This window comes from Pseudomonas sp. OE 28.3, from assembly GCF_014268205.2.
GTDB classification, from domain to species: Bacteria; Pseudomonadota; Gammaproteobacteria; order Pseudomonadales; family Pseudomonadaceae; genus Aquipseudomonas; species Aquipseudomonas edaphica.
In genome coordinates, this window is sequence record NZ_CP077082.1 from 5,730,055 (window position 1) to 5,845,397 (window position 115,343).

Sequence of the window (115,343 nt, forward strand, 5' to 3'; positions counted from 1 at the left end):
CTGCTTCTGGCAGTCCCGATACAGCGGACTTTGGATTCTTCTGTTTCAGCCCCTTCAAGTCAAGCAATAATTGCGCTTTTTTCCAACTAAGCGCATGAGAACGAAGATTAAAGGGGTTTGAGGAGGGATAAAACTCGCCTGAATGTCGTCAAGCGGTAGAAATGTGCGCAAGACTGCCGAAAAACCCGGCAGTCAGGCAATTAACGAGCGTCGACGATCAATTGGTCGAACTTTTTCAGCGCATTGCGTAAGCCTATGCTTTCAAGCGGGCGATCGGCGTAAACCATCTCCGCCATCTCGAGGATCCCCGAAGCATTGGGCAATGGCAGGTCCTGCTCGAGGATCTGCTTCATGCGCACCAGGAAGATCCATTGCAGCCACTGGTGAAAGTCCAGGGTGTCCACCGAAAACGGCTCGACGCTGCTAAGCGCTTCAGCGCTGGGGGGCACTTCGTCCCACCAACCCTGCACACGTAACTCACGCTCAATCAGCAACAGCTGTTCGGCAATTGCCGGAAACCGTGCATCCATCAGAGGCTGACCTTGGCTTTTTGCCGCGCCTGGGCAGCACCGGCGGCGTCGCCTTGTGCCGCACGCGCGTCACCAATCAAAGCCCACAGGTTGGCTTGCAGGTCGGGGCGACCGTTGGCCAGGGTCAGGCCGCGACGGGCGAACTGCTCGGCTTGCGGCGCGTCGCCCTGGGCCATGCGCACCTGGGCCAGGCGATACAGCACTTGCGGCTCACGCGGCGCCACACGCTGGGCACGCTCAAGGCTCGACGATGCCCCGTTCAGGTCACCACCGGCCTGTTGCTGCTGGGCGGTGGTCAGCAAAGCCAGCACCGGCCCGTCCAGTTGCTCGTCAGCCGACAGGCCACCCGCGTTAGACGACGACGGAATACCGCTCGGCGTGGACGGCGGCATGTTGTAAGTGCCCTGGTTGATCGGCGCCGTCTGGATCGGCGCGGAGTTGGCCGGCCCCGAAGTGCTTGGCCCTGGCGTCCAAGGCTCGGCACTGATCGGCGCCGACGTCGCAGCACCGCCGCCCGGTACCATCACCACCACGCCCGAATCCTGCGGTATGGCCTGAGGCGTGGCTTGGGCAGGACGCTTGACCACGGTCTGACGGAAACCGCCAGTGGCCGAGATACGGTCGTTATTGGAAACGTTCGTGCTTGAGTCCACCACGGGAATCGAACCGCGCTGCACGCTGGAGCAACCGCCGAGCATAACCAAGGCGGTAATAGCTGGAATCCACAACTTGTTCACTTGAAACCCTCTTTGCTTAATGCATCCAGCCCTTGACCCAATCCATCACCGAATCCGCGTCAGCGGGGGCACTGCCACCGCACGCAGCACCGGCGGGTGGCTCGCTGCCGCGAATATACGGCATCTGTACCGCGCCCGGACAGTTGGCATCGGAACCCTGCCCGGTATGCGGATCAATCCAGGCCTGCACGATGTTGTCCGGCTGCGGCATGTTAAGCGGCAACGGATCGGCCTTGCGCATGAAACTGGTCCACACCTGCAGCGCACCGGTCGCACCAGTGAACGGGGTTTTGCCGTTATCGTCGCGACCCAGCCAGACCACGGCCAGCACATCCTGGCCGAAGCCTGCGAACCAGCTGTCGCGCGAATCGTTACTGGTGCCGGTCTTGCCCGCCAGCGTCAGGTTCGACGGCAGCACGCTATAGACAGAACGCCCGGTACCTTCACGCATCACGCGCTGCATGGCGTTCTGGATCAGATAGATGGAACCTGCGTCAAAGCGCTGCTGGATCTGGAACGGGTAACGCTTGAGCGGTTCGCCCTCGGCGGTCAGCACACTGCGAATGCCGCGCATCGGGGTATTGAAGCCACCGTTGGCGAGGGTCTGGTACATCGTCGCCACTTCCATCGGGGTCATGGCGCCAGCGCCCAGCAGCATCGAGGGGAACGCCGGGAACTCACGGGTGATGCCCAGTCGCCCCAGGGTTTTCAGCACATTCGGCACGCCCACTTCAAGCCCAAGGCGCGAGGTGGAGATGTTGTAGGAATGCGCCAGGCCTTGGTACAGGAACACAGTGCCGTGGGAGCGACGATCAAAGTTCTGCGGCGTCCATACCTGGCCATCCGCCCCTTTGACCGACAGCGGGTCATCCGACAGCCAACTGGTCAGCGTGTATTTGCTTGGTTTTTCCAGGGCCGTGAGGTAGACCGCTGGCTTGACCAGCGAACCGATTGGCCGCACCGCATCCAGGGCACGGTTGAAACCGGCAAAACTGGCCTGGCGGCTGCCGATCATGGCCTGCACTTCACCGGTTTCCGGGTTGGTCACGACCATGGCTGCTTCGACTTCATCCGAACCTTTACGGCCGGTCAGGCGTTTGAAGGTATCGTTGACCGACGCTTCGGCTTTCATCTGCAGGATCGGGTCGAAACTGGTAAAGATCCGCAGGCCTTCTTCGGTCAAGTCTTCGTCGCGATAGTCTTCACGTAGCTGGCGTTTGACCAGATCAATAAAGCCCGGGAACGAACTGTCGGCCAGCTTGCCGCGAGTGGTAACACCCAGTGGCATTTTTTTCGCCGCCGCGACTTGTTCAGCGGTGGCCACGCCCTGCTGTTCGAGTACATCCAGCACCAGGTTACGACGCTCAAGCGCGCGCTCCGGGTTGCGACGCGGGTTGTAGTAAGACGGCCCCTTGACCATCCCCACCAGCAACGCGACTTGATGCAATTTCAATTCGGACAAGGGCTGGCCAAAGAAGAACTGGCTGGCCAAGCCGAAACCGTGCACCGCGCGCTGGCCGTCCTGGCCGACGAACACTTCGTTGAGGTACGCCTCAAGAATCTCCTGCTTGCTGTAATGCAGCTCCAGCAGCATGGCCATCATGGCTTCGGTGAGTTTACGGGTGAGGCTGCGCTCGTTGGTCAGGTAGAAGTTCTTGACCAATTGTTGCGTGAGCGTACTGCCGCCCTGGGTCATCTTGCCACCGGAAGTGTTAACCCAGATGGCGCGGGCAATCGACTTGGGCGACACACCCCAGTGGCTGTAGAAATCGCGGTCTTCCACGGCGATCAGCGTATCGAGCAGGTACGGCGGCACCTGATCAAGCTTGATCAGGATGCGATCTTCAAGGTTCTTGGGGTAAATACCGCCGATCAACAGCGGTTCCAGGCGCACCACGGGCAACTTGGAGCCATTGAGCGACGACAGTTCGGCAACGTAATCGCCGGAGAAGCGCACGCGCACCGGCTGGGCTTTCTCCAGGCCTTCATAGAACTGGAAGCCACGGGTATTCAAATCGACGGTATTGCCGCTGACAGCAGCGGCGCCGGGGCCATTGCTCACGGGTTCGCGGCGATAGCCCAAGGCGTCGAGTTCGGTAAGGAAGTCTTCCTTGCTCAGCTTTTGGCCGGTGAACAATTCCAACGGGCGTGCGTATACCTTGGCCGGGATGGTCCAGCGCTTGCCGGAGAATTTCTCCTGCACCACGGCGTCGAGGTACACCGCGAAGCCTGCGAGCACCACAAGGCCTACCAGGCTCAGCTTGATGGCCCAGCCCAGCCACGGGCGCAGGCCGCGTGAAGGAGGTTTTTTACGGGAACGGGGAGATCGGGTTCGAGTCATGGCGGCGGATTATACGCACTTTATTGACGATCAACATGAGCCGGACAGCGGTTTGCACGACCGACCGTAACCGCCATAATGCCGGCCATGATTTCCCCCAGACTTTGAAGGATCGCCCGTGAGCCAGTCCCTGATCGCTGCCCTGCAAAACCCGGCTTTGTATCCCCATCCGGTTGAAGCGTTTCAAGTCATTGAGACCCATATTTCCTGGGTCATACTGACCGGCCCCTATGCTTATAAGCTGAAGAAGCCGATGAACTTCGGCTTTCTGGATTTCACCCAACTGGATGATCGCGGCCACTTCTGCCGCGAAGAGCTGCGCCTCAATCAGCGCCTGACCGAAGATTTGTATCTTGACGTGTTGCCAATCACCGGCAGCGCCGAAGCCCCGCAATTGGGCGGTGATGGCCCGGTCATCGAATACGCGCTGAAAATGCGCCAATTCCCGCAGAGCCAGCTGCTCAGCACACTGCAAGCCAATGGCGAGGTCACCAGCGCGCACATTGATGATATGGCCAAGCAGATTGCGCACTTCCACCTCAGCGCCCCGAAAGTGCCGCAAGACCACCCCGCCGGCACGCCGGATGAGGTGATGGCACCGGTTCGCCAGAACTTCGACCAGATCCGCCCGTTCCTCAGCGACAAAGCCGACCTGGCTCAACTCGAAGCCCTGCAAGCCTGGGCCGAAGCCAGCTTCGAACGCCTCAAGCCACTGCTGGCCCAGCGCAAACTCGAAGGCTTCACCCGTGAGTGTCACGGTGATATCCACTTGGGCAACGCCACCCTGATCGATGGCCAGGTGGTGATCTTCGACTGCATCGAGTTCAACGAGCCGTTCCGCTTCACCGATGTGTATGCCGACACGGCCTTTCTGGCGATGGACCTGGAAGACCGCGGCCTCAAATCCCTGGCGCGCCGTTTTATCAGCCAGTACCTGGAGCTGACCGGCGACTATCAGGGCCTGGAAGTGCTGAACTTCTATAAAGCCTACCGTGCACTGGTGCGCGCCAAGGTGGCGTTGTTCAGCATGCCGAGCGAGGCCAGCCCGGTGCAACGCGCCACCACCCTGCGCCAATACCGCAACTATGCGAACCTGGCGGAAAGCTACAGCACTATTCCATCGCGCTTCCTGGCGATAACCCACGGTGTTTCGGCCGTCGGTAAAAGCCACGTGGCCATGCGTCTGGTGGAAGCCTTGGGTGCCGTGCGCCTGCGTTCGGATGTGGAACGCAAGCGCCTGTTTGGCGAACAAAAGGTCGAGAACACCCCGCAAGCCGGTATCTACGCCGCCGAAGCCAGCTCTGCCACCTACGCTCGGCTCAACGAAATCGCCGATACCGTCTTGCGTGCCGGCTACCCGGTAGTGCTGGACGCGACCTTCCTGAAAAGCGCACAACGCAATGCCGCCGCCAAGATTGCCGAGGCAACCGGTGCGCCCTTCCTGATCCTTGATTGCAACGCACCGCAAGCCGTTATCGCCAGCTGGCTGGCGCAACGTCAGGCGGATAAAAACGATCCTTCCGACGCGACGCTCACCATTATCGAAGAACAGCAGGCCAACCGTGACCCGCTGACCGCCGAAGAGCTGCTGCTGAGCAAACGCGTGGAAACCAACGAAAGCGGCACACTCGACGCTCTGGTGGCACACATTCGCCAGCGCCTGCCCGGTCTGTAAGAAATATTTCTTGGTCGTGTCACCGATCTTCGGTGCACGACCGAGCAATAGTGGCACTATAATGGCGTCATAATTCCAACAGGAGTCGCCGTCATGAGTCAGCCCAAGCTTCTTGATACTCCGCTCTACGCACTCCTGCATAAAGACGACATCCGCGGCTTCAACCAGGAACGCCCCAAAGACGGCCCCATCGACATGCGTGGTGGCGACTTCCGGGGGTTGGACCTGCGTGACCTGAACGCCACGGGCGTGGATTTCACCGACGCCTACTTCCGCTCTGCCGACCTGCGCGGCCTGGACCTGCGCGAGTGCTCGCTGGAAGGCGCCAGCCTGGCCCATGCGCAGATTTCCGGCACCTACTTCTCCCCCGAACTGACGGCTGACGAAATCCTCATGTCGGTCAATTTCGGCACTCGTTTGCGCTACCGCACCAAGTAACTTCATCTTTCGGGCCCCAGCTACGCCTCACGCGTAGCGGCGCCTCCTGCCTGCTTGTCGGCAATATCCTTAAAAATTCTTATAAGCTTTTCAGCCGTTCCTGACCAAAGAACCACGCTTTTCCTACTGAGCGCTACACTCCTTTTCAGGCTTGCCTGGTCACGATACCCACCGCACCATTCGGCCGTCGCAAGGAGGCTTGATGAACGATGAGCTGCAACACCTGAAAAACCTGGGCAAGACGTCGGCGCAGTGGCTGCATGCGGTGGGCATCCACAGCGCGTCCGACTTACGTCGCCTGGGAGCTGTCGATGCCTACCGAGCCGTGCGCACTCGCGGGTTTCGGGCCTCGAAAGTGCTGCTGTATGCAATTGAGGGAGCCTTGATGGACGTGCATTGGAACGACATCCCGACGGAACGCAAGGAGGCATTGAACCGTCAGTTGGAAGCGATTTCAGCGCGTCAGAAAATTTAGGTCTGCAAGAACCCCCAATGTTCATGGGCAGTTCGAACACGTGTTTGAGAAAAACGGCAGATCGTTGAAAAACAGATGTTGACTCTCAAATGAGAATCGTTATGATTATCACAGCTGGTCGCGAGATCAGCCGATAACTGAAAGACCATTGGTTCGGACTCTCAGATTATCTCCTCATCAGGCTAATCACGGTTATTTGACCCGGCTCTTGCCGGGTCTTTTTTTACCTGTAAAAAAGCCGATTCAGCGCGCAATGATCAACGGATGCCCACGCTCCGGGTGCGGCTGTACCAGCACCTCCAAACCAAACACCGCCTTAAGTGGCTCGGGCCGCATCACCTGCGCCGGCGTATCCAACGCGTGTGGGCGCCCCTGCTCCAGCAACAGAATTCGGTCGCAATAACGCGCCGCCAGGTTCAGGTCATGGAGAATCACCAGCACCGCAGCGCCGCGATCCGCGAATGTACGTATAGCTTGCAGGGTCGTGTGTTGGTGCAAGGGGTCAAGCATCGAGGTCGGCTCATCCAACAGCAGGGTCTGCCCGGCTTCCCCCGGCCATAACTGCGCCAACACTCGCGCCAGATGCACACGCTGGCGTTCACCACCCGACAGCGCCAGGTAGCTGCGTCCGCTTAAATGGCCCACGTCTGCCGCGTGCAGCGCCGCCTCGATGATTTCGTCATCACGCACGCGTCCGGTCTGATGGGGCAAGCGGCCCATGCCTACAACCTCCTCGACACGAAATGCGAAATCCAGCGTGGAAGTCTGCGGCAACACTGCCAAACGTTGGGCACGTTGCGGCCCGCTCCAGTCCGTCAAGGCTTGCTGGTCCAGCCACACCTTGCCCTGATCCGGCTTCAGCTCGCCGCACAACGCACCGAGCAGCGTGCTCTTGCCTGCTCCGTTAGGGCCGAGCACACCGAGCACTTCACCCGGCAGCAAGTCCAGGGTGACATCCGCCAGCACGGTTTTATCGCCACGCCGGACCTGCAACGCTTCTACTCGCAGCATCAGGCGCGCCCTCGCAACAATAAATAAAGAAAAAACGGCGCGCCGATAAAGGCCGTCACGATGCCGATCGGCAGTTCAGCCGGCGCCAGCGCCAGGCGTGCCACCAGGTCAGCAAACAGCAACAGGCTCGCGCCCGCGAGCACAGACGCCGGCAACAACACCCGATGATCCGGCCCGGCCAACAAGCGCACCAGATGCGGCACCACCAGCCCGACAAACCCGATCATGCCCGCCGCCGCTACCGCCGCGCCCACACCGAGGGCCGTGCAAAACACCAGTTCACGCTTGAGCCCTTCAACATCAATGCCAAGGTGATTGGCTTCGGACTCACCCAGCAACAATGCATTCAAGGCTTTTGCACGGCGCGGCAACCACAGCGCCACACCGGCGCTCACCAACAGCAATGGCCACAACCGCGAATAGCTGGCGCCATTGAGGCTGCCAAGATTCCAGAACGTCAGCGTGCGCAAGGTGGCGTCATCGGCCAGATAGGTAAACAACCCCACCGCCGAACTGGCCAGGGCGGTAAGCGCGATACCGGCAAGCAGCATCGTTGCAACGTTGGTCTGGCCGTTGCGGCGCCCCAGGCGATAGACCAGGGCAGTGACGCCCAAACCGCCAAGAAACGCGCACAACGACAGCAGATAAGGCCCGAACGCATCCGGCAGGCCACCAAAAAAAGAACCGCCGACGATAGCAATCGCCGCCCCGAGCGCCGCGCCGCTGGACACACCGACCAACCCCGGATCGGCCAGCGGGTTGCGAAACAAGCCCTGCATCGCCACACCCGACAATGCCAGCACACCACCTACCGCCAAACCCAGCAAGGTTCGCGGCAAACGAATCTGCCCCAGGATCAATTCGGCCTGCTCCAGGCCCTGGGCTTCAATCGGTACGCCCATCAGGCGCAAGGCGGCCTTGAGCGTATCCAGCAACGGCAGGCTGACCGGCCCCAGGGCCAGTGAAAGCCAGATTGCCAGAAGGCATAACAGCGCCAGCCCGATAAACAGCGTTTTCGGTTTAACCAGAGTCGTCATGGGGCAGGTTTAGCCTGGGACGGATAAAACCCGGCAGACAATTGCACCAGGCTTTGCGGCAGACGCGGCCCGAGCCCGCCGACCAGCAGGGTCGGGTCCAGCTCAAACACGCGGCCGTTTTTGGCGGCCGGGGTCGACGCCAGAATCGGGTTTTCCTTGAACAAGGCCGCCCGCGCCGCATCACCGGTGAGAGCGCGATCAGCAAACACCAGCACATCAGGGCTCAGCCCGGCCAGCGACTCCACCGAAAACGGCTTATAGCCCGTGTGGGTCGCCAGGTTATGCCCGCCCGCCTGCTGCAACATCCAATCGGCGGCCGTGTCCTTGCCTGCAATCAGGGGTTTGCCACCTGCATGCCCTAGCAACAAAAGCACACCCGGCGCCTTTTGCGTGGCCTGGGCCTTGGTGACCCAGGCTTGCTGCTGATCCAGCTTTTGTTCATATCCGGTAAACAATTCGTTGGCCTTGGCTTCATCACCCAACAGCTTGCCCAAGTGCTGAAGGTTGCCTTTCAAGGTCGGCAAATCCGGCTCTGCCGAGAACATCTCCACCTGCACGCCCGCGCCGCGAATTTGCGCCAGCACCGTCGGTGGGCCCATCTCTTCAGTCCCGACCAGAACCTGCGGACGCAGGCTCAAAATCCCTTCTGCCGACAACTGGCGCTGGTAACCGATGCTCGGCAACGCCTTGAGCGATTCTGGATGCTGGCTGGTGGTATCCACCCCCACCAGCTTTGACTCCCCGCCCAGCGCCGTCACCCATTCCGATAGCGCCCCACCGGCGCTGACCCAGCGTTGCGGCAGTTCAGAGGCTTGCGCCCCGTGGTTGACCAGCAGTGAGGCAGCAAGCGCAATAGCGCTGGTACTCAGGCGCATAACAGGGTTTCCTTCCAAGGGCGGGGCCACTCAAGCACTCATGGATGTGACAGATAAACCCTGTCTGGCATCGTACAGAGCACCCAATCAGCTAACGGGCGAAGCCGGCATTTGATAATTGTTTGCATTTGAACGTCAAGGCACTTAAGGATTGTTATGAAGCTTCTCTGCCCCTCAGATGCCCTGGCGCCCAACAGCAGCCGTGGTTTTGAAATAGACGGTTGCAAAGTGTTGGCCGTGCGCCGTGACGGCGTGGCGTACTTCTACCTCAACCGCTGCCCCCATCGCGGCATCCCGCTGGAATGGCAGCCCGACCAGTTCCTGGACAGCAGCGCCAGCCTGATCCAGTGCGCCACCCACGGCGCCTTGTTCCTGATCGAAAGCGGCGAGTGCATTGCCGGGCCGTGCGCGGGCCAAAGCCTTAAAGCCCTGCCCGGCCGTGAAGACGCGCAAGGCCTGTGGGTGCAACTCTAGTCGCCGATCATCACGTCCAGGCGCCGGTCGATGATAATTTCCTGCGGCGTGACCCGCGCACCATAGGCCAACACCTCCACGCCGGCCGCCTTGGCCTCGCGCAGCGCAGCGGCGTAGCCCGCATCGATTTCCACCGCCGGGCGTACAGCGTCGATCCCCGACAGGTTCACGCAATACAACTGCACCGCACGCACGCCCTCACGCGCCAGGTGTGCCAACTCGCGCAAATGCTTGGCGCCACGTTGGGTCACCGCGTCGGGAAACGCTGCCACCGGCGAGCCATCAAAGCCCAAGGTGACGCTCTTGACCTCCACATACGCCGCGCCGTGTGGGTACTCCAGGCGAAAATCGATACGGCTTTTTTCCTGGCCGTAAGGCACTTCGCGCTTCAAGGCGGTAAAACCGTTGAGTTCAGTGATCACCCCGGCACGCAACGCCTCCTCCACCAGTTGGTTGGCACGCGCGGTGTTGACGCATGCCAGCCGGCCTTGGGGGGTTTCGGCAATTTCCCAGGTGCCCGGCAACTTGCGCTTGGGGTCTGTGGAGCGACTGAACCAGACCTGGCCGCCCTCCACCATGCAATTGAGCATAGAGCCGGTGTTGGGGCAGTGAATGGTCAGCAACTCGCCGGTCAGCGTTTCGATATCGGTGAGAAAGCGCTTGTAGCGGCGGATCAGCCGCCCTTCTTCGAGGGGAGGATGAAAGCGCATCAGCCTTGCCAGCTCCGCAAGCCACGGGCGATGCGTTCCACCGCTTCCTGTAGCCGATCGAGGTTTTGCGTGTAGGCAAAACGCACATGATGGCCGGCCTGATAACGACCAAAATCCAGGCCCGGCGTAAACGCCACATGCTCGGTTTCAAGGAAATGACGGCAAAACGCGAAGGCATCACCGCCGAACGCGCTGATATCGGCGTACAAGTAGAACGCGCCTTCGGGCTCTACGGCGATGCCGAAACCCAACTCGCGCAAGGCTGGCAGCAGGAAATCCCGGCGGCGCCCGAACTCGGCGCGGCGCTCTTCCAGAATACTCAGGGTTTGCTCGGTGAAACACGCCAGCGCCGCGTATTGGGCCATGCTCGGCGCGCTGATGTAGAGGTTCTGCGCCAACTTCTCCAATTCGCCCACTGCCGCCGGGGGCGCCACCAGCCAGCCGAGGCGCCAGCCGGTCATGCCGAAATACTTCGAAAAACTATTTAAGACGAAGGCATCGTCGTCGACTTCCAGCACGCTGGCGGCATCGGTGCCGTAGGTGAGGCCGTGATAGATCTCGTCCACCACCAAATGGCCGTTACGCGCCTTGATTGCACTCGACAACCCCGCCAGTTCGTCGCGGGTCAGAATGGTGCCGGTCGGGTTGGCTGGTGAGGCCACCAGCGCGCCAACGCTGTCTGCATTCCAGTGTTTGGCCACCAGCTCAGCGGTCAATTGGTAGCGCACGTCCGGGCCAACCGGCACCAACTGCGCCGCGCCTTCCACCAGCCGCAGGAAATGTCGGTTACACGGGTAGCCTGGGTCGGCCAACAGCCAGTGCTTGCCCGGATCGACCAGCAGGCTGCTGGCCAGCAGCAACGCGCCAGAGCCACCGGGCGTGATCAGAATGCGCTCGGGGTCGACGCTCAGGCCGTAGCGCTGCTGGTAAAAACCACTGATGGCCTGGCGCAACTCGGGCAGCCCACGGGCCGCGGTATAGCGCGTCTTGCCGTTAGCCAGTGCGGCCTGGCCGGCCTGGATAATCGGCTCGGCCGTGGTGAAATCCGGCTCGCCGATCTCCAGGTGGATAACATCATGGCCAGCCGCCTGCAGCTCATTGGCTCGCGCCAGTAACGCCATAACGTGAAAAGGTTCGATGGCGCGACTGCGCGCACTGTAGGGCTGAGCCATTAGCCTTCCTTAAACGGTGAGGACAAAATTCGGATTCTACCGAACCCGCGCGGTAAAACATGCTCTATTGCCTGCTCGGTCCTCCGTGCTGAACCGGGCAAGCGCCTGCAAAACGACTAAAATCAACATTCGAGACACGCTATACCCAGCCATGGCGGGCCATGACAGTTTGCAAGCCTGCCACGTTGGGCCTCGACAACCGGGAGTGGCGCACCCCGAATCTATCTGGTAAGTTCGCCCGCTTGCAGCCGCAGGGCCGGCAGGTGTCGGTGACGTTGCAATCCTGCGCAATGGATTAGAAGAGTGAGAGGCGGTCTATTCATGTCCACCCAAGCAAAGCAACAGCAGACTCAAGGCCTCGGCGGCTTCGAACCCTATGTGGAAAAAAAGGGCGAGGAGTACATGGGCGAGCCCATGCGCGAGCACTTCACCAAGATCCTGAACAAGTGGAAACAGGACTTGATGCAGGAGGTTGATCGTACCGTTGACCACATGAAGGACGAAGCAGCCAACTTTCCTGATCCGGCCGACCGTGCGAGCCAGGAAGAAGAGTTCGCCCTTGAACTGCGAGCGCGTGATCGAGAGCGCAAGCTGATCAAGAAGATCGACAAGACCCTGCAACTGATCAAGGACGAGGAATACGGCTGGTGCGAATCCTGCGGCGTCGAGATTGGTATTCGCCGCCTGGAAGCCCGCCCAACCGCGGACCTGTGCGTAGACTGCAAGACCTTGGCTGAAATCAAGGAAAAACAGGTCGGCAAGTAACCCTGCCGGGCTGAACGCGACAAACAAAAAATGGGGCGTGCAAACGCTCCATTTTTGTTTCTGGCGTTCAGCGGTTTTCCAGTAGTATCCGGCCCATGACAGCCTCTACTTATATCGGGCGTTTCGCCCCCACGCCCAGCGGCCACCTGCACTTCGGTTCGCTGGTTGCCGCGCTCGCCTCCTACCTCGATGCCCGCGCCAATCACGGCCGCTGGCTGATGCGCATGGAAGACCTCGACCCACCCCGTGAAGAACCCGGCGCCCAGGCGGCGATCCTGCACGCCCTGGAAAGCTATGGCTTTGAGTGGGATGGGGAACTGGTCCGGCAAAGCGAGCGGCATGATGCCTACGCCAAAGTCTTGAACGACATGTTCAACCACGGCCTGGCTTACGCCTGTACCTGCTCGCGTAAACAATTGGAGCCCTACCACGGGATCTATCCAGGCCTGTGCCGAAACCTCGGGCACGATCAGCAAGACGCGGCGATCCGCCTGCGCGTTCCGGAGCTGGAGTATCACTTTACCGACCGCGTGCAAGGCGAATTCCGACAGCACCTGGGCCGTGATGTGGGCGATTTCATCATCCGCCGTCGCGATGGCCTGTATGCCTACCAACTGGCAGTGGTACTCGATGATGCCTGGCAAGGTGTCACCGACATCGTACGCGGCGCCGACCTGCTCGATTCCACGCCGCGCCAGCTTTACCTGCAGGAACTGCTGGGTCTGCGCCAACCGCGCTACCTGCACGTGCCGCTGATCACCCAGCCGGACGGCAACAAGCTGGGCAAATCCTACCGCTCGCCGCCGTTGACACCCGACCAGGCCACACCTTTGCTATTGAGAGCGTTGCGCGCCCTCGGCCAGCAACCCGGCAGCGAACTGCTGCACGCCAGCCCACGGGAACTGCTGGATTGGGGCATTGCACACTGGGACGCCAGCCAGATTCCGCGCACACTCACGCTGGCCGAAGCGCAATTGAGCTGAAGGCGCTTGCAGCTTGCCAAGCATCCGTTACCATCGCGGCAGTTTTTTAATCAGAGGCCAACATGTACATCTATCGATTGGTCCTGCTGCTGGTCGTCGGGATCTACCTGTTTTCCCCGGCCATCATGGATTGGTGGATCGACGCCACGGGCGCCTGGTATCGCCCTTATCTGCTGTGGTTGATCCTGATCGTCGTGACCTTCATCCTGCAGAGCCAAAAAGATGCCGATGAGCTTTAGCCTCACCCAGATGCTGCTGATCAGCGCCGCCTACCTGGCCGCGTTGTTCGGGGTTGCCTGGATCAGTGAGCGTGGAATGATTCCGCGGGCGATCATTCGCCATCCGTTGACCTACACCTTGTCCCTGGGCGTCTACGCCAGCGCCTGGGCATTTTATGGCACGGTGGGGCTGGCCTATCAGTATGGCTACGGCTTTCTGTCCAGCTACCTGGGCGTGTCCGGCGCGTTCCTGCTGGCGCCGGTATTGCTGTACCCGATCCTGAAAATCACCCGCACCTATCAGCTGTCGTCCCTGGCGGACTTGTTTGCCTTCCGCTTTCGCAGCACCTGGGCCGGCGCGCTGACCACGATCTTTATGCTGATCGGCGTGCTGCCGTTGCTGGCCCTGCAGATCCAGGCGGTGGCGGACTCCATCAGCATCCTCACCCGCGAACCGGTGCAGCACCGCGTTGCCCTGGCCTTCTGCGCACTGATCACGCTGTTCACGATTTTCTTCGGTTCACGCCATATCGCCACCCGCGAAAAACACGAAGGCCTGGTGTTTGCGATTGCCTTTGAGTCGGTGATCAAGCTGATCGCCATCGGCGGTGTCGGCCTGTATGCGCTGTATGGCGTATTCGACGGGCCGCAACAGTTGGAGTTGTGGTTGCTGCAAAACCAGACCGCCCTCGCCGCTTTGCACACGCCGTTGCAGGAAGGCCCATGGCGCACGCTGCTGCTGGTGTTCTTTGCCTCGGCCATCGTGATGCCGCACATGTACCACATGACCTTCACCGAGAACCTCAACCCGCGCTCATTGGTCAGCGCCAGCTGGGGTTTGCCGTTATTCCTGCTGCTGATGAGCCTGGCGGTGCCGCTGATCCTGTGGGCCGGCCTCAAGCTCGGCGCCACCACCAACCCCGAATACTTCACCCTTGGCGTCGGTATTGCCGCCAACAGCAAATCCCTGGCATTGCTGGCTTACGTAGGCGGTTTGTCGGCGGCCAGTGGCTTGATCATCGTCACCACGCTGGCACTCTCCGGCATGGCGCTCAATCACCTGGTGCTGCCGCTGTATCAGCCGCCAGCCGAAGGTAATATCTACCGCTGGCTGAAATGGACGCGCCGCGCGCTGATCGTCGCCATCATCATGGCCGGCTATGGCTTCTACCTGCTGCTGGGCGCTGGGCAAGATCTGGCCAACCTCGGCATCGTCGCGTTTGTAGCGACCTTGCAGTTCTTGCCGGGTGTGTTGTCGGTGCTGTACTGGCCAACCGCCAACCGTCGCGGCTTTATCGCCGGGCTGCTGGCAGGCATTCTGGTGTGGATGGTGACCATGCTGCTGCCGCTGGTCGGCAACCTGCAGGGTTTCTACATTCCGCTGCTGAACATGATCTACGTGCTGGATGACACCAGCTGGCACATGGCAGCGATCGCCTCGTTGGCCGCCAACGTGCTGATGTTTACCCTGATCTCGCTGTTCACCAACGCCAGCCCCGAAGAAACCAGCGCCGCCGAAGCCTGCGCGGTGGACAACGTGCGCCGCCCGCAACGCCGCGAGCTGCACGCCGCCTCACCGCAAGAGTTCGCCACCCAACTGGCCAAGCCGCTGGGCGCCAAGGCTGCGCAAAAGGAAGTCGAGCAGGCGCTGCGCGACCTTTACCTGCCGTTTGACGAGCGCCGGCCCTACGCCCTGCGCCGTTTGCGCGACCGCATTGAGGCCAACCTGTCCGGCCTGATGGGGCCGAGCGTGTCCCAGGACATGGTGGAAACCTTCTTGCCCTACAAGGCCGGCGGCGAAAACTACGTCACCGAAGACATCCATTTCATCGAGAGCCGGCTGGAGGATTACCACTCACGCCTCACCGGCCTTGCCGCCGAACTCGATGCCCTGCGCCGCTATCACCGTCAAACCCTTCAAGAACTGCCGATGGGCGTGTGTTCCCTGGCCAAGGATCAAGAGATCCTGATGTGGAACAAGGCGATGGAAGAACTCACCGGCATCGCCGCACAACGTGTTGTGGGTTCACGCCTGAACACCTTGGGCGACCCTTGGAAAGAACTGTTGCAAGGCTTTATCAACCTGCCCGACGAGCACTTGCACAAACAGCACCTGGCGCTGGACGGCCAGACCCGCTGGCTCAATCTGCACAAAGCGGCGATCGACGAGCCGCTGGCGCCGGGCAACAGTGGCCTGGTGCTGCTGGTGGAAGACCTGACCGAAACCCAGATGCTCGAAGACAAGCTGGTGCACTCCGAACGCCTGGCCAGCATCGGTCGCCTGGCTGCGGGTGTGGCCCATGAAATCGGCAACCCGATCACCGGTATCGCGTGCCTGGCGCAAAACCTGCGGGAAGAGCGCGAAGAAGACGCTGAAATCACCGAAATCAGCGGGCAGATCCTCGAGCAGACCAAGCGCGTGTCACGCATCGTGCAGTCGCTGATGAGCTTCGCCCACGCCGGCGCGCATCAGAACCATGACGAAGCGGTGTGCCTGGCGGAAGTGGCGCAGGATGCCATTGGGCTGCTGGCCTTGAACCGGCGCAATTTCGAAGTACAGTTTTTTAACCTGTGCGACCCGGACCACTGGGTTGACGGCGACTCCCAACGCTTGGCGCAGGTGCTGATCAACCTGCTTTCAAACGCCCGTGACGCAACGCCCGCCGGCAGTGCGGTACGCGTCAAGAGCGAGGCTTTCGAGCACACGGTCGACCTGATCGTGGAGGACGAAGGCAGCGGTATTCCACAGAACATCATGGATCGATTGTTCGAACCTTTCTTCACCACCAAGGACCCGGGTGAAGGTACCGGTCTGGGCCTTGCACTGGTCTATTCCATCGTTGAAGAGCATTATGGACAAATCACCATCGACAGCCCGGCTGACACCGAAAGCCAACGCGGCACCCGTATTCGGGTGACCTTGCCGCGTCATGTCGAAGCGACGTCCGCTGTGAACTGAGACCGTCGAGAGAATTGAATCAATGCCGCACATTTTGATCGTCGAAGACGAAACCATTATCCGCTCTGCCTTGCGTCGCCTGCTTGAACGTAATCAGTACCAGGTCAGCGAAGCCGGCTCGGTGCAGGAAGCCCAAGAGCGTTTCAGCATTCCCACGTTCGACCTGATTGTCAGCGACCTGCGCCTGCCGGGCGCGCCGGGGACCGAGCTGATCAAGCTTGGCCAGGGCACGCCCGTGCTGATCATGACCAGCTACGCCAGCCTGCGCTCGGCGGTGGACTCGATGAAGATGGGCGCGGTGGACTACATCGCCAAGCCTTTCGATCACGACGAAATGCTCCAGGCCGTGGCGCGCATTCTGCGTGACCGTCAGTCGGCTGGCAGTGCGCCGGCCGAACAGCGTCCTGCCGGCAAGGCTGCCGAGAAGCCGGGGGTCGACAACAGCAATGGCGAGATCGGCATCATCGGCTCCTGCCCACCGATGCAGGATCTGTACAGCAAGATCCGCAAAGTGGCGCCGACCGACTCCAATGTATTGATCCAGGGCGAGTCGGGCACCGGTAAAGAGCTGGTGGCCCGCGCCCTGCACAACCTGTCCAAACGTGCCAAAGCGCCGATGATTTCGGTGAACTGCGCGGCGATTCCCGAATCCCTGATCGAGTCCGAACTGTTCGGGCACGAGAAAGGCGCATTTACCGGCGCCAGCGCCGGGCGTGCGGGGTTGGTCGAAGCGGCGGACGGCGGCACCTTGTTCCTCGACGAAATTGGCGAACTGCCCCTGGAAGCCCAGGCGCGCTTGCTGCGCGTGTTGCAGGAAGGCGAGATTCGCCGTGTCGGTTCGGTGCAATCACAGAAGGTCGATGTGCGCCTGATCGCCGCGACCCACCGTGACCTCAAGAGCCTGGCCAAGATCGGCCAGTTCCGGGAAGACTTGTATTACCGCCTGCACGTAATCGCCCTCAAGCTGCCGGCCTTGCGCGAGCGTGGCGCCGACGTGAATGAGATCGCCAGCGCGTTTCTGCTGCGCCAGAGCGCGCGCATCAACCGTACCGACCTCAAGTTTGCCGCCGACGCCGAGCAGGCGATTCGGCATTACTCGTGGCCGGGTAACGTCCGCGAACTGGAGAACGCGGTCGAGCGCGCGGTGATTCTGTCGGAGAGCCCGGAAATTTCTGCCGAGCTGCTGGGTATCGATATCGAGCTGAGCGACCTGGAAGACGACGACTTCATCGGCCTGGCCCCGCAACAGGGCGGTGGCAGCAATACCAGCCATGAGCCGACCGAAGACCTGTCACTGGAAGACTACTTCCAGCACTTCGTGCTTGAGCATCAGGACCATATGACCGAGACCGAGCTGGCTCGCAAGCTGGGCGTAAGTCGCAAATGCCTGTGGGAACGGCGCCAACGCCTGGGCATTCCACGGCGCAAGACCGGGGTGGCCAGCGAAAGCTGAGGGCGCACCCCCACAGGTAACACCCTCAGATGTGAAAAAACTGTTACCGCAGCTTTTTCACGTAACAGAAGCCGGGGCTTACGGTAACGAAGCCCCGGCTTTTTTTCGCCCTTCCAAAAGCCAGAACCAGCTCAAACCCCCGGTTTTGCTGGGCGGCACAAAAGTTGGCACGCACCCTGCTATATGCTTAGTACAAAAACAATAACAAGCTTTGTACAAGACAATAAAAATAAGACGAATCGACTCACGCATAACAAAAACAACACGGCGGAGGCGCAGCTAACTGATTCTTTTGGAGAGGCGTTGCATTTGGGGCTTGCCCCGCAACCAGGCCGAGAACAACAAAAACTGCCCTAAGGCAGAGCCTGAACTGGTTGGATCGTAGATCAGCAACACAGCGACCAAAGCAATCCGTTTGCTCTTGGCTCCCTATTGGGAGTGTCATGAAGGTGAAACTTCATGGCGAGGGCGATCAACAAAAACAAAAAGCCCGCAACCATAATAAAAATAGAGCACGCAACTACTTCTGGGGGAGCTTCGGCTCCCCTTGTAGTTTCCGGCATTTGACCCGCTCACACCCTTCTTTAAGCTTCTGGCTCAAGCCTTGCAGCTTGTTCCTACACCATCCCTCGACTAAATGCTAGAATCCCGGCCCATCATGCGGTCATTCTTCGTTATGGCCGAACATTCCTTCAAACAGTGCATCCCATGCTGAAGAAGTTGTTCCAGTCATTCCGTTCCCCCTTGCGTCGTACGCAACACATTCGCAGCACGCCTGAAGTGCTTAACAGCAATCAGCATTCATTGCAGCGCGCTCAATTCAGCCGCTATGCAGTGAACATCGTCGAACGTTTGCAGAACGCCGGCTACCAGGCTTATCTGGTGGGCGGCTGCGTACGTGACATGCTGCTCAATATCACGCCCAAGGATTTCGACGTCGCCACCAGCGCCACGCCGGAGCAGGTGCGTGCCGAGTTTCGCAATGCGCGAATCATCGGTCGCCGCTTCAAGTTGGTGCATATCCACTTTGGTCGCGAAATCATCGAGGTCGCGACGTTCCGCGCAGGCCATCCGCAAAACGATGATGAGGAAGACACCAATCAGTCTTCCCGCAACGAGAGCGGCCGCATCCTGCGTGACAACGTGTACGGCACCTTGGAAGAAGACGCGCAGCGCCGCGACTTCACCATCAACGCCCTGTATTACGACCCGGTCAGCGAGCGCATTCTCGATTACGCCAACGGCGTACACGACATTCGCAACAACCTGATCCGCCTGATCGGCGACCCGACGCAGCGTTACCAGGAAGACCCGGTACGCATGCTGCGCGCCGTGCGCTTTGCCGCGAAGCTGAACTTCGGCATCGAGAAACACACCGCCGCGCCGATTCGCGAGCTGGCGCCGATGCTGCGGGAAATTCCTTCGGCACGCCTGTTCGAAGAAGTGCTGAAGTTGTTCCTCTCGGGTTATGCCGCCGATACGTTCGAAATGCTGGTCGACCTGCAACTGTTCGACCCGCTGTTCCCGGCCAGCGCCGAGGCACTGGAATACAACCCCACGTACACCCACACGCTGATCAGCGAAGCGTTGATCAACACCGACCTGCGCATCAAGCAGAACAAACCGGTAACGCCGGCGTTCCTGTTTGCCGCCCTGCTGTGGCCTGCCCTGCCCAAACGCGTATTGCGCCTGCAAGACCGTGGCATGCCGCCGATTCCGGCCATGCAGGAAGCCGCACATGAGCTGATCGCCGAGCAGTGCCAGCGCATCGCCATTCCCAAACGCTTCACCATGCCGATCCGCGAGATCTGGGACATGCAGGAGCGCCTGCCGCGCCGCAGTGGCAAACGCGCCGACCTGTTGCTGGATAACCCGCGCTTCCGTGCCGGCTACGACTTCCTGCTGCTGCGCGAAAGCGCCGGCGAGCAGACCGACGGCCTGGGCGAATGGTGGACCGACTACCAGGATGCCAATGACAGCCAGCGCCGCGAGATGATTCGCGACCTCGGCAGCAAAGGCGATGGCGAAGGCACTGGCCCGAAAAAACGTCGTCGCAGCGGCACCAAGCGCAAACGCAGCGCGGCCGACGCCTCGGGCGCTGCGGGCGAATAAACGTGGAACGTGTCTACATTGGCATGGGCAGCAACCTGGCTGCCCCGGACCAGCAATTGCGCAGCGCTGTCGAAGCCCTGGCGCAATTGCCCGGCACGGCCCTCGTTGGCGTGTCGGCGTTCTATCAAAGTGACTCCCTGCTCCCGGGCCAACCGCGCTACACCAATGCGGTCGCCGCCCTGGACAGCGATCTTGCGCCACTGGATTTACTCGATGCCCTGCAAACCATCGAGAACGACCAGGGCCGCGAGCGCCTTGAACGCTGGGGCCCGCGCACCCTGGACCTGGATATCCTGTTGTTTGGCGATCGCCTGATCGACACGCCGCGGCTGAAGGTGCCGCACTATCAGATGCATTTGCGCGCGTTTGTGCTGTACCCGCTGGCAGAGCTGGCACCCGCCGACCTGCAACTGCCCAATGGCCAAACACTTAGCGACTTGCTGGCCGCCTGCCCGTTTGTTGGCCTGGAGCGCGTGCCCCGAGACTGACTCGGTCAATGTGGGACCCGGCTTGCCTGCGATGCGGGCAACTCGGTACACCCGCTATTGCGCGATGATGCCATCGCAGGCACGCCAGCTCCCACCCGTAACAGGGGTAACACCCCACTCGTAACAATGCGGTAACACATCCAATTGACTTCCCGTGTCCTCATCACGACTATAGGCGTCCCGCTGCCGCCAACCCGGCGCTGAAGGGCGCAATCCAGGCCTTATAAGCACTGCTCTCAAGACAGTGCGCCTGTATAAACGAAGACTCACGCGCGTTACTCGCTGTTTCCAAGCGCCTGAACGAGGACCCTTTCCATGCCAGACATTACCCTGACCACCTTGCAGAGCCTGAAGCTCAAAGGTGAAAAAATCACCATGCTGACCTGCTATGACGCCACCTTCGCCCACGCCAGCTGTGAGGCCGGGGTTGAAGTGCTGTTGATTGGCGATTCACTGGGCATGGTTCTTCAAGGGAATGACAGCACCCTGCCGGTCACCACTGACGAACTTGCGTACCACACGGCCAGCGTCAAACGCGGTAACAACGGCGCCTTCATCATCGCTGACCTGCCGTTCATGGGTTACGCCACCCTTGAACAAACCTTCCAGAACGCCGGCAAGCTGATGCAAGCCGGTGCACACATGATCAAAGTCGAAGGCGCGGTATGGCTGGCGGAGTCGATCCGGCTGCTGGCTGAGCGCGGCGTTCCAGTGTGCGCGCACATGGGCCTGACACCGCAGTCGGTGAACATCTTCGGCGGCTACAAGGTGCAAGGCCGCAATGAAGCCCAGGCGCGCCAGATGCGTGCGGATGCCATTGCCCTGGAGCAAGCCGGCGCCGCGATGATCCTGCTCGAATGCGTGCCCAGCGAACTGGCGGCAGAAATTACCCAGGCAGTCAAAGTGCCGGTGATCGGCATTGGCGCAGGCTCGGCCACCGACGGCCAAGTGCTGGTGGTACACGACATGCTCGGCCTGTCGCTGACCGGCCGTGCGCCCAAATTCGTGAAAAACTTCATGGCAGGCCAGGACAGCATCCAGGCAGCCCTGGCCGCCTACGTGAGTGAAGTCAAAGCCGTGACGTTCCCTGGCGAAGAACATGGGTTCTCTGCATGAACACCGTTAAAACCGTAAGAGAACTGCGCGCCGCCGTCGCCCACGCGCGCAGTGCCGGCAAACGCATTGGCTTTGTGCCCACCATGGGCAACCTGCACAGCGGCCACGCCACCTTGGTGACCAAGGCCGCACAGCAATCGGACTTTGTGGTGGCGAGCATTTTCGTCAACCCGTTGCAGTTCGGCGCTGGCGAAGACCTGGACAAGTACCCGCGCACGCTGGCGGCCGACCAGGAAAAGCTGCTGCAAGCCGGTTGCAATCTGTTGTTTGCGCCCACCGTTGACGAAATGTACCCCGGCGGCATGACCGGCCAAACCCGCGTCAGCGTTCCGCAACTGTCCGAGGGCCTGTGCGGTGCCAGCCGACCCGGGCACTTCGAAGGTGTGGCGACGGTGGTGAGCAAGCTGTTCAACATGGTCCAGCCGGACATGGCCGTATTTGGCCAGAAGGACTACCAGCAACTGGCGGTCATCCGCGCCATGGTGCATGACTTGAACATGCCCATCCAGATCATCGGCGAGCCCACCGTGCGTGCCGCCGACGGCCTGGCGCTGTCGTCACGCAACGGCTACCTCAACGAAGAACAGCGCGCGATTGCGCCGGTGCTCTACCGCAGCCTCAGCCAGATTGCGGCGGCTATAAAAGGCGGCGAGCAGGATTTCGCCAAGCTGCGTGCCGAGCAGATCGCGCAGATTGAAGCTGCCGGGCTGCGCATGGATTACCTGGAAGTGCGCCAAGGCGTGCACCTGCGTGCGGCCACGCCTGAGGATCGGGATATCGTCATCCTCGTGGCGGCCTATCTGGGTGCGACACGCCTGATCGACAACCTGCATTTGACCCTCAACTGACCCCGCCAGGCACTTCGCCTGTTGCCCTGATCGCTGTGCCGGTATAAAAAAGTACCGGCAACAGCGCAGACAAAGCCAAGACATATCGACACGCTAGGTTTAATGTAGTCGCCCTGCGCCATTGTTGGCGCTGACCGGACTCAAACGCCTGATGAAAGACTCAACGTTCCGGATTTAGAAGTGTCCTAAAGGCAAGTCCCCGTAATAAAAGGAAACCCGCAGCGATGGCGTACTACCGCACTCCTCATGACGTTACCGCTCTGCCCGCTTGGCAAGCGCTCAATCAACATCGCCAAGCCATGCAGGATTTCAGCATGCGCGACGCGTTCAATGCCGATCCCCAGCGCTTTTCCCAGTTCACCTTGAGCAGCTGCGGGCTTTTCCTCGATTACTCGAAAAACCTGATCACCAGCGAAACCCGTGACCTGCTGGTGGGCCTGGCCAAAGAAGTCAACCTTAAAGCCGCGATTGACGCGCTGTACGCAGGCGAGCCGGTCAACTCTTCCGAAGGTCGCCCCGCCCTGCACACCGCGCTGCGCCGCCCAGTGGGCGACAAGCTGTCGGTCAACGGCGTAAACATCATGCCGGACGTGCACAAGGTGCTGAACCAGATCACTGACCTGGTCGGCCGCATCCACGACGGCCTGTGGCGTGGTTACACCGAGAAGCCGATCACTGACGTAGTGAATATCGGCATCGGTGGTTCGTTCCTCGGCCCGGAGCTGGTCTCCGAGGCATTGCTGTCCTACGCCCACAAAGGCGTGCGCTGCCACTACCTGGCAAACATCGACGGCAGCGAGTTCCACGAACTGACCCAGAAGCTGCGCGCCGAGACCACGCTGTTTATCGTTTCGTCCAAATCCTTCAACACCCTCGAAACCCTGAAAAACGCCCAGGCCGCCCGCGCCTGGTACCTGGCCCAGGGTGGCTCGGAAGCCGAACTGTACCGTCACTTTATCGCCGTATCGAGCAACAACGCGGCGGCCGTGGCGTTCGGTATCCGTGAAGAAAACATCTTCCCGATGTGGGACTGGGTCGGCGGCCGTTACTCGCTGTGGTCGGCCATTGGCTTGCCAATCGCTCTGGCCATCGGCATGTCCAACTTCAAAGAGCTGTTGTCCGGTGCCTACACCATGGACCAGCACTTCCAGAACGCGCCGTTCGAGCAAAACATGCCGGTGCTGCTGGGCCTGCTGGGCGTGTGGTACGGCAACTTCTGGGGTGCGCAGAGCCATGCGATCCTGCCGTATGACCACTACCTGCGTAACATCACCAAACACTTGCAACAGCTGGACATGGAGTCCAACGGCAAAAGCGTGCGCCAGGACGGCACACCGGTGTCCACCGATACGGGCCCGGTGATCTGGGGTGGCGTCGGTTGCAACGGTCAGCATGCTTACCACCAGTTACTGCACCAGGGGACTCAACTGATCCCGGCCGACTTCATTGTGCCGATCGTCAGCTTCAACCCGGTGTCCGACCATCACCAGTGGCTGTACGCCAACTGCCTGTCCCAGAGCCAGGCACTGATGCTCGGCAAGACCCGCAGTGAAGCCGAGGCTGAGTTGCGCGAAAAAGGCCTGCCGGAAGCCGAAGTGCAGAAGCTGGCGCCTCACAAGGTGATCCCGGGCAACCGTCCGAGCAACACCATCGTGGTCGAGCGCATCAGCCCACGTCGCTTGGGCGCACTGGTCGCCATGTATGAACACAAAGTGTTTGTACAAAGCGTGGTCTGGGGCATCAACGCCTTCGACCAATGGGGCGTGGAGCTGGGCAAAGAGCTGGGCAAAGGTGTCTACAACCGCCTGACCGGCGCCGAAGAAACCCTGGCTGACGATGCGTCGACCCAGGGCCTGATCAACTACTTCCGCGGTCGTCACCGCGGCTGAGGCCGGTACACCAAGGCCAACGTCCGTTTGGACGTTGGCCTTGAACCCTCTCCCCACAGCGTGCATCTTTATGCCTTGTCGCTAAAACAAGAATAAGGACCGCTCATGTTCGATATCCGCACATTCCCCCGCGCCGATGACGTCCGCCAGGCCGCGCAGCTCAGTCAAGACGAGTACCAGCGCCTCTACCGCCAATCCATTGAGCAACCCGATACGTTCTGGGCCGAACAGGCCAAGGGTTTCCTCGACTGGATCAAACCCTGGCACACCGTGCAGCACTCGGACATCACTACCGGCGCAGCCCAGTGGTTTGCCGGCGGCCAACTGAACGTCAGCTACAACTGCATCGACCGTCACCTGGCGCAACGCGCCGACCAGCCGGCCTTTATCTGGGAAGGCGATGATCCTGCAAAGTCCTCCAAAATTTCCTACCGCCAACTTCATCAAAACGTCAGCCGCCTGGCCAATGTGCTGAAAAGCCGTGGGGTGAAAAAAGGCGACCGGGTGTGCATCTACATGCCGATGATCCCGGAAGCCGCCTACGCGATGCTGGCCTGCACCCGGATTGGCGCGGTGCACTCGGTGGTGTTCGGCGGCTTCTCTCCGGATGCCCTGCGCGACCGCATCCTCGATGCCGACTGTCGCACCGTGATCACCGCCGATGAAGGCGTGCGCGGCGGCAAGCCGGTGGCCTTGAAAAAGAATGTCGACAAAGCCCTGGCCAGCTGCCCGAACGTCAGCACGGTACTGGTGGTGGAGCGCACGGGGGCGAAACTTGACTGGGTAGAAGGCCGCGACCTCAAGTATCAAGCCGCCCTGGACGCCGCCAGCGCTGATTGCCCGCCCGAGCCGATGGACGCCGAAGACCCGTTGTTTATCCTCTACACCTCCGGCAGCACCGGCAAACCCAAAGGCGTGCTGCACACCACCGGTGGCTACCTGCTGCAAGCGGCGATGACCTTCAAGTACGTGCTCGACTACCGTGACGGCGAAGTGTTCTGGTGCACCGCCGACGTGGGCTGGGTCACCGGCCACAGCTATATCGTGTACGGCCCGCTGGCCAACGGTGCGACGTCACTGATGTTCGAAGGCGTGCCGAGCTACCCGGACAGCTCGCGTTTCTGGCAGGTCATCGATAAACACCAGGTGAATATCTTCTACACCGCGCCCACCGCATTGCGCGCGCTCATGCGTGAGGGCCACGGGCCACTGCAGAACACCTCGCGCGCCAGCCTGCGCCTGCTGGGCAGCGTCGGCGAGCCGATCAACCCAGAGGCCTGGGATTGGTACTTCAACGCCGTGGGCGAGCAACGTTGCCCGATTGTCGATACCTGGTGGCAGACCGAAACCGGCGGCATCATGCTCAGCCCGCTGGTCAGCGCCCAGCGGATCAAACCCGGCTGCGCGACTCAACCGATGTTTGGTGTGCAGCCAGTGCTGCTGGATGAACACGGCAAGGAGTTCAACGGCGCCGGCAGTGGCGTGCTCGCTATCAAGGCCAGTTGGCCAGGGCAAATCCGCAGCGTCTACGGTGACCCGCAGCGCATGCTCGACACCTATTTCAAACCCTACCCCGGCTACTACTTCACCGGCGACGGTGCGCGCCGCGATGAGGATGGCGACTACTGGATCACCGGCCGCATCGATGACGTGATCAACGTGTCCGGCCACCGCATCGGCACCGCCGAAGTGGAAAGCGCGCTGGTGCTGCATGATCAAGTGGCCGAAGCCGCTGTGGTCGGTTACCCCCACGACGTCAAAGGCCAGGGCATCTATGCGTTTGTCACCCCAATGAATGGCGTCGAGCCCAGCGATGAGCTGAAAAAACACTTGCTGGCGCTGGTCAGCAAGGAAATCGGCAGCTTTGCCAAGCCGGAACTGATCCAATGGGCGCCGGCCTTGCCGAAAACCCGCTCGGGCAAGATCATGCGACGCATTTTGCGCAAAATCGCCTGCAACGAACTCGACAGCCTCGGCGACACCTCGACCCTGGCCGACCCGAGCGTGGTGGACGGCCTGATCGATAAACGCCTGAACCGATAGGAGCCACCCAGAGTCGCCATGGAATTTATCCGCAGCCGTATCGAAACCCAGTTGATGAGCCTCACCGGCTTGTCACTCGGCCAACTGGACCTGGAAAACCCCAAGGGCGACCCCGGCCTGTTCGGGCCGGACTCTGTGAGCTGGCAGGTGCATGGCGACTTCAGCAGCATGCTGATCGGCGGCATCAGCGCGTTGATGCTGCAAGCCTTGCACCCGCTGGCCCTGGCCGGCGTGTGGGACCATTCCAACTTTCGCCAGGACATGCTCGGGCGCCTGCGCCGCACTTCGCAGTTTATTTCCGGCACCACGTTCGGCTCGCGCCAGGACGCCGAATGGCTGATTGAGAAGGTACGCACCATCCACCTGCAAGTGGTCGGGCATGCGCCGGATGGGCGAGCCTATGCGGCCAGTGACCCGGAGCTGCTGACGTGGGTACACGTGGCGGAGGTCAGCAACTTTCTGGCGGCACACCTGCGTTATCGCAACCCGCATCTGTCTGGGCGCGACCAGGACCGCTACTACAGTGAAATTGCCTTGGTGGCCGAGCGATTGGGCGCACGCCACGTGCCGCGTTCACGCCAGGAAATTTCCGATTATCTGGCGCGCATTCGTCCACAACTGCTGTGCGACGATCGCAGCCGCGAAGTGCTGCGCCTGCTGGTCAATGCACCTGCGCCCAGCACCTTGGCCAAACCCTTTGGCAGCTTGATGATGCAGGCCGGCATCGACCTGTTGCCGGACTGGGCCAGCGCTATGCTCGGGCAACACCAAAGCTCGATGCAACGCTTGGTGATCCGCGCGGGTGTGAAGCGCAGCGCGCCCTTGCTGCGCTGGGCGATGCGCAACGGTTCGGTGCAACGCGCCCAGCGGCGGATGGGGTTGATGTAGACGGCGGCCCATAGCTGTTAAACTTCGCGCCCTCTTTTACCCGCAAGGCGCGCTCCATGACTCCCTTGAATCAGGCGCTGCGCGCCGCTCTCAACCATCGCCAAGACCTGATCAACGAGTTGCACGCCCAAGGCACCGACTGCTACCGGCTGTTCCATGGCAGCCAGGAAGGCGCCGGCGGCTTGACCATTGACCGTTACGGCCCGCAATTGCTGGTGCAAAGCTTCCACCAGTCGCTGCAAACCGAGGAGCTGCTGGACCTGCATCAACAGGTCAACCAGTTCATGGGGCTGGAATTGCAGCTGGTGTACAACGACCGCTCCCGTGGCAACTCGCGCATCGACCGTGAAGACACGGTGTACCGCGCCGAGCCTGCGGCATTGGCAGATCAGGTCGGCCACGAATGGGGCCTCAACTACCGTGTACGCGGCCGCCATGCCGGGCAAGACCCGCTGCTGTTCCTGGACCTGCGCAACACCCGTGGCTGGGTCAAGGACCACAGCGCCGGCAAAAGCGTGCTGAACCTGTTCGCCTACACCTGTGGCGTAGGCTTGAGCGCCGCAGCCGGGGGCGCAAGCGAGGTGTGCAACCTGGACTTCGCCGAAGGCAACCTGGCGGTCGGGCGCGAAAACGGCCTGCTCAACCCGCACTTGCCGACCATGGAATTCGTGCAGTCCGACTACTTCCCGGCGATTCGCCAACTGGCCGGTTTGCCGATCACCCAGCGTCGTGGCCAGAAGCTGCCGAGTTATCCACGTCTTGAGCAGCGCCAGTTCGACCTGGTGCTGCTCGACCCACCGGCCTGGGCCAAGAGTGCTTTCGGCACCGTCGACCTGTTGCGCGATTATCAGAGCCTGCTCAAGCCCGCACTGCTGACCACCGCCGACAATGGCGTGTTGATCTGCTGCAACAACCTGGCAAAAGTCAGCATGGATGACTGGCGTGAGCAGGTGCTGCGTTGCGCCGAAAAAGCCGGCCGCCCGGTACGCGAGTGGCAAATCATGACGCCTGGGGCTGACTTCCCGTCCCTGGATCAGCAGCCACCGTTAAAAACACTGATCCTGCAGTTGTAGTACTTTTCCCAAGGAGTCCAGTACTTCGGAACCGAAAACCCGTGCCATACTCCAAGGCACTCTCGTTCTACATAGATGGCGTCACTCATGCCCAAAGGATTGATCCGCGCCGCTGGCGCCTTGTTGACCGCCCTGGCTCTGTACAGCTTGCTGGGCTTTCTGATTCTGCCGGGCATTGCCCTTCGCATTGCCAACCAACAACTGGCCAATTACGCCACGGTGCCGGCCCGTATCGAGCGTATCGAGCTCAACCCGTTCAGCCTGGAACTGACGGTGTGGGGCCTGAAGCTCGGCGAGCCGGGTAAGGAGCAAGTCGGTTTCGAGCGCCTGTACGCCAACCTGCAGATCGACAGCCTGTGGACGCGCGCGCTGCACCTGGCAGACGTACAACTGGACCAGCCGAAGACCGAAGTGCTGTTCGACAAAACCGGCCAGTTGAACCTGGCGCAGCTGTTCAAGCTGCCGCCGAGTGAGCCGACCCCGGTCGACCCGAATGCCAAGCCGTTCCCGCTGCGCATCGACAGCATCAAGCTGGCCGGCGGCTATGTGTACTTTCGCGACTTGCGCCCCAGCGAGCCAATCGAATTTCTCTACGACAAACTCGACTTCGAGCTGAAAAACCTCAGCACGTTGCCCGAAGACAATGCCGACATGACCCTGGTGGCCGCCGGCCCCGAGGGCGGTCAGATCGATTGGAAAGGCAATTTCAGCCTGGTGCCGATCACTTCCGAAGGCACCTTGAAAGTCACCGATGGCAAGATGAAAGCCTGGTGGCCCTATGTGCGGGATGCCCTGCCGCTGGTGCTTGAAGACGGCGTGCTGAACTTCAGCACCGACTATAAATTCAGCCTGGCCAAAGAAACCGAACTGAACCTGACCAACACCGCCGCCAGCATCGCGCCCTTTGCGATCAAGGCGCCGGATGGCCGGCCACTGGTGCGCCTGGAGCGCCTGGACGTCAGCGACACCACGGTGGACCTGGCCAAGCAGCAAGTGGTGGTCGGCAAGATCCGCAGCAACAAACTGGAAACCTGGGCCGCCCGCGAAGCCGATGGGCAACTGGACTGGCAGAAACTGTTTGCCAGCCAACCGAGCAAACCGGCCAAGGAACTCAAGCCTGCCAGCGCGCCTGCAACCGCCGATACGCCAAACGCCCCACCTGCCGCACCGAGCAAACCCTGGCAAGTGCTGCTCAAGGACGTGCAACTGCGCAACTATCAAGTACACCTGGCGGACCGAGCTGCCAAACCGGCAGTTGCATTGGAGCTAGGCCCGCTGAATGTCGATATGCAGAACTTCGACAGCCTCAACCGCAGCCCCTTTACCCTGAAGGTCGACTCCGGCCTGGGCAAGCAAGGCAAGATCAGCGCAACCGGCGAGGTCAACCTCAACCCCGTCAGCGCCAAGTTGAAAGTGAACACCCAGGACATCGACCTGCGCGTCGCGCAATCCTATATCAGTCCGTTTATTCGCCTGGAGCTGCGCAGCGGTATGCTGGGCAGCAACCTCGATGTGAACCTCAAAAGCACCGAGCCTTTGGCCCTGCAGGTCACCGGCCGCGCTCAGGTCGACCAGCTGCACACCCTGGACACCCTCAAGACCCGCGACTTCCTCAAGTGGCAGCGCCTGGTACTTGAAGGTGTGAACTACCAGCACGGTGACAGCCTGTCGATCGACAAGGTCAACCTGCTGCAGCCGTATGCGCGCTTTATGATCAACGATGACCGCACCACCAACATCGATGACTTGCTGATCCCGCAACCGGCCGACAATGGCGCCAAGTCGGCAACCAAACCGTCGGCGAGCAAAGACAAGCCATTGGGCATTCATATCGGGCAGATTGCGATCAATGACGGCTCGGCCAACTTCGCCGACTTCAGCCTCACGCCCAACTTCGCCACGGCTATCCAGCAACTCAACGGGCAGATTGGCACTATCGACAGTCGCCAGGCCAAACCGGCCAGCGTCGACATCAAGGGCAAAGTGGATCGCTACGCGCCGGTCACTATCAAGGGCAGCGTCAACCCGTTTGACCCGATGGCGGCGCTGGATATCGCCACCAGCTTCAAGCGTGTCGAACTGACCACGTTGACGCCATATTCCGGCAAGTTCGCGGGTTTCCGCATTCGCAAAGGCCGTCTCAACCTCGATTTGCACTACATGATCACCAAAGGTCAGTTGAAGGCTGAAAACAAGGTGGTGGTTGAGCAATTGCAACTGGGTGAGAAGGTCGACAGTGCCGATGCCGTCGATTTGCCGATTCGCCTGGCCATTGCGCTGCTCAAGGACACTGACGGCAAGATCTCCATCGAACTCCCCGTGACCGGCGACTTGAATAACCCGCAGTTCAGCGTCATGCCGATTGTGTGGCAGACCCTGCGCAACCTGGTGATGCGCGCAGCCACGGCGCCGTTCAAGTTTATCGGCGGGCTGGTCAGCGGTGGCGGCTCGGAAGACCTGGGTAACGTGTCGTTTGCCGCAGGCTCCAGCGAACTGAACAAAGAGGCCGAGGGTGCTCTGAATACCTTGGCCAAGGCACTGAAAGAGCGCCCTACCCTGCGCCTTGAGATTGAAGGCACGGCAGCGGCCAGCAGCGATGGTCCGTTCATCGCCGCAGATCGCCTGGAGCGTGAATACCAATACAACTACTACAAAATCCTCCAGCGTCGCGGCGACAAGGTGCCAGCCCAGGCGTCATTGCTGGTGGTGCCGGAGAAGGAAAAAGCGCCATTGCTCGAAGGCATCTACCGCACCCGTCTTAAGCAACAACCACCGGCCGAATGGAAAGACCTGAGCAGCGATGACCGCACTGCGAAGCTGCGTGATGGCTTGATCAAGTTCTGGGGCGCCAGTGATGTACTGCTGCGCCAACTGGGGCAGGACCGTGCCAGCACTATCAAGGACTACCTGGTGGACAAAGGCCAGTTGGAAGATGACCGGGTGTACTTCATTGACGCCAGCCTGGGGCAGGCGGAGAAGGATGGCAGAGTGGTAACGCCGATGCATCTGGATGCCGAGTAACCCCTAAGGCCCTATCAAAATGTGGGAGCTGGCTTGTGTGGGAGATAGATTGTGTGGGAGCTGGCTTGCCTGCGATAGCATCACCCGGGTTTAACTGAATAACCGAGGTGTTTGCATCGCAGGCAAGCCAGCTCCCACACAAGCCAGCTCCCACAGTTGAACGTCAGCTGCCCTGCGCAATCCTATTCCCCACACAATAGAACAGGCCCCGACACAAGTGCCGGGGCCTGTAATGACCACATCCGTGTGGTCGGTCGCATGAACTTTAGAGGTGCATCGGGTGGATAACTAACTCACCCTAAGCCGCCGCCGTCTAGCTCAGACGATTCTTTTAGCGTTACTGAACGGTCAGACCATCAGCCGATACAGATTTAACGCCTTTGATTTTCTTGGTGATCGCAACTGCGGTGTCTTTCTGAGACTGGGTCACAGCAGCAGTCGACGACAGCGACACTACACCGTGGTTGGTTTCGACTTTGATGTCGGTACCAGGAATGCCTTTCTCAGTAACCAGATCGGATTTCACTTTAGTGGTGATCCAGGTGTCCGAAGTGCTGGTCTTGGCTTTGTCGACGTTGTCGGCTTTAGCTACGCCGCCAGCCATCAGGCCGTCAGCAGAAACAGCGGTAACACCTTTGATTTTCTTGGTGATCGCTACAGCCGTGGCTTTCTGGGAATCAGAGATAGCGACGGTGGAGGACAGGGAAACCACGCCTTTGTTGGTTTCAACCTTGATGTCCGAACCAGGAATGCCTTTCTCGGTCAGCAGATCAGCTTTTACTTTGGTGGTGATCCAAGTGTCCGAAGTGGACTCTTTAGCCTTGGTCATTTCACCGGCCGCCAGGGTCATTGGGGCTTGGGAAGTCTGAGCAAAGGCTACGTTAGCACCCATGGCCAGAGTCAGAGCGGTAGCAGTAGCGAGAGCGAACTTCTTCATACGAGTAACTCCTGTTTTATTAAAAGTCTGCAGCGTGTAAACCTTGATGCTGCAGCGTTAACAGGGTTATTGCAGGCAGTGTGCCAAGTCGCGAAATCGGAATAACCCCTTTATAAACAACAACTTATAAAAACAGGCAATTTTCGAAATCGTGCAACTTGCATGAAGTCGATCGTGCCTGCATGCAAGTTGCGGCTTTTAGAGTTTACTAAGCGACTGATTTCCCGCTACTTTCCTGTGGGCATAAAAAAAGGACTCCGAAGAGTCCTCTTTTTCAGCGTAAAGCCTGCGGGTGATTAAACGCCCGAAGCCTTGGCTGCTGCTACGTCCTTGATGGACAGCTTGATACGGCCGCGGTTGTCCACGTCCAGTACCAGCACTTCCACTTCCTGGCCTTCTTTGAGAATGTCGGTCACTTTCTCAACGCGAGCGTCACTCAGCATGGAGATGTGCACCAGACCGTCTTTGCCCGGCAGGATGTTGACGAATGCGCCGAAGTCGACGATGCGCTCAACCTTACCCACGTAGATCTTGCCGATCTCGGCTTCAGCGGTGATGCCCAGAACGCGCTGACGTGCAGCTTCAGCAGCTTCCTTGGTTTCGCCGAAGATCTTGATCGAGCCGTCGTCTTCGATATCGATCGAAGCCTTGGTTTCTTCACAGATCGCACGAATGGTCGCGCCGCCTTTACCGATAACATCACGGATTTTGTCGGTGTCGATTTTCATCGCGATCATGGTCGGAGCATTTTCCGACAGTTCGGTGCGCGACTGACCAATGATCTGGTTCATCTGACCGAGGATGTTCAGGCGCGCTTCCAGGGCTTGGCCCAGGGCGATTTCCATGATTTCTTCGGTGATGCCTTTGATCTTGATGTCCATCTGCAGCGCGGTAACACCTTTGGCGGTACCAGCTACTTTGAAGTCCATGTCGCCCAGGTGGTCTTCGTCGCCCAGGATGTCGGTCAGGATGGCGAACTTCTCGCCTTCTTTAACCAAGCCCATGGCGATACCGGCAACCGGTGCCTTCATCGGTACACCAGCGTCCATCAGTGCCAGGGAAGCACCGCAAACGGAAGCCATGGAGCTGGAACCGTTGGACTCGGTGATTTCCGACACAACACGGATGGTGTACGGGAACACGTCAGCAGCAGGCAGCATCGCGGAGATCGAACGACGAGCCAGGCGGCCGTGACCGATTTCGCGACGACCAGCGCCACCCATGCGACCACACTCGCCCACCGAGAACGGAGGGAAGTTGTAGTGCAGCATGAACGGGTCTTTTTTCTCGCCTTCCAGGGTGTCCAGCAGCTGTGCATCACGGGCAGTACCCAGTGTTGCAACGACCAGAGCCTGGGTTTCGCCACGGGTGAACAGCGCCGAACCGTGAGTCTTCGGCAGAACGCCGACTTCGATGTTCAGTGGGCGCACGGTGCGAGTGTCGCGACCGTCGATACGTGGCTTGCCGTTAACGATGTTTTCGCGAACGGTGCGGTATTCGATTTCACCGAAGGCCGCTTTGACTTCGCTGGAAGAAGGCTGGCCTTCTTCACCGGACAGCTTGGCTACAACCTGATCCTTCAGCTCGCCCAGGCGCGCGTAACGGTCGGCCTTGACGGTGATGGTGTAGGCGTCGGAGATGGCAGCACCGAACTCGGAGCGGATAGCGCCCAGCAGTTCAGTCGCTTCAGCCTGTGGAGCCCAGGCCCACGTTGGCTTGGCAGCTTCGGCAGCCAGTTCTTTAACGGCCTTGATCACGGATTGGAACTCGTCGTGAGCAAACAGTACAGCGCCCAGCATCTGGTCTTCGGTCAGCTCTTTGGCTTCCGATTCAACCATCAATACGGCTTCAGAGGTACCGGCAACGACCATGTCCAGGCTCGAAGCTTTCTGTTGCTCGTAAGTCGGGTTCAGCAGGTAGCCGGTGCTTTCATGGAAAGCAACGCGCGCAGCGCCAATCGGGCCATCGAAAGGAATGCCGGAGATGGCCAGGGCAGCCGAGGTACCGATCATCGCAGCGATGTCCGGATCGGTCTTCTTGCTGGTGGAAACGACGGTGCAGACAACCTGCACTTCGTTCATGAAGCCTTCTGGGAACAGCGGACGGATCGGACGGTCGATCAGTCGGGAAGTCAGGGTTTCTTTCTCGGAAGGACGGCCTTCACGCTTGAAGAAACCGCCAGGGATCTTACCGGCAGCGTAAGTCTTTTCCTGGTAGTGAACGGACAGAGGGAAAAAGCCTTTGCTCGGGTCTGCGGTCTTTGCGCCAACAACGGTCACCAATACGGTAACGTCGTCGTCAACGGTAACCAGCACTGCGCCGGAGGCTTGACGGGCGATACGGCCTGTCTCGAGGGTAACGGTCGACTGACCGAACTGGAATTTTTTGATAACCGGGTTCACGGTGTCCTACCTTCTTTGTGGCTCTTGGGGGAACTTGTCTTCTTGCGAAATTCTTGGGCAATGCCGGGAATCGGCCCGACGCTCGTCCAGGGTAAAACGTGTATCCAGATAAAACTTGAGGCTGGGAGCCTGCCATGGGCCAGCGGAAATCCCACTGACACACGGCAGACAACCAACCTCTAGCGCAATCGCTTATTAGCGACGCAGACCCAGGCGACCGATCAGAGCCTGATAACGACCCAGATCCTTGCCTTTCAGGTAGTCCAGCAGCTTACGGCGCTGGTTTACCATGCGGATCAGACCACGACGGGAGTGGTGATCTTTACCGTTGGCCTTGAAGTGACCTTGCAGCTTGTTGATGTTGTGGGTCAGCAGTGCAACTTGCACTTCTGGCGAACCAGTGTCACCAACAGCTTGCTGATAGTCAGCAACGATTTGTGCTTTTTCTTGAACGTCGAGAGCCATGAGGCAATCCTTTTTTCAGGAAACCACCCAAAGGGCAGCTTCAACAGGCCAGGGACAAATCCCTGTATCTAAAAATGAGTGTTGACCGTGCCTGTTAACAGCCACACTCGTTCGGTCATTCTGACCGAATCAGTCGACGCGGCGCTATACGCCCGTCTTCGCTCACTTCACCGATACCGATAAAGCGACCGTTATGATCCTGTACCCGCACCATACCGAACTTCGGAGCGTCCGGGGCACGTACCGGCTGACCGTTTAGCCAGTAGAACGCGCTGTGCTCCGAGAAGTGCAGCAATGGCCAATCCAGCAAACCGCTGTCCGATGGCATCAGGAAGCGATCAACCGCTTCATTGCCGCCTTCGGCATGTACCGCTTCCAACTCTTCCAGCGTGACCGTCTGGGCCAGGGTGAAAGGTCCGGCTTGAGTACGTCGCAGCTCTGCAACGTATGCACCACAGCCCAGTTGCTCACCGATATCTTCCACCAGTGTACGAATATAGGTGCCTTTGCTGCAGTCCACCGACAATCGTGCGGTGTCGCCTTCACTGGCGAGCAATTCAAGCCGCGCAATAGTAACAGAACGCGGTTCACGCTCCACTACTTCGCCCGCACGTGCCAGCTTGTAAAGAGGCTGGCCATCACGCTTGAGCGCCGAGTACATCGGCGGTATCTGACTGATTTGCCCACGAAAAGCGGGTAAAACGGCCTCGATATCAGCACGACCAACGGTCACGTCGCGAACCTGCAGAACATCACCTTCGGCATCGGCCGTGGTGGTGGTCTTGCCCAGTTGCATGAGGGTTTCGTAACCCTTGTCGGAATCGAGCAGGTATTGCGAGAACTTGGTGGCCTCGCCAAAGCACAACGGCAGTACACCGGTGGCCAATGGGTCGAGGCTGCCGGTGTGCCCGGCCTTCTCGGCATTGAGCAGCCAGCGAACCTTCTGCAGCGCGGCATTGGAGGTAAAGCCAATGGGCTTGTCGAGCAGAATGATGCCGCTGACGTTGCGACGGATACGTTTGACCTGAGCCACCGCTTACTCCTTGGCGTCTTCAGGTGTGGACGGGTGCTGGCTGTCTTCAGCCACAGCGCGCTCGATCAATGCCGACAGGTGCGCACCACGCACGACGCTTTCGTCGTAGTGGAAGTGCAACTGGGGAACACTGCGCAGCTTCATTTCACGGGCCAACTGCATGCGCAGGAAGCCTGCAGCCGAGTTGAGCACCTTGATGCTTTGCGCGATTTCTTCGCTGTTGTCCTGCCCCATCACGGTGATGAAGATCTTGGCGTGACCCACGTCACGGCTCACTTCAACGGCGGTGATGGTGACTAGGCCAACGCGCGGGTCTTTGACTTCGCGACGGATCAGTTGGGCCAGCTCACGCTGCATCTGATCGCCGATACGTTGGGTACGGCTGTATTCTTTTGCCATGTCTTGTTACCTGTTACTGCCACACGGTGAAACCCGTGGGGTCTGAAAGCGGCAAACGCCCGGCCTGACAAAAGCCAGACCGGGCGTTGCGTTTAGAGTCCGTACGCTGCGCGGGGCATTTGCATGCCCACACGCGGCGTGGCTCCGGAAGTGCGCGAGTTAGAGGCTGCGAGCAACCTGGACCTTCTCGTAGACTTCGATCTTGTCGCCAGCCTTGACGTCGTTGTAGCTCTTGACGCCGATACCGCATTCCATGCCGGCACGTACTTCGGAAGCGTCATCCTTGAAGCGGCGCAGGGATTCCAGCTCGCCTTCGAAGATAACGATGTCTTCACGCAGTACACGGATCGGACGGTTACGGTACACAGTACCTTCGATAACCATGCAACCGGCGATCGCACCGAATTTCGGCGAGCGGAACACGTCACGCACCTCGGCAACACCCAGGATGTTCTCCCGGACATCGCTGCCAAGCATGCCGGTAAGGGCTTTCTTGACGTCTTCGATGATGTCGTAGATGACGTTGTAGTAACGCATGTCCAGGCCTTCCTGCTCGACGATCTTGCGAGCGCCAGCATCGGCACGCACGTTGAAGCCGAACAGTACAGCGTTGGAAGCCAGTGCCAGGTTGGCGTCGGATTCGGTGATACCACCGACACCGCCACCCACAACGCGCACTTGCACTTCGTCGTTACCCAGGCCGTTCAAGGCGCCGTTCAACGCTTCGAGGGAGCCACGAACGTCAGATTTGAGGACGATGTTAAGCGTCTTCTTCTCTTCCTGGCCCATGTTCTCGAAGATGTTTTCCAGCTTGCCTGCGTGAGCACGGGCCAGCTTGACTTCGCGGAACTTGCCTTGACGGAACAGAGCCACTTCACGGGCTTTCTTCTCGTCGGCAACTACGCTCATCTCGTCGCCAGCGTCCGGGGTACCGTCCAGGCCGAGGATCTCGACCGGGATAGCCGGGCCGGCTTCCTTGATTGGCTTGCCGTTCTCGTCGAGCATGGCACGTACACGGCCGTAGTTCGAACCAACGAGCACCATGTCGCCTTGGCGCAGGGTACCGTCTTGAACCAGAACGGTCGCAACCGGGCCACGGCCCTTGTCCAGACGCGATTCCACCACAACACCACGACCAGGGGCCGATGGAGTAGCGGTCAACTCGAGTACTTCGGCTTGCAACAGAACAGCTTCGAGCAGTTCGTCAACGCCAGTACCCATTTTTGCGGATACCGACACGAATGGCGTCTCGCCACCCCACTCTTCAGAAGTCACGCCGTGAACCGACAGTTCGCTACGGATGCGATCGAGATCAGCGCCCGGCTTGTCGATTTTGTTCACTGCAACCACCAGCGGTACGCCAGCCGCTTTCGCGTGCTGAACGGCTTCGATGGTTTGCGGCATCACGCCGTCGTCCGCTGCAACGACCAGGATCACGATGTCGGTGGCCTTGGCACCACGGGCACGCATTGCGGTAAACGCAGCGTGACCAGGGGTGTCGAGGAAAGTCACCATGCCACGCTCGGTTTCAACGTGGTACGCGCCGATGTGCTGGGTAATGCCGCCGGCTTCGCCTGCAGCAACCTTGGCACGACGGATGTAGTCGAGCAGGGAAGTTTTACCGTGGTCAACGTGGCCCATTACGGTCACAACCGGTGCACGGGAAACAGCCTCACCTTCAAACTTCAGGGACTCGGCCAGGGAATCTTCCAGGGCGGTGTCGCTGACCAGGGTCACTTTGTGGCCCAGCTCTTCAGCAACCAACTGGGCAGTTTCCTGGTCCAGTACCTGGTTGATGGTCGCTGGAGTGCCCAGCTTGAACATGAACTTGATGATTTCAGCTGCCTTGACCGACATCTGCTGGGCGAGATCGCCAACAGTGATGGTCTCGCCGATCTTCACTTCACGCACGACAGGGCCGGTTGGGCTCTGGAAACCGTGGGCGTTGCGTTTTTTCAGCTTGGCCTTGCCGCGACCACCACGACGGAAGCCATCGCTTTCTTCGTCGGTAGTACGTGGGGCAACGCGTGGAGCAGGCGCTTTCTCTTTGACCGAAGCACGATGCGGAGCGTTTTTACGCTCACCATCGCCACCACCACCGCGACGATTGTTATCGTCGGCACGTGGTTTGTCCGGACGACGAGGTTCGTCGCGCTTGCGAGCGTCAGCTGCAGGAGCTGCGGCAACCGGGGCGGCCTCACGCACAGCTTCTACTGGCGCGCTAGGCGCAGCGGCTGCTTCAGTGGCAGCAGGTTGCGCAGCAGCAGGCTGGCGACGCGCTTCTTCTTCGGCGCGACGCTTGGCTTCTTCTTCAGCCTTCTGACGAGCAGCATTTTCTACTGCGCGACGTTCTTCCAGCTCGCGCTTGCGCTCGGCTTCGATTTCTTCCGGGCTGCGCTGTACGAAGACTTTCTTCTTGCGCACTTCAACGCTGATGCTTTTGCTACCAGCAACACGCAGGGTGCTGGTGGTTTTGCGCTGCAATGTAATCTTGCGCGGTTCTTCCACTTTCGCCTTGTGGCTGCTCTTCAAGTGAGTCAGCAAAGACTGCTTCTCACTATCGCTCACACCTTCATCGGCGGCGGTGTGCGGCAGACCTGCCTCACGCATCTGCTGCAACAGGCGCTCTACCGGTGTTTTGACCTCATCGGCCAGTTGTTTCACCGTGACTTGCGTCATGCACTTCTCTCCTCAGGCCGCGCCTAGTTACTCGAACCAATGGGCTCGGGCGGCCATGATCAACTTGCCGGCACGATCTTCGTCAATGCCGTCGATGTCGAGCAGATCGTCAATAGACTGCTCGGCCAGGTCTTCGCGGGTAATTACGCCGCGCACCGCCAGTTCCATCGCCAAATCCTTGTCCATACCCTCAAGCGAGAGCAGGTCTTCGGCCGGATGGGCGTCTGCCAGCTTTTCCTCAGTAGCGATGGCTTTAGTCAACAAGCGATCCTTGGCTCGAGCGCGAAGCTCGTTGACGGTGTCTTCGTCAAAGCCGTCGATGTTGAGCATTTCTTCCAACGGTACGTAGGCAATCTCTTCCAGGCTGGTGAAGCCTTCATCTACCAGCACCTGCGCCAGGTCTTCGTCGACTTCCAGCTCGTCGATGAAGTTGCGCAGGATGTCACCGGTTTCAGCTTGCTGCTTAGCCTGGATGTCCGATTCGGTCATCACGTTCAGGGTCCAGCCGGTCAGTTGGCTGGCCAGACGCACGTTCTGACCACCACGACCAATGGCCTGAGCCAGATTGTCTGCGCCAACGGCGATGTCCATTGCATGGGCATCTTCGTCAACGATAATTGCCGCCACTTCAGCTGGCGACATGGCGTTGATCACGAACTGCGCCGGGTTATCGTCCCACAGAACGATATCCACACGCTCACCGCCCAATTCGCCCGACACTGCCTGGACGCGCGAACCGCGCATACCAATGCAAGCGCCCTGCGGGTCGATGCGTTTGTCCTTGGAGCGGACCGCGATCTTGGCGCGCGAACCCGGGTCGCGGGACGCAGCCATGACTTCGATCAGGCCTTCGGCGATTTCCGGCACTTCGATGCGGAACAGTTCGATCAGCATTTCCGGCGCGGTACGCGACAGGATCAACTGAGGGCCGCGGTTCTCGGTGCGGATTTCCTTGAGCAGCGCACGCAGACGCACGCCGACACGGAAGGTTTCGCGAGAGATGATGTCTTCGCGGGCCAGCAACGCTTCAGCGTTGTTGCCCAGGTCAACGATCACATTGTCACGAGTAACTTTTTTCACGGTGCCGGAGATGATTTCACCCAGACGCTCGCGATAAGCGTCAACGACTTGAGCGCGCTCAGCTTCGCGAACCTTCTGCACGATGACTTGCTTGGCAGTCTGTGCAGCAATACGGCCGAATTCGATCGACTCGATCTTTTCTTCGACGACATCACCGACCTGGGCGCCCGGATGCGTTTGCGCAACCTTGCTCGGCCAGGTTTCGATGGCCGGATCATCAAGATCGGCTTCTTCGACGACCGTCCAGCGACGGAAAGTCTCATAGGCACCGGTGTGGCGGTTGATTTCCACACGCAGATCAACTTCGTCTTCAAAACGCTTTTTGGTAGCAGTGGCCAGGGCCAGCTCCAGCGCTTCAAAAATCACGTTTGCCGGTACGCCCTTTTCATTGGATACCGACTCAACAACCAGCAGTACTTCTTTGCTCATCGTACGCCTCGCCTTTCGCAAGCCATTGGATCCGCGGGATCCGCGTCTCAGTCAAAACTGGGAATAATGTTGGCCTTGTCGATCATATCGATCGGCAACAGGAACTCATGGTCTTCTACCTGCACCACGACATCCTGTTCTTCTACACCGCGCAGAAGGCCCTGAAAGTTGCGTCGCCCTTCAAAGGGTGAGCGCAGCTTGATCTTCACTTGTTCACCGGCAAATTTTGCAAACTGATCAATAGTGAACAGTGGGCGTTCCATGCCTGGCGAGGAAACTTCGAGGGTGTATTCAACGGCGATTGGATCTTCAACATCCAGCACACCGCTGATCTGACGGCTGACAATGGCACAATCGTCCACCAGCACGCCGCCCTCTTTATCGATATAAACGCGCAACATTGAGTGGCGACCTTGAGCCGAAAACTCAATACCCCAGCATTCATAGCCTAGGGCCACGACCACCGGGGCCAGCAAGGCCTGCAACTCTTCTAGCTTGCTCGACACCTGAACCCCCTCGTGCATGTATGTGCATGCTGTGCAAAATAAAAAAATGGGCGAAACGCCCATCCTTGAAACGCCGTCGAACAGCGGCGTTGAAAGTGTCCAGCTAACAAAAAGCCCCTTAAAAGGGGCTCCGCTAAAACTGGTTGCGGGGGCCGGATTTGAACCGACGACCTTCGGGTTATGAGCCCGACGAGCTACCAGACTGCTCCACCCCGCGACAAAGCTGGGGCGGAAGTATACGACCGATCCCTTACAGGGTCAATGTAACCTTCCACCTACAAGAAAGCCCGCAACAGCGGGCTCTCCTGATAATTGGTACCGAGAAGGGGACTCGAACCCCTACACCCTATGGGCACAACCACCTCAAGGTTGCGTGTCTACCAATTCCACCACCTCGGCAATACAGCGTTTACAACCCTTCTTACTTCTGCTCTTGAGCTGGAGGTACGTCAGTCGCTGGAGTAGCCGACTTTTGCTCTTGAAGCACCGGGACATCATCAGAAGCCGGTTTTGCTTTTGGTACTTCCAACACTGCTGGGTTTGGGAGACCTACCTGAGTCAGCACATGAGCTTTCTCTTTAGCAAAGTAACCTAACCCCAAGCTGGTTATGAAGAAACCGGCGGCAAGTATAGCAGTAAACTTACTAAGAAAGGTAGAGGAACCTTGGCTTCCGAACACAGTATTTGAAGCACCTGCACCGAAAGACGCACCAGCATCCGCACCTTTACCCTGTTGCAACAAAACCAGGGCAACTACGCCCAGGGCAGCCAACAGATGAAAAACGACTACGACTGTTTCCAGCATTTTTTCAGTTTCCCGCGGCGCGACAGATCGCACCGAACTCATCTGCATTCAGGGAAGCTCCACCAATGAGCCCCCCATCGATATCCGGCATGCCGAACAGTTCGACCGCATTGGCCGCCTTCACGCTGCCGCCGTATAGAAGCCGCACACCTTGCGCGACTTCAGAATTCTCTGCCGCTAACTGCGCGCGGATGGCTGCATGCACATCCTGCGCTTGTTGCGGCGTAGCAGTCAGCCCGGTGCCAATGGCCCAGACCGGCTCGTAAGCAATTACTGCCTTTGCAAATGCACCAACACCCAGCTCCTCGATGATGCTGCCCAGCTGACGCGAGACAACTTCAAGAGTCTTGCCCGATTCACGCTGCTCCAGGGTCTCCCCTATGCACAACACTGGAATCAAGCCACAAGCCTGTGCCGCTGCGAACTTGCGGTTGAGTGTCCCATCACGCTCGCCCATCATCTGACGGCGCTCGGAGTGCCCGACAAGCACATAGGAGCAACCCGCATCAACCAGCTGACTCGGTGAAATCTCACCGGTCAACGCACCTTGCATGGGTTCCACCGCAGAGTTCTGCGCGCCGACCTGAATCGACTTGCCTTTCAAACCATCAACCACCTGGTTGATATGCAAGCAAGGCGGGAAAACCGCAACATCAACACCGCTAGGCAAGGCCAAGTGACGAAGGCCATTGATCAGCTCAGCGACACTGGCGCGGGTACCGTGCATCTTCCAGTTACCAGCTACCATAGTGCGACGCATGCTGTACCTCGTCGGTCAAAGTGGGCGCAGATGTTACCCAACCACACCATCACTGGCAAGCCGAATTCAGGCGCAAATTTCAGTTACCAGTTTTGCCAGGTCTTCGGCGTGGCCGCGAACCTGTGTTTCGTCCTCGCCTTCGACCATGACACGCACCAGCGGCTCTGTGCCGGACTTGCGCAACAACACGCGGCCACGCCCAGCCATTGCAAGGGTCACACGCTCGCAGGCGTCTTTGACAGCAGGGTGCTCGATAGGGTTTTCGCCACCGGCAAAGCGCACATTCAGTAGAACCTGCGGGCACTTGCGCAGCGCCTGGCGCGCTTGAGCCAGACTCTCTTTGCGACGACGCAAGGACAGCAATACCTGCAGCGCAGCAATAATGGCATCGCCCGTGGTGGTGTGCTGGAAGCAAACCACATGCCCCGAGTTCTCTCCGCCCACCAGCCAGTTACGCTCCAGCAGCTCGGCGATGACATAGCGGTCACCGACATTGGCGCGTACAAACGGAATCCCAAGCTCGGCCAAGGCCAACTCAAGCCCGAGATTGCTCATCAGCGTGCCAACCACACCGCCTTGCAGCTTGTCACGCTCATGCAGGTCGCGGGCAATGATGAACAACAGCTCATCGCCATCAACCACCGCACCGGTGTGATCCACCATCAATACGCGGTCACCGTCGCCATCGAAGGCAATACCGAGGTCAGCGTGCTCGGCCAGGACAGCAGCCTGCAGCTGCTCCATATGCGTCGAGCCGCAGTTATCGTTGATATTCAAACCATTTGGCTGGGCCGACAGCACCGTCACATCGGCACCCAGCTCCTTGAATACGCTGGGCGCCACTTTATAGGTTGCACCGTGAGCACAGTCGACAACAATTTTGAGGCCGGCAAAGTTGGTGCTGGTCGGCACACTGCTCTTGCAGAACTCGATGTAACGGCCTGAGGCGTCATTGATACGCGAGACCTTGCCCAGCTTGCTGGACTCAACCACGGTCATCGGCGCGTCCAGCAACTCTTCGATCATCAGCTCGATCTCGTCCGGCAGCTTGGTGCCCTGGCCCGAGAAGAACTTGATGCCGTTGTCATCATGGGGATTGTGCGAGGCACTGATCACGATACCGGCTTCAGCGTGGAAGGTACGCGTCAGGTAAGCGATTGCCGGCGTCGGCATGGGCCCCAGCAGCATGACATCGGCGCCTGCGGCAGACAGCCCCGCCTCCAGCGCAGATTCGAACATGTAACCCGAGATGCGAGTGTCTTTGCCCACCAGGATGCGGCAAGCGCCCATGCTGCGGAACGCCATACCTGCGGCCCAGCCCAGCTTAAGCATAAAGTCAGGAGTAATCGGGAATTCGCCGACCCGACCACGAATACCGTCGGTGCCAAAATATTTTTTAGTCATAAGTGCTCCATCGTTCTATTCGGCTGATTCTACCGCGGCCAGCATGCGCACCACATCAACCGTCTCGGCGACATCATGCACCCGCAAAATACGCGCGCCCTTGGTCACGGCAAGTGCCGCCAACGCCAGGCCACCGTACAACCGCTCACCCACAGGGCGATTCAGGGCCAGCCCTATCATGCTCTTGCGCGACACGCCGACCAACAAGGGTCGACCAAGGGCGTGCAAAGCTTCCATATGCTTGAACAGGCTCAAGTTGTGTTGCAGGGTCTTGGCGAAGCCAAACCCGGGATCCAGGATAATCTTTTCGGCTGCGATGCCCACCTTGGCGCATTGAGTCATTCTTTGCGCAAGAAACCCACTCACCTCACCAACCAGATCATCGTAATGCGGGCTGTCCTGCATATTGCCGGGCTCTCCCAACATATGCATAAGGCACACCGGCAGTCCGGTTGCCGCCGCCGCATCCAGCGCGCCATCACGCTGAAGGGAGCGCACATCGTTGATCAGCCCCGCACCGAGGCGCGCTGTCTCGCGCATTACTGCGGGAGTCGAGGTGTCCACCGAGATGATCACATCCAGCTCACGGGCAATCCGCTCGACGATTGGCGCGACCCGCTCCAGCTCCTCCAAGGGAGAAACCACGCGAGCGCCCGGTCGAGTTGACTCACCACCGACATCAATCAAGGTCGCGCCAGCCGCCGCCATCGCCTCGGCATGACGCAACGCGGCATCCTGCTGATTGAAGCGGCCGCCGTCAGAAAAAGAATCGGGGGTTACATTAAGAATGCCCATGACATGCGTATGGGCCAAATCAAGAACCCGGTTGCCGCAAGGCAACCGGGTGGAGGACAGCGCAGAAGTCATTTCAAACCTTAGTGATCAGCTGCGGGGCCGCCGATTGGGGCTTCAGGACGTTCGTTCTGTACCACAGGCGGGGTGCCCGAGGTACCCGAACCACCTTCCCAATCACGAGGCTCACGCGGTGCGCGACCCGCCATGATGTCGTCAATCTGATCGGCATCAATGGTTTCGTACTTCATCAGCGCATCAGCCATTGCATCGAGCTTGTCGCGGTTATCCGTCAGGATCTGCTTGGCCGTGCCGTAGCACTGGTCAATGATGCTGCGCACTTCGGAGTCAATCAGCTTGGCTGTCTCACCCGAGAAGCTGGCAGCTTGACCGCCGCCACCACGACCCAGGAACACTTCGCCTTCTTCCTCGGCATACATCAAAGGACCGAGTTTTTCCGACAAACCCCACTTGGTCACCATGTTCCGCGCAATCTGGCTGGCACGCATGATGTCGTTAGAAGCACCGGTGGTCACACCGTCGAAGCCAAGCGTCATCTCTTCAGCAATCCGGCCGCCATACAGAGAGCAGATCTGGCTGATCAGCGCACGCTTGGAGAGACTGTAACGATCCTCTTCCGGCAGGAACATGGTCACACCCAGCGCACGGCCACGAGGAATGATCGACACTTTGTAGACCGGGTCATGCTCAGGCACAACGCGACCAACAATGGCGTGACCGGCTTCGTGATAAGCGGTGTTCTGCTTCTCTTTCTCGGACATGACCATGGATTTGCGCTCGGCGCCCATCATGATCTTGTCCTTGGCCAGTTCGAACTCTTTCATTTCAACAATGCGCTTGCCGGTACGGGCAGCGAACAACGAAGCCTCGTTGACCAGGTTGGCCAGGTCGGCACCGGAGAAGCCTGGCGTACCACGGGCAATCACGGCCGGAGCCACGTCGTCACCCATTGGCACTTTGCGCATGTGTACTTTCAGGATCTGTTCGCGACCGCGAATATCCGGCAGCCCCACCACAACCTGACGGTCGAAACGGCCTGGACGCAGCAACGCTGGGTCGAGCACATCCGGACGGTTAGTCGCGGCGATGACGATGATGCCGTCATTCATTTCAAAGCCGTCCATCTCAACCAGCAATTGGTTGAGGGTCTGCTCACGCTCATCGTGACCGCCACCCATGCCGGCGCCACGATGGCGACCCACGGCGTCGATTTCGTCGATGAAGATGATGCACGGTGCGTGCTTTTTGGCCTGTTCGAACATATCGCGAACACGGCTGGCACCAACACCGACGAACATCTCGACGAAGTCAGAACCGGAAATGGTGAAGAACGGCACCTTGGCTTCACCGGCAATCGCCTTGGCCAGCAAGGTTTTACCGGTACCCGGAGGACCGACCATCAGCACGCCGCGAGGAATACGGCCGCCCAGGCGCTGGAACTTGCCCGGATCACGCAGGAACTCAACCAGCTCACCGACTTCTTCCTTGGCTTCATCACAACCTGCGACGTCAGCCAGGGTGGTTTTCACCTGATCTTCAGAGAGCAGGCGCGCCTTGCTCTTGCCGAAGCTCATCGGCCCGCCCTTGCCTCCCGCACCACCTTGCATCTGGCGCATGAAGAACATGAACACGGCGATAATCACCAGGATCGGGAAGCTCGCTACCAATAGCTGAGTCCAGATGCTCTGCTGTTCAGGCTGCTTGCCTTCAACCACTACGTGGTTATCCACCAAGTCGCCGATCAGACCGTTGTCCTGGATTGCCGGACGAATGGTCTTGAAGCTGTCGCCATCGTTGCGCTTGCCGGTGATCACATAGCCATCAACCGCTACGCGCTCGACCTTGCCATCCTTAACTTGCTGGATGAAGTCGGAATAGTTGAGGGTCTGCGGCTCGTTAGGGCTGGAGAAGTTGTTCATCACCGTCACCAGGACAGCCGCGATGATCAACCACAGGATCAGATTCTTTGCCATATCGTTCAATTAACTACCCTCTGAAGCAAGCTCCGCTACTGGCGCGCGCTTCGCATGATATTCACCGGCCTAACTTACTACATTACCTACAACTCTGGCAGGCGCCGTCTGTAACCCTTTGTGAAACTTTGACTACACAATATTCGTAAAGCTTCGTGACGAAAGCGATATAAAAAAACCTATCGCCCTCCTCGAATTCCTCAAAAACGCTCTTCGCTCTCCGCACCTTCGACACCACGGAAGCCGCGGCACAGCAGGTATTGCTCGCGTGACCGGTCTCGCGAAGAGTCTGGTTTGCGCGTCTGTACCTTGTCGAACAATTTGCGAATGTTCTTGTGGTACTCGTCAAAACCTTCGCCCTGGAAGACTTTCACCAGGAAATCACCACCGGGACGCAAAACCCGACCCGCCAGATCCAGTGCCAACTCGCACAGGAACATGGCTCGCGGCATATCAACGGCCGGTAATCCACTCATATTGGGGGCCATGTCGGAAATCACAAGGTCTACCTGCGAATTTCCCACAGCCTCAAGGATCTCGGCCAACACCGTGTCCTGGGTGAAGTCGCCGTGTACAAAGGTCACATCCGGGATGCTGTCCATCTCAAGGATGTCTGAAGCGATCAATCGTCCTTGCCCACCAATCAGACGACTGGTCACTTGGGACCAGCCACCAGGGGCTGCGCCAAGGTCGATAACGCTCATGCCTGGACGAATCAATTTATCCTTGTCCTGGATCTCCAGCAGTTTGTAGCTGGCCCGGGAACGGTAGCCGTCCTTTTGCGCCTTTTTGACGTAAGGATCGTTGAAATGTTCTTGTAGCCACTTAAGGCTGGTTTTGGAACGGGCCACGGGCCACCTCGAAAATAAAACGGGTCGTGATTAACTGGGCGGTCCCGGACTCGCTCGGGTAAACTGGCCGCCGCTTTTTACAAGATCAGACGCAGGGGTCAGATTATGCCGCTCACTCAAGAGCAGAAGAAACAGTACAAATCCATTGGCCACCATCTGAAACCAGTTCTGATTGTGGCAGACAACGGGTTGACTGAAGGTGTGTTAGCCGAACTGGAACGCGCATTGGGCGATCATGAACTGATCAAGATCAAGGTCAACATCCTTGACCGCGAAGCGCGTTTGGCCGCCATTGCAGAACTGTGCAAGGTCGGCAAAGCGGACCTGGTACAGGTCATCGGCAAGATGGCACTGCTGTATCGCAAGAACTTCAGCGTCAACAAGCAGCTGTCGAACGTACACCGCTTCAAGTAATACAAGGGTCACGGGCGTGCTTCGCGCGCCCCGCCGCTCCATCCCGGTGCCGGCTGTATAACCAGCACCAGGCCGGAGAACCCTAGCACAAGATAGCTGAATAGCTGCCAGCGCAACGCTTGCGGCAGCCACACATGCACCACGCAAAACATTGCGCACGCATACAGCGCCATCAACAGCAGTTGGCCGCGAATATCCCGCCACAAGCTCCTCAAACCCTCGGTCTTGACCAGCACCAATGCCTGGAGCGTCACGCACGCCGCTGAAAAACCCACCAGCAGCGCACTCAGCATTCCGTTGAGCTCATCGATCAGCAGCGGTGCCAGGCCAATCAGGCCCAACACCGGCAGCACACCGATGTGCAACAACCATAGGCCACCCACCCAAAGCATCTGGGCGAGCTGCCAAAGCATGGCGCCCGCACGAAGCGGGCGCCGCCTTTCAGACGTGACGAACTTCAACAATCTCGTACTCGGTAACGCCACCTGGCGTCTTAACGGTCACCACATCACCCTCTTCCTTCGCAATCAAGGCGCGGGCCAGTGGCGAACCGACGGAGATCTTGCCGAGCTTGAAGTCAGCCTCGTCCTCACCGACGATGTGGTAAACCACGCTTTCGTCCGTTTCGACGTTGGCGATTTCCACGGTGGTGCCGAAAATCACCTTGCCGGTTTTAGGAATGGTCGTTACGTCGATCACCACCGAGTTCTGCAGGCGGCCTTCGATATCACGGATCCGCGCCTCAACCATACCCTGCTGCTCTCGAGCAGCGTGGTATTCGGCGTTTTCCTTCAAGTCACCCAGCTCGCGGGCCGTACCGATGTCCTGGCTCAGCTTCGGGCGGACGACCTTGGTCAGATGGGCGTGCTCCTCTTCCAGGGCCTTGAAGCCCTGGACGGTCATTGGGTATTTGGTCATGCCTTCAATCCTGCGTGTAGATCCTGCAAGCGACGCACGGTCTTTTCCGGACCGAACTTGAGCGCTTCGCAGATGGCTTCGCCAGCAGCAATGGTGGTGGTGCAGTAGATCTTGTGCTGCAAGGCATTACGACGAATGGAGTAGGAGTCCGCGATCGACTGGCGACCTTCGGTGGTGTTGATGATCAGCGTGACTTCGTCATTCTTGATCATGTCGACCACGTGCGGACGGCCTTCCGTCACCTTGTTCACGCGACGTACTTTCAGGCCGGCAGCTTCGATCAGCTTGGCGGTCCCGGCAGTTGCCACGACTTCAAAGCCCAAGTTGATCAGATCACGGGCCACGCCTGCAACCAGTGGTTTGTCATCATCACGCACGCTGATAAACGCAGTACCGCCGGTCGGCAGCACTTCGCTGGCGCCCATCTGGGCCTTGGCGAATGCTTCACCGAAAGTGTCACCCACACCCATCACTTCACCGGTGGACTTCATCTCTGGGCCCAGGATCGGGTCCACACCAGGGAATTTGGCGAATGGGAACACCGCCTCTTTCACGCTGTAGAAGTTAGGAATGATTTCCTTGGTGAAGCCGATTTCCTTCAGGGTCTTACCCGCCATCACGCGGGCAGCGATCATGGCCAGGGACACACCGATGCACTTGGAAACAAATGGCACAGTACGCGAAGCACGCGGGTTCACTTCGATGACGTAGATGTCTTCGCCTTGCAGCGCCAACTGAACGTTCATCAGGCCGACCACGCCCAGTTCCAGGGCCATTTTCTTGACCTGTTCGCGCATCTCGTCCTGGATGTGCGCTGGCAGCGAGTACGGCGGCAGCGAGCAAGCGGAGTCACCGGAGTGAACGCCAGCCTGTTCGATGTGCTGCATGATCGCGCCGATGACTACGTCGGTACCGTCGCACACCGCATCCACGTCCATTTCGATGGCGCAGTTGAGGAAGTGGTCCAGCAGCACCGGGCTGTCGTTCGACACTTTCACCGCATCACGCAGGTAGCGCTTGAGTTCTTCTTCTTCGTAGACGATTTCCATCGCCCGGCCGCCCAATACGTAGGACGGACGCACCACCAGCGGGTAGCCAATCTTGCTGGCGGCGCGGATGGCTTCGTCTTCGCTGCGCACGGTGGCGTTTGGCGGCTGACGCAGGTTCAGGCGCTCGACCATTTGCTGGAAGCGCTCACGGTCTTCGGCACGGTCGATGGCGTCAGGGCTGGTGCCGATGATCGGCACGCCGGCCGCTTCCAGGGCACGCGCCAGCTTCAGCGGGGTTTGGCCGCCGTACTGCACGATCACGCCTTTCGGCTTCTCGACGCGGCAGATTTCCAGCACGTCTTCCAGGGTTACCGGCTCAAAGTACAGACGGTCGGAAGTGTCGTAGTCAGTCGAAACAGTTTCCGGGTTGCAGTTGACCATGATGGTCTCGTACCCGTCTTCGCGCAGCGCGAGGGCGGCGTGTACGCAGCAGTAGTCGAACTCGATACCCTGGCCAATACGGTTCGGACCGCCGCCCAGGATAATGATCTTGTCGCGGCCCGACGGCGCGGCCTCGCACTCTTCCTCGTAAGTGGAGTACAGGTACGCGGTGTCGGTGGCGAACTCGGCCGCGCAGGTATCAACGCGCTTGTAGACCGGGAAGATTTCCAGCTTGTGGCGGTGGGTGCGCAGGTTCTTCTCGGTCACACCCAGCAGCTTGGCCAGACGCTGATCGGAGAAACCTTTGCGCTTGAGGCGGAACATCAGGTCGCGGTCGATAGAGGACAGACCGAGGGTCTTGACCTTCTCTTCTTCCTTGATCAGATCTTCGATCTGCACCAGGAACCACGGATCGATCATGTTCATACCGAAGATCTGTTCGACGGTCATACCCGCGCGGAAAGCATCGGCCACGTACCAGATACGCTCGGCGCCCGGCACGGTCAGCTCGCGCTTGAGCACGCTCATGCTTTCCGGGTTGCTCAGGTCGAGCTTTTCATCCAGGCCGCAAACACCCACTTCCAGGCCGCGCAGGGCTTTCTGCAGGGATTCCTGGAAGGTCCGGCCGATGGCCATTACTTCGCCAACCGACTTCATCTGAGTGGTCAGGCGTGCGTCGGCCTTGGCGAACTTCTCGAAGGCAAAGCGCGGCAGCTTGGTCACGACGTAGTCGATGGACGGCTCGAAAGACGCCGGCGTAGCGCCGCCCGTGATTTCGTTTTGCAGCTCGTCCAGGGTGTAACCGATCGCCAACTTGGCGGCGATGCGCGCAATCGGGAAGCCGGTCGCTTTCGAAGCCAGTGCCGAAGAACGCGACACACGCGGGTTCATCTCGATGACGACCATGCGGCCAGTGTCCGGGCAGATGCCGAACTGAACGTTGGAACCGCCGGTTTCTACGCCGATCTCACGCAGTACCGCCAACGAGGCGTTACGCATGATCTGGTATTCCTTGTCCGTCAGGGTCTGCGCCGGAGCAACGGTGATCGAGTCGCCGGTGTGCACGCCCATCGGGTCGAAGTTTTCGATGGAGCAGACGATGATGCAGTTGTCCTTTTTGTCGCGGACAACCTCCATCTCGTACTCTTTCCAGCCGATCAGGGATTCGTCGATCAGCAGCTCTTTGGTCGGCGACAGGTCCAGGCCACGGGCGCAGATTTCTTCGAACTCTTCACGGTTGTAAGCAATACCGCCACCGGTGCCGCCCATGGTGAAGGACGGACGAATGATGCACGGGAAGCCCAGCTTTTCGAGAACCGCGTTGGCCTCTTCCATGCTGTGGGCAATACCGGAGCGCGGGCAGTCAAGGCCGATGGACTTCATGGCCTTGTCGAAACGCGAACGGTCTTCAGCCTTGTCGATGGTGTCGGCGTTGGCGCCAATCATCTCTACGCCGAACTTCTCCAGAACGCCTTCGCGCTCCAGGTCCAGAGCGCAGTTGAGTGCGGTCTGGCCACCCATGGTCGGCAGCAGCGCGTCGGGACGCTCTTTCTCGATGATCTTGGCAACGGTCTGCCACTTGATCGGTTCGATGTAAGTGGCGTCGGCCATGTCCGGGTCGGTCATGATGGTGGCCGGGTTGGAGTTCACCAGGATGACGCGGTAACCCTCTTCGCGCAGGGCCTTACAAGCCTGGGCGCCGGAGTAGTCGAATTCGCAAGCCTGGCCGATCACGATCGGGCCAGCGCCGAGAATCAGGATGCTTTTTATGTCTGTACGTTTTGGCATGGGTTTGTCACTCAAATCCGCAGGTCAGTCGGCAAGCCGTCTTGAACAATCGTTGAAGAGCCTGCGGGGGCCACCGAGGTTCGGGGCCGCCCGCAGGCCTCTCAGTCAGCGTCGCTTGGCCATCTCATTGATGAAACGGTCGAACAGCGGCGCTACGTCGTTCGGGCCAGGGCTGGCTTCAGGGTGGCCCTGGAAGCTGAACGCGCTCTTGTCGGTGCGCTCGATGCCTTGCAAGGAGCCGTCGAACAGCGACTTGTGAATGGCGCGAACGTTGCTCGGCAAGGTTGCTTCATCCACCGCAAAACCGTGGTTCTGGCTGGTGATCATCACAACGCCGGTGTCCAGGTCTTGTACCGGGTGGTTGGCACCGTGGTGGCCGTGGCCCATTTTCAGGGTCTTGGCGCCGGACGCCAGGGCCAGTAGTTGGTGACCGAGGCAGATGCCGAATACCGGAATCTCGGTTTCCAGCACGTCCTTGATTGCCTGGATGGCGTAGTCGCATGGCTCAGGGTCACCCGGGCCGTTGGAGAGGAACACGCCGTCCGGTTGCAGGGCCAGCACATCGCTCGCAGGCGTTTGCGCCGGCACCACGGTCACGCGGCAGCCGCGCTCAACCAGCATGCGCAGGATGTTGTACTTCACGCCGTAGTCGTAGGCCACAACATGGTATGGCAGCTCGCTGGCGTCGATGGTCGCGTGACTGTCGGTCTTCAAATCCCAGACAGTGGAGCGCCACTCGTACTTCTCTTTGACGCTGACAACTTTCGCCAGGTCCATGCCCTTCAGGCCAGGGAAGCCTTGGGCAGCGGCAATCGCCGCCTCTTCGGAGATATTGTCACCGACCATGATGCAGCCGTTCTGCGAGCCTTTTTCACGCAGGATGCGTGTAAGGCGACGCGTATCGATACCGGCGATCGCCACAACATTGTTGGCTTTCAGGTAATCGGACAGCGACATCGTGTTACGCCAGTTGCTCGCAACCAGTGGCAGATCACGAATGACCAGACCGGCCGACCAGACACGATCAGACTCAACGTCTTCCGGTGTAGTACCGGTGTTGCCGATGTGCGGATAGGTCAGGGTAACGATTTGCTGGGCGTAGGAAGGATCGGTAAGGATTTCCTGATAGCCGGTCATGGCAGTGTTAAACACTACCTCTCCAACGGTTTGACCGTCGGCTCCAATGGCTTCGCCGCGAAAAATGCTGCCATCAGCAAGGGCGAGTATGGCTGGCTTAGTCAAGAAGACCTCCCGTAAATAAAGCCTGAAAGGGCGATCGCAGGTTGTAAAAAAGCGGAGTGACGTATGGACACGTCACCCCGCTTCTTCACTGAATTATTCTGCGCGCTTTTAGTGGACACACTAAAGCTGTAGCTTACAGAAAAAGGCTTTTTTGGTCCACCGCTAATGAGCCTTAAAGGCAGGGGAATGCGACAGGACGTCGCCTAGCGGGTAAAAACGGGGCCTAAGCATAAGCTTGAGGCCCGGTTTTGGCTACTCTTAGTGCAGATCCAGCACGTCGCGCATGTCATACAGACCAGGCTCACGACTTTCCAGCCAGAGCGCCGCACGCACCGCACCCTTGGCAAATGTCATGCGGCTGGAGGCTTTGTGCGTGATCTCCAGGCGCTCGCCTTCACTGGCAAACAGCACGGTGTGATCACCCACCACATCACCACCGCGCACAGTGGCAAAGCCGATGGTGTCATGGGCACGCGCACCGGTATGGCCTTCACGCCCGTAAACAGCGACTTTAGACAGGTCGCGCCCCAGGGCATCGGCAATCGCCTCACCCATGCGCAGTGCAGTACCCGACGGCGCATCGATCTTGTGGCGATGGTGGGTCTCGATGATCTCGATATCCGCCTCATCACCCAACACGCGCGCGGCCAGGTCCAGCAACTTGAGCGACAAGTTCACGCCGACGCTGAAGTTGGCGGCGAAGACGATCGGAATATCCTTGCCCGCCTCCACCAGCAACTGCTTCTGCTCTGCATTCAAGCCTGTGGTGCCGATGACCATGGCCTTGCCAGCCTTGCGGCAGAACGCCAGGTTTTTCAGCATCACTTCCGGCAAGGTGAAGTCGATCAGCACATCAAACTCGTCAGCCACCTGCTCCAGGTTGCCCGACAACGAAACGCCGATGCGACCCAGCGAAGCCAGCTCACCGGCGTCCGCACCGATCAGCGTGCTGCCAGGGCGAACAATCGCCGCCGTCAGCCCGGAGGCCGGCGAGCGCTGCTGCACCGCCTCGACCAAGGTCTTGCCCATGCGCCCAGCAGCGCCCATTACGGCTATACGTCGCATATTCACGTCCTTACAAGTCGCCGAAGAAGCGCTTAACGCCATCGAAGAAGCCGGTGGTTTTCGGCGAATGGGAGTCATCGCCTTCCAACGAGCTGCGGAACTCTTCAAGCAGTTCGCGTTGACGGCGACCCAGATTGACCGGCGTTTCCACCGCCACACGGCACATCAAGTCGCCAGCACCGCCACCGCGCACCGGCGCAACGCCTTTGCCACGGATACGGAACTGCTTGCCGGTCTGGGTGCCTTCCGGGATCTTGAGCTTGACCCGACCATCAAGGGTCGGAATTTCCAGCTCGCCGCCCAATGCCGCGTCGACAAAGCTGATCGGCACCTCGCAGAACAGGTGCTTGCCATCACGCTGGAAGATCGAGTGCTCACGCACATTGATCACCACGTACAGGTCGCCCGTCGGGCCACCTTGAGTGCCCGCCTCGCCTTCGCCAGACAGGCGAATACGGTCACCGGTATCAACACCCGCCGGCACTTTCACCGAAAGGGTCTTGTACTCTTCGACACGACCTTCGCCGTGGCAGGAGTCGCACGGATCGGAAATGATCTTGCCCTGGCCATGGCAGCGCGGGCAGGTCTGCTGCACCGAGAAGAAGCCCTGCTGCATGCGCACCTGGCCAATACCGCCACAGGTCGGACAGGTAATCGGCGAGGACCCCTTCTTGGCCCCCGAACCGTCGCACGGCTTGCAATTGACCAGCGTCGGTACACGGATATTGACCGTGGTACCGCGCACAGCCTCTTCCAGGTTCAGCTCCAGCGTGTAACGCAAGTCACTGCCACGCTGGGCACCGCCGCGCTGACCGCCACGGCCGCCACCAAAGAAGTCGCTGAACACGTCGCCGAAAATATCGGAGAAGTTCTGACCACCAAAACCGGCACCGCCGCCACCCATGCTCGGGTCGACACCGGCATGGCCATACTGGTCGTAGGCCGCGCGTTTACTGGAATCAGACAAGCATTCGTAGGCCTCATTGGCCTCTTTGAACATCTCTTCGGATTCTTTGCTATCCGGATTACGGTCCGGGTGGTGCTTCATCGCCAGGCGACGGTAAGCCTTTTTCAGGTCCGCCTCGCTGGAGCCGCGCTCCACACCCAACACTTCGTAATAGTCACGCTTTGCCATAAGTCTTTGCACTCTTAAGGACGTTCAGCCCGGCCCTCCTGAGCCTTGCCGAACTCGTTGAGCCCCAATACAGGCCCGGACCCAACTCACGTCAATTCAACGATCCTGGTCATAACTACTTTTTAGCCAGGGACCCGGCCAAAAATGCGGTATTTACTGCTCGGAAAGCAGGAGCATTCCCGATCACACCGCCAGCACCCGAACCTTGTCGCATGCTGTAAAAATTCACATACCCCAGACACGCCAACGCGGGAGCAAGCTCCCGCGCGGCGACATCCTACCAGTCACCGCTTGATAGCGGTCAACCGGGCAACCAACTTACTTCTGCTCTTTGACTTCTTCGAACTCGGCATCGACAACATCATCGTGCTTGGCTTCAGGCTCTGCGTGCTGTGCAGCGCCTTCTGCCGGCTGGCCTTGCTCGGCGTACATTTTCTGGGCAACCGGTGCGGAGACTTTCGACAGCTCCTCAACCTTGGCTTCGATGGCAGCCTTGTCGTCGCCTTTAATGGCGGTTTCCAGGGCAACCACAGCTGCTTCGATCGTGGTCTTCTCTTCGGCGGTCACTTTGTCGCCTGCTTCGGAGACCATTTTACGCGTCGAGTGAACCAGGGCATCGCCTTGGTTACGTGCACCGGCCAGCTCAGCAAACTTGGCATCCGCATCAGCGTTGGCTTCAGCATCACGAATCATCTGTTGAATTTCTTCATCAGACAGACCGGAGTTGGCCTTGATGGTGATCTTCTGCTCTTTGCCGGTCGCCTTGTCTTTGGCACCTACGTGCAGGATACCGTTGGCATCGATGTCGAAGGTCACTTCAATTTGCGGCACGCCACGTGGTGCTGGTGGAATCTCAGCCAGGTCGAACTTGCCCAGGGACTTGTTCTGAGCGGCTTGCTTACGCTCACCTTGCAGCACGTGAATGGTCACAGCGCCCTGGTTGTCGTCGGCAGTCGAGAACACTTGCGATTTCTTGGTAGGAATCGTGGTGTTTTTCTCGATCAGCGCGGTCATCACGCCACCCATGGTTTCGATACCCAGGGTCAGCGGGCTGACGTCCAACAGCAGAACGTCTTTCACGTCGCCGGCCAATACCGCACCCTGGATCGCAGCACCCATGGCAACCGCTTCGTCCGGGTTCACGTCTTTACGTGCTTCTTTACCGAAGAACTCGGTGACCAGCTTCTGAACCAGTGGCATACGGGTCTGACCGCCAACCAGGATCACGTCGTTGATCGAGCCAACATCGATACCGGAGTCTTTCAGCGCAATGCGGCAAGGCTCGATGGTGCGTTGTACCAGGTCTTCAACCAGCGCTTCGAGCTTGGAACGCGAGATTTTCACGTTCAAGTGCTTAGGACCAGTGGCGTCTGCAGTGATGTAAGGCAGGTTCACGTCGGTCGACTGAGCCGAAGACAGCTCGATCTTGGCTTTTTCAGCGGCTTCTTTCAGGCGCTGCATCGCCAGCGGGTCACCCTTAAGGTTCATGCCGCTTTCTTTCTTGAATTCGTCAACGAGGTAGTCGATCAGACGAATGTCAAAGTCTTCACCACCCAGGAAGGTGTCGCCGTTGGTGGCCAACACTTCGAACTGGTGCTCGCCATCAACTTCAGCAATCTCGATGACGGAGACGTCGAAAGTACCACCACCCAGGTCATAAACGATCACGGTGTGGTCGCCCTTGGCCTTGTCCATACCGTAGGCCAGAGCGGCTGCGGTGGGTTCGTTGATGATACGTTTTACGTCCAGGCCAGCGATGCGGCCGGCGTCTTTGGTCGCCTGACGCTGGCTGTCGTTGAAGTAGGCCGGAACGGTGATCACCGCTTCAGTCACGGCTTCACCGAGGTAGTCTTCGGCGGTTTTCTTCATCTTTTTCAAGATTTCAGCCGAGATTTGCGGCGGCGACATTTTCTGGCCGTTTACTTCAACCCAGGCGTCACCGTTGTCAGCCTTGGCGATTTTGTAAGGGACCATCTTGATGTCTTTCTGTACGACTTCTTCGTCGAACTTACGACCGATCAGACGCTTAACCGCGTACAGGGTGTTGTGCGGGTTGGTCACAGCCTGACGCTTGGCCGACTGACCGACGAGGATTTCACCGTCGTTGGCGTAAGCAATGATCGACGGCGTGGTACGCGCGCCTTCGGCGTTTTCGATAACTTTAGCAACGCCGTTTTCCAGCACGGAGACGCAGGAGTTGGTAGTCCCCAGGTCGATACCGATAATTTTGCCCATGATTTACTCTCCCGAAACTTTAATTAGGTTGCCGCAGCAGTGGTGGCTAACTGCGGTAGCACTTAAACGCTTGACTTATAGATGGGGCCGTTACGACTGATTTCAAGCCTGCTCATCAATAGAAGGTGCAACAGGTGCAGGAGCCTTGCTCACCACTACCATCGCCGGGCGCAGCAAGCGACCGTTGAGCTGATAACCCTTCTGGAACACTTTCAGTACACTGTTAGGCTCCAGGTCATGGCTTTCCTGCATGGCCATGGCTTGGTGATGCTCAGCATTGAACGGCTCACCGCCTTGCGGATCGATGGCTTCCAACTGATAACGCTTCAGGGTGTCCTGGAACATTTTCAGGGTCAGCTCGATCCCTTCGCGCATCGGACGGATGTTTTCGTCATCCGGGTTGGACAACTCAAGGCCACGCTCCAGGCTGTCGATAATCGGCAGCAGGTCGTTGGCGAATTTTTCCAGCGCGAATTTGTGAGCTTTCTCGACATCCTGCTCGGCACGGCGGCGGACGTTCTGCAGATCGGCGGCAACACGCAAAGATTGATCCTGCGCAGCGGCCAATTGCTCTTCGAGCACTTGCACACGAGTTGCCAGTTCATCACCGGCAGCCGAATTGGCGTCTGGAGTTTGCGTATCCTGCGTCTGTTCGTCAGCCATAGATTTCTCCTTTCAAAATCATGCGCGAACTCAACTCGCGCTTCTGTTCCGGTATATGGGGCCACAATTTTCAGGTTCAAGGGCGCAGGCGTTACCAAAAGTCTTTCGCTTGCTCTGGATCAATTCCGGCAGCGTCATTGCGCTTTGCGCTAAAAAATCCGCGCACTCAAGCAAATTGAGCTAAGCACCAGGATTGCCAGCCCTGAATAAAACACTGTATAAATAACCAGACCTAAAGCCTGGGAGCGGCCGTCATGCTGGTGCACCTGTCCGTACATAACTACGCCATCGTCGAACACCTGGATCTCGAACTGGATCGCGGGATGAGCGTAATCACAGGCGAAACCGGCGCCGGCAAATCGATCATGCTCGACGCCCTGGGCCTGACCCTGGGCGACCGCGCCGACAGTGGCGTGGTACGCCCCGGCGCAGACAAGGCCGACATTCTGGCCACGTTCGACCTGGCCGATATTCCCGAAGCCGAGGCCTGGCTGGCCGAGCGCGACCTTAATAATGAAGGCCCGTGCATCCTGCGCCGCGTCATTACGGCGGAAGGTCGTTCACGCGGCTACATCAATGGCACGCCCTGCCCGCTTGGCGATTTAAAGGCACTGGGCGAGTTGCTGATCGATATCCACAGCCAGCACGAACACCAATCCTTGCTCAAAACCGACACTCATCGCCGCCTGCTCGACGAATACGCCGGCGCCACAGACCTGGCGCGCCAGGTGCAGCTTGCCGCCCAGCGCTGGAGGCAAACCCGCCAGGAATTGGAGCGACTCTCCAATTCCGGCGACGAACAACGCGCTCGCCATCAACTGCTCAGCTATCAGCTTGAAGAGCTGGAGAGCCTGGGCCTTGGCGAAACCGAGCTGGAGCAACTGGAGCAGGAACACAAGAACCTGACCAACGCCGAAACCCTGCTGGGTATCTGCCGCCAAGTGGTGGAGCAATGCAGCGAAAGTGATTCGGGCAATGTACTCAATGCACTGACCGCCAGCCTCAATCGCCTATCGAGCGTGAACAGCGGGTCGGGCTCCTTGAGCGAGGCCACCACCCTGCTGACCAGTGCGCAGATCCAGGTAGAAGAAGCCGTTGGGGAACTGAATCGCTTCCTGGACCACTTCGACGCCGACCCCGCGCGCCTGCAAGAAATCGAAGAGCGTCTGGACACTATCTATACCCTGGCGCGCAAACACCGTATCCAGCCAACCGAAGTGGCGACGATGCAGCAAAAGCTGCTGGATGAGATCGAAACCCTCAACGCCAATGATGAATCCATTGAAAGGCTGGGCGATGAACTCGCCTCCTTCGCCCGCCATTACCAGGAAAAGGCCCGCGAGCTCAGCGACCTGCGCCAGCAAGCCGCTACCAGCCTGGCCAGTGCCGTGGAGCAGGAAATTCAACGCCTGGGCATGCCTGGCGGGCGCTTCACCATTGAGCTGCACGCCAACACCAGCAACGAGCTGCAACCCCATGGCCTGGAACAGGTGGAGCTGCTGGTGAGCGCCAACCCTGGCCAGCCGCTCAAGGCACTGGCGAAAGTGGCGTCCGGCGGTGAGCTGTCGCGGATCAGCCTGGCGATTCAGGTCATTACCGCCCAGACCTCGCGGGTACCCACGCTGGTATTCGACGAAGTGGACGTGGGGATTGGCGGGCCGACGGCGGAGATTGTCGGCCAACTGCTGCGCCGCCTTGGGGAGCGTGGCCAGGTGCTCACCGTGACTCACTTGCCGCAAGTGGCCGCCCAAGGGCATCAGCATTTATTTGTACACAAAGTGCGCGGCAGCGATGCGACGCATACGGCCGTGTCCAAGCTGAACAAATCGGAGCGGGTAGAAGAAGTGGCGCGGATGTTGGGCGGCATCGACCTGACGAAAGAGTCCCTGGCCCACGCGAAGAAGATGGTAGTGGCAGCCAAGGCTTGAACCGAGCTTTTTTCGCTCTATTTTCTCTCTTATAGAAAGCACGAAGGCGACCCTAGGGTCGCCTTCTATCGTTTCACAGAGCAAATCTGTGTCGATTTTTACTTTTTCTTACGGATGTACAGGACCAGATTATGGTCCACCAAATCGAATCCATGCTGCTCAGCGATCTGGTGCTGGAGCTTCTCGATTTCCGGGCTGGTGAACTCGATAACCTCATTGGTATCCAGGTCAACCATGTGATCGTGATGACCACCGTCAGCCAATTCGAACACTGCATGACCGCCGTCGAAATTATGACGAACCACCAGCCCTGCGGCTTCAAACTGGGTCAGCACACGGTAAACCGTGGCTAGGCCAACGTCCTCGTTAGACTCCATCAGCGCCTTGTAAACATCCTCGGCACTCATGTGGCGCTGCTCAGCAGAATCGAGCATTTGTAGAATCTTGACTCGTGGCAGAGTCACTTTAAGACCGGCTTTGCGTAGTTCGCTATTTTCAACCATGGTTAGCTTTCTCGCGGATGCTGCTTCGCAGCTTCTCTTAATACGGGTATGATCGGCGTTTACGTTGTCCCAGCCAAGATAGTGGAAGTCGCCCACCGATGCAAAACACCAAGCTCTTGCTAACCAGTTTCACCCTTGTGGGACTGCTCGCACTCGCCGGTTGTTCATTCCCCGGGGTTTACAAAATCGACATCCAGCAGGGCAATGTCGTCACGCAGGACATGATAGACCAGTTACGCCCGGGAATGACCCGACGGCAAGTACGGTTTATTATGGGCAACCCCCTGCTGACCGACACTTTTCATGCCGATCGCTGGGATTATCTCTACAGCATCCAGCCAGGTGGCGGTGAGCGCCAGCAGGAGCGCGTCAGTGTCATCTTCAATGGCAATGACCAGCTTGTGAGCCTGTCCGGTGACTTCATGCCCGGCGTAAGCCGTGATGAAGCCTTGCTCGGCAAGGACAACGGCACCAATGTGACTGCGCCAGCGCAGGAAGCAGAGAAGCCTAAGTCCGAAGTACCGGCCAAGCCTGGCTCCTTGCTGGATCAGATCCAGAAGGACGTCGACGGCGTGCAGACCGTTCCTGTCCCGACGCCACAGCCTCTGGACACCAGCCCGCAGTAATTTTGCGGCGCTCGATAAAAAGCCCGGCATGCCGGGCTTTTTGTTGCCTGCCGATTGGCAGCCTTATGGGTTCTGCTGCCGCGCCAAGGCCGCCTTGGCCGCACGCAGCCTGCGCACTTCCTTGGGGTCTGCCAGCAAGGGCCGATAAATCTCAATTCGATCACCTGGCTGCGCAACACGCACGTGCGCATCGGTGACCACTCTGCCAAATATGCCCAGTTGGCAATCCGCCAATATCAAGTCTGGAAATTGCTCAGCAATCCCCGACGCCAGCACCGCGGCCCTCAGGCTGGTGCCCGCAGGCACCGTCACCGCCAGCAAGACCTGGCGATCCTCAGCGGCGTACACCACTTCAATCTCAACCATGCAGTTGTTTGGCCCGCTGACAGAATGCATCCACCAGGGTGTTGGCCGCCTGGTTGAACAAAGGCCCCAAGGTCGCCCGCACAATCGGGCCGGCGTAATCAAAGGACAGGTCCAGGCTGATCTTGCAGGCCTTGTCGGTCAGCGCCTTGAATACCCATACCCCATGCAACTGGGTGAACGGCCCTTCCTGCAGGTTCATCTCAATGGATTTGCCCGGCACCAGCACATTGCGCGTAACAAAATGCTGGCTAAGCCCACCCTTGGCTACCCCGACACTGGCGACCATATGCTCATCACTGCTTTCCAGCACTTCGGCGGTTGAGCACCAAGGCAGGAATTCCGGGTAACGCGCTACGTCATTGACCAGGTCATAGAGCGCCTGAGCCGGATAAGGCAATAAAGCCGAACGTTGAATATGCGTCGTCATGTGAGCGTTACTTCCACTGCTTGAGGCAAATATCGCGAAAGAACAGCCCGATCCGCGAGAGAAAAAAACCAGAGAACTGCCGGTATTGTCCGGGATTCGTCCAACACGCTCAAGCACGCAGGTTGACCGTAGCCGATACGCTCGCAACTCCCTATAATGCCGCCCCTATGGCTAAACAAAAGAAACACCCCACAGGGACCATCGCGCAAAATAAAAAGGCGCGACACGATTACTTCATCGAACATCGGTTCGAGGCTGGTCTGGTCCTGGCCGGCTGGGAAGTAAAAAGTCTGCGCGCCAGCAAGCTGCAACTGGTCGACAGCTACGTATTGCTCAAAGATGGCGAGGCATGGCTGCTGGGCAGTCATATCACCCCGCTGACCACCGCGAGCACCCACGTGATTGCCGACCCGGTGCGCACGCGCAAGCTGTTGCTCAACGCCCGCGAACTGGAAAAGCTCGCTGCCGCCGTACAGCAGAAAGGCTATGCCTGTATCTGCCTGTCCTGGTACTGGAGCAAGCACCTGGTCAAGTGCGAGATCGCGCTGGGCAAGGGCAAGAAGGAATACGACAAGCGCGATACCGAGCGTGAGCGCGACTCCAACCGTGAGTTGCATCGCGCCGTGCGCAACAAGGGCAAGGAAGAGTAATCCTTGTGACGGTGTAGCCCACGCGGGCTACATCCCTTTACGTCGCTCCGCCCGGGCCACGCGCTGAACTTCCTGACGCACCTCCTCCAACACTTCCTGCACATAGAGCAGGTGACGTGTTGAGACTTCCCGTGCCTGCTCGGCGCGCCCTTCGATAATCGCCAAATACAAATCCCGATGCTGACTGATGAGCATGTCGCGGGTTTCTGTACGCTGCTGGTACATGCCGCCGATATTGGTCACCACGTTACGCTTGAGCAAATCGAACAGCCCACGAATGGTGTGCAGCAACACGGCGTTATGGCTGGCCTCAGCGATTGCCAGGTGAAAGCGCGCATCCGCTGCGCCCTCTTCCAGCCGGCTAACTTCATCGGCGCGGGTGTAGCAATCCTGCAGCGCCTCAAACGCTGCGGTCAGCCGCTCGCGGTCGACCTCAGTAGCACGCAATGCGGCGTAGTAAGCACAGGACGCTTCCAGGGTCTGACGAAACTCCAGCAAATCCCGCTGAGCCTCCGGGTTATTTTCCAGCAGGTGCAGCAACGGATCACTGAAGGTCGAGCCCAGAGAATCCGCCACATAGTTACCGCCGCCCTGGCGGCTGACCAACAACCCCTTGGCCGCGAGCTTCTGGATCGCCTCCCGCAGCGAAGGGCGCGACACGCCAAACTGTTCAGCCAAAGCGCGCTCGGCCGGCAAGCGTTCGCCCGACTTGAGCGTGCCCTCGAGGATCATGCCCTCAAGCTGCTCGACAATATCGTCAGACAAACGGCGCTGACGCACCTGATCAAACCCCATAACTCACTCTCCACAAACCCGACCACTCGCCAGGCCCTCTATTCTCGCCTATCGCCGCGCTTGCGGCACCTATCAGAACGCCTTCGATTGACCCAACCAGAACACCTCACCTACACCGCTACGACCAAAGTTTCGTGGGCGGCAAATTGACACACCCCTGCCAAGGCTTTTACTCTAGCCAACAGCGACTGTAAATTGGTATTACCAATTATCCAAGCTTACCAAACAACAACAATCAGGGGCCACCCCATTATGCAAACCTGGCAACAGCTCTACAGCCCACTCGGCAGCCTTGGCCTGTCCGCACTGGCCGCCGTTATCCCGATCGTATTTTTCTTCCTGGCACTGGCCGTGTTCCGCCTAAAAGGCCACGTGGCAGGCAGCATCACCCTGGCGCTGTCGATCCTGGTGGCGATTTTCGCGTTCCAGATGCCGGTAGACATGGCGCTGGCCGCCGCCGGTTACGGGTTTGCCTATGGCCTGTGGCCCATCGCCTGGATCATCGTCGCTGCCGTATTCCTCTACAAACTGACGGTCAAGAGCGGGCAGTTTGAAATCATCCGCAGCTCGGTCCTGTCGATTACCGATGACCAGCGCTTGCAGGTGCTGTTGATTGGCTTCTGCTTTGGCGCCTTCCTTGAAGGCGCAGCCGGTTTTGGGGCCCCTGTGGCAATTACTGCCGCACTGCTGGTGGGCCTGGGTTTCAACCCGCTGTACGCCGCCGGCCTGTGCCTGATCGCCAACACCGCGCCTGTAGCGTTCGGCGCGCTGGGCATCCCGATCATCGTCGCCGGGCAAGTCACCGGTATCGATTCGTTCAAGATCGGCGCCATGGCCGGCCGCCAGTTACCGCTGCTGTCGCTGTTCGTGCCGTTCTGGCTGGTGTTCATGATGGACGGCCTGCGCGGCGTTCGCGAAACCTGGCCAGCCGCACTGGTAGCGGGCCTGAGCTTTGCCGTCACCCAATACTTCACCTCCAACTTCATTGGCCCGGAACTGCCGGACATCACCTCGGCCCTGGCCAGCCTGGTAGCGCTGACGCTGTTCCTGAAAGTCTGGCAGCCCAAACGCAGCGCCGGCGCACAGATTGCCGGCGCCACCTCCGCCGCAGCGGTCACCGCCAGCGCAGGTGGCTTCGGTCAACCACGCCAAACCGTCGCCTCGCCTTACAGCCTGGGGCAGATTTTCAAAGCCTGGTCGCCGTTCCTGATCCTCACCGTGCTGGTCACTATCTGGACGCTCAAGCCGTTCAAAGCGATGTTCGCCGCCGGCGGTTCGATGTACAGCTGGGTGTTCAACTTCGCGATCCCGCACCTGGATCAACTGGTGATCAAGGTCGCCCCGATCGTCACCAACCCCACGGCGATTCCGGCCGTGTTCAAGCTGGACCCAATTTCAGCCACCGGCACCGCGATTTTCTTCTCTGCACTGATTTCGATGCTGGTGTTGAAAATCAACCTCAAGACTGGTCTTACCACTTTAAAAGAGACCTTCTACGAACTGCGCTGGCCGATCCTGTCCATTGGCATGGTGTTGGCGTTTGCCTTCGTCACCAACTACTCCGGCATGTCCTCGACCATGGCCCTGGTATTGGCCGGCACCGGCGCTGCCTTCCCGTTCTTCTCGCCGTTCCTCGGTTGGCTGGGGGTTTTCCTGACAGGCTCCGACACTTCGTCCAACGCCCTGTTCAGCTCGCTGCAAGCCACCACGGCGCATCAGATCGGCGTCAACGACACCTTGCTGGTAGCAGCCAATACCAGCGGCGGTGTGACCGGCAAGATGATCTCGCCACAATCAATCGCGGTGGCCTGCGCCGCCACCGGCCTGGTGGGCAAAGAGTCCGACCTGTTCCGCTTTACCCTCAAGCACAGCCTGTTTTTTGCCACCATCGTCGGGCTGATCACGCTGGCGCAGGCCTACTGGTTCACCGGTATGCTGGTGCACTAAAACCTGCGCGTAACAGGGTAAGAATCGACGCCGGACAACGATGCCGGCGTCAGCTATTTCTGGAGGACCGATGAGCCTGCCTGCTGCTTTCCTGAGCGACGTCGCACAACTGATCCCGAAAGATCGTCGCTTCGACGACCCTCTTTCCACCCTCGCCTTCGGCACTGACGCCAGCTTTTACCGACTGATCCCACAGCTGGTGGTTCGCGTGGAGTCAGAAGACGAAGTCGTGGCGCTGCTGCACCTGGCCCAGCGCGACCGCGTACCCGTGACCTTCCGCGCAGCCGGCACCAGCTTGTCCGGTCAGGCCAACAGCGACTCGGTGCTGATCGTGCTGGGCGACAATTGGAATGGCCGCGAAATTCGTGGCCAAGGCACGCAGATCCGCCTGCAACCCGGCGTGATCGGCGCCCAGGCCAATGCGTGGCTGGCGCCGTTCGGGCGCAAGATCGGCCCCGACCCGGCCTCGATCAACGCCTGCAAGATCGGCGGCATCGTCGCCAACAATGCCAGCGGCATGTGCTGTGGCACCGCGCAAAACACGTATCACACCCTGGCCGGCATCCGCCTGGTACTGGCTGATGGCAGCCGCCTGGATACCGAGGACGCGGCCAGTGTCAGCGCCTTTCGCCAACAGCATGGCGAGCTGCTGGAGCGGCTGGCCACGCTGGGCCGGGAGACGCGGGCAAATGCCGAACTGGCTGCAAAAATCCGCCACAAATACCGTCTGAAAAACACCACCGGCCTGTCACTCAACGCCTTGGTGGATTTCGATGAACCTCTGGATATCCTCAGCCACCTACTGGTGGGTTCCGAAGGCACCCTCGGTTTTATCAGCGCAGTGACCTACGACACGGTGATCGACCACCCGAACAAGGCCTCGGCGCTGATTGTGTTCCCGGACGTGGAAACCTGCTGCAATGCCGTGACGGTGCTCAAAACCCAACCCGTCTCCGCCGTTGAGTTGCTGGACCGGCGCAGCATGCGCTCGGTGCAGGACAAACCCGGCATGCCGGCTTTCGTACAGCAGCTATCGGAAAACGCCTGCGCGCTGCTGATCGAATCCCGTGCCGCATCACCTTCATTACTCCAGGAACAACTGGCGCTGATCATGGCGTCCCTGGCCGCCTTCCCGGTAGAAAAACAGGTCGACTTCACCCAAGACCCGCTGGAAAACGCCCGCCTGTGGGCCATCCGCAAAGACACGTTCCCGGCCGTCGGCGCCGTGCGTAAAACCGGCACCACGGTGATCATCGAAGACGTGACCTTCCCGGTCGAGCAACTGGCCATCGGCGTAAACCGCTTGATCGAGCTGTTCGACAAACATCACTACGACGAAGCAATCCTTTTCGGACACGCCCTGGAAGGCAATCTGCATTTCGTGTTCACCCAAGGCTTCAACAGCAGTGAAGAAGTCGCACGCTACCAGGCGTTCATGGACGATGTGGCGCAGTTGGTAGCCGTGGAGTTCGGAGGTTCGCTGAAAGCCGAACACGGCACCGGCCGTAATATGGCGCCCTTCGTCGAGCTGGAATGGGGCAGCGATGCCTACCAGTTGATGTGGCAGCTTAAACGCCTGCTCGACCCCAACGGCATCCTTAACCCCGACGTGGTGCTGAGCGAAGACCCGCAAATCCACCTTAAGCACCTTAAACCGCTGCCTGCGGCCGACGAGCTTGTGGATAAGTGCATCGAGTGTGGTTTTTGTGAGCCAGTGTGTCCCTCCAAAGGCCTGACGCTCAGCCCGCGCCAGCGCATCGTGATCTGGCGCGATATCCAGGCAAAGAGACGCGCAGGCGTCGACACCACCGAACTGGAAGCGGCCTACCATTACCAAGGCATCGACACCTGCGCCGCCACCGGGTTGTGTGCGCAACGCTGCCCGGTCGGCATCAATACCGGCGACCTGGTGAAAAAGCTGCGTGCTCGCGACGCCGACCGTACGAAAACCGCCGACTGGCTGGCCAGCCATTTCGCCACGGCCATGCAAGGTGCGCGCTTTACCCTGCATGTCGCCAATGGCGCGCGCATGCTGCTGGGCGCGCCTCGCCTGGCGAAGCTCTCGGCAAAAATCACACAGCTGTCCAAGGGGCAGATCCCGCAGTGGAGCAATGCCATGCCACAGCCGGAAAAAGCCATCCGCTTCAGCCCGGCAGTTGAAGACGAGCGCCCGCGCGTGGTTTACCTGGCCGCCTGCGTCTCACGCGCCATGGGCCCATCAGCCGACGATAAAGAGCAGATGTCGCTGTACGACAAAACCCGCGGCCTGCTGGAAAAAGCCGGTTACCAAGTCGTGTTTCCCGACAACCAGGACAGCCTGTGCTGCGGCCAGCCGTTTGCTTCCAAAGGTTACGCCGACCAAGCCGAGCACAAGCGCCAGGAGCTGATCGGCGCCCTGCTCCACGCCAGCCGTGGCGGCCTCGACCCGATCTACTGCGACACCAGCCCCTGCACCCTGCGGCTGGTGCAAGACCTCGGCGAAACCCGCCTGGACCTCTACGACCCGGTGCGTTTTATCCGCACCCACCTGATGGACCGCCTCGACTTCACGCCACAGCAAGCCCCCATCGCCGTGCATGTCACCTGCAGCACCCAGCACCTGGGCGAAAGCCAGGCCTTGATCGACCTTGCGCGGCGCTGCGCCACCACCGTGGTGATCCCGGAAGGCATTCACTGCTGTGGCTTCGCTGGCGACAAAGGCTTCACCACCCCGGAACTCAACGCCCACTCACTGCGCTCGCTCAAGGACGCGGTGCAACATTGCAGCGAAGGCATTTCCACCAGCCGCACCTGCGAGATCGGCCTGAGCCAGCATGGCGGTATCGATTACCACGGCCTGGTCTACCTCGTAGACCGCGTCACCCAGGCCCGCGCCCATGAAACCTGCAAATAAAACAGAACCCCTGCGTGCCGGCGCAGTCACTTGAATAGGCCTCGGCGAACGAGGCTCATCCGTGACCTCGCTGGCTGCCCCGCCTCGGCGCAGCATCGAGCCTTATTTGCTCAAGGAGATACCCCATGAAGCGTACTGCTCTTGCTGGCGTGTTCATCACCGCCGCAATGTTGGCCTCGCCTGTTTTTGCTGCCGGCGAGCCGGACCTGTGCAAAATCAACCTGGACAAAATCAACAACGGCCAAGCCCTGCTCGCCACCGACACCAGTGGCAAAAAGGGCGAAATAGACACCGCCGTGTCCCAGGCCAAAGCCGCGCACGCCGCTGGCGATGACAAAAAATGCATCGAGATCACCTCCAAGGCCCTGCAAGATCTGCAGAACAGCGAGAAAGGTGGCCAATAAGCGCTGCTGATACGCAGGGCCAACCTTCGGGTTGGCCTTCCGTGACGGTTTGGCGTACACTGCACAGGCTTGTCACTCACTAAGAAACAACGAGTTACAAGCACGGGGCCGTTTAGGATTCGACGCCGGTCGCGAAACTTTAGGTGCATGCCGAGTTGGTAACAGAACTCGTAAATCCACTGTTGCAACTTCTTATAGTTGCCAATGACGAAAACTACGGCCAGGAATTCGCTCTCGCTGCGTAAGCAGCCTTAGCCCTGAGCTTCTGGTACCTTCGGGTCCAGCAATCACCAGGGGATGTCTGTAAACCCAAAGTGATTGTCATATAGAACAGAATCGCCGTGCAGTACGTTGTGGACGAAGCGGCTAAAACTTACACAACTCGCCCAAAGCACCCTGCCCTTCGGGTCGCTGAGGGTTAACTTAATAGAAACGGCTACGCATGTAGTACCGACAGCGGAGTACTGGCGGACGGGGGTTCAAATCCCCCCGGCTCCACCACTTCATCATCTAAAGACGTCCACGGACGTCTTTTTTTGTGCCTGAAATCCAGCGAATACGGGGGTTTCAGGGCCATCAGCGTCCAAAGACGTCCGATACAATCTACAACCATTGGTATTCCACATGGTATTCCAAGCCCTTCAGTGGTAATTTTTGGAATACCGAACGATGTCGTGGAATACCTCATGTGCGCCCAAGCCACCCGCCTCTCTGATCGTCAGCTCAAAGCTATCAAGCCGAAAGATAAAGATTACGTCCTCAGCGATGGCGATGGCCTTCAATTGCGAGTGAGAATCAATGGCTCTACGCTATGGAACTTCAACTACCGTCATCCGGTAACGAAGAATCGTATCAACATGGGACTCGGCACCTACCCAGAGCTCTCTCTCGCGCAAGCAAGAAAGAAAACGGTCGAAGCCAGAGAACTGCTTGCACAAGCCATCGACCCGAAAGAGCAACGCAATGCGTTCACGCAAACAAAAAAAGCAGCAACTGAGCACACGTTCGAGAACGTAGCTGCTACTTGGTTTGAGCTAAAGCAGGATGTCGTTACACCGGCCTATGCCGAAGACATATGGCGCTCTCTCATCCTGCACGTATTTCCAAAGCTCGGAACTACACCCCTCTCGCAAATCACTGCGCCAATGGTCATCGAATTGCTCCGCCCCTTGGAAGCGAAAGGCAGCTTGGAGACAGTGAAGCGACTGACTCAAAGGCTCAATGAAATCATGATCTATGGCGTGAACTCGGGAGTGATCTTCGCCAATCCTCTCAGCGGCATCCGGGGCGTTTTCAAGAAACCGAAAAAACAGAACATGGCGGCTCTTCGACCAGAAGAACTGCCAGAACTGATGATTGCAATCGCCAACGCGAGCATCAAAAGGACAACCCGCTGCTTAATCGAATGGCAGCTTCACACCATGACGCGCCCTGCGGAAGCCGCTACAACTTGCTGGGCTGACATCGACCTCGAAAGGAAGATCTGGACGATCCCTGCGGAACGCATGAAAAAGCGACGCCCACACGCCATACCGCTGACCGAGCACGCACTTGCTCTGCTGGAGACCATAAAACCCTACAGCGGCCATCGAGAGTTTGTATTCCCTGCTGACAGAGACCCACGCACTCACTGCAACAGCCAGACAGCCAATATGGCGCTGAAGCGGATGGGTTTCGAGGGGCGCCTCGTGAGTCATGGAATGCGCTCAATGGCGAGCACCATCCTCAACGAGCAGGGCTGGGATCCTGAATTGATAGAAGTCGCACTTGCCCACGTCGATAAAGACGAGGTTCGAAGCGCCTATAACCGAGCGGACTACATCGAGCGCAGACGCCCAATGATGGCCTGGTGGAGCGACCACATTCAGGAAGCTGCTACCGGCAACCTTTCTGTGTCAGCTATCAGAGAACAACGACACTCAAAAGTCGTTTCGATACGCTGAACCAAAGGCAGCTATCAGCCAGCAGTAGCTCTTCATGACAGCCTGCAGTCTGCCAATTGCAGACCGTGGATGTGTCTGGAAAACCGAGGTCGATTTATTGTCCTGCGCACTACTCGGCGGCAGAGGATTAGAAGTCGATGGTCCGCCGTGTCAGGTCGAGTACCACTATATCTACACCTCCATGCTGGAATGCCTTGCACCGTTGCTCCAGCATGTCCTTCATGACTGATGGCGAGCTGGGTCTTGCAGTCTTGCCCCCTGGGCTGGTGAGGATATGTTTGCGATTCGCCTGCCTGCCAAACCACAACACCAGATAGATACCCTTGCCTCTTGCCCGATTATCTCGCGTGTATAACCTGTCCAGTTGATCGTCAGCTGCGGACCATACGGACTGGTGCCATTGGCCCTTCACTTCGATACTGATGCGAGGTTTACCGGCGAAACAGGCGATATCGGCTTCCTTGTTGTCGGCAAGATGAGCCTCTGGTTCGTAGTCGACGAGGGGCGAGCCTTGTCGCAGCAAGGAAATTAGCAAGTCCCGGCAGTGTTCCTCACGACGAGGTGTGCGCTGGTCGTCACAATAGAAGCCTCGCCAAGAATCCACGTCATCGCTACAGATCTTTTCTTGGACGTTATGCAGTTCGTCCAGCACGAACGCTTTCAGAGCAATCTCGTCACTGGGGGCTGTGTCATTTGCGAGTGCTTTCAGCTCCCCTATTGTCGCGGGCTCGGACGATGCGTCGAATACGCGTCGTCGCTGGTTTGCTCGCGCATCGAGCAGTAGTTCCGTATAACTGTTGCGTCGTTTATCGCAGAGTGTTTGCAGTGCTTGCAGAGCTTCAGGCGTGTTGAGGTTTCCTAGGGCGTCGATGAGATGAACCAGGCAGTCGGATGGGTTGTTGTCAAAAAAACCTATATCAAGGTCACCTTGCTGAAGTCTGCGCAGAGGACAAGACGAGCGGAAGCGATTGATGACCCAGGCCATTGCCTGGGGTTGCAGTTTTATCGTGTGGCCGCCCAATGCACCGAAATGCCCGACGACCAGTTCGCGAACTTCCAACAATAGGTGCCTGTCCGGTCTCTTCTGTTCGAGGCGCTCGCGGGTCTCGTCAAAACTGACCACCAAACCCACCGAGTCCCAGATCTGGCCATGTTCCTTTGTGGCCAGCGTTCGGGAGCGCGCAAGTGAGCGCAGGGCCTCGTGCTCGTCGGCGTTGAGCAGCATCCTGACCAGCTCCCTTTCAGTATGGTCTGGGAGCGAGGCAAATTGCTCAAGCCAGGTGCGCGCTAGACCAGCGGCGAAAAACCCTGCTTCTTCGTCGTGCCGAAGCTCGCTCAGCCCTTCGTAAGCAGTGCTGCTATGCAAGTTGGGCTCGCAGCGCAGCCTTAGTGCTTCCTGCCAGAGCTCGCGTGACTTGAGCTCTGATTTCAGGGCCGTCTGCAAAGTGAAATGGTCGCATGTGAAGAGGTAGTGCACGGCGAGGAAGCCGGCCAACAGCACACGCTCGTCAAGATCCTTGAAGCCTCTCCCGTCTTTTTGTCGTGCGGAGAGTGCCGCAGCGATGATGAAGGGAGAAAGCCCTTCTTGCTCCCCAGCCCCTTTGGGGGTCAGGTACCACTGCTGATGCGCAAAAAAATGTGCTATCTCGGTGATTGAGAGGCTATCCGGTATCTGCTGGAGGTAGGCTTCGAACCCTAGTTGGAACAACTGAGCCAGATCTTGCCCCAGCCAGCTCGCAAAGTGTTCGGTATCGCAAGTGTCGAATCGAAAGGCTTTTGAGCTGCCCAAGTAGACTTGTGCGAACTCGATGAGGCTGGTGAAATCCCCCTTGAGGATCGACTCGGTTTTTCCTTGGTAGGCCCTTCGCAAGTCTGACAGCTTTCGCTGTTGCTCGAATGCGTGTTGTTGTCTGCATTCCTCTGCGAGAGAACTGTTTTCTCCGTCAGAGGGGTAAAGTTTCAATTGTGCCAGCCACACCAGTCGATCGTCTTGTCCCACTGCGAAGACATGAGCCGCTTCCCGCAATGCGGCACCTTGATCCTCGGTATGATGTATTAGACTGACAATTTCTCGCCAGCGTTGGTCGTCAAGATCCTGTGGGTCGAGCGAATTTAGCAGGACAATGGCATCCTCTTCCGAGCATCCTAGATAGTGCGAGGCTCTGAGTAAGTCCTGATCCCTTTGCATCAAACTTGCGTCTCCAACGTTTTCGAGCAGCACCCATTTCTGCAGGCGGCGGCGCAATACACTATCGTCCCGCAAGTGATGGTGAGTCTCCTCGGCCATGAGGGGGAAAGCACCGCGAAGGGCAGAAAAATGCAGCCAACTCCAAAGTTCACTGATATCAGGCAATTCTTTTTTCAGGTACCGCCCGATCAGTTGCATCACCAAGTCCGCCAAGTCGCTTTTCTGTTGATCTGGGCTGACGGGTTCCGGTGAACTCATGCTGGTAGTGAGCACGTTCAGGAATAAAGCCATACGCTCGGTAGGAAAGTGCGTTATGACGTGGTCGTATTTCGATTTGCCCATATCACCGATACGGAATGGGTGGTGCTCGCAACAAATCACACACTCTGCAATTGCGGTGTCCGGAAAACTGTAGCCGTGCAGACCGATTAGATTAAGGGCGAGTTGGCTGGCGTCGTTTGAACCATAGCTGCGTAGTAAGACCAACAGCGCTGTCGCTTGTTCTGGCGCTTGCTGCAAGCACAGTGCTTCCAACGCTGCCCGCCGCAATGCGAACGCTTCCCTTTGGTCAACTACTAGCGATCGAAGGATGGTTTCCAGTTGATTGACGACAGGGCTTCCCTGAATGGACTCAAGCAGCAGCAAGCGAAGTTGGAAGGGCATGCCCTTGGCACGCAGGATCGCCATGAACTCGGTTTTGACTCCGGGCTTGATCACCTCCCTCAAGCTTATCTGATGGTAGGTAGGCAGAAAGCCAGGATTATTGGTAGCCAGCCCTCGTAGCGCACGCAAGAGCATCGATGCTTGCTCTTCGCTGAGTTGCCCGATATCACCGTACTCAATGATACCCATCGGGTCCGTAGCAATCACCTCGGGTGCGAGATGAGTGTCCAGAGCCAGCCAAGCATGGAGGCCGCGCAGATGATTGGGGACCATTCCTTGTCGATGGAGCAGGGCCAGCAGTCTGCGCCGCTTGCGACGTGAATCAGCACAACAAATGATCCACTGCGCGGCGAGGTATTCGCCAAGGCTGCGATGAGCATACCTAAAGCGGTCTGTGCCAACGGCCTCGAACAGGCGGGTTGCTAGTGCATGGGGCAGATGACCCGCGTCCGGCAGTTCCCTGACTTCGGCCAATGGCAGATCGGTAGTCGATTCAGCCGAGCGGCAAAGAGCTTCGTGGCCGCCGATGATCAATGCGGCGCAGGCGGCGCCAGCGGCGCGGCGGCGCAGGTCTAGGCTCGGACCGTCAGCAGACTTGACCTCGTTGCGCTCCTTAAGAAGTTGCCGAGTGGCGAATTCGAATAGTTCCGTGCGACTTTGCGGTAGCTGCCCCGCCTTGGCGCTTTCCACCAATAGTTCCAGTGTGTAAGGGTTACCCAACCAATTGTTCAGGCCGCGTGCGCGCAGGCCTTCGATAAGATCCGATACTAATTCTTCTCGCAGCTCACTATTCAGGGCACGCAGGATCTCCTCGTCGTTCAGTGCGCTCAAATGCAGTTGTACAGGCTTTTGCACATACTTCGACTCCACGGCCCTGATGCCAGCGGCGCCAAACCAGTCAGCCACTCGGCAGGAGAGCAGAAACGGTGGGTGGCCTTTCTCACCGAGCCTGTCGAGTACCCGCTCAAGGGCTTCTACGGGTGAGTTGGCCGTCAACTCATCTAGGGCATCGATCACCAGGACCTGGTCGGCGCAGATGTCTGGCATCCCGCGTGGCGGGTGCAGGAGTTGATGCGCGGTCACGAACCGGTAGCCCTGCTGCATGGCAACCCGCTCAAGCAGCGTGGTTTTGCCCATCCCAGCTTCACCCAAAATGATCAAAGGCTGGGCGCGGATACTGAAGTTGATGTGGAGTTCAGTATGCGCTAAATCGATCCTTTCTCTGTTTTCACGATACCAGAGTGTCCTTGGTAGAAAGTGTTCCATGGGCAGTTCTACTATCTCGCGTGAAAGGGCTACGCTAATACTACTAGCTGAAAGTGCGGACGTGATGTAGCAATCCTCACTATGTAGATTGGCTTGATGTATCCAAGCCTCTAGGGCCAGCCGCGCTTGCTCTGTAATCTCAAACTGTACGGGCCGTTGGGTTTGCTGCTGTATCACTATTGCTCGCGATGACACGTGCTCCCATGAGCAACGTCGCGTACGCGAAGCTGGGTCAGATCGCAGGCTCGTAGCTTGCTGTCGATGGCCAGATCGAAGAGAGCTAGATCACGAGTTTCCTCTGCGATTTGAAGCCTAACCCAAATGGCCCAGATATCTTTCAGTCGGAGCGGGGCTTTCTGTCCGACCAATTTTCCTCTCTCCAAGGCTGATGGCTGCCGGTCGTAATGGTTTTCATGGCTTGTCCTCCATGTGAGGGAGGACAAGGATGGTCAGCTGGACCCAGAGGCGCTAACCGATCCATAGCTGCCGGTGGCTAAGAGCAGCAATCGACCAAAAGTGGGCAGTCCGTCTGATCCTGCGGCGAACGCTCAAGCGTCGGCTACCCTACAAAATCGCCGGATGCAGTATTTCGGCTTCTAAACCGAAGCTGGCTCAACGGAAAGAAAGGTTGCTATGTAACTGCCTTTTGTCACAAAGCGCACTTACAGTTTGAACGGCAGCATTCACTACCGTCGGCCGTAGTACACGTTGCCCGGCAAACATGTCAGAGGTCCGCAGAGCCACCATCAGGCCTGCGGGGCCTCGATCGCTTCGTCAAGATTGATGACGGTCTCAAGCATGCGCCGAACGATAACTGCATCGAACTCTTCCGCACGATCACCTTCATGGGTCCCTTTGTTCAGGCAGTTCCACTCGACTTTGTGCTTATCGCGGTATCCAAGTATCTCGCCCAGGTGCGGCACGGCCTCCTGGAAAACGGCCACGTCCTTCCCGCCGAGGAACTTGTGGAGCCCCGTCGCCAAGCTCATAAGGTCAGGGTCTCCCGGCCCCCTCATCCCAACACTGATCTGCGCATGCAAATTCTTACTTGCAATCTTCTTCCAGAGACGGTTGAGCTCTTCTTCGAAGGCCTTCCTGATGTAACTCAGGGAGTCGCGAATACGCCCCTCTTCGTAGCTGCGGGTCGCCACAGTGAGGTAGTGCCGGGGCGAGTCGAGCTTCACGGTGATCTTCTTGGCGGCGAACGGTACGAGGAAGTCGATTCGGGTCACCGTTTCCCTGTACTTTTTCATCGGCACGGCGTTCTCAAGGCGCTTCACGAAATCCTCACCGTGGGTCGTGACGATGAGTTGCCTCTTGCCGACCTCTTCTGGATTCAATATGAGGTCGATGATCGCGCCCCGATGCTCATCGTCGATCGAGTTCACGATATCGTCGAATATCAGGAACGGGAGGCGGTCTCTGGTGATCTTCGCCAACAGGATCGCGAGCCCGAGGCACCGAATGTGACCTTCGCTTAGTACTTGGAGCGCGTCGCACTTGTCCCCGTTCTCGAACTCAATCTCTATCCTCTCCCCGGCGGCAGTCGGCAACTTCAGGGAGTTGAGCCTGTCGGAAGGGTGGTCGTTCTTGTTGATCTCGTTGTAGAACTTGAGGGTCTTCTCGTTGAGATCCGCTGCCAAGGCCAAGGGCAGTCCGGCGTTGTAGGCCAGGAGTTTCTGGCGGAGCGAGTCGTAAGAGATGCTGTATCTCCAGCTTCTCGCGACCCCTGGTTTCTCGGCTTCCGCCTCCCTGATGAGATCTTCGTTCTCTTGGTTGAACTTCTCGATAGCCTGCGTCGCCTCCTTCTCGCTCTTCGCGTTCGCAGCGACGAGGGTCGAGATGGCCACGATTTCCTCGAGGTCCTTGTTGATCGCGAGGATATCGTCCTCGAGCTTCTTGATCGCGGCTTTGGATTGTTCGACCTTTCCGTTATGGGTGGCGGTCGCGTCCTTCAGCTCCTGTAGGAGCTCGCGCATTTCCGGCACGGCTCGGAGGAAGGTCTCGATGCCCGCCGCGTCCTTAGCGTTAGAAGCCTCAGCGCTGAACGAGCCAACCTCGAGCGCTTTGGCGAACCCGACAGCCGTGGCGGACGCCGGAAGCCTGGCGATTGTTGAAATCAACTCCCGCCAGCCGAGATCGAGTGCCTCTCGGATTTCCTTGATCCGTTCTTCGGCCCTCAGGGCGGCGTCGAAGTACTTCAGCTTTTCCTCCGCATTGCTGTACGGATCGACCGGAACTACGAGTCGTCCGTCTCGGTAGAGTTCGGAGGCGCACGCCGGGCACTCGTTCTCAAACTTTTCGCGGTTCCCCTTGATCGCGGCGTAAAGGTCCCGAAGAGAAAGTTGGTCCTTGTACTGGTTGAGGAACGCTTCCGATTCCGCCTTCTCTTTGATTAGCCGGAGTAGTTCGTCGACGCTGGCAAGGATAACGTCTGTTCCGGGATCGGTGGCCGTTTTAAGGTTCTGCAGGCGGCCGATTTCGGTGTTGTTCTCCTTTTGCTTGCCACCATTGCCTTCGGGTCCGGTTAGGACGGTCTTGATTTCCTCGAGGTCCTTACACTCCGGATACTTCGATAGCAGCGCAGCGCCACGCGTTTCAGCGGCTTTGGCTTTTTCCGGGAGGCCTTCGAGGGTCGCCTTGTGTCCGGCGAGGACCTTCGCCCGTTCCGCGAGATCCCTCCCATTCTTTCCAACTAACTCGGCCAGGTAAGTGTCGAGGCTATCGTTGAACTGCGTTGCGAACGTGTTGAACTCTTCCAAGCCGAACAGCGCCGCCAACCGCGCCTGCTGGGCGACCGGGGTATTGGCCGCCAGTCTTGCGAATCCGTCGATCCGGTTCTTTTCGATGAAGCAGAATTCGAAACTTCGGGGGGCCGCTTTTACTTCGATTCCTTTCTCCTTCGCGGTATCTCCATAAAGGACAGGTTTCGCCGACCTCCTCGATGTGGCGTTCCTGATGTAGTCCGAGACAGGGATCCGCTTCGAATCCGCTTCGTGGATCGAGGCGAGCAATCCGTATTCGAGTGCCTCACAGAGACTCGACTTTCCCGTCCCGTTCGGTCCATAGACGAAGGTGTAAGGATTCTTAAATTCGAAAGTGTGCTTGTCGGAGAAACCACGAAAGTGCTCGACTTCCACTTTGGTTAGCCGGACGATCTCGCTTTCGTTGGCGTCCACTTCGTCGACCGCGATTTCGAGTGCCGGAGGCGATGTCTCCCCCTTGTCGACGATCAGTTTTGCCAAGACTTTCCCGCGCCGGCCTCCGGCTGACCCGACCGCCGCGATTTCGTCGAAACCGCCCAGTATCAGGTTGGCTAGTTTTTTCTCGTATTCGGATAGCGTCGGGGCCGACTTGACCAAGAAGCGTTTGAATTCGACTAGGGACTTGGACATATACGCTCGCGTAGGGGTTGTTGTCGATTATGCGGTCGGGCGCGGGATGTCGGCACGATGCCTCCATTGTATGCAAAAGCATTTTAGGGGAAAGCCGTGTTCGATGTTTTGCGGAAGACGGTGAGGCACCAATCGACGACTTTTAGCCTATAGCAGACGCGCAAGCCGATACGGTCGGCTCTCCACTTCGAACCGGGTGCTCTCGGACAAAAGCTGGGGTCTTCGTCCTCTCGACCCTGCCATTGGAGCCTAAACCGACGAACGTCCGGATTGGGTCGATTGCGGTCAGTGGTGACTGACAGCTTTCGACCCGAAGCCACCGTTCAAATAGGGCGGTAATTGGCCAGATACGGACGCTCACACTGGGCTTGCTTCTCACTGAAGGCTGATATTCGTATTCGGCAGATCCTAAACTTGAGCGAACGGCATAACCGGATGTGGATCAGTGATAGCACAATACAATCCCCCTCAACATTACAAGCATAAGGAGATGAACCTTGCACACCTTGCTCAACCGCGCCGCCTTACTCCGGGCCGAACTGCATCACCCCCCGTCTTTCAACCTGTTCACCTTACTGCGTAGTGGCTCGGATGAAGTGCGCCTGCACTCTCGCTACTTGGCCTTTTTGCTCAACCCCCAAGGCGCTCATGCGGCCGGTGGCAAACTGTTGCAACTACTGCTGGATGCATTGAATATCGAGGGTTTCGACTGCCGCGACGTCACGGTGGATGTTGAATACCGCAACGTAGACATCCTGATCCGTAACGCCAAGCAGCAAGCGATCATCATCGAAAACAAACTCTACGCTGAGGACCAAGAGGCTCAGTTATTTCGCTACCTGGAGACCCTTCAGGGCGAGGGCTACCATACCTATCCGCCGATCTACCTTACCTTGGACGGCCGCGACGCCGATACGCGCAGTTGTCTTGGCATCGACTACCAACGCATCAGCTACGCTGCCGACATCCTGCCTTGGCTGGAGCGATGCCAACCGTGGGTGATCCGCGAAGCTGCCGTGCGTGAAAGCCTGCTGCAATATATCGATCTCATCGCAAAATTGACCTTCCAAAACCATGGACATGCCTACATGAACGCAATCAAGCAGACGTTACGTCAGGGTAACAACCTGCTAGTGGTCCGGGACTTGCAGAAGGCTTACACCGAGACCTTGAAAGACCTGCAACTGGAACTCTGGCAGGCAGTTGCGCAGTGCATAGAGGTAAAATATCCCGAGCTGCCCAAACCCTTTATGGCGCCGACGGCGGCGATAATCGACCGTTACTACAGCGCGGTCAGGGATAACCGCCATTTTGGCCTTTTTTACGAGCTAGGCTCTATATCAGGCGCGGTTTACATCGAACTCGATCACCGCTTTTACTGCGGTTATTACTGCGATGCTGAATCCCACCCGCATGATTACAGTCGCCTGGATGCACTGACAGCACTGTTAGAAAACAACGGCGTGAGTAGCAACGGGTTGCTATGGCGCTACACCACTGAACTCAACATGAAAAATCCAAGCGATGAGCATTTGCTGGTACTGACTACCCCTGAAAAGAGAGCTCGCGTGGCAGAACGCATGGCTGACGATTTATACGACCTCTGGTCGAGTGTGCGTAGGTTGTACGACGTACAGGGTCTTGATTGATTGAGTCGCCCCAGATGTACTAGACAACCCGTTGGCTGATTTGGACTGCCCCCTGCACCGTAGACATCTCCAGCCTATGCTTCTGGCCAACGGCCGTCTTGGTCCTTTTCAGCCGGTCACTAAAGGCAGAAAACGACCGAGGCCGTGTAAAAACGTTTTCGAGTACGTCAGGTACTCACCACTGGACTGGAAATCGCGCTTCTACTCGAAACCCACATCTGCTGACGTGCCGATACGTTTCAGATTTAACGTAGACGCGCACACTTCAATTTTGGCGAAGCGTTTTTACACACTCAGGGCCAGAAGCGGTCATCGCGACGATGCAGTACGATGCATGCCTACCGGTAGATCATTAGGGCTAACCCATGCAGTTTCATAGTTTCGTGTTCGGGCATATCTAGGTTGAGATTCACAGCCGTGCATACGATCTGCATAACTTCTACCAAGCCAGCGCTATCAGTTACGACATCTTGGATCGGTCGGTTGTAGTTGTCTAATCTGATGGCGATCAATGTATGAGATGATACTGATGCCTGAGTGGAATGCTAGACCCGCGGGATAAACGCTTAAGCTCATCAAGCTAGGAGAAACCGGATGTCTCTACTAATTTCTAAGGAGTGAAAAATGGTCTCAAACGTTGCAAGACTTTTTCGTGCACATTCAACAAGATACCTACCTAGTGCAACTGGAATAATCCCCAATCCAAACCTTCAAAGAGCAAGGAGACCAAGAGATATGCCTCTGGCGATCCACCAAGCTCTTAACGAGTGGTTCGTGGATCGCTTCGGTGTTGGTTATCGCGAAAGGGCGCTTTTCTGCACGGGTGACGCGTTGATCGCGTCAGGCTACCTAACGAGTTCATCATCACGCATTTTGATTGAGCCTATTGGCGACTATTCGGTTTGCTATAGCGCGATGTGTAAGGATCTTTTTGCGCATTACCAGTTTTATTGGAGCGCACCAGGTACCACTGTCCAGAAGATTCGAAACGACATGGACTCGCTTGGCTTTATTCATCGTGATAATGGTGGCTTGGAGGAGGCCGCAAGTAGCGGGTGTGAGGTTATGCTCGTGGCAGAGCATTTCCGCTATAGCATATGCTAGCTATATTAGGGGCGCAAAATGGATTCTGCTGAAGCCAAAGTTTTTTCAGATTCGCTTTTGAAAGGTGGACCTCTTGCTGGTTGGGAACTTTTACGATATCTGTCTCATGGAAAGTCGGCCGTTGTTATGGAGGCTAGACGGGAAGATTTGAACGCAGTTATAAAGGTATTTCACCCAGGTTTAATTGACCACTATGGCCGTGACGCACAAATAATCAGAATAGATCGAGAGCGGTCGCTCATAGATAAGCAACACGAAAATATCGTTCGTGTACTGGATGCTGGGAGTTGCGAGGAGACAGGGCAGCTATTTGTAGCGATGGATATAGCTGCAGGTCGCCCGCTTTCCGATGTACTTAATTTAATTCCACGCTCTAAAATCGGTGTGCTAATTGAACAGTTGGCCCGTGCCGCGATTCAACTTGAAAATTGGGGCTTCACGCATCGTGATATCAAACCGAGCAACATTCACGTGAGTGACGACTTCTCGTCGTTGATTTTGCTCGATTTCGGAGTCATGAAACCGCATGGTGACGATTCCGCTACGATTGTTCAAGCCTCAAAAGCGTTCATTGGTACCCACCAATATAGTCCGCCCGAGATGATTCATGGCCGTGAAGAGAATACTTTGGATGGTTGGCGAGCTATAACCTTCTATCAAATTGGTGCTGTTTTACATGATATGATCGCCCGCAAACCTATTTTTGACGATGCAACTTCGAGACATGCTGATCTTGTTGTTGCTATTGATAATAAACCGGTTGTTGTAGTAGGCGAGGAGGTTGACCCTCATCTCTGTAACCTTGCGACTCGATGTCTTCTAAAAAAACCAATTGAGAGACTGGAGTTGGTCCACTGGGACGACTTCATGTTCTCGGATCAAGGGCAGCACAAGCCTACGCTTAACTCAAGAAAGGAGGTTCTCCAGCGGAAGCTTAAACTCGGTGATTTTTTGGGTCGGGTTAATGTTATCCATAACTCTGAAAATCAGCGTTTGAATAAAGTCCGGTTGTCGACAATTGTAAAGCATGCCAAAACGCAATTTGATATCGCGCTTGTTGAGCTCAGTGGTGTCATGCCGACGAGGCTTACAGATCTTAATGGATTAGTCTATCCGAACCCTGCCGTTACTTATACTTTCAGTCCTGCGCCGAACTTAGGTCTTGATTTGCCATTTCGAATTCAAGTGGCTGTCGCACTTCACGAAGATAGAAAAACTATCGATGTGTATACTAGGGCCTCGAAAAGGCTTGCTGATACAGAGGTTGGCTGGACTCATCTTGGACCTACTATGGAGAGCCTGGAAAACTTCTCAGATGTATTTCAGGAATGGATTATCACTATAATTGAAGAGCTAATTAGTCAATAGACAGCGGAGGTCTAAAGTGTCGAATACTTGGTGGATTGATGAGGAAGAGTTGCTCGACGAGCAGCTTGAGGTTTTGGGAGAGGATCTTTTTAAAGATTTGATTCTTACGGGGCCTCCTGGAAGCGGCAAGACAAATCTGCTTTTGTTGCGAGCTAATCATTTGATATTGGATTCACCCGATTCAGAGTTTTATATAATTTGCTTTACCAGCTTGTTACAGAAGTTTGTGCGCACAGGTGCTGGTCTCTATTCGTTTCCCGAGAATCGTGTGATAACTCAGCGCAAATTGCTTGAGCAGTTATTGGGCGATCATGCTTGCTTACCAAAGCGGAAACCTGGAGAAACTTACTCTGAAAGAGATTCAGTTTTAAAGTCTGCTATACATCAGCTGATGGAGACCGGTGCAGGTCGTGATACTTATCCGGTGCTTTTCATTGATGAGGCGCAAGATTATTCAGAAGAGGACCTCCAGATATTTAAGTATTTCGCGAAGAATTTGTGCTGTGCTGCCGATTTACGACAGGGCATCTACAATTCTGGCTCCACTGGAACGACATGGCTTCAAACGCACAGGTGGGGCGCGTCTATAACCTTGCAGTTTCACTATCGTGTGGCTCCGGCAATCCTTGAGGTCGCAGACAAGATTATGGCTGGGAAGTTTGATCACAAATCAATGCTTGGGACTCATCAATACAAAGGGGATCCTGGTAATGTTGAGGTCGTTTCAGGTTTTGATCTGCCCGATCAGATCGAACAGTTAATTCCTAGAGTACTGAAACAGTTGGCTGTCTATCCCAACCAGATTATTGGCATTCTGGTTCCGAATCATGTTCAGCTTAAACAGGTAGTTGAGGAGCTTCTTACTTCTGCCGATCTTGCGGGCGTGGTTACCAATGCTATGGATAGAGACTTTGATCCTACCTTTTCAGTATGGGTGAGCACTGTTCACTCCTCTAAAGGTCTGGAGTTTCGGTGTACACATGTTGTCGCTGCAGATAAATTTGCCGACTTTCAAGAACATGAGAGAAGGGTCGCCTTTATGGCAGTTACGCGAGCCAAAACTGCGCTGACTATTTATCACGAAAAGCCTCTTCATCCATTCTTTGCCTCCGCTCTCGCGAAACAAAATGCAGAGAAGATTTCCGTCAAGAAAATATTCGGAAAAAGATCATGAAAAAATTTAGATTTGTCAATGTTGATGCTGGTGAGTTGGTACGTGGCCTTGGGCGCATGGGAGACTTGCGCGCAAAAGCGCGTGCGATAAATATTGCTGATTTCGGCCGCCCCCTCTCTATGAATGATGTGCGCGTCATTTGGGAAGAAAGTAGTGGTCCAAATGCTGATCTTCCATCTATTTTAGTTGCCTCGGAAGACGTCTTGGGTAACTTACTTCCACGCATGTTGGCATTGCCTAGTGCGGTGGTGCCTGTTACGTCTTTTATGAATACATGGGCGATAGAAGACTTCGCTGAGCGTGAAGTTTTCGACAAAAAACCTCTTAGTAATGTTGCGGCGCTAGGGTTTGTGGGGCTAATTATCGGGGAGTTGTTAACTGTCACCGGTTCCAATGCAGATCTTCGCTTGATGGGTATGGATGGTGTTCGTCGGACGTTATCGTTCGTTTGTGCTCAGGCAGTATTAAGGGGTGGATACGGCGCATCATTAGTCACAATTGTTGATCGTTGGCTCGAGGCCAGTGCTTTGACGGCAAATGAAGTTAACCATTCGGCGCTAGCGCAGATTTTGTATTTGTGTGAATTTCTGCAAAATCTTTCTGCGCGTGGAAACTTCGACGGTGCTGCATCTGAAAATCTTGCGCATCAAATTCAACTTTGGATTGAAAGATACGATGATCCGAATGCGCGCGATTTGCTTCAGCGTTCGCTTCCCCAAGTTGTTCTTGAGTTGAGGGGGATAAGCAGTCGCGAAAAAAGATATGATCTTGTTATGGAAGAGCTTCAGAGGTCGGCGTTCGGTAAGTCGGTCAATCCATTAAAACAGGGCTTTTTAATAAGTTTAATTGATCCGGGCTCTTTCGAGTTTCTGGAGTTGGCGAAGCAAGCCAGCCCAGATGGCTCGGTAGCAACTGCTTACTTTGTATGTGCAGTAATTCTCGGTAAAGAGTCTGCGCTTCGAAACTTCAATGGATTTGGCTGGACTGTTTTTAATCACGGCCTTCAATTTAATACTGAAATGCCTATGGATATTTCGATCGTCGAGCTTCGAATTCTTCACGATGGGCGACGGAGCTCACCTATTCCATTTCGCACGCGGTCACCATGGCTGATTGATGTGGAGCTTGCCCCCATGGTGATAGGGAGCTTCGGGAACCTGGCAAAACGGAAGGCTTCATCGCATAGAGCTCAGGAGGCATCTGACGCCGTAGAGCGTGAAGAGGCGATACGAAATAATCTTATGACCGCGATGCGTGCTTTGGAGGATGCATACGGCGTCATTCAGGGGAGACGTCCGCGGCAAGATATCAAACAAAGCAAACCACCAGGGCAAAGGAAATAGCAGGTCTTTTAAATGTTTTATACAAACGATAATTTCCTGATTGGTGGCTAGCCTATTCGGTTGACAGAATGTTGCAAGGTCACAAGATCAGTTCCGAAACTTAAAAACAAGCCCTTGTAGAATAGGGCTTGTAGCCCGTTCGCTTGCTGAGGGTAACGGAACTCCTTCTCCCTTCCAGATCGCGGCCTGCTTAAGTTCACATAGCGGTCTTGAAAGCCGGCGACTGCGGCCATGTCCACAGGATGGCCACGTCTTTTTCAGGCAGATCGATACGTTTCAGATTTAACGTAGACGCGCACACTTCAATTTTGGCGAAGCGTTTTTACACACTCTGGGCCATGAGCAGCCTGCCACCAAGGGCAGCCATCGCCCCTGAGCTGCCTTCGCGAAAGGCCACAATCGGCCAAAAGCAGACGACCAACTCGGATCTGGTTTCGCCCAGCTTGCCTCCTCCGCAAGTGCAAGCTGGCTCACCTCTCTGCCTCTTGGATATGCCTGGTATGTCAAGTCGGCTGCGGGCCACGCCCCCGATGCGCATTGATTCGGCTGTAGACTGCGCCGAGCCGTCTACAACCGTACCGATCAAATTATTCATCAAAAACGCATATTCGATTCGAAAAAAACTCAACTCTACATCACTGCCATGACACCCCCACCATGGAACCTCGAACCATGTCATTGCAGTGCCCTCGCTGTAACTCACCCAAAATCGCTTCCTTCCACCAAGCCATGAAAATTGCAGCTGCCCTCGGTACGGTCGGCGGCGCAGCACGCGGCGTCAGTGTCGCTCTGGCTGGCGGTCAGGCAGGGGCCACCGTCGGCGCCGTCGCCGGCCCGTTCGGCGTCACTCTCGGAGTCGTCTCCGGCGCCATCCTAGGAGGACTTGTTGGCGGCGCTGGTGGCTGTGCATTAGGCGCTCAACTCGGCGACAAGCTTGACCGCCATGTACTCGCTCACAACCTCTGCCTGATCTGCGGGCATCGCTTCAACCTCCCAGCTTAATCCGTCCTCTACTCCTTTCTTTCTATTACCTCCGGACAGTGCCACGCGATGCGTGGCGTTTATGCCGACCTGCACCACAAGGAACCTTAATCATGGCTCATCAAATCGAACAAATGGCTTACGTTGGCGCAACCCCGTGGCACGGCCTAGGAAATCAACTGACTCAAAAACAACCTATCGAAATCTGGCAGCGTGAAGCTGGTATGGACTGGCAGATCCAGGAAAGCCCGGTTCACTTCAAGGCCGACGCTATCGGCCATATGGGAAGCATTCACTCATTCCCGGAGCAAAAGGTGTTGTACCGTTCCGATACCAAAGCACCGCTGTCGGTGGTTTCCAATCGCTATCAAATAGTTCAGCCGCGTGAGGTGATGGAGTTCTACCGAGACCTGACTGAAGTGTCCGGCTATGAGCTGGAAACGGCAGGTGTTCTGAAGGGAGGGCGTAAGTTCTGGGCATTAGCGAGAACCGGGCAGAACGCCAACTTGAAGGGCAACGATCAGGTCAACGGCTATTTGTTGCTGGCGACCTCCTGTGACGGTACGCTCGCCACCACGGCCACGCCGACCACCGTTCGCGTGGTCTGCAACAACACTTTGACCATCGCCCTGGATGGCACCACACGCGCCATCAAGGTGCCGCACAGCACCCGCTTCGATGCTCGGGTCGTCAAAAAGCAGTTGGGTGTAGCAGTCTCGCAATGGGACGAGTTCATGTATCGCATGCGCGTGTTGGCCGAGCGTAAAGTCCAGTGGCACGAGGCTATGGGATTCTTCATGTCCGTGCTGTGTGAAGTAACGCCCAATAGCAAACTACCTGAAGTCCTCCCCAACGAACGTGCCCTGCGCAAAGTACAAAGCCTGTACGAAGGACGCGGACGTGGCGCAACGCTTGAGTCGGCGCAAGGCACTGCCTGGGGTCTGCTCAACGCCGTGACCGAGTATGTCGACCACGAGCGCAGAGCACGTAGCAACGAGTACCGCATGGACTCCGCTTGGTTCGGCCAGGGGGCGCAAATCAAACAAAGAGCATTGGAGGCAGCCCTGCAACTCGCGGCCTGAAATGCCCTCTCCCCTTCAACCATAACGCCCGTTCAGCATGCAGCTCAACGGGCGTTTTTATGTCCGCAAGGTATCCCTTATGAAAGCGATTCCTAGAAATGAAAATGCTTACAAGATCCGTCCGGCCCTTCGTTTAATCGGCACCAAGGAGCTACCCCGTGAAGACTGGCTCGCTGTGCGTAAACAAGGCATCGGCAGCTCGGACGCAGGCGCAGCAGTTGGACTGAACCCTTATAAATCGCAGTTGGAGTTGTGGCTTGAAAAGACGGGACGGGATGCAACGTTACCGAAAATAGATCCTCACGATGAGGAAAGCCCTGCCTACTGGGGCAATGTGCTGGAGCCCATCGTGGCCTGGCACTACAGCAAACGCACCGGTAAGAAGGTGCGACGAATTAACGCCGTGCTACAGCACCCTGATCCAGAACTGCCCTGGATGCTTGCCAATATCGACCGCGAAGTGAACGGTGCCGACGATGTACAAATCCTTGAATGCAAGACCGCCGGCATAAACGGAGCACGCCTCTGGAAAGAAGGCGTGCCCGAGTATGTGCAATTGCAGGTCATGCACCAGTTGGCCGTCACCGGCAAGCAGGCGGCTGATGTTGCAGTTTTGCTGGGTGGCCAGCATTTAGAAATCTACCGCATCGAACGGGACGAGCAGATGATTGCTCGCCTGATCGAACTGGAACGCAAATTCTGGCATTACGTACAAACCGACACCCCACCTCCCGTCGATGGTAGCGCCTCATCTGAAGCGGCGCTGCGTTGCCTTTACCCTCACGACAACGGCCAAACCGTGGACTTTAGTGCCCATGCTGGATTGGCCGCGACCTACCTGGAGCTCAAAGCTGTTCGGCAGTCCATTGCGGCAAAAGAAAACCGCGAATCTCAACTGAAACAGATCCTGTTGCAAGCCATGGGCGAAGCCACACGTGCGCAGTTCAGCAATGGCTTCATCAGTTGGAAGCGTTCCAAAGAGAGCACCGTGCTCGATGTCGAGCGCCTGCTGAAGGAGAAGCCCTATCTGCAAGTCCGCTTCAGCAAGCGCAAGGAGGGCAGCCGCCGCTTCCTTATCAACTGATCTTTTCCTCGCTGGCCGTCCCTACGCGATTCAGTTTTCGGGGGTCCATTTTCACTTCCAAGGAGAACCACCATGCTCAAAGGCCTGGTCATTACACCACCCGTGCTCGGACGTATTTCCATTGGTAAAATCGTCGAGAAAAACGGTAAGCGCCTACCGGAGAAAGACGATCAATTTACCATCACCTCACAGGTGCAAAGCAGGGATGGCTGGTTACTGCACCCACTTAACGATGAACTGCGCCAGGGTAAGGAGGACAAGCTGCGCAGCATTCCAGTACGTCTATTGTTCAACGAGCCGGAGCTGAATTTCCGGGCCGACTACACCCTGTTCGACCGGCAATCCGGACGCCCGCTGTGTGTCGGTAACGGTGAAACCTGCAAACGCATGACCCAGGACGGCATGCAGTCGCTGCCCTGCCCTTCGCCGGATGCTTGCCTACTGGCCAAAGGAGGTGCCTGTAAGCCTTATGGCCGACTGAATGTGGTCATTGGTGATGAGGATTCGCTGGGTAGCTTTGTGTTCCGCACCACCGGTTTCAATAGCATTCGCACCCTGTCCGCTCGTCTGCATTACTTCCAAGCAATCTCAGGCCGTCGACTGGCATGCATACCGCTGGAGCTGCGTCTACGCGGCAAGTCCACCCGCCAGAGCCACGGTACGCCGATCTTCTACGTCGATCTCACGGTACGAAGTGGCATGGACATGACCGAAGCACTACAGAAAGCGAGCGAACTTGATACACAGCGCATAGCAGTAGGTTTCGACCAGATTGCTCTGGATGACGCCGCTCGCCGAGGCTTCGGTAATGGCGCCTTCGAAGACAGCGAGGAGGACAGTCACGTCGTAATCGAGGAGTTCTTCGGAAACACGGAGGCTGCTAGCACCAAAATCCAAGGTAAGTCGTTGCCACCGCCCAACTCCCTTGCGGACAAGCTGGAATCTCTCGCTTCGCAGGCCAACTAAGTCAAACCAGCCTGTGCTGAGGACATCGGCGTGGCAAAAGCTCTGGCCCCCTCATGATGGAGCCAATCAGCCGCGATCAAGTCTAGTGACAAGACGCTCCACCATATCCAGGACAAAGTCGCGGTCATGCGCCCCAAGTCTGGAGAGTAAACCATAAAGCCTGCGCGCCTGGTCCTCTGGGCGAGAACTCCCTTCGGTCAGCAAGTCAGCGGTTTCACAACCAAAAACTGCCGCCAACTCAACCAAGCGCTCGATGTTAGGCATGACAATTCCGCGCTCGATACGGGATACAGCCTCGCTTCCAATTCCAAGCTTTTCCGCAACCTGCTCCTGGTTCAGTTTGCAACGAACGCGCTGGCGGGCAATCGCCTGCCCAACGAGTTCTGCCAGCTGCTTCGATTTGGTTTTTGACATGCCACCCTCCAGTCCAACCTGGATGGTTGACCATCAACCCGTTGACATGAAGGACCTTACAGGCCGAAACTCACCCCGAAAGGTTGATATCCAACCCATCTTTTTGACTACCACCTCTTGCAAGGAGCTCAGAAAAACCATGAATGTCATAAAAGGCCTGAACGAATCGCAGATTGAAGACCTCGTGAGAAGCAAAACGTCCTTCGAGATCCATGGCCTCAGAGGTAACTTCATGCCAGGTATCAAACTTGTCGAAACCAAGATTGAAAGCCAGGGACTGAAGTGTCGAATCAAAAGCGACGTGAAAAGCGCTATCGCTCAAGGCGGTATATTGGGCGCTGTAATTGGAGCTGCATCTCTGCCTGTTGGGGTCGTATTAGCCGCTGCGGCTACCGTCGCCAGTACTGGCCATACTCTAGCCACCTACAACCCCGACTACGAAATCATAAAAGACTACGTTAATAAAAAACTGAAAGTCATCTACAAAAAATAGCAATCAACACCGTCAGCCCGCGCTCGCACTCACGCTCAAAAAGCCTATGAACACCGACCGCAACCAATAAGAATTAAAATATTGGACATTCCAAATGGTAAATATCAGCCTACCAAAAATAATACTAAGCACTGGTTTTATAAGCGCAACATTTTTTGCTTACGAAGCTTTTACAAGAAACACCGTAGAAAATTTAGACTCACATAAAAAACTAATCGACTCTGACTTTCTGAACACTGGAAAAGTGGGAACGTTATTTTGTTAATAAGGCACGAAGAGCGCTGTGATCGCTCAAACAACCCCTGCTTAGGCCCAGACGAAGGAATCACAGCTCTTGGAAGCGAGAGAGCAAAAGAAAAACAGGCATTCGTTTAAAAGCACACTTTGATTTTGACGATGCTGTTATTTTCACCAGCCCAATGACTAGAACAGTTCAAACATCCGACTTCATGCTAGGCAAAGCGAGCCTGCTATCCGATAGAGAGGCCATTTGCGGAAACGACATCGTGGATAAGCTACTCGAACACAAGAACTCCGGCAGAAATCTTATAGTGATGACCCACAACACCTGCATGAAAAATTTAATAAGATCCAGCGGACACAGGCATTCATGGAGCCCCGAATACGGGAGCCTCCTATTTGCAAAAACAACAAGCAAAAATGAAATACAGATTGTCGGCACGTTAAATGCTGACGACATCCCTAAAGACCCATCGCCGATTTAAAACCAAAAGCCATTCACAAAGAACTTACAAAAGAATCCAACCGCTTCCTTCCTCCCACCCTGAGTTTAAGACAGTGAATATAAAATCAGTTGCACTCAAAGCAGCAGGCTGCTTGGCGCTTGCACTTTCATTGAACGCACAAGCCGAAGTTGACTACGGGTACATGTATCCGCCCATGCTACCAAATGAACAAAATATGAACGATTTACCTTATGCCATTCCGTGCGCGGAGGCCAAAAACCAGTACGGGGCAAAATTCTACCGTTGCACCTGGTATAGCATTCCAAGAAATATTACTCAGTGGAATGCACAGCAGCAGCGCAACGTCACCTTCAGCAACCACATCAGCGGCAAATGCGTACGAGGTACTTGCCGAGCGTCCAATGGCTCAGGCATCTATGGCATGTACGGCCAAGACCTCAGCTTTAGTCTCTCCATTTACTATTACATCTATGAAAGTGAGGATGGTTATCCGATTGCCTATCGCATGGATGGTGGACCAAATAAAAAGGGGAAAGAAGTTACTTACACTCAATCCCGGACGATACTCCAAGATTTCTTGTTTGATCACGGCATCAGCAAAACGGGTGTAAAAGACACTATGGCTGCCTACTCGTTGGATGCGAACGCAACGAATGATTCATCAGTCGATGACGAACCACAGACCGAAAAAACACCCATGACAAAACCCACGAAAACGATCGACGTAAAGGAAGCCTGGTGCAACCCGCGTGCAGACGATGAGTGCACCATCAATGGCAAGGAAGTACCTAAGGAGGAGCTTAAGCAGTACCTACCCGTGGTCTACGAACTAGAAGTACTCAATGCAGGCGGACACTGCGAATATCCGATTTGCTATGACAAAAATGATAAACCGGTCGGAATTAACTAACATAAGGCACGGTTCCCATCCGTGCCTATTTTTTTGTTGCCAAATATTAGCAGCTGCAGTAGTTGTAGTTGTAGTTCATACGCTCGCTTTCTTAATCCTTGCCAAAACTGCAACTCGAAATATCTGGCCAAGAGACCCTAACGAAAAATCCCTCATCACAATAGTGATTCTTGCTAGGCCTACAAAGCTCATTATGCCAGATCAGCGACTACCTCATGGAGAAGATCGCTACGCATGCACTCCAACACCGCAATAAGGCGCATGCAGCGCTCTTCTTTGCCCAGCTGTTCTCGCTTCCAAGCGATATCATCCTCAATTAGTAATCGAACTGAATCAGCGTCCACCTGCCAACCATAGCTTTTATCTCGCACTGACTTTGCAACAAGCACCGAAATCCCTCTGTCTAAAACGCCATTAGCTGAGTTAGTCCATCTACTGTCTAAATCCAGTGTCGCGACAAGTGTTTCGGCTCTGCGAGGGATAGTCGGATCTGTAATATTGATCTTTACCTGACGCGAATTGGTTGGAGATATAACTGCAGTCACTACAACCGATGGTGCGCCCGGCCTCAGCATCGGGTGATAAGTGCCATTCAAACCTGAAGCATCTGCCTCCCCCATAGGGACCCTGGCAAGCTTCCAAGTTGAGTTACATCCCTTGCACGCAGAGAAAAGATTAGCAGGGTGAATTGCGAAATGAGGCCATTGGGACTTTGGGAAGAAGTGGTCGCAATCATTGGCTTCATGCCGGCTACCCTTTTCTCCCAATGGTCCATCGCAGTAGCCACAAACGACTGCTGATTGTGAGCGAAACGCCGCCATCACAGCAGCTCGATCAAGCCGGCTACCCGTCAGCGCGAACGGCTTTGGATCGAAACCACTGCCGGCTAACCAGGTATAGAACGGAATGGCTACATCCTTGATGCCATCTAACCACCCCGGAAACAGACGCGGGAAGCGGAGCTCGCTGCCAACAAGATCCCACCGAGTGTGAAACTGAGCATCATGATCAATGGCCTCAGCCACCAACACGGCTTGAGCAGGATTCGCACGCGCCTGAGCTGCCAGCGCCATAACTGCTTTTCCAAACCTCGTGCGATTATTAGCCGTACCAATCCTGGTCCAAAACCACTTGCCGATTGGCTGCCCGAACTGCGTTACAAGAAGGGTATTATCGTCTAGATCTTGCGGAGGCGTGCGCAGTAACCAATCAATCAAACGTAATTTAACTGAATAGATCTTCCCTAGATTCTGCATTAAGTCATTCGGCAAGCGCCGTTCATGGAGCATGAACGCCCCCCTCCAATGCGCATCGCCACGCTCGTTTCAGTTCAACTTGGAAATAACCAGGACCCGTCTGGCGAATGAATGCCTCGAGCAGCGCTTTCACAGTTAAAGGCTTCACTAAGTCGAAATACAGAGCAAAGCGCTCAAAGCTTTCAAGGCAATCAATCACGTGGCTTCGAGTCAGGCCGCTCTCCGTTTGTTGCGCTAAATCTAGGATGCGACTTATGAGGTCAGCTCCTAATGCTTCATTTTTATGCCAGCTCTGTTCAACTTCGAAACCAAACTGCGCTGTCGCTAGAAGCACTTCGAGCAAGCGGCTCGCCCTCCTTCCGACCGTATCCGAGGCCCCAAAAATATCCCGCAATGGATGATCCCCGGTTGCCCCAAATGTGTATATTTGAGCGTCAAGTGTTCGAACGCCAGATTCGCTGGGACCAGAATCACCTTCGGCGGTTGTACGCTCTAGTACGATCAATTCATCTTTAAGCGCATCGGTCAGCATCAGGGCAGCATGGGTTGCAATCAGGACGTCGACTGATGTGTGTGCCAAGGCATCATCAACCACTGAGACCAAGTCTCGCTTCCACAGGTCATTGAAGTGGGTCTCGGGTTCATCCAGCAGCAATAGGGAGTCCTGACGTCCGCTCAACAAATGCAGCAGAGCCATTCTTCCCATAAACATCTGCTCTCCGTCCGACAGCTCTTCGTAGCGCATTACACCAATATCGCGCTTGGTCGCATCGAGCGCGGCAGTTGGTATGGCATGCCGACGCAACCGTAGCAGTACGTCATCAAACAGTCCCTTCTGACTCAGTTCTAATAGGCGGGTAAATAGGTCAAAGCTGCTAGCATCCTTGGCCCCGCCGAGCAATACCCACAAGGCTTCGCCTTGGCTACGGCAATTTTCTAATTCATTACGGGCGGCCGATAAGAACGATTGCCCTTGACCGTCGAATGGCCCTTTAAAGTCAAACCACACAGTACGACTTAACTCCACCGGGTGAGGCTCAGCAATCACCTCACTCGCGCACAGCCACCAATCGTGAGCTGTTTCGCAAAGCTTCTGATCCCATTGAGCCGGTTGCAGGCGCGAGCGGAACGCAACCGAAACTAGATTATGCCACCCGCCCAGCTTCAGTAGCTCTTGTATCGAATTCTTGTTGTCGTCACGGCTGCACAGTTTAGCCATCGCGGCATCAACCTCCGCGTGCTTTGAATAATCTGTCGCTTCAACCAACGCCTGTGGCAACGTCACTGCCAGCAGCGCGCACTTCAAGAGCGTGGCGTCTAGCAGTATGGGGCGGCGGAAGAGATCAGCCCCCGTAGGGCCTGAGCCCAAGGCCTGCCTAGGAGTATCACTATCGTTTTGCCGTACCGCTCGCAAGGCGTTTTCCTGGGCGGTCGTCCACCCCGCTGGACGCTCGTCGCTTTGTGTGTCATCACCGTCTTCCAACAAACCGTCAGCACGTTGATTACGGTTCCACACTGAGCGCCACGGACGCAGGTCACCGGTGGTGTAGGCCAGGACGGCCGACGGCAATGCTATCTGTGGCGGCGAGCTGTCGCGCAGCGGCCAGGAGCCAGGCTCAATGAGCGCAGAGAAGCCATGCTCCGCAGGAATACCCTTGAGGTTCAGGTGTTCAATGCAGGTGTCGAACACCTCTTGTCCGCTCTTATCGTCAAATGCAAAGCGCTCGTGCAGCCATAAGCTGGCGTGCTGACGATTGCCAGGGCAGTGCAGTAGCAAGGTGCGGTGGTTTGTGGAGCCGCGCACACCCAACTCGTACACCAGACTCACCGGAAATGCTGGAACGCGCAGATCGGCCAGTGCCAGGAAAACCTCGGCCACCGCACGTAGGAGATTCGATTTTCCACTACCGTTTACGCCGACCACAAAACGAATGGCGCATTCACGCGCTAGCGGTGAGCCGCTGGCAAAACACACTTTGATGTCAGCGATGGGTGGGTAGTGCTGCAGATGTAGGTAGCGCAAACGCATTACACGGCCTCCAGATCGACTTGCTGCGCGTCCACCTTGAGACTTCGGGCTATGTCCTCTTTGAGATCGTCTAGTGAGGCGTAATGTTGGCCCAGATCTACTAAATGGATGAAATCCTTCCCTTCCTCGTCTGCGACCGAGATCACCTGGAACATCCCGCGCCCACCAGCATGCTTAGACGTCTCGTAATCCAGCTGGACTTCAAAGTAATAACGCTGCTGATCAACTCCGGGCGACAACGCTTTCCGCAATGCCTGCACATCGACCATGCGCGTGAACTCTTCCGGGCGCAAGGGACGAAAGGCCTTGAGGTAATCGCACTCTCCACTGTCCGGGTCTTGCTTGGGCATAGTGATTTTAGCAATCAGGCCCAGCGCTGCTAGTTGGCTCAAGGAGCGGCGAATCCGGTTGCCGTGGGATTGGCCAAAAGACTGCAGACCATCAGTCACAACTGAGTCGTCGCAGAAACGGGAAAATACGTCAGGATCTTCCGCGAGTAGAGGCTGGCCGCTTTGTTGGCAATACTCAGTGAAGGCAGTCAGTAACTGGCGCTGGAACTCACTTAGCTCGGAGAGTATCCAATGGCGAGCGGGACGCACAGGGAGATCAACTGGTGTCGTATAGCTGGCTTGGGCGGTGCCACCTGTAGAGACTTTTGCTCCACGTTCAAGCAGCAAGGTGTCACGGCGGCGTACTGCCTCAGCAACTTCGATGGCATTCTTGCCTCTCCAAACTTTTGTCAACTCACCAGATAGTGCATGAACGCTCAAAGCGTCACGTAGCTCATTCGCAACGCTTTCCGACTTGGCAATAAGTCGGCGCAGCTCCCGAACTTGCAACCAGAAATCACGAAAACGCTCTTGTTCTGCGATGGATGGTATCGGTAGCTTCACCTTAGTTAGGTTTCCGCCACTCAGATTGCTTTGACCGGCGGTTGTGCGAATCGCATTTCGCATGGCAGCGCGACCGTATGCACTATTCAAAAACGCACTCAAATACTCAGGTAGTAGACGTGTAGTATCCGTTCGCAAGCGTATCAAGTACGAGGCATAAACCATGGCGGATTTAGCCACATCTTCAGTGATTGGAGCTGATCGCCCCACATACTCTGGATTGCCATTGGAACGAACAATCAATACGTCGGCCGTGGTTAAGCTTAAGCGTTTCAGCTCAACCTGGGAGAGATCGACATACTTCAAGTCCTCGGTACCGACTTCCCCCCCCATCACATTTGGGATTCGAAGAACTGCTACGCCTGATTCAGCAGTAGCGTCCGCTGAGACCGATGTGCCATACCGAGTATCAACCAAGGATCCAAGTTGATCCCAATCAGACTCTGGACGAGCGAGTACCAGCTGATCCAAGGCGGACTTGATCATCAAGTCGAGTCGCTGGCGTCGTAATTCATGGATTGAAGTCGCCTCCGCCTGCTGTAACACATCGACAATGCGCTGTTGTTCGGGGAGTGTGGGGAGTGGAATCTTTACCCTCGAAAGGAAATCAGTCGGCACCCGCTGCAGACCACCTGTTCCGACAAAAGCAGATGCCGCCCGATCACGAAAGGCTTTCTGCCGAATGAAACTAAAAACATACTCAGGTAAAACGATCTCAGTTGGACGTAGTACGTGGAACTCAGTGGAACCGAAGCCCAAACCATTTTCAAGATTGCGTGCAATGGAAGCTTTTCCATTTTCCATGCAAGGCGTGACTTTTGCGAACAGCACATCACGCTCACGAAAATACGTATAACCCTTTGCAACTTCGGAGAACGTGCGAGTTTCTGGCTTGTTGATAACGCCAGCACGCTCATCAACAGCAGACATGGGTACAAAAGTGACGGAAATATCACCATCGGGGCGATCTTCAGCAAGTAGCCGAGGATTGAGCTCGCAAATATCTGTCAGTCGAGCCTGCACCCACGTTTCAGGAACACTCATTCCCGCCCCTCCACCATCGCAAGCAACTTGTCCAAGCCTTTGATGATGTCTTGCTCGGTGGTTTTGAGTGTACCTATCAACTCAGCCACACTCTTGTCGCTCTTGAGTTGGGTGAAATCAAAAGGTTTGTACTGCCCGGCGGATAGGTTCCAATCGCGGGCCTCGATGCAGTCGGGGTCAAGCAGACCGTCCCGGAGTGTGCCTTTGTCGTCGTAAAGTCCATCGGCTAGCTTAGCTTCCACATAGGCAGGGCGCACCAAGCCATCGGCATCGTGTGAGCCAATGAGCTGGCCATTTTCACTTTGCCATTCGTCGTTGCGCGCCCAGTCACGTACAGGCACCACCCAATGCTTGGCCGCTTTGAGGTCGCTGGTTTGGTCAATGGCCAGGCTGCGCAGAGTGACATCGAAGCCATCAAGCTTGGCTACATCGCGGGCCACTTCAGTTAGCTTCTGTCCGATGTCGTGTTCCGTCATAGCCTTGGGCGGCTGATTGCCTCGTAATAAGTCCAGCACATAGACGTCGCGTTGAGCCTCAGCGAGCGCTGTCTTAAGCAAGTCCTTCCATATCGAGAGCGCTGGAGAATCTTCTTTTTCGAAAAAGGCTTCCTTTTCACGCGCTATTTTCTTGAATTCTGCCTCCGCGGGCTTGGCTGCTTTTTTCCAAGCATCTATGAGTTCGGAATCGGTGGTTTTTTCGGCAAGGCGTGCGCTAAGCGTTGCATTCCAGGCCTTTTTTGCCGCTGGCGCGAGTGCCTGAATTACCAATTCAAACAACACACTCCCAGAGACTGATCGCACCTTCTCTTCAGCCTCTTTGGGATTGGCAGGAAGCTCAGGAAACAGCTCGTGTACGCCCCACACCTGACCATCCCACATACTGGTGTCAGGCAATGCTGAAAATGCCTCGCCTGCTGGAGTGAGCTTGTCGGCGGTGTCACGCAGTAGGGCCTGGCGCCAGCGCTCAGCATGAAAGCTGGGTTGCAGCAGGGTTTTCTCATTACGCTGAGCACCGATGCGCCCTTGAGCAATCCAAGCCTTAAATTTTTCCAGCGCATCCCATAGATCGTTTTGTTGGCCTGGCTGCGGAGTTCGCTTAGCGTTGTAGGAGTAGCCGTCGTTTTCTACCTCATAGAACCAGACGTGTTCGCTGAGTGGTGCAGCATTGCTCGGCAGGCTCTGCTTGCTATCGCGGCGAGTGACTTTTCTGAAGATCAGGATGGAAGTCTTGACGCCGGTATAGGGCTGAAAGACTCCACTGGGAAGGGAAATGACGCCTTCGACTATGTGTTCGACAAGCAGTTCTCGGCGCATGCGCACGTGAGCCTCGGTATTGCCGAACAGGACGCCCTCGGGAATGATCACAGCGCAGCGCCCCCCAATATCCAGCAAGTCAAGCATCAACCACAGAAACAGCAATTCGCTCTTATCGGTGATCGATTCGTCTTTTTTCTTGCCTCCACCGCCGACGCGCGGAAAAAGTAAGGTGTCAGGCTCCAAATCGCCACTGTCGACCGTACCGGTAAAAGGAGGGTTAGCCAGTACAAACTGATAGCTGCCTGGTTCCAACAGCTCCTTGAGCTTGACCTTTCCTTCGCGCTTGCTTAGTGAGTCGCCCTGCAGCAGGTGCGGGTCGGTGACGTCGTGCAGCACCAGGTTCATCCAGCCGATGCGAGCCATGGTACGGTCGTTATCCAAGCCGACGAAATTGGCTCCGTTGTGGATAGCGGCGTATTGCTCAGGTGTTGCCGCAGCGCCATCGGTACGATGCGGAGTACCGTCCCATTCGAGCACGAGGTTTTCTTGTGCTGAGTATTTGCGCATCAGATGCTGCTGGGTACTGAACAGGAAGCCACCTGTGCCGGCGGCAGGGTCGATGACACGTTGGCCGGGCTCGGGGTCGAGCAACTCGACCATAAACCGGATCAGATGACGTGGGGTGCGGAACTGGCCATTCTTACCCGCCGTAGCGACTTCGCTGAGCAGGTACTCAAAGGTGTCGCCCATGATGTCTTGGGCAGCAGAACCCTCACCGGCACGGGCGAAGAGCTGGTCGATAGCGTCAATAGCATCCGACAACACCTTGCCTTTATTAGGATCGAGCTGAAAGTAAGCATCAGCCATGCGGTTATTCAAGCTGGCCAGCTCGGTGCCGTCAGCGCTAGTGTTGCTGAAATGCTTTTCGAGCTCGCGTAGCCAGGGAAACACTACGTCGATTAAGTGACTCGGATTGGTTTTCTCATGGCGGATGTAGCTCCACCGACAAGATTCAAAACCAGTATAAATCGACCGAAAACCACGCTGTAGCCGCTTGAAATCTATGTCTTCCAGTCGCTTAAGAAAGAGTAGATAGGTAATCTGCTCGACTGCCACCAAGGGGTTGGTGAGGCCGGCAGCCCAGAAGCGGTTCCAGAGTTCGTCGACTTTTTTCTTGATATGAGGGGCAAGCATTCAGCAGTGTCCTTGATGGATCAGGCAGTCTCATCCAATAAGTTGTTGGTGAGGTTGATGAGTTCGTCGATGTCTTGCGACGGAAACAGCGTTTCCACGCGTCCTGCACGCGACAGCGGAGGTTCGTTGAGTGCAGCGCGGGTAATGCGCCCGTGGCGCAGCACAGCTGCCTTTACGGCCCGCAGGAAGTTGAGTTGATTGGCACGCAAATAACCGTGTGCGGCAATGAACGCATCGAACGCGGCACTGATGCGCTGCTCACGGTTAGGCAGGCGTGCGCCTTCGCAAAGTATGTGACGCAGGACTTCGGCCAACGACGCGGCGGGGGCTTCAAAGGCTTTGCGCAAGGTGTCTTCGGTGACGAAAAGATCAGTCATGTTCAGCGTGTTACTGATTCGTTCCAGCTCGTCATCACCTACATGGTCCCCCTGCTTGAGCTTAGCCAACTCAGGAAGCTGGTCAGCCAGGCGGCGCACCAGTGCCTCTACCTGTTCGCGATAGCTTTCTGCAAAAGCACCTTCGCCCGTGGGGCCGTAGATGATCCAACTGCGCTGGGTGATACTGTCTGGCAGGTTGATTTCAATCGTGCGGCTGGGTGTACTGGTGCGGTAGCGCATCAGCGGGGCGAACACGGTTTGTAGGGTGATCAAACGCGTCATATCCAAGTGCTGCCAGAAGCCGGCCGACTGAACCCAAGCAAGTTGTTCGGCTACGCGCTGCACCTGAGGGATATTTTCGGCCAGACTATTTATCGCCTCGTGAATGCGCTCACGCACTTTGGCCTGTTCGCTTGCATCACCTTTAAGCCAAGCCACTGAGAGACGCTCACACCAGATGCGAAATTGAAGTTCATCCAGACCCGCCAATGGGGCTAGTCGCATCAGAGGTGCGATGGCTTGCGACAGGTGTTCAATTGCGCTTTGGCTAGGCTTTGGCCATTGCGATGCCAAAGCGTCGAGCTCGTCCCAGTGAGGGCGTACATTGATGCTTTGGCGGGGCAATGCCTGCAGCATAGCCTGCAGATCGGCAACGGTGGCTTGTGTGTCTTGCTGTTGTGCTTCCAGGAGTTGCCACTTTTCAAGCTGCAGTCGGAACAGGCGCACCGGTAGCGGTTCGCTTGGATGGTCGACCTCTCCGTCAGGATTAAGCTTGAAGTACGCGAAGTTTTTCCAGTGATCAATGATCAAGAAATCTTTCTTGATCTCGCTGGTGGCCTTGTCGGTATGCAGCCGTGTGCCGCGCCCGATCATCTGCCAGAACTTAACCCTGCTGAATACGGGCTTGGCAAAAACCAGGTTCTGGATGGCGGGTACGTCAACGCCGGTATCGAGCATGTCCACCGAAATGGCCACACGCGGCATGGTGCGGTACTTGAAATCATCCAGCGTCGCGTCAGCACGCTCCATGTGGCTGTCGATAATTTCAGCCATGCCTTGGCGCTGCAGCTCAGGATACAGACGGTTAAATCCCTCGTAGAGCCTCTTTGCATGGGCGTGGCTGACGGCGAAGAAGATGGACTTGTGCGGTAGACCGCGCACGTCTTTGCGGCTCTTATCCATAAACTCTCGCACCATGGCATCGTTGGTGCCTTGGTTGATTACTCCCTTTTCGATGTCACTGCCATCGAAGTTGAGCTCATCAAGCTCCACGCCTTGATCACGGGCCATCTGCTTCAAGGGCTCGGGTAGTGCCTCACCCATGATGCCCTGAAGTTGAAAATTGGTTTGTGCATCCAGTACGCGGTAGTTGACCAGGTTCTGGTCGGCAATCGCTTGCTCGTAGCTGTAGTAGTAGCTGGGCGCGCCATCGCCGCAATCAAACAGCTCGAATGTGTTGTGATCGATGTAGTCGGTGGGGGTCGCTGTGAGCCCAAGCTGGATGGCGTCGAAGTGATCGAAGACGGCCTTATATCGTTGGTAGATAGAGCGGTGGCTTTCATCGGCCACGATCAGATCGTAGTAACCCACCGAAAGGCGCGAATAAACCTGCATCATACTGGGGTAGGTCGAGAACTGAATGCGTGCGCCAGAGGTTTCGCCGGCCTCGATGCGAGCCAAACTCTCGTTAGGTAAGTGGGACTTGAACTCCGACATAGCTTGTCGTACTAGTTCGCGGCGGTCGGCCAGGAATAGGACTCGCTGCGCGCGCTTTGATCGCAACAAAGTATCAACAAGAGCGATGGTCGTTCGAGTCTTCCCCGTACCTGTAGCCATCACCAACAAAAACTTGCGCTTGGCCGCTTCTACCCCTTCAGTGACACGCCGAATAGCTTCGTTCTGATAGTCGCGGCCTGCGATAGCAGCGCTAATGGTGACACCGCCAAGCGGCTGAGCAAATTGCCGCTGATGACGCAGCCGCTCTAAGTCGTCTCGCGTGTAAAACCCCGAGATTTTTCGTGGCGCATAGCGTTCACGATCCCAGAATAGAATCTCTTTGCCGTTAGTGAGGAAAATGAAAGGATCGTTGCCGAATTTGGCGTTGATTGAATCAGCGTAGTCCGCGGCCTGACGTTTTCCGGCAAGCTCATCGCGTGATGACCGCTTGGCCTCGACAACTGCAATCGGATTGCCATCTGAACCAAGAAGGACATAGTCAGCAAATTGCTCGTTGCCATAGTTGCCAACAGGCTCGGCTGTCTTTAGCAAAAACTCTTCGACAAGTGTCCGCCGACTTACAGACCAGCCAGCATGAGCAAGCTGAGAGTCGATGACCTGAGCTCTTGTTTGCGCTTCATTGCGACTCGGGTTAGTCACTGCTCACTCCCTGAGTTCTGTTCTCGTCTGCACCACCCGCACGCACCCACTCATCGACCTCAGATAGCTGAAACTTCCATAGACGCCCAACTTTGTGCGCAGGCAGAGCCTTATGCTCACGCCAGCGATACACCGTATCTTTGGCCACCCCCAAATGAAGGGAAACCTGTTCGGCAGTGACCCAAGGTTCAGTGCTCATTATGGTTACGCTCAAGCTTAAGCAGTCATAGTCGTTTAAAGTCGGCTGAAGTCTAACAGCATGAGGGATACGGTGCAGTGAGAGAAGAAGAGAATTTACTAGATGCGGCGATAAGAATATCGAGGCCCACTGCGCATCGAATCCAGGGTGAGCTCTGCCGCTAGGAGTGTTTCTCTACAGCGTCCTGACTCGGCTACCCCAACGAATCAGTCAACAGTAAACCCATCCAGGAACAATGAGCCCTGATCATCTTCGTCAAACAACTCCAGCAGAAGTAAGCGCTCAAGCTGTTTTTCAGCGGCGCCAATCAGCTCATCAAAAGGCTTTAGCTGAACAAAAAAACGGACACAGTCACCGAAGAACACTTGCCACTCACCTCCTGCGAGCGCTGCATGAAGCGCAAGCCATAGCGGCGAATGCGCTCAAACAGCTCCGAGTAACGAACAGACCATCTGAGAATGTTCGCGCCACAGCTGCCGCCATCGCGATCCTTTTCTTCCATCACACAGACTCACACCGGCCTTAGATTCCGGGACAGAGCCTAAACCCTCGACCGCCCAGAATTCCGCATGTACTGCGCGAGCAAGCGACATGATGGAGCCCATTGGCGATTCGCAGCGAGGGTATGAACTACCAACCAGGGCTGCCTGATGTATTACGCTCGCCGGACAATGGATCGATTAGTCGTCCCGGAAAGCGTCTTTGCCTGCCCCTTACGCAAGCAGCGAGCGCCTACAGGCTTGAGCCGCAGATGCTGATCATTCTTGACTAAGTAACGCATGGCGTAATGCACATTAGCCCGCGCACTCAGATCACTTCTGTGGATTAAGCCAACCCCAAGCCTATCTTTATATTTTTCTTTTTCGAGGTTGCAGTTATTGAAGTAACCCTGACCACGGGTAATACGCTCCCACAGCTGACCGATCTGTTGCGCCCTGTAGATATCTGCACGCACTTCAGCGCCATTGAAGAAGAAGGCAGCATGGACGTGATAACCCCGGTCCTCACCCTGCTCAACGCTGCATATGTAGCCGATCTCATGATCAAAAATCAGGTTACGTTCACGCTCAGCAATCAGCCGACTGAGGTCGTCAAAGACGTGCTCCACACGCAATCTAGCTTGTGCCTCTCTACGGTAATACAGATCAACCCGAATCACGCAAGTGCGGGCGTAACGATCATGTACTGCATCAACGTAGCGGCCAACTTCGATCTCCTGCTTAATCGCTTGGTAACGCTGATCGTGTCCCCATCGCCTGTATCTCTTTTTGGTGAGAAGCGTTCGGACATGCTTTGTCAGTTCGTTCAACGTCTCGCTGGCACTCAGATAGCGTGTTTCACATTCGCCCAAGCAGGTAATGCCACATGGACTGCGCTCAACCCCAATTGCATGGCAAGCCTCTAGGAAAAGGTTCAAATGCCAGCTGTACTGATACTCCTCGTCACATTCGAACAGATCGACCATCTGCTCGATCCCATCGAAGTACTTTGACAGTTTGGTTGCATCGACCTGCTCATCCCCGTGCTTCGAGTATGTAATTCGAAAGGCTTGACCATCTGTACGTTGAATGGCGTTGATCAGTCGCTCAATCCGGATAGCGTTATCGGACTGTGAGCGGTAGGTGTAGCTGGTTCGTTCAGTCATCGTGATGCACCTGATTAGTTGTTGGCATATCAGGTGCGTGATGAGGATTTATTTAATCGATGGTCTGTCGCATCAATTGGGTGGTAGTGGCTGTATAGCTCTCAGTGTTCAGCCTATTGATTGATGATGGATTGATAGTTCAAGAGCTATATAACTAGATCCCGAATCGAGCCCAGGTCTCCATCCCGGACTAGCAAGGAAATGGAGAGCAACATTGCCTTGATAGCCAAGAGATTTGCCAAACTGCGGTTTGAGGAGGTTAGTTGAGAATCATCTACACCATCCGGCATAAACGCCATGATCGGCAGTGAGCCGATCATGGCGCATCATAGATAATCGTTACTCAGACCCGTCACCGTGGGGCCGGCCTACATCCCTGCAGCCAAATCACGCGCACTGATCCGCGCTTCGATCCAAGCCTCGACCTCACTCTCCACCCACGCGACCGCACGCTCCCCCAATGACACTGGTTTCGGGAATCTGTCCTCGGAGATGTATTTGTACAGCGTCGAATTCTTAAAGCCTGTAGCCGCCAGCACGTCTTTCTTACGGAGCAATTTCTTCATGGCCGCAGCCCTCTGATTGGTTCAGAGGATGGGGAAGCCTTATAAAAAATGACCGGTCCCTCTAAGGCCTGAGCCGTGGCGCGGTAAGCAGTCCCAACGCATAGCGCTGCTCCAGAGGAATATCCGCCTCGCGCTTGAACGCCGTCACACTCCCAACAGCCTCATATCCAAGGACTAAACAGCCCTGTTCAGTAGCCTCCAGAGCCAACAGAGTAATAGCTTCATAGCCTCGCTCAGCAGGCACAGGGATGACGCACAACTCTAACCAGTCGAAGAAAACTTCAGACGTCTCCTGGAATCGTGAGCGGTACTCCTTCGCCAGCTCCACCGCCAACTCACGGAAGTGCTCAATGATCACCTCCCAGCCACTCTCTCCCAGCTCAGCATCCAGCGGTGATGACGGCGCAGGCTTGCGCAAATCCCTAGAGATCCTTTTTCGCAGCTCATCATCGACGTGGCCTGCGTGTGCTCCGAGAGCAGACCAGTGATGCGATAGTAGGTACGAGGCGTACCGTGACAGTAGCAACTGCAAGACTGCAAAGACTTGTGGGCGCTGCCGCCAAAGAAAGCGGACTACAGGCCTAGGGGTCGTGATTGCGTTACCCAATGACTTTTTAGCCGCGCTGACGTCATTGCGAAGCCTATCGCCATGATGCTGAAACCACCGATCACTCGATTCGTGGGTCCAATGACTCAACACCTGAACATCCGTCGTTTGAGTCAGTTGACGATGACCCAAGTTGAGAAAATAGGTACTCATGGCCTTCCTGGCAAAAATCGACGAAGACACTCCGGGTACGCAGCTACGAATAAACCCCAGATCCATCAGCCTACGGATCCTTTGCCTCAAACTGGCGGGCGCCAGCCCCGTCAACTGAACCAGCTTCACGCTCCCAAGCTGACTGACCACCCCAAAAGCATCTGCGTAGCTCAAGAGGGTAGCCAGCAACAGTCGGTTAGCCAGACTGAGGTTGCCCCGGCGTCCCGGCGGAACCGGTTTACCGAACTCATTAACCGACTTCAAGGACTGGACTACTTCCGCACCATCACCGCCCTCATCAGGCCCCACCGCACGAATGACCGGGCCAGCGATCAGGCGCTTAATGAGTCCCTCGTGGATGACGGTCGGCACCATAGCCTTCTCGAGCGCGACCGCAAGAGCGGCTTGAACCTTATAAGTGTGATTGGGCCTTCCGGAAGCCCCAGGCGTTGACACCGGCAGTTTAACAAGCCACCCGGAATCAACGAGCTGCGCTAAAGCCGATGCAACAACGCGAAGCGGAAGACCGAGTTGACTCGCCCGCACCTCACCACTGCACGGGCCTCCTTCGGCCAGTCCGTAACGCTGCACAAACGCCACCAAGACAAACTTCACCTCCGGCTCGACGTGCTTGAGTGGCATAGCTAAAACGCCAAGGTAGTAGCTCAATTCGCTCTCTCAATCATTAATTTATTACCGTTAATATACCCTATATGAATGCTTACATGCTGACAGCAATAAAAACGCATAACATAACGCATAACGTAACGCATAATAGGTTACAAAAATCCTCTATTCGGGTATAAACCATCCCTGAGAGGAGTACCCAAATGGCTATGAAAAAAACCGGACTGGACTGGCTGAATCATCGCGATAAAGCCCAGCTCATATGGGCCACTGAATACCTAAGACGCCGCGGCGTTAATAGCCTCTTCGGCCTTGGAGCGGTGACCCACAACGATTTATTAGAAGCGGGCAAAGCACTTGAAAGCTCACCTAGCGGACTGATCACACTCAACGCCATGAAAAATGCATGGCGCCAGAAGCAGTACCGCAGCGCTGACAACGGCAGACAAGCGCGAACGTTTTCACTTCCAAGCACTGCGATAAAAGCCCTTTCACTACTAGCGAAGAACAACGACGGCCAGAGCAATACGGCCCAACTCATTGCTCTGATCGAGAATGCGGATGAAGGACGCCGCAAAATGCAGGAGGATGTTCGGCAGCAGGCCATTAAGGAAAAAGCAGCACTTCGCAACGAGCGACTAAAGTCGGCCCTCTATAAAGCGCAATTGGAGATCACCACACGACACCTGGAGCAATGCTTGAACGGACTGGCAAAATGGGAACTGTCTATGGCGGAAGCCCTGCCTCCATTCAATGGGGATGAAGCAGAAGCAGACAAGTTGGCAAAGAAGAAGTTGGATCAGGTAAGGCGGGACATTCAGAAAGCAATCCTGAAACTGGACATTGCGACGCCCAGAGATGGAGTGTCACCATAATTTTTACCAACGTGCTTATGCCAAGGCCAGTACTGTCATAGCTTCAGACGCCCTTGCTAAGGACAGATCATGATCCGGTATTCCAAAAAGTATTCCAAAGAAAATTAAAAACCTAAAATATCCATATAAATCAAAGTCTTATTATTTCCGTTCAGATTACCCCGGCCCACCAATTCGAAGCATCGACAAAACCCGCCTAGTGCGGGTTTTGTTGTTTCTGGAGGCTGGAAAGCCCAGCCGGCGGGCCTTCGGATTTTTCCTTCAAGATGTCGCGCCGTTGGTGAACTGTTCCCACTCCCCCTACACGGCTAACCTCCTCCTGTCGCTGCAAAATCAGCGACCGGGTTTAGCAGCTCGGTTAATATCAAGGCCTGCAACGCCACCATCCGTTCAGCATCAGCTGGACTGCGTTATGGCGGCTGTGCGTGGGGCACTTTCGGGTGCGCTGGGTTCCTTGATTCCTGGTCTGCTAACCCGCGTACAGTCGCCACCCTCTTCGTTTAGCAGCGATGCCTGGCGACTCCACCAATCAAGGAGTTTGCGCCATGAAAAAAATCACCCCAAATCCCCCAGCGAACCTTTTCACGGTCGCTCAAGACATCGACCCAGAAACCCTCTTGATTCAAGCCAGCGAAACCCTGGCCTCGCTGAACGCTATCACCACTGACCTAGCCTTCGAACTCGAAGGCGAAAACCGTCAAAAGCTTTTGGGCAGCCAACAATTAATCGTGCTGGGTGAGTTATTGATCGAGCGGGTGCTGTCCGTACTGCACCCCACAACCGCCACATCACCTTCCCCGCAGTAGTAAAAATCAAAAGGCCGATTTGCTACGCAGCAACTCGGCCTTAAGAACCTTCAATCCTCGGCGCACCTTGGTTCAAAACAAGCAGGCTATCGGCGGCCGTTGACCCGCTGGGCAGAGCTCGAGGTATGGACTGCACATGGCTGACGGCCAGTCATTCTCCTGCCACCACATAAACATCGCACCCGACTAAGGATCTGGCGGCACTGGCCTGGCACTCATCTTGGCATGCAGGAGGGTCCCCCCTTTGTAACCAGCTTCTATCTGTCGACGAGGACCAGTTTCCTTCTCTCGATTGGTACCGATAAAACGATGCTGGTGCGCGTTTCGCCATAATTATTAATCTTCGCGATAACGTTCTCAATGTCTGCCATCGACTTGGCATAGATTCTAATAAGGTAAGAGTCATTACCCGTAACGTGCAGGCATTCAACGACCTCTGGGATGTCGTTGAGCGTCGCGATCAACTTGGATTTTGATGGTTTGAAGGTCGTCATGCCGACAACGGCTGATATGCCAAACCCCAGCTTCGCTGGATCAACCTGAGCACAATAGCCAGAAATGATTCCCCCATCCTCGAGCTTTCGCAGACGGTCAGTTGTGGCAGGAATGGAAAGGCCCGCGTGCTTTGACAATTCGGTAATGGAAATGCGCCCCAAATCTTGCACCACGCTCAAGATTTTGATGTCTATACGATCCATGAAGGTCTTCCGTGAAAAAAGGTGAAAATTTTAATGAAGCTCATACAATTTCCATTAAAAAATAATCCATCAAAAAAGTAGTAAGTGCTAGCCTATTTTCAGCCCATGAAAACTCTACAAAAAACAAACGACGAACTGCTTCACTTTTGAAACGCTGCCCAACAGAGTGAAGATTACCGAGCTTCTGCCGCATAAGTGGAATCCTGTCGAAGCGACTATTTTCCAAGCGTCTAATTTTTAGGAGAAAGCCATAAAGGCTTTATCAATTGTACGGCCCAGTGGCGGCCGAATCGCTTCTGGCGAGAAAATCCTCGAAGTCCGTCGTTGGCTTCCAGACTTAGATCCTTCCGAGGATCTCCTGATTGTGGAAAACGAGCGATTTCTCCATAACGATGGGGACGAAGACGATAACGGTATTGCCGTGGCAATTGTGCGCGTGAAAGCCGTGCGTCCCTTCATCCTCGCTGATATGCAAGCGGCCTGTGCAAGCTATTTTGAGGATGGCTGGCTCGCATGGGTGTTGAGTGACATAAGGCCAGTCACACCCCCTGTGACCATCCGTGCGGCACGGGGTATCTACGAGGTAGATTTCCTTCTCCCAGACAAACGCTGAACATTGAGCAAGATGTGTTGGACAGACGCTTACTTTTAGCAGTGCAACCGTATCAGACATCTATCTCGCGATAGGACGTTTGAAAGCCTATATCGAGTTAAAAATGCAGCCCCTAGCGCTTTAATAGGGGCCGCTGCACGCTCCCTGTTGCCCTTATGCAGCAGCGGCAAGCATGACACCGGTGAACACTTGATACGCACCAAGGACGGTGATGGTCGATCCGGAAAAGTAGTTAATCAATTTGAGTTTTGACTTGGATATTCTGGTTTTGAATGCGGAGGAAAAACCGCTTAATCCAAGCCACCAAACCGCGGAACCTAGAAATATACCGGTCACCATTGGCCACACTGAAGGCTGGCCTTGGTCGCCGACCATGCCATCGCTCATTGACGCGAATATGGCGATGAACGACAAGATGGTCATCGGGTTCGATAAGGTCAAAAGCAATGTCGTCGAATAGGCTTTCATCATGCCGGCCCGTTCGCCCGACAAGGCGGTTGCAGGCTCCTTTGACTTTATCGTCTGGTAGCCGATGTACGCCAGAAAAAGCCCGCCGAAAATGCACAGCCAGGGTTTGAACATAATCAGTGTTGTGATAATCGCGGTGATCCCTAACGCGCCTATAAAGCCATACATTGCGTCGGCGGTTGCTGCCCCTAACCCTGTTGCAAAACCTGACCTCCAGCCTCGCATAAGGCTGCGCTGTATACATAAAAGGCCTATTGGGCCGACGGGGGCTGCTATGCACAGTCCGATAATCATCGACTTCATAAAGATCAACATAAATTCCCCTCCGTAATTGAGTTTATAGATTAGATGCTGAACGCGCGCAGATGAATTAAATATTCAACTATTTTTGACAAGTTTATATATATTTTAAAGGCATAAATAAAAAACAACCTTACTTATTAAGGAAAGCAAAAAAAACCTTCACATAGCGAAATCATTCACTCATCGGGTCAATTGACGCCCCTCTGCTTCAGCAATAGACCTGCTGAACTCCACTCGACGAGAGCGTCAAAAAAGAGGTTCCGAGTCGATCCGTCTATTCTTGGAGCGCCCCCAGCAGAATGAACACTGCTTGATTTCACCCCTTCTTTGTGGCGAGAATTTTCGCCAAATGAAACATCCAATTTTAGTAAACCACCATACCTACAGCTCAACGGCATTTACGCCGAAGGCCCTTCAACAAAAAAGACGTCCACGGACGTCTTTTTTTGTACCTGAAATTCGCCCCCAATCACCCCCGCGCCGGATCTCTATGCACCACCAACATCCCCACAAAAACCACCCCCACCACCCCCACCGATATCATCAACCCATACCCACTCACATAAGAAACCATCGCCCCCGTAGCAATCGGCCCCAACACACTCCCCAACGTATAAAACATCGCAATCGCCGTCATCGCCGTAGACACCTGATGCTCCCCCACCCTATCTCCCGCTTCGATCACGGCCAGGGTGTTCATGCCGCCAATCGCGCCGCCCCAGAGGAATACGATGAGCGTCGCCAACCAGGGAAGCGGCTGGCTGAATGGGATGGCGAGGGTGCCTAGCAGCAGGATCAATCCGCAGACCAGTTGGCCGATTTTGTAGGAGCTGCGGTCGGCCATCCAGCCGATGGGCAGTTGCAGCAGGGTGCCGCCGATGCCGAAGACTGAGATCAGCAGGGTCGCGGCGGTGAGCAGGTAGCCGGCCGAGAGGCTGTAGCTGGCCAGGAATGATACGGATGAGGTTTCGGCGAAGCCGGCGATAAATGCGCCGCAGAGTGCGGTGGGGATGACGCTGAATAATTTGCCGTGGCGTTTTTCTGCCGGGGTTTGTGGTTGGGTGTCGTAGGGTCTGAGGGTGAGTGCCAGTAGGCCGGAGAGCAGGACGATGACGGCGCAGGCGTAGTAAGGCGCGGCGCTGCCGACGCCGAAGACCACCAGCAGCAGCGGGCCGACGGCGATGCCCAGGCCCATGAGGGTTTCGTGTACGCCAATCGCGCGGCCGCGTTCGTCTTTGGAAGCGACGGCGACGATCCAGGTATCGCAGGCGATCCAGCGCAGGATCAGGCCGATACCGAGGACAAAATTCAGCGCAAAAATCAGCACCAGGTGGTGAGTCAAGGTCATGCCGATCAATGCGCCCACGGTGAGCAGCGCACTGAGGATGTTGGTCTTGGCCAGCCCCAGGTGGGCGAGCAAACGCGGCACCCATTTGTACAGCAGCAGGATCGCCAGCCACGAGGCGCTGACGATCACGCCGATCTTGGCCGGCTCCACGCCTTGCTGTTCCAGCGACAGCGAAAGCAGTGGCGTAACGGTGCCGATCTGCACGATCTGCGAGAGTGCCGAGAGGGTATTGATCTTGGTTAAGGCAAACCAGCGCTGTTTGTCGGTGTATTCGATGCTCGGACTTTCCATGGGTGACAGGCCTTGGTTAGGCAGCAGTAGAACGCCCGAACTGCCAAGGGGCAAAGTAGCGATTAGTACCCTGCCAACCTGCCAGGCACCAATATTCTTAATGACTAAGGATATAAAAACCGAGAGTTACCTTATCTAAAAAAAGGTGTTTGAATCGCCCCAGGTTTCGTAGACACCTCTTTCCCATTACCCTGACGACCTTTATCAGACAACCGGAAGTCAGATACCCGTGCTCAAGCCCCTCGCCGTCATCGCCCTCGCCTTCACGCCCTTCCTCGCCAACGCCGCCGACCTCGCGGGCGTGTGGCAGGGCACGCTGGGTAAATCCGCCATCACCGCCTGTTTCAACGGCGCCGACGGCGAACAGGGCAGCTACTACTATCAGCGCATTCTCACGCCGATCCAACTGACCCAGGCCAGCGACAACGCACCGTGGGTGGAAGCCGGCAATACCGGGCTGTGGAAGCTGGACAAACCTCAGGGCGATACGCTCGCGGGCGCCTGGAGCAAAACCAAAGACGCCAAATCGCTGCCACTGGCCTTGAAACGCATAAGCACCGACGGCTGCGGCAGCGACGCCTACAACGCGCCCATGGAAGCCGCGCCGCTGCCGGTGAAGACCGAGAAAAAAAGCTTCGAAAACCACGCTTATTTGCTCAAGGCCCAAGGCGCACAGGTCACGATCAAGCTCGAAGGCGACAGCCCGGCGATTCAGAAGATCAACCAGCAACTCGCCGCCCTGGCCGTCAGCGATGAGGCGCAGGCGGACTATTTCCAGGAGCGTCGTGAGTACCTCGGGCGAAACGGCTCGGGCTACACCAGCGAAATCGACGTCGAGCCTACGTATTGGTCATCGCAATTCATCACCGTAAAGTTCTATCGCTGGGCGGCGGGTACCGGCGCGCGAGGCATCAGTTGGGGGCTGCACTCCTGGAACCTGCAAACCGGCGAACGTGTTGACCCGTGGACCTGGCTCGGTGGCCAACAACAATGGTATGACGTCTACTCCGGGCACGTGAAGTTGCCTGCCACCTTCAGCGCCTGGCTGGCCAAACAAACCACCACTGACGAGGGCTGCCCGGCAATCACCAGTTACGACAGTTTCGACCTGAGCTTCAACACCCAAGGCCTGCAACTCTCCACACGCGCCACGGGCGACGGCTGCGACAATGACTTGAGCTTCACCTGGGCGCAATTGGAGCCGGTACTCACCGAGCCAGGCAAAGCGGCGCGGCCCAGCTTGAAACTGCCTTGAATACGGGGCTGAGCGAGCCGTACAAAAACCCCACACTCGTTCACGAAATGTTAAGAAACGGATACATATACTGACCGATTAACATGGCCGCTCCCCCGAGCGGTCCCCTGCTTCGGTAGCCAGAACCATGACGCGTCCCGTTCCTCTGCTGCTCCTTCTCGTTGCTGTGTTGTTCTTCTTCGCCCTTGGCAGCCATGAGCTGCAAGGCTCCACCGAAGCCCGCGTCGCCGGGATCGCCATGGCCATGCACCTGGACAATGACTGGGTGATCCCGCGCCTGTTCCGTGAACCCTTCCTGGAAAAACCACCCCTGAGCCTGTGGCTGGATGCTGGCGCCATTCGCCTGTTTGGCGGCACCAGTTGGGCGGTGCGCCTGGCGTCGGCGTTCGCCGGGTTGTTCAGTGTGATGCTGTTTTACGCGATGCTGCGCAAGTTCGGGCGGCCGCAAACCCTGGCGTTCTGCGCCGCGCTGATCCTGGCGACCATGGCCAGTTACTGGGGCAATGTGCGCGGCGTGGGCGAGGACTCATTGCTCAGCCTCGGCGTGACCACAGCGCTGCTGGGGTTCTACCAGGCCGTGCGGACTGATCGCGAAGGCTCAAGTGGTTGGGCCTGGGCGATGTTTACCGTCGGCATGGTCATCGCCACGTTGAGCAAAGGCGTGCTGGGCCTGGCGATGCCGGGCATTGTGATTTTTGTGTATTTGCTCAGCACCAGCCTGATGGATAAACGCCTGCGCATCGGCGACTGGCTCAAGCCGGCGTTGTTCACGCTGCTGGCGCTGGTGCCGCTGTTGATCTGGCTGGGCTTCCTGTTCCAGCGCGGCGGTATGCAGGCGGTGGCTGAAGTGCTGTGGACCAACAGCGTAGGACGCTTCAGCGGCTCCTTCGTCGAGGCCGGGCATTACGAACCGATCTACTACTACATCGCCAAGCTGCCCGAAGCCTTTTTGCCGTGGAATATCCTGGTGTACCTGGGCCTGTGGCACTTTCGCAAAAGCCTGGTGCGCAACCGCTACCGCCTGTTTTTCAGCGTGTGGCTGGTGGCGCAGTTCACCCTGCTGACCCTGGCGTCGAGTAAACGCACGGTTTATTTGATGGCCCTCACGCCAGCCGCCGCCGTGCTCGCCGCGGAATATGCCGGGGTGTTGCTGGAATGGCTTAAAGCCCACAAACCGGCGATTTACCGCTACCACCGGCGTGTGATCGTCGGTGCTTTTACCCTGGCCATCCTCAGCTATATGAGCGCCGCGTTCTGGTTCGCGCCAAAGGCCGACAAACGCGAGTCGTTCGTGCCGGTGATCAGCCAGGCCAAAGCCTTTCAAACCGAAGGCAAGGACGTGGTGCTGTTCCAGCCTAACGAGCGTATCGCCGGGGCCAGCGTGTTCTATCTGCAGGCGTACTTGCCGATCCTGCAGACCGAAGCCGAGTTGCGCAGCTTCCTCACCGCCAAGCCCGGCAACATTGCGTTGCTGGACCGCACCGAACAGTTGAGCGAGAAGGTCAACGTGATCAAGGAAATGAAGATCGGCCGCCAGCCTTACTACTTTGTGACGCAGTAAGGCTAACGCGGGGCATCAGTGCTTGGTGAGCTTGTCCAGGTAACCCATGGCAAACGCCGAGACCACGAAGGTCATGTGGATGATCACGTACCACATCAAATGCTGCGGATCGACGTTCTTGGCGTCCATGAAGATGCGCAGCAGGTGGATGGACGAAATCGCCACGATGGAAGCCGCCACTTTCATCTTCAGCGACGAAGAGTCCATGGTGCCCAGCCAGTTGAGCTTTTCTTTGTTCTCATCGATATCCAGCTGCGAGACGAAGTTCTCGTAGCCGGAAATCATCACCATCACCAGCAAACCGCCGACCAGCGCCATGTCGATCAACGACAGCAGCAACAGGATCACTTCCGATTCCAACATGGTGAAGATGTTGGGCAGGACGTGGATGATTTCCTGGAAAAACTTCAGCGCCAGGATCAGCAGACCCAGGGAAAGCCCCAGGTAAATCGGCGCCAGCAGCCAGCGCGAGGCGTACATCGTATTTTCGATAAAGCGTTCCATCAGATCTCACACAGCCAGGCTAAAAATGGCCGCGAGTATACCAGCCGCCTCCAAACAGCTGGAACCACGAGAAAACTGATCTGTACGGCATCTGTAAGAGAATTTTTCTGCTAGTGTCGAGTCCTCTCACTCGGCTCGATGATGTCGGACAGGAAGATTCAGATGACGGATGTGCGATCCCCTTTGGCCACCCTTGGCCTGTGTGCGGTGTTGCTGATGGCTGGTGGCTGCTCCCCGAAAGAAGAGCAGAAGCAGGCCACCCTCGAAGAGAAAACCGCAAAGTTCGAACAATCGCTGGACAGCATTCAAGACCCCAAACTCAGAGACGCCATCGCCGACCTCGGCGGCTCCCTGCTGTTGCTGGAACGGGCGC

General features: G+C 56.9%; 95 protein-coding genes, 2 tRNA genes, 1 other RNA gene and 1 pseudogene (1 of these 99 running past the window's edge). 44 read left to right on the forward strand and 55 right to left on the reverse strand.

Annotated elements, in window-relative coordinates:
• Window positions 1-200: 200 nt before the first annotated feature.
• Genes HU759_RS25740 through mrcB form a run of 3 tightly spaced genes read right to left on the reverse strand, consistent with a single transcriptional unit; the run spans window position 201 to window position 3,608 of the window.
• The gene (locus HU759_RS25740) at window positions 201-530 is read right to left on the reverse strand and encodes a YqcC family protein (RefSeq protein WP_017139221.1); all 330 of its coding nucleotides are present in this window, start codon (window positions 528-530) and stop codon (window positions 201-203) included.
• Complete coding sequence (locus HU759_RS25745) at window positions 530-1,267, reverse strand: tetratricopeptide repeat protein (protein WP_017139222.1); 738 nt, start codon at window positions 1,265-1,267, stop codon at window positions 530-532. The genes HU759_RS25740 and HU759_RS25745 overlap by 1 nt, the downstream gene beginning before the upstream one ends.
• Before the next feature lie 16 nt (window positions 1,268-1,283).
• Window positions 1,284-3,608: a penicillin-binding protein 1B gene (gene mrcB, locus HU759_RS25750; RefSeq protein ID WP_017139223.1), complete on the reverse strand. Its 2,325-nt coding sequence runs from the start codon at window positions 3,606-3,608 to the stop codon at window positions 1,284-1,286.
• Window positions 3,609-3,726: 118 nt separating this feature from the next.
• On the opposite strand from mrcB, the gene HU759_RS25755 reads away from it, so the two are divergent.
• The 3 genes from HU759_RS25755 (at window position 3,727) to HU759_RS25765 (ending at window position 6,196) form a co-directional block, all read left to right on the forward strand.
• On the forward strand, window positions 3,727-5,283 hold the full coding sequence (locus HU759_RS25755) for a bifunctional aminoglycoside phosphotransferase/ATP-binding protein (protein ID WP_186617058.1): 1,557 nt from the start codon (window positions 3,727-3,729) through the stop codon (window positions 5,281-5,283).
• A 93-nt stretch (window positions 5,284-5,376) separates the two neighbouring features.
• On the forward strand, window positions 5,377-5,721 hold the full coding sequence (locus HU759_RS25760; RefSeq protein ID WP_017139225.1) for a pentapeptide repeat-containing protein: 345 nt from the start codon (window positions 5,377-5,379) through the stop codon (window positions 5,719-5,721).
• A 202-nt stretch (window positions 5,722-5,923) separates the two neighbouring features.
• Entirely contained in the window at window positions 5,924-6,196 is a 273-nt protein-coding gene (locus tag HU759_RS25765; protein ID WP_017139226.1) for a TfoX/Sxy family protein, read from the forward strand.
• Between the two features lie 243 nt (window positions 6,197-6,439).
• On the opposite strand, the gene HU759_RS25770 is transcribed toward HU759_RS25765, so the two are convergent.
• The 3 genes from HU759_RS25770 to HU759_RS25780 are packed head-to-tail and all read right to left on the reverse strand — an operon-like array spanning window position 6,440 to window position 9,119.
• Window positions 6,440-7,207 carry a heme ABC transporter ATP-binding protein gene (locus tag HU759_RS25770; RefSeq protein WP_017139227.1) on the reverse strand — a complete coding sequence of 256 codons (768 nt, stop codon included), beginning with the start codon at window positions 7,205-7,207 and terminating at the stop codon, window positions 6,440-6,442.
• Window positions 7,207-8,244: an iron ABC transporter permease gene (locus HU759_RS25775; protein WP_099547649.1), complete on the reverse strand. Its 1,038-nt coding sequence runs from the start codon at window positions 8,242-8,244 to the stop codon at window positions 7,207-7,209. Before HU759_RS25775 ends, HU759_RS25770 begins: the two co-directional genes overlap by 1 nt.
• Entirely contained in the window at window positions 8,241-9,119 is an 879-nt protein-coding gene (locus tag HU759_RS25780) for an ABC transporter substrate-binding protein (protein ID WP_186617060.1), read from the reverse strand. The genes HU759_RS25775 and HU759_RS25780 overlap by 4 nt, the downstream gene beginning before the upstream one ends.
• 156 nt (window positions 9,120-9,275) lie before the next feature.
• On the opposite strand from HU759_RS25780, the gene HU759_RS25785 reads away from it, so the two are divergent.
• Window positions 9,276-9,593, forward strand: a complete 318-nt coding sequence (locus HU759_RS25785) for a Rieske (2Fe-2S) protein (protein WP_017139230.1) — start codon at window positions 9,276-9,278, stop codon at window positions 9,591-9,593.
• Here HU759_RS25785 and sfsA read toward each other — a convergent pair.
• Both sfsA and HU759_RS25795 read right to left on the reverse strand, forming a co-directional pair.
• Window positions 9,590-10,303 carry a DNA/RNA nuclease SfsA gene (sfsA, locus tag HU759_RS25790; RefSeq protein ID WP_017139231.1) on the reverse strand — a complete coding sequence of 238 codons (714 nt, stop codon included), beginning with the start codon at window positions 10,301-10,303 and terminating at the stop codon, window positions 9,590-9,592. The genes HU759_RS25785 and sfsA overlap by 4 nt on opposite strands.
• A complete protein-coding gene (locus tag HU759_RS25795; RefSeq protein WP_017139232.1) occupies window positions 10,303-11,475 on the reverse strand; it encodes a pyridoxal phosphate-dependent aminotransferase in 1,173 nt (390 codons plus the stop codon). Before HU759_RS25795 ends, sfsA begins: the two co-directional genes overlap by 1 nt.
• 321 nt (window positions 11,476-11,796) lie before the next feature.
• Here HU759_RS25795 and dksA point away from each other — a divergent pair, with 321 nt between their 5' ends.
• From dksA to HU759_RS25865, 14 genes are all read left to right on the forward strand, one after another.
• Complete coding sequence (gene dksA / locus HU759_RS25800; RefSeq protein ID WP_003194150.1) at window positions 11,797-12,240, forward strand: RNA polymerase-binding protein DksA; 444 nt, start codon at window positions 11,797-11,799, stop codon at window positions 12,238-12,240.
• A 95-nt stretch (window positions 12,241-12,335) separates the two neighbouring features.
• Window positions 12,336-13,223 carry a tRNA glutamyl-Q(34) synthetase GluQRS gene (gluQRS, locus tag HU759_RS25805; protein WP_017139234.1) on the forward strand — a complete coding sequence of 296 codons (888 nt, stop codon included), beginning with the start codon at window positions 12,336-12,338 and terminating at the stop codon, window positions 13,221-13,223.
• Window positions 13,224-13,285: 62 nt separating this feature from the next.
• Window positions 13,286-13,462: a hypothetical protein gene (locus HU759_RS25810; RefSeq protein WP_003176118.1), complete on the forward strand. Its 177-nt coding sequence runs from the start codon at window positions 13,286-13,288 to the stop codon at window positions 13,460-13,462.
• Complete coding sequence (locus tag HU759_RS25815) at window positions 13,446-16,400, forward strand: sensor histidine kinase (protein ID WP_017139235.1); 2,955 nt, start codon at window positions 13,446-13,448, stop codon at window positions 16,398-16,400. Before HU759_RS25810 ends, HU759_RS25815 begins: the two co-directional genes overlap by 17 nt.
• A 22-nt stretch (window positions 16,401-16,422) precedes the next feature.
• Entirely contained in the window at window positions 16,423-17,853 is a 1,431-nt protein-coding gene (locus HU759_RS25820; protein WP_017139236.1) for a sigma-54 dependent transcriptional regulator, read from the forward strand.
• Window positions 17,854-18,561: 708 nt separating this feature from the next.
• Complete coding sequence (locus tag HU759_RS25825; protein WP_017139237.1) at window positions 18,562-19,965, forward strand: polynucleotide adenylyltransferase PcnB; 1,404 nt, start codon at window positions 18,562-18,564, stop codon at window positions 19,963-19,965.
• 2 nt (window positions 19,966-19,967) lie between these two features.
• Window positions 19,968-20,453: a 2-amino-4-hydroxy-6-hydroxymethyldihydropteridine diphosphokinase gene (folK, locus tag HU759_RS25830; RefSeq protein WP_017139238.1), complete on the forward strand. Its 486-nt coding sequence runs from the start codon at window positions 19,968-19,970 to the stop codon at window positions 20,451-20,453.
• 315 nt (window positions 20,454-20,768) lie between these two features.
• Complete coding sequence (panB, locus tag HU759_RS25835) at window positions 20,769-21,569, forward strand: 3-methyl-2-oxobutanoate hydroxymethyltransferase (RefSeq protein WP_186617062.1); 801 nt, start codon at window positions 20,769-20,771, stop codon at window positions 21,567-21,569.
• Complete coding sequence (panC, locus tag HU759_RS25840; RefSeq protein ID WP_017139240.1) at window positions 21,566-22,417, forward strand: pantoate--beta-alanine ligase; 852 nt, start codon at window positions 21,566-21,568, stop codon at window positions 22,415-22,417. The genes panB and panC overlap by 4 nt, the downstream gene beginning before the upstream one ends.
• A 224-nt stretch (window positions 22,418-22,641) precedes the next feature.
• Complete coding sequence (pgi, locus tag HU759_RS25845; protein WP_017139241.1) at window positions 22,642-24,306, forward strand: glucose-6-phosphate isomerase; 1,665 nt, start codon at window positions 22,642-22,644, stop codon at window positions 24,304-24,306.
• Window positions 24,307-24,411: 105 nt separating this feature from the next.
• Window positions 24,412-26,349 (forward strand): acetate--CoA ligase, encoded by a 1,938-nt coding sequence (gene acs / locus HU759_RS25850; protein ID WP_138450137.1) that lies wholly within the window; start codon window positions 24,412-24,414, stop codon window positions 26,347-26,349.
• 18 nt (window positions 26,350-26,367) lie between these two features.
• Window positions 26,368-27,237, forward strand: a complete 870-nt coding sequence (locus tag HU759_RS25855) for an oxygenase MpaB family protein (RefSeq protein WP_099547641.1) — start codon at window positions 26,368-26,370, stop codon at window positions 27,235-27,237.
• Window positions 27,238-27,293: 56 nt separating this feature from the next.
• Window positions 27,294-28,310 (forward strand): class I SAM-dependent methyltransferase, encoded by a 1,017-nt coding sequence (locus HU759_RS25860; RefSeq protein ID WP_170038181.1) that lies wholly within the window; start codon window positions 27,294-27,296, stop codon window positions 28,308-28,310.
• A gap of 87 nt (window positions 28,311-28,397) precedes the next feature.
• Window positions 28,398-31,331, forward strand: coding sequence for a DUF748 domain-containing protein (locus HU759_RS25865; protein ID WP_186617064.1), 2,934 nt, complete (start codon window positions 28,398-28,400; stop codon window positions 31,329-31,331).
• Window positions 31,332-31,668: 337 nt separating this feature from the next.
• Here the strand turns inward: HU759_RS25865 and HU759_RS25870 are convergent, their stop codons facing one another.
• From HU759_RS25870 to rlmE, 16 genes are all read right to left on the reverse strand, one after another.
• Window positions 31,669-32,268 carry a BON domain-containing protein gene (locus HU759_RS25870; protein WP_017139246.1) on the reverse strand — a complete coding sequence of 200 codons (600 nt, stop codon included), beginning with the start codon at window positions 32,266-32,268 and terminating at the stop codon, window positions 31,669-31,671.
• A 296-nt stretch (window positions 32,269-32,564) separates the two neighbouring features.
• On the reverse strand, window positions 32,565-34,670 hold the full coding sequence (pnp, locus tag HU759_RS25875) for a polyribonucleotide nucleotidyltransferase (protein WP_017139247.1): 2,106 nt from the start codon (window positions 34,668-34,670) through the stop codon (window positions 32,565-32,567).
• 195 nt (window positions 34,671-34,865) lie between these two features.
• Window positions 34,866-35,135 (reverse strand): 30S ribosomal protein S15, encoded by a 270-nt coding sequence (gene rpsO, locus HU759_RS25880; RefSeq protein WP_003176135.1) that lies wholly within the window; start codon window positions 35,133-35,135, stop codon window positions 34,866-34,868.
• Window positions 35,136-35,250: 115 nt separating this feature from the next.
• Window positions 35,251-36,168 carry a tRNA pseudouridine(55) synthase TruB gene (gene truB, locus HU759_RS25885; protein ID WP_017139248.1) on the reverse strand — a complete coding sequence of 306 codons (918 nt, stop codon included), beginning with the start codon at window positions 36,166-36,168 and terminating at the stop codon, window positions 35,251-35,253.
• A gap of 3 nt (window positions 36,169-36,171) precedes the next feature.
• Window positions 36,172-36,567 carry a 30S ribosome-binding factor RbfA gene (gene rbfA, locus HU759_RS25890; protein ID WP_003176137.1) on the reverse strand — a complete coding sequence of 132 codons (396 nt, stop codon included), beginning with the start codon at window positions 36,565-36,567 and terminating at the stop codon, window positions 36,172-36,174.
• A gap of 159 nt (window positions 36,568-36,726) precedes the next feature.
• Window positions 36,727-39,246 (reverse strand): translation initiation factor IF-2, encoded by a 2,520-nt coding sequence (gene infB, locus HU759_RS25895; protein ID WP_017139249.1) that lies wholly within the window; start codon window positions 39,244-39,246, stop codon window positions 36,727-36,729.
• 27 nt (window positions 39,247-39,273) lie between these two features.
• The gene (nusA, locus tag HU759_RS25900) at window positions 39,274-40,755 is read right to left on the reverse strand and encodes a transcription termination factor NusA (RefSeq protein ID WP_017139250.1); all 1,482 of its coding nucleotides are present in this window, start codon (window positions 40,753-40,755) and stop codon (window positions 39,274-39,276) included.
• 47 nt (window positions 40,756-40,802) lie between these two features.
• Window positions 40,803-41,261: a ribosome maturation factor RimP gene (gene rimP / locus HU759_RS25905; protein WP_032865935.1), complete on the reverse strand. Its 459-nt coding sequence runs from the start codon at window positions 41,259-41,261 to the stop codon at window positions 40,803-40,805.
• A 140-nt stretch (window positions 41,262-41,401) separates the two neighbouring features.
• Window positions 41,402-41,478, reverse strand: a tRNA-Met gene (locus HU759_RS25910).
• 96 nt (window positions 41,479-41,574) lie between these two features.
• Window positions 41,575-41,660, reverse strand: a tRNA-Leu gene (locus HU759_RS25915).
• Between the two features lie 22 nt (window positions 41,661-41,682).
• Window positions 41,683-42,066: a preprotein translocase subunit SecG gene (secG, locus tag HU759_RS25920; protein ID WP_010206600.1), complete on the reverse strand. Its 384-nt coding sequence runs from the start codon at window positions 42,064-42,066 to the stop codon at window positions 41,683-41,685.
• 4 nt (window positions 42,067-42,070) lie between these two features.
• A complete protein-coding gene (gene tpiA / locus HU759_RS25925) occupies window positions 42,071-42,826 on the reverse strand; it encodes a triose-phosphate isomerase (protein ID WP_003194193.1) in 756 nt (251 codons plus the stop codon).
• A gap of 66 nt (window positions 42,827-42,892) precedes the next feature.
• A complete protein-coding gene (gene glmM, locus HU759_RS25930; RefSeq protein ID WP_017139252.1) occupies window positions 42,893-44,230 on the reverse strand; it encodes a phosphoglucosamine mutase in 1,338 nt (445 codons plus the stop codon).
• Window positions 44,231-44,245: 15 nt separating this feature from the next.
• A complete protein-coding gene (folP, locus tag HU759_RS25935) occupies window positions 44,246-45,097 on the reverse strand; it encodes a dihydropteroate synthase (protein ID WP_186617066.1) in 852 nt (283 codons plus the stop codon).
• An 8-nt stretch (window positions 45,098-45,105) separates the two neighbouring features.
• Window positions 45,106-47,016: an ATP-dependent zinc metalloprotease FtsH gene (gene ftsH / locus HU759_RS25940; protein ID WP_032865933.1), complete on the reverse strand. Its 1,911-nt coding sequence runs from the start codon at window positions 47,014-47,016 to the stop codon at window positions 45,106-45,108.
• A 200-nt stretch (window positions 47,017-47,216) separates the two neighbouring features.
• Entirely contained in the window at window positions 47,217-47,867 is a 651-nt protein-coding gene (gene rlmE, locus HU759_RS25945; protein WP_017139255.1) for a 23S rRNA (uridine(2552)-2'-O)-methyltransferase RlmE, read from the reverse strand.
• Between the two features lie 105 nt (window positions 47,868-47,972).
• Between rlmE and HU759_RS25950 the strand changes: the two genes are divergently transcribed.
• Window positions 47,973-48,281 (forward strand): YhbY family RNA-binding protein, encoded by a 309-nt coding sequence (locus HU759_RS25950; RefSeq protein ID WP_017139256.1) that lies wholly within the window; start codon window positions 47,973-47,975, stop codon window positions 48,279-48,281.
• 8 nt (window positions 48,282-48,289) lie between these two features.
• On the opposite strand, the gene HU759_RS25955 is transcribed toward HU759_RS25950, so the two are convergent.
• The 8 genes from HU759_RS25955 to grpE all read right to left on the reverse strand — a co-directional run bounded on the left by HU759_RS25955 (window position 48,290) and on the right by grpE (window position 58,757).
• Entirely contained in the window at window positions 48,290-48,694 is a 405-nt protein-coding gene (locus HU759_RS25955; RefSeq protein ID WP_026013857.1) for a hypothetical protein, read from the reverse strand.
• A 28-nt stretch (window positions 48,695-48,722) separates the two neighbouring features.
• Window positions 48,723-49,199 (reverse strand): transcription elongation factor GreA, encoded by a 477-nt coding sequence (gene greA, locus HU759_RS25960; RefSeq protein ID WP_017139258.1) that lies wholly within the window; start codon window positions 49,197-49,199, stop codon window positions 48,723-48,725.
• The gene (gene carB / locus HU759_RS25965) at window positions 49,196-52,417 is read right to left on the reverse strand and encodes a carbamoyl-phosphate synthase large subunit (protein ID WP_017139259.1); all 3,222 of its coding nucleotides are present in this window, start codon (window positions 52,415-52,417) and stop codon (window positions 49,196-49,198) included. Before carB ends, greA begins: the two co-directional genes overlap by 4 nt.
• Before the next feature lie 105 nt (window positions 52,418-52,522).
• Window positions 52,523-53,659, reverse strand: a complete 1,137-nt coding sequence (gene carA, locus HU759_RS25970; RefSeq protein WP_017139260.1) for a glutamine-hydrolyzing carbamoyl-phosphate synthase small subunit — start codon at window positions 53,657-53,659, stop codon at window positions 52,523-52,525.
• A gap of 258 nt (window positions 53,660-53,917) precedes the next feature.
• Window positions 53,918-54,724 (reverse strand): 4-hydroxy-tetrahydrodipicolinate reductase, encoded by an 807-nt coding sequence (dapB, locus tag HU759_RS25975; RefSeq protein WP_186617068.1) that lies wholly within the window; start codon window positions 54,722-54,724, stop codon window positions 53,918-53,920.
• A gap of 10 nt (window positions 54,725-54,734) precedes the next feature.
• Complete coding sequence (gene dnaJ / locus HU759_RS25980) at window positions 54,735-55,859, reverse strand: molecular chaperone DnaJ (RefSeq protein WP_017139262.1); 1,125 nt, start codon at window positions 55,857-55,859, stop codon at window positions 54,735-54,737.
• A 318-nt stretch (window positions 55,860-56,177) separates the two neighbouring features.
• Window positions 56,178-58,094 carry a molecular chaperone DnaK gene (gene dnaK, locus HU759_RS25985; RefSeq protein ID WP_186617070.1) on the reverse strand — a complete coding sequence of 639 codons (1,917 nt, stop codon included), beginning with the start codon at window positions 58,092-58,094 and terminating at the stop codon, window positions 56,178-56,180.
• Window positions 58,095-58,196: 102 nt separating this feature from the next.
• On the reverse strand, window positions 58,197-58,757 hold the full coding sequence (grpE, locus tag HU759_RS25990; protein ID WP_017139264.1) for a nucleotide exchange factor GrpE: 561 nt from the start codon (window positions 58,755-58,757) through the stop codon (window positions 58,197-58,199).
• 254 nt (window positions 58,758-59,011) lie between these two features.
• Between grpE and recN the strand changes: the two genes are divergently transcribed.
• Entirely contained in the window at window positions 59,012-60,685 is a 1,674-nt protein-coding gene (recN, locus tag HU759_RS25995) for a DNA repair protein RecN (protein WP_017139265.1), read from the forward strand.
• Between the two features lie 98 nt (window positions 60,686-60,783).
• On the opposite strand, the gene fur is transcribed toward recN, so the two are convergent.
• Window positions 60,784-61,188: a ferric iron uptake transcriptional regulator gene (fur, locus tag HU759_RS26000; protein ID WP_017139266.1), complete on the reverse strand. Its 405-nt coding sequence runs from the start codon at window positions 61,186-61,188 to the stop codon at window positions 60,784-60,786.
• A 98-nt stretch (window positions 61,189-61,286) separates the two neighbouring features.
• On the opposite strand from fur, the gene HU759_RS26005 reads away from it, so the two are divergent.
• Window positions 61,287-61,814, forward strand: a complete 528-nt coding sequence (locus HU759_RS26005) for an outer membrane protein assembly factor BamE (protein ID WP_017139267.1) — start codon at window positions 61,287-61,289, stop codon at window positions 61,812-61,814.
• A gap of 63 nt (window positions 61,815-61,877) precedes the next feature.
• Here HU759_RS26005 and HU759_RS26010 read toward each other — a convergent pair whose 3' ends face one another.
• Window positions 61,878-62,180, reverse strand: a complete 303-nt coding sequence (locus HU759_RS26010; RefSeq protein WP_186617072.1) for an RnfH family protein — start codon at window positions 62,178-62,180, stop codon at window positions 61,878-61,880.
• Entirely contained in the window at window positions 62,173-62,607 is a 435-nt protein-coding gene (locus HU759_RS26015; RefSeq protein WP_005791512.1) for a type II toxin-antitoxin system RatA family toxin, read from the reverse strand. The genes HU759_RS26010 and HU759_RS26015 overlap by 8 nt, the downstream gene beginning before the upstream one ends.
• A gap of 167 nt (window positions 62,608-62,774) precedes the next feature.
• Between HU759_RS26015 and smpB the strand changes: the two genes are divergently transcribed.
• Entirely contained in the window at window positions 62,775-63,257 is a 483-nt protein-coding gene (gene smpB / locus HU759_RS26020; protein ID WP_003176160.1) for an SsrA-binding protein SmpB, read from the forward strand.
• 27 nt (window positions 63,258-63,284) lie between these two features.
• Here smpB and HU759_RS26025 read toward each other — a convergent pair whose 3' ends face one another.
• The gene (locus HU759_RS26025; RefSeq protein ID WP_017139269.1) at window positions 63,285-64,052 is read right to left on the reverse strand and encodes a GntR family transcriptional regulator; all 768 of its coding nucleotides are present in this window, start codon (window positions 64,050-64,052) and stop codon (window positions 63,285-63,287) included.
• A gap of 252 nt (window positions 64,053-64,304) precedes the next feature.
• On the opposite strand from HU759_RS26025, the gene HU759_RS26030 reads away from it, so the two are divergent.
• From HU759_RS26030 to HU759_RS26050, 5 genes are all read left to right on the forward strand, one after another.
• Window positions 64,305-65,999, forward strand: coding sequence for a lactate permease LctP family transporter (locus tag HU759_RS26030; RefSeq protein ID WP_017139270.1), 1,695 nt, complete (start codon window positions 64,305-64,307; stop codon window positions 65,997-65,999).
• 70 nt (window positions 66,000-66,069) lie between these two features.
• A complete protein-coding gene (locus HU759_RS26035; protein WP_186617073.1) occupies window positions 66,070-68,892 on the forward strand; it encodes an FAD-binding and (Fe-S)-binding domain-containing protein in 2,823 nt (940 codons plus the stop codon).
• 125 nt (window positions 68,893-69,017) lie between these two features.
• Window positions 69,018-69,296: a hypothetical protein gene (locus tag HU759_RS26040; protein WP_170038165.1), complete on the forward strand. Its 279-nt coding sequence runs from the start codon at window positions 69,018-69,020 to the stop codon at window positions 69,294-69,296.
• Window positions 69,297-69,400: 104 nt separating this feature from the next.
• Window positions 69,401-69,797, forward strand: a transfer-messenger RNA (tmRNA) gene (ssrA, locus tag HU759_RS26045).
• Between the two features lie 185 nt (window positions 69,798-69,982).
• Window positions 69,983-71,239 (forward strand): integrase domain-containing protein, encoded by a 1,257-nt coding sequence (locus tag HU759_RS26050; RefSeq protein ID WP_154847209.1) that lies wholly within the window; start codon window positions 69,983-69,985, stop codon window positions 71,237-71,239.
• Between the two features lie 127 nt (window positions 71,240-71,366).
• Here the strand turns inward: HU759_RS26050 and HU759_RS26055 are convergent, their stop codons facing one another.
• From HU759_RS26055 to HU759_RS26065, 3 genes and pseudogenes are all read right to left on the reverse strand, one after another.
• Window positions 71,367-75,356: a hypothetical protein gene (locus HU759_RS26055; protein ID WP_186617137.1), complete on the reverse strand. Its 3,990-nt coding sequence runs from the start codon at window positions 75,354-75,356 to the stop codon at window positions 71,367-71,369.
• Window positions 75,357-75,425: 69 nt separating this feature from the next.
• Window positions 75,426-75,771, reverse strand: a pseudogene (locus tag HU759_RS26060) (integrase); the annotation flags it as partial.
• A gap of 331 nt (window positions 75,772-76,102) precedes the next feature.
• Window positions 76,103-78,751, reverse strand: coding sequence for an AAA family ATPase (locus HU759_RS26065; RefSeq protein WP_154847208.1), 2,649 nt, complete (start codon window positions 78,749-78,751; stop codon window positions 76,103-76,105).
• A gap of 497 nt (window positions 78,752-79,248) precedes the next feature.
• Between HU759_RS26065 and HU759_RS26070 the strand changes: the two genes are divergently transcribed.
• The 9 genes from HU759_RS26070 (at window position 79,249) to HU759_RS26105 (ending at window position 89,502) form a co-directional block, all read left to right on the forward strand.
• Entirely contained in the window at window positions 79,249-80,400 is a 1,152-nt protein-coding gene (locus HU759_RS26070) for a PD-(D/E)XK nuclease family protein (RefSeq protein WP_154847207.1), read from the forward strand.
• Window positions 80,401-81,135: 735 nt separating this feature from the next.
• On the forward strand, window positions 81,136-81,504 hold the full coding sequence (locus tag HU759_RS26075; protein ID WP_122425038.1) for a hypothetical protein: 369 nt from the start codon (window positions 81,136-81,138) through the stop codon (window positions 81,502-81,504).
• 18 nt (window positions 81,505-81,522) lie between these two features.
• Window positions 81,523-82,872, forward strand: coding sequence for a protein kinase (locus tag HU759_RS26080; protein ID WP_186617074.1), 1,350 nt, complete (start codon window positions 81,523-81,525; stop codon window positions 82,870-82,872).
• 16 nt (window positions 82,873-82,888) lie between these two features.
• Window positions 82,889-84,046 (forward strand): ATP-binding domain-containing protein, encoded by a 1,158-nt coding sequence (locus tag HU759_RS26085; protein ID WP_154847205.1) that lies wholly within the window; start codon window positions 82,889-82,891, stop codon window positions 84,044-84,046.
• Window positions 84,043-85,389 carry a hypothetical protein gene (locus HU759_RS26090; RefSeq protein ID WP_154847204.1) on the forward strand — a complete coding sequence of 449 codons (1,347 nt, stop codon included), beginning with the start codon at window positions 84,043-84,045 and terminating at the stop codon, window positions 85,387-85,389. Before HU759_RS26085 ends, HU759_RS26090 begins: the two co-directional genes overlap by 4 nt.
• A gap of 672 nt (window positions 85,390-86,061) precedes the next feature.
• Entirely contained in the window at window positions 86,062-86,391 is a 330-nt protein-coding gene (locus HU759_RS29935) for a hypothetical protein (protein WP_154847203.1), read from the forward strand.
• A 92-nt stretch (window positions 86,392-86,483) separates the two neighbouring features.
• Window positions 86,484-87,452, forward strand: a complete 969-nt coding sequence (locus HU759_RS26095) for a DUF932 domain-containing protein (RefSeq protein WP_122425032.1) — start codon at window positions 86,484-86,486, stop codon at window positions 87,450-87,452.
• Between the two features lie 79 nt (window positions 87,453-87,531).
• Window positions 87,532-88,536, forward strand: a complete 1,005-nt coding sequence (locus HU759_RS26100; protein ID WP_154847202.1) for a lambda-exonuclease family protein — start codon at window positions 87,532-87,534, stop codon at window positions 88,534-88,536.
• A 72-nt stretch (window positions 88,537-88,608) separates the two neighbouring features.
• Complete coding sequence (locus HU759_RS26105; RefSeq protein WP_154847201.1) at window positions 88,609-89,502, forward strand: hydrolase or metal-binding protein; 894 nt, start codon at window positions 88,609-88,611, stop codon at window positions 89,500-89,502.
• Between the two features lie 66 nt (window positions 89,503-89,568).
• On the opposite strand, the gene HU759_RS26110 is transcribed toward HU759_RS26105, so the two are convergent.
• Complete coding sequence (locus HU759_RS26110; RefSeq protein ID WP_032803722.1) at window positions 89,569-89,916, reverse strand: helix-turn-helix transcriptional regulator; 348 nt, start codon at window positions 89,914-89,916, stop codon at window positions 89,569-89,571.
• A gap of 139 nt (window positions 89,917-90,055) precedes the next feature.
• Between HU759_RS26110 and HU759_RS26115 the strand changes: the two genes are divergently transcribed.
• Complete coding sequence (locus HU759_RS26115; protein WP_078803863.1) at window positions 90,056-90,409, forward strand: hypothetical protein; 354 nt, start codon at window positions 90,056-90,058, stop codon at window positions 90,407-90,409.
• Between the two features lie 687 nt (window positions 90,410-91,096).
• Window positions 91,097-92,026 carry a hypothetical protein gene (locus HU759_RS26120; protein ID WP_225933010.1) on the forward strand — a complete coding sequence of 310 codons (930 nt, stop codon included), beginning with the start codon at window positions 91,097-91,099 and terminating at the stop codon, window positions 92,024-92,026.
• Window positions 92,027-92,217: 191 nt separating this feature from the next.
• Here the strand turns inward: HU759_RS26120 and HU759_RS26125 are convergent, their stop codons facing one another.
• The 10 genes from HU759_RS26125 to HU759_RS26170 all read right to left on the reverse strand — a co-directional run bounded on the left by HU759_RS26125 (window position 92,218) and on the right by HU759_RS26170 (window position 106,290).
• The gene (locus tag HU759_RS26125) at window positions 92,218-93,315 is read right to left on the reverse strand and encodes a hypothetical protein (RefSeq protein WP_186617075.1); all 1,098 of its coding nucleotides are present in this window, start codon (window positions 93,313-93,315) and stop codon (window positions 92,218-92,220) included.
• On the reverse strand, window positions 93,305-95,311 hold the full coding sequence (locus tag HU759_RS26130) for an AAA family ATPase (protein ID WP_154847199.1): 2,007 nt from the start codon (window positions 95,309-95,311) through the stop codon (window positions 93,305-93,307). The genes HU759_RS26125 and HU759_RS26130 overlap by 11 nt, the downstream gene beginning before the upstream one ends.
• Window positions 95,311-97,248, reverse strand: coding sequence for a restriction endonuclease subunit S (locus HU759_RS26135; protein WP_186617076.1), 1,938 nt, complete (start codon window positions 97,246-97,248; stop codon window positions 95,311-95,313). Before HU759_RS26135 ends, HU759_RS26130 begins: the two co-directional genes overlap by 1 nt.
• A complete protein-coding gene (locus tag HU759_RS26140; protein ID WP_154847197.1) occupies window positions 97,245-99,698 on the reverse strand; it encodes a class I SAM-dependent DNA methyltransferase in 2,454 nt (817 codons plus the stop codon). Before HU759_RS26140 ends, HU759_RS26135 begins: the two co-directional genes overlap by 4 nt.
• Window positions 99,699-99,718: 20 nt before the next feature.
• Window positions 99,719-102,451, reverse strand: a complete 2,733-nt coding sequence (locus HU759_RS26145) for a type I restriction endonuclease subunit R (protein WP_154847196.1) — start codon at window positions 102,449-102,451, stop codon at window positions 99,719-99,721.
• A complete protein-coding gene (locus HU759_RS26150) occupies window positions 102,444-102,650 on the reverse strand; it encodes a helix-turn-helix domain-containing protein (RefSeq protein WP_154847195.1) in 207 nt (68 codons plus the stop codon). Before HU759_RS26150 ends, HU759_RS26145 begins: the two co-directional genes overlap by 8 nt.
• A gap of 206 nt (window positions 102,651-102,856) precedes the next feature.
• Window positions 102,857-103,015 (reverse strand): hypothetical protein, encoded by a 159-nt coding sequence (locus HU759_RS29940; protein WP_225933011.1) that lies wholly within the window; start codon window positions 103,013-103,015, stop codon window positions 102,857-102,859.
• Between the two features lie 290 nt (window positions 103,016-103,305).
• Window positions 103,306-104,295, reverse strand: a complete 990-nt coding sequence (locus HU759_RS26160) for an inovirus-type Gp2 protein (RefSeq protein WP_154847194.1) — start codon at window positions 104,293-104,295, stop codon at window positions 103,306-103,308.
• Between the two features lie 368 nt (window positions 104,296-104,663).
• Window positions 104,664-104,861 carry an AlpA family transcriptional regulator gene (locus tag HU759_RS26165; protein WP_122425024.1) on the reverse strand — a complete coding sequence of 66 codons (198 nt, stop codon included), beginning with the start codon at window positions 104,859-104,861 and terminating at the stop codon, window positions 104,664-104,666.
• Window positions 104,862-104,922: 61 nt separating this feature from the next.
• Window positions 104,923-106,290, reverse strand: a complete 1,368-nt coding sequence (locus HU759_RS26170; protein WP_186617077.1) for a hypothetical protein — start codon at window positions 106,288-106,290, stop codon at window positions 104,923-104,925.
• A 161-nt stretch (window positions 106,291-106,451) separates the two neighbouring features.
• Here HU759_RS26170 and HU759_RS26175 point away from each other — a divergent pair, with 161 nt between their 5' ends.
• Window positions 106,452-107,123 carry a hypothetical protein gene (locus HU759_RS26175; RefSeq protein ID WP_154847192.1) on the forward strand — a complete coding sequence of 224 codons (672 nt, stop codon included), beginning with the start codon at window positions 106,452-106,454 and terminating at the stop codon, window positions 107,121-107,123.
• A 545-nt stretch (window positions 107,124-107,668) separates the two neighbouring features.
• Entirely contained in the window at window positions 107,669-107,929 is a 261-nt protein-coding gene (locus tag HU759_RS26180) for a DUF6124 family protein (protein ID WP_017139284.1), read from the forward strand.
• Window positions 107,930-108,186: 257 nt separating this feature from the next.
• On the opposite strand, the gene HU759_RS26185 is transcribed toward HU759_RS26180, so the two are convergent.
• Both HU759_RS26185 and HU759_RS26190 read right to left on the reverse strand, forming a co-directional pair.
• Window positions 108,187-108,627, reverse strand: coding sequence for an Lrp/AsnC family transcriptional regulator (locus tag HU759_RS26185; protein WP_176991788.1), 441 nt, complete (start codon window positions 108,625-108,627; stop codon window positions 108,187-108,189).
• 40 nt (window positions 108,628-108,667) lie between these two features.
• Window positions 108,668-108,820 carry a hypothetical protein gene (locus HU759_RS26190; protein ID WP_176991789.1) on the reverse strand — a complete coding sequence of 51 codons (153 nt, stop codon included), beginning with the start codon at window positions 108,818-108,820 and terminating at the stop codon, window positions 108,668-108,670.
• A gap of 72 nt (window positions 108,821-108,892) precedes the next feature.
• Between HU759_RS26190 and HU759_RS26195 the strand changes: the two genes are divergently transcribed.
• Window positions 108,893-109,240 (forward strand): ASCH domain-containing protein, encoded by a 348-nt coding sequence (locus HU759_RS26195; RefSeq protein WP_225933070.1) that lies wholly within the window; start codon window positions 108,893-108,895, stop codon window positions 109,238-109,240.
• A gap of 153 nt (window positions 109,241-109,393) precedes the next feature.
• Here HU759_RS26195 and HU759_RS26200 read toward each other — a convergent pair whose 3' ends face one another.
• On the reverse strand, window positions 109,394-110,023 hold the full coding sequence (locus tag HU759_RS26200; protein WP_186617078.1) for a LysE family transporter: 630 nt from the start codon (window positions 110,021-110,023) through the stop codon (window positions 109,394-109,396).
• A gap of 457 nt (window positions 110,024-110,480) precedes the next feature.
• Entirely contained in the window at window positions 110,481-111,650 is a 1,170-nt protein-coding gene (locus HU759_RS26205) for an MFS transporter (protein ID WP_186617080.1), read from the reverse strand.
• A 229-nt stretch (window positions 111,651-111,879) separates the two neighbouring features.
• On the opposite strand from HU759_RS26205, the gene HU759_RS26210 reads away from it, so the two are divergent.
• Both HU759_RS26210 and HU759_RS26215 read left to right on the forward strand, forming a co-directional pair.
• Window positions 111,880-112,905 (forward strand): hypothetical protein, encoded by a 1,026-nt coding sequence (locus HU759_RS26210; protein ID WP_186617081.1) that lies wholly within the window; start codon window positions 111,880-111,882, stop codon window positions 112,903-112,905.
• A gap of 127 nt (window positions 112,906-113,032) precedes the next feature.
• Window positions 113,033-114,466, forward strand: coding sequence for a glycosyltransferase family 39 protein (locus HU759_RS26215; RefSeq protein ID WP_017139290.1), 1,434 nt, complete (start codon window positions 113,033-113,035; stop codon window positions 114,464-114,466).
• A gap of 15 nt (window positions 114,467-114,481) precedes the next feature.
• Here the strand turns inward: HU759_RS26215 and HU759_RS26220 are convergent, their stop codons facing one another.
• Complete coding sequence (locus HU759_RS26220) at window positions 114,482-114,970, reverse strand: TIGR00645 family protein (protein WP_017139291.1); 489 nt, start codon at window positions 114,968-114,970, stop codon at window positions 114,482-114,484.
• A 162-nt stretch (window positions 114,971-115,132) separates the two neighbouring features.
• Here HU759_RS26220 and HU759_RS26225 point away from each other — a divergent pair, with 162 nt between their 5' ends.
• Window positions 115,133-115,343: the start of a hypothetical protein gene (locus HU759_RS26225; RefSeq protein ID WP_017139292.1), read on the forward strand. The gene runs 1,613 nt beyond the window's last position; 211 of the gene's 1,824 nt are visible here — the first part of the coding sequence; its start codon is at window positions 115,133-115,135; its stop codon lies off the right edge, out of view.

Excerpts from the sequence above, each read along its gene's own strand:
- HU759_RS25815 (WP_017139235.1), top strand. The coding sequence starts at position 13,446 with ATGCCGATGAGCTTTAGCCTCACCCAGATGCTGCTGATCAGCGCCGCC.
- HU759_RS26025 (WP_017139269.1), bottom strand. The coding sequence starts at position 64,052 with ATGGGGTTTGATCAGGTGCGTCAGCGCCGTTTGTCTGACGATATTGTC.
- HU759_RS26200 (WP_186617078.1), bottom strand. The coding sequence starts at position 110,023 with ATGTTGATCTTTATGAAGTCGATGATTATCGGACTGTGCATAGCAGCC.
- HU759_RS26160 (WP_154847194.1), bottom strand. The coding sequence starts at position 104,295 with ATGACTGAACGAACCAGCTACACCTACCGCTCACAGTCCGATAACGCT.
- acs (WP_138450137.1), top strand. The coding sequence starts at position 24,412 with ATGTTCGATATCCGCACATTCCCCCGCGCCGATGACGTCCGCCAGGCC.
- mrcB (WP_017139223.1), bottom strand. The coding sequence starts at position 3,608 with ATGACTCGAACCCGATCTCCCCGTTCCCGTAAAAAACCTCCTTCACGC.
- fur (WP_017139266.1), bottom strand. The coding sequence starts at position 61,188 with ATGGTTGAAAATAGCGAACTACGCAAAGCCGGTCTTAAAGTGACTCTG.
- HU759_RS25785 (WP_017139230.1), top strand. The coding sequence starts at position 9,276 with ATGAAGCTTCTCTGCCCCTCAGATGCCCTGGCGCCCAACAGCAGCCGT.
- gluQRS (WP_017139234.1), top strand. The coding sequence starts at position 12,336 with ATGACAGCCTCTACTTATATCGGGCGTTTCGCCCCCACGCCCAGCGGC.
- HU759_RS26100 (WP_154847202.1), top strand. The coding sequence starts at position 87,532 with ATGAAAGCGATTCCTAGAAATGAAAATGCTTACAAGATCCGTCCGGCC.
- panB (WP_186617062.1), top strand. The coding sequence starts at position 20,769 with ATGCCAGACATTACCCTGACCACCTTGCAGAGCCTGAAGCTCAAAGGT.
- HU759_RS26110 (WP_032803722.1), bottom strand. The coding sequence starts at position 89,916 with ATGTCAAAAACCAAATCGAAGCAGCTGGCAGAACTCGTTGGGCAGGCG.
- HU759_RS25760 (WP_017139225.1), top strand. The coding sequence starts at position 5,377 with ATGAGTCAGCCCAAGCTTCTTGATACTCCGCTCTACGCACTCCTGCAT.
- HU759_RS26050 (WP_154847209.1), top strand. The coding sequence starts at position 69,983 with ATGTGCGCCCAAGCCACCCGCCTCTCTGATCGTCAGCTCAAAGCTATC.
- HU759_RS25740 (WP_017139221.1), bottom strand. The coding sequence starts at position 530 with ATGGATGCACGGTTTCCGGCAATTGCCGAACAGCTGTTGCTGATTGAG.
- HU759_RS26220 (WP_017139291.1), bottom strand. The coding sequence starts at position 114,970 with ATGGAACGCTTTATCGAAAATACGATGTACGCCTCGCGCTGGCTGCTG.
- HU759_RS26135 (WP_186617076.1), bottom strand. The coding sequence starts at position 97,248 with ATGAGTGTTCCTGAAACGTGGGTGCAGGCTCGACTGACAGATATTTGC.
- HU759_RS26035 (WP_186617073.1), top strand. The coding sequence starts at position 66,070 with ATGAGCCTGCCTGCTGCTTTCCTGAGCGACGTCGCACAACTGATCCCG.
- recN (WP_017139265.1), top strand. The coding sequence starts at position 59,012 with ATGCTGGTGCACCTGTCCGTACATAACTACGCCATCGTCGAACACCTG.
- HU759_RS25870 (WP_017139246.1), bottom strand. The coding sequence starts at position 32,268 with ATGAAGAAGTTCGCTCTCGCTACTGCTACCGCTCTGACTCTGGCCATG.
- HU759_RS26015 (WP_005791512.1), bottom strand. The coding sequence starts at position 62,607 with ATGACGACGCATATTCAACGTTCGGCTTTATTGCCTTATCCGGCTCAG.
- HU759_RS25855 (WP_099547641.1), top strand. The coding sequence starts at position 26,368 with ATGGAATTTATCCGCAGCCGTATCGAAACCCAGTTGATGAGCCTCACC.
- HU759_RS25955 (WP_026013857.1), bottom strand. The coding sequence starts at position 48,694 with ATGCTTTGGCAGCTCGCCCAGATGCTTTGGGTGGGTGGCCTATGGTTG.
- greA (WP_017139258.1), bottom strand. The coding sequence starts at position 49,199 with ATGACCAAATACCCAATGACCGTCCAGGGCTTCAAGGCCCTGGAAGAG.
- HU759_RS25780 (WP_186617060.1), bottom strand. The coding sequence starts at position 9,119 with ATGCGCCTGAGTACCAGCGCTATTGCGCTTGCTGCCTCACTGCTGGTC.
- sfsA (WP_017139231.1), bottom strand. The coding sequence starts at position 10,303 with ATGCGCTTTCATCCTCCCCTCGAAGAAGGGCGGCTGATCCGCCGCTAC.
- HU759_RS25865 (WP_186617064.1), top strand. The coding sequence starts at position 28,398 with ATGCCCAAAGGATTGATCCGCGCCGCTGGCGCCTTGTTGACCGCCCTG.
- HU759_RS26125 (WP_186617075.1), bottom strand. The coding sequence starts at position 93,315 with ATGCTCCATGAACGGCGCTTGCCGAATGACTTAATGCAGAATCTAGGG.
- HU759_RS26055 (WP_186617137.1), bottom strand. The coding sequence starts at position 75,356 with ATGGAACACTTTCTACCAAGGACACTCTGGTATCGTGAAAACAGAGAA.
- HU759_RS25825 (WP_017139237.1), top strand. The coding sequence starts at position 18,562 with ATGCTGAAGAAGTTGTTCCAGTCATTCCGTTCCCCCTTGCGTCGTACG.
- HU759_RS26130 (WP_154847199.1), bottom strand. The coding sequence starts at position 95,311 with ATGCGTTTGCGCTACCTACATCTGCAGCACTACCCACCCATCGCTGAC.
- HU759_RS26215 (WP_017139290.1), top strand. The coding sequence starts at position 113,033 with ATGACGCGTCCCGTTCCTCTGCTGCTCCTTCTCGTTGCTGTGTTGTTC.
- HU759_RS26205 (WP_186617080.1), bottom strand. The coding sequence starts at position 111,650 with ATGGAAAGTCCGAGCATCGAATACACCGACAAACAGCGCTGGTTTGCC.
- HU759_RS25795 (WP_017139232.1), bottom strand. The coding sequence starts at position 11,475 with ATGGCTCAGCCCTACAGTGCGCGCAGTCGCGCCATCGAACCTTTTCAC.
- HU759_RS26090 (WP_154847204.1), top strand. The coding sequence starts at position 84,043 with ATGAAAAAATTTAGATTTGTCAATGTTGATGCTGGTGAGTTGGTACGT.
- HU759_RS26095 (WP_122425032.1), top strand. The coding sequence starts at position 86,484 with ATGGCTCATCAAATCGAACAAATGGCTTACGTTGGCGCAACCCCGTGG.
- rbfA (WP_003176137.1), bottom strand. The coding sequence starts at position 36,567 with ATGGCAAAAGAATACAGCCGTACCCAACGTATCGGCGATCAGATGCAG.
- dksA (WP_003194150.1), top strand. The coding sequence starts at position 11,797 with ATGTCCACCCAAGCAAAGCAACAGCAGACTCAAGGCCTCGGCGGCTTC.
- nusA (WP_017139250.1), bottom strand. The coding sequence starts at position 40,755 with ATGAGCAAAGAAGTACTGCTGGTTGTTGAGTCGGTATCCAATGAAAAG.
- folP (WP_186617066.1), bottom strand. The coding sequence starts at position 45,097 with ATGACTTCTGCGCTGTCCTCCACCCGGTTGCCTTGCGGCAACCGGGTT.
- dapB (WP_186617068.1), bottom strand. The coding sequence starts at position 54,724 with ATGCGACGTATAGCCGTAATGGGCGCTGCTGGGCGCATGGGCAAGACC.
- smpB (WP_003176160.1), top strand. The coding sequence starts at position 62,775 with ATGGCTAAACAAAAGAAACACCCCACAGGGACCATCGCGCAAAATAAA.
- HU759_RS26030 (WP_017139270.1), top strand. The coding sequence starts at position 64,305 with ATGCAAACCTGGCAACAGCTCTACAGCCCACTCGGCAGCCTTGGCCTG.
- HU759_RS29935 (WP_154847203.1), top strand. The coding sequence starts at position 86,062 with ATGTCATTGCAGTGCCCTCGCTGTAACTCACCCAAAATCGCTTCCTTC.
- HU759_RS25860 (WP_170038181.1), top strand. The coding sequence starts at position 27,294 with ATGACTCCCTTGAATCAGGCGCTGCGCGCCGCTCTCAACCATCGCCAA.
- HU759_RS25765 (WP_017139226.1), top strand. The coding sequence starts at position 5,924 with ATGAACGATGAGCTGCAACACCTGAAAAACCTGGGCAAGACGTCGGCG.
- glmM (WP_017139252.1), bottom strand. The coding sequence starts at position 44,230 with ATGACTAAAAAATATTTTGGCACCGACGGTATTCGTGGTCGGGTCGGC.
- HU759_RS26075 (WP_122425038.1), top strand. The coding sequence starts at position 81,136 with ATGCCTCTGGCGATCCACCAAGCTCTTAACGAGTGGTTCGTGGATCGC.
- HU759_RS26065 (WP_154847208.1), bottom strand. The coding sequence starts at position 78,751 with ATGTCCAAGTCCCTAGTCGAATTCAAACGCTTCTTGGTCAAGTCGGCC.
- HU759_RS26010 (WP_186617072.1), bottom strand. The coding sequence starts at position 62,180 with ATGGTTGAGATTGAAGTGGTGTACGCCGCTGAGGATCGCCAGGTCTTG.
- HU759_RS26165 (WP_122425024.1), bottom strand. The coding sequence starts at position 104,861 with ATGAAGAAATTGCTCCGTAAGAAAGACGTGCTGGCGGCTACAGGCTTT.
- grpE (WP_017139264.1), bottom strand. The coding sequence starts at position 58,757 with ATGGCTGACGAACAGACGCAGGATACGCAAACTCCAGACGCCAATTCG.
- pgi (WP_017139241.1), top strand. The coding sequence starts at position 22,642 with ATGGCGTACTACCGCACTCCTCATGACGTTACCGCTCTGCCCGCTTGG.
- HU759_RS26080 (WP_186617074.1), top strand. The coding sequence starts at position 81,523 with ATGGATTCTGCTGAAGCCAAAGTTTTTTCAGATTCGCTTTTGAAAGGT.
- HU759_RS25770 (WP_017139227.1), bottom strand. The coding sequence starts at position 7,207 with ATGCTGCGAGTAGAAGCGTTGCAGGTCCGGCGTGGCGATAAAACCGTG.
- dnaK (WP_186617070.1), bottom strand. The coding sequence starts at position 58,094 with ATGGGCAAAATTATCGGTATCGACCTGGGGACTACCAACTCCTGCGTC.
- HU759_RS26140 (WP_154847197.1), bottom strand. The coding sequence starts at position 99,698 with ATGCTTGCCCCTCATATCAAGAAAAAAGTCGACGAACTCTGGAACCGC.
- rpsO (WP_003176135.1), bottom strand. The coding sequence starts at position 35,135 with ATGGCTCTCGACGTTCAAGAAAAAGCACAAATCGTTGCTGACTATCAG.
- HU759_RS26190 (WP_176991789.1), bottom strand. The coding sequence starts at position 108,820 with ATGCGGCAGAAGCTCGGTAATCTTCACTCTGTTGGGCAGCGTTTCAAA.
- HU759_RS25775 (WP_099547649.1), bottom strand. The coding sequence starts at position 8,244 with ATGACGACTCTGGTTAAACCGAAAACGCTGTTTATCGGGCTGGCGCTG.
- HU759_RS25950 (WP_017139256.1), top strand. The coding sequence starts at position 47,973 with ATGCCGCTCACTCAAGAGCAGAAGAAACAGTACAAATCCATTGGCCAC.
- HU759_RS26185 (WP_176991788.1), bottom strand. The coding sequence starts at position 108,627 with ATGGATCGTATAGACATCAAAATCTTGAGCGTGGTGCAAGATTTGGGG.
- HU759_RS26115 (WP_078803863.1), top strand. The coding sequence starts at position 90,056 with ATGAATGTCATAAAAGGCCTGAACGAATCGCAGATTGAAGACCTCGTG.
- HU759_RS26150 (WP_154847195.1), bottom strand. The coding sequence starts at position 102,650 with ATGAGCACTGAACCTTGGGTCACTGCCGAACAGGTTTCCCTTCATTTG.
- carB (WP_017139259.1), bottom strand. The coding sequence starts at position 52,417 with ATGCCAAAACGTACAGACATAAAAAGCATCCTGATTCTCGGCGCTGGC.
- HU759_RS26040 (WP_170038165.1), top strand. The coding sequence starts at position 69,018 with ATGAAGCGTACTGCTCTTGCTGGCGTGTTCATCACCGCCGCAATGTTG.
- HU759_RS26005 (WP_017139267.1), top strand. The coding sequence starts at position 61,287 with ATGCAAAACACCAAGCTCTTGCTAACCAGTTTCACCCTTGTGGGACTG.
- HU759_RS26180 (WP_017139284.1), top strand. The coding sequence starts at position 107,669 with ATGAAAAAAATCACCCCAAATCCCCCAGCGAACCTTTTCACGGTCGCT.
- HU759_RS26105 (WP_154847201.1), top strand. The coding sequence starts at position 88,609 with ATGCTCAAAGGCCTGGTCATTACACCACCCGTGCTCGGACGTATTTCC.
- panC (WP_017139240.1), top strand. The coding sequence starts at position 21,566 with ATGAACACCGTTAAAACCGTAAGAGAACTGCGCGCCGCCGTCGCCCAC.
- infB (WP_017139249.1), bottom strand. The coding sequence starts at position 39,246 with ATGACGCAAGTCACGGTGAAACAACTGGCCGATGAGGTCAAAACACCG.
- dnaJ (WP_017139262.1), bottom strand. The coding sequence starts at position 55,859 with ATGGCAAAGCGTGACTATTACGAAGTGTTGGGTGTGGAGCGCGGCTCC.
- ftsH (WP_032865933.1), bottom strand. The coding sequence starts at position 47,016 with ATGGCAAAGAATCTGATCCTGTGGTTGATCATCGCGGCTGTCCTGGTG.
- secG (WP_010206600.1), bottom strand. The coding sequence starts at position 42,066 with ATGCTGGAAACAGTCGTAGTCGTTTTTCATCTGTTGGCTGCCCTGGGC.
- HU759_RS26120 (WP_225933010.1), top strand. The coding sequence starts at position 91,097 with ATGCTGACGACATCCCTAAAGACCCATCGCCGATTTAAAACCAAAAGC.
- HU759_RS25810 (WP_003176118.1), top strand. The coding sequence starts at position 13,286 with ATGTACATCTATCGATTGGTCCTGCTGCTGGTCGTCGGGATCTACCTG.
- HU759_RS26175 (WP_154847192.1), top strand. The coding sequence starts at position 106,452 with ATGGCTATGAAAAAAACCGGACTGGACTGGCTGAATCATCGCGATAAA.
- HU759_RS25820 (WP_017139236.1), top strand. The coding sequence starts at position 16,423 with ATGCCGCACATTTTGATCGTCGAAGACGAAACCATTATCCGCTCTGCC.
- tpiA (WP_003194193.1), bottom strand. The coding sequence starts at position 42,826 with ATGCGTCGCACTATGGTAGCTGGTAACTGGAAGATGCACGGTACCCGC.